Source organism: Streptomyces venezuelae (assembly GCF_008642275.1).
GTDB classification, from domain to species: Bacteria; Actinomycetota; Actinomycetes; order Streptomycetales; family Streptomycetaceae; genus Streptomyces; species Streptomyces venezuelae_E.
In genome coordinates, this window is sequence record NZ_CP029189.1 from 3,512,501 (window position 1) to 3,627,109 (window position 114,609).

Sequence of the window (114,609 nt, forward strand, 5' to 3'; positions counted from 1 at the left end):
CTTGCATGTGTTAAGCACGCCGCCAGCGTTCGTCCTGAGCCAGGATCAAACTCTCCATGAATGTTTACCCGTAATCGGGTGCACACATCACTTAGAGCGGGCGCATCATGTCGGAATATGACCGACGCGCCACAACGTCCTCGCTGTGTTGTTGCCTGCAAGCATCACCCGAAGGCGACCTCACAGGTCTTTTTCAAAGGAACCTCATCCACCGAAGTGGACGGGGTATCAACTTCTGGCGTTGATTTTTGGCACGCTGTTGAGTTCTCAAGGAACGGACGCTTCCTTTGTACTCACCCTCTCGGGCTTTCCTCCGGGCTTTCGTTCTGTTCTTGCGTTTCCGACTCTATCAGACTCTTTCGGGCCTGACCCCCAGTCAGCGGGGTTTGTCTTCCGGGCTGTTGGGCCCTTCCGACTCCTGAACTCTAGTGGATTTCCCTGGCGATTCATAATCGGCCTTCGGAAATGAATTCGGGCATGCCGAATGCGTTCCCGGTGGGAGATCGTGCAGAGTTGGGTGCCGCAACGAGGCGGCGGGATGCGCTGTCGCCAAAACCTTCCGGCTCTGGGACAACTCGAAGAACCTTACGGACCCGTCCGGCCCGTGTCAACCCCGGTGGTCAGCTGGGCGACTGGAGGTCCTCCACGCGGTCCAGCAAGCGGGCGAGCATGTCGCCGAGCACCCCGCGCTCCGCGGTGGAGAGGTCCTGGAGGAGGTCCTCCTCGAAGACCGTGGCCGCGCGCATCGCGTCCAGCCACTTGCTGCGGCCCTCGTCGGTGAGCTCCACGATCACGCGGACCCGGTTGGACTCGTCCCGCTCGCGGGTGACCAGGCCCTCCGCGGTCATGCGGTCGATCCGGTGGGTCATCGCCGCCGGCGTGAGGCCCAGCTGCTTCGCCAGTTCGCTCGGGCCCATCCGGTAGGGGGCTCCGGAGATGACGAGGGCCTTGAGGACCTCCCATTCCGCGTTGCTGATGCCCAGGGCCGCGGTCTGGCGGCCGTACGCGACGTTCATGCGGCGGTTCAGGCGGCTCAGCGCCGAGACGACCTTCTCCACCTGGGGGTCCAGGTCCTGGAACTCGCGCTGATAGACGGCGATCTGTTCGTCGAGGCTCGGCTCGTGGACGGGCGCAGTGCCGTCGGGGGTGTCACCCATGGGTCGAAGTATCGCACGAGCTCGTTGGCATCTAACTCCTTCGGTGTGTAGTGTTAAGGCTTGAAGTTTAGCTATGAAGTCTTCAGGCTTCAGGTCTCAAAGGCAGGTGAGAAGTGACCAGGGTGATGGGCGCTGCGATGCGGCGGATCCAGGCCGGGAACGCGCTGACGGCGTTCGGTATCGGCTTCACGGTTCCGTTCCTCTACATCTACGTGGCGCAGGTGCGGGATCTGGGTTCCATGGCCGCCACGTGCGCGTTCGTGGCCTTCGCCCTCGGCGCTCTCGTCGCGCTGCCCTTCACCGGCCGGATCATCGACCGCCGGGGCCCGGTCCCCGTGGTCGTCGGGGCCGCCGTCACCGCCTCGGCCGGCGCGCTCTCGCTCGGGCTCTCCGGCGGCATCGTGCCCATCCTGCTGTCGGCGCTGGCGCTCGGTGCCGGGCAGGCCGTGATGCAGCCGGCGCTGGCCACGATGATCGTGTGGTGCTCCACGCCGTCCACCCGGACCCGTGCCTTCGCCCTCCAGTTCTTCATGCAGAACCTGGGCCTGGGCATCGGCGGTCTCATCGGCGGCCAGATCGTCGACGAGAACCGGCCCGGCAGCTTCACCCTGCTGTTCGGCATCGAGGCCGTGATGTTCCTGGTGCTGGCCGCCGTCATCCTCAGCGTGCGGCTTCCGCACGTGCCTGCCATCAAGGACGCGATGCCGAAGGACCCGTCCCAGACGGGCGGCAGCGGCTGGAAGCGGCTGCTCCGGCACAAGGCCATGGTGCAGCTGTGCGTGCTGGGCTTCGTCGTGTTCTTCGCCTGCTACGGACAGTTCGAGTCGGGTCTGGCCGCCTTCGGTACGGAGGCCGCCGGGATCTCCCCCTCCACCCTCGGCTTCGCGCTCGCGGCCAACACCGGTGCGATCGTCGTCGCGCAGTTCGTCGTGCTCAAGCTGGTCGAGAAGCGCCGCCGGTCCCGGGTGATCGCGCTCGTCGGGCTGATCTGGACCGTGGCGTGGCTCATCGCCGGGTTCTCGGGTCTGGGGCACGGCAGCGCCATGATGGCCGCCGCCGCGTTCGTCAGCACGTACGCGCTCTTCGGCATCGGCGAGGCCATGCTGTCGCCGACCCTGGCGCCGCTGGTGGCCGACCTGGCGCCCGAGGGCTCGGTGGGCCAGTACAACTCGGCGTTCGCGCTGGTCAAGCAGATGGCGCTGGCGCTGGGGCCGCTCGGGGTGCCGCTCGGTGCGGGGGTTCCGATGCTGTACATCGGGGTCTTCGTGCTGGTGTCGCTCGGGATCGCCGTTCTCGCGCTGCGGCTCGGCAGGCGGCTGAGCCCGATGCAGGACAACCCGTGGGTGGCGAGCAGGGTCGTGGCGCAGGGTGGTCCGGTGGCCGGGGTGGCCGCCCAGGACGTCGCCGTGGAGCGCGTGCCCGCGTAGGGACGCGTGGCCGTTCATATGGCCGTACGTATTCCCGTACGTATATACGTGCGGGAAGCAGGAAGGCCCCGGTCCGGGTGGATCGGGGCCTTCCTGCTTCCCGGCTACTTGTCCGGGAGGGCGAACTCGCACCAGACGGCCTTGCCGCCGCCCGGGGTGCGGCGGGAGCCCCAGGCGGAGGCGATGGTCGCGATGATCGAGATGCCGCGGCCGGTCTCGTCGGCCGGTTCGGCGCGGCGGCGGCGCGGAAGGTGGTCGTCCCCGTCGGTGACCTCGATGATCAGCCGGCGGTCGGTGCGGCGCAGCCGCAGGCGCATGGGCGGGGTGCCGTGCTGGAGGGAGTTCGCGACGAGCTCGCTGGCGGCGAGCACGCCGAGGTCGCAGAGCTCGACGGGGAACCGCCAGGAGGCGAGGACGCCCTGGGCGAAGGCGCGGGCGCGCGGGGCCGCCTCGATGCCGCCGAGGAGTTCCAGGGCGGCGTTGTGGAAGAGCTCGGCGTCCGCTCCGGTGCGGGCGGGCTGCTGGAGGACCATCACGGCGACGTCGTCGTCGTGGTCGGCGTCCACGCCGAGGGCGCGCATGAGGCGGTCGCAGATGACGGCCGGGGTGCCCTGGGCACCGGAGAGGGCGCGCTCCAGGGCGGCGACGCCTTCGTCGATGTCCTCGCCGCGGCGTTCGACCAGGCCGTCGGTGTAGAGGACGGCGGTGGATCCGGGGCCGAGGGCGATGGTGCCGGAGGTGTGCAGCCAGCCGCCGGTGCCGAGCGGTGGGCCGGTGGGGTCGGCGGCTCTGCGTACGGTGCCGTCCTCGTCGCGGACGAGGATGGGGAGGTGGCCGGCGGAGGCGTACGCGAGCAGGCCCTCGTTGGGGTCGTGGACGGCGTAGACGCAGGTGGCGATCTGGCTGGCGTCGATCTCGGCGGCGAGGCCGTCGAGGAGCTGCAGCACCTCGTGCGGGGGCAGGTCGAGGCGGGCGTAGGCGCGGACGGCGGTGCGCAGCTGGCCCATGACGGCGGCGGCGCGCACGCCTCGGCCCATGACGTCGCCGATGACGAGGGCGGTGCGGCCGGCGCCGAGGGTGATGACGTCGTACCAGTCGCCGCCGACGGCGGCCTCGGTGCCGCCGGGCTGGTAGGTGGCGGCGACGCGCAGGTCGTCGGGCTGTTCCAGCTCCTGGGGGAGGAGGGAGCGCTGGAGGGTGACGGCGGCCTCGCGCTGGCGGCGTTCGCTGGCGCGCAGGCGCTCTACGGCTTCGGCGTGGTCGGTGACGTCGGCGAGGTGGATCAGGACGCCGGTGTGGTGGGGGTCGGGCTCGCCGCCGGTGTCGGATGCGGGGAACTCGACGGGGGTGCAGGTGACGGTGTACGAGCTGCCGCCGCCCGGTGCGGTGCGGTTCTTGGCGGTACGGGACTTGCCGCTGCGCTGGACCTGGTCGAGGAGCGGGAGGAGGCCGAGCTCGCCGAGTTCGGGGAGGGCCTCGTGGGCCGGGGCGCCGGGGGTGCGGCCTCCAAAGCCTGCGGTGTAGGCGTCGTTGACGTAGGCGACGCGGTGCTCGGGGCCGTGGACGAGGGCGACCAGGGCCGGGAGCCGGCCGAGGACCTCGCGTACGGAGAGCTCGTCGAGGGAGGGCACGGTGGTGAGGACGCCCGTCCGCCGGGGCGGGGACGCGGCCTGGGACGGGGATGGGGACGGGGACGTTCCGGTGCCGCCGTGGCCGGTCCCGGAGACCGTGGGGTCGGCGGGCTGGCCGTCGGCGGGCGTGGACCGCTCGGCTCCGGGGTCGGCGCGGCCGCCGCGGGCTGCCGGGACCGCGCCTTCCCCTCGCTTGGCCTGGGCGGCGGCGTGTTCGGACCGGGCGGCGGCGCGGCGCTGCGTTCCGGGGAACCGGGCGCTCCAGCGCGTGAAGTTCACTGCGTTCAAGCCTCGTGGTGTCGCGAGTGGTCGCTGTGTCGCTCGTGGGCGGTCGCTGACTGGACGATGTCACTCTGTGCAGGGGTGAGCGCACCTATGGTCACACGTCCAGTGTGGCCGACCGCACTGACAACGTCAGCCCTGGCCGTTCTGCGGGGGTTGGGGGGCGGGGGGCGGGGGTGGGGGCTTGTGGCCGCCGCCTGCGGCCAGTTCGAATTCTGCCCTGGGGTGTTCGAGGGAACCCAGGGAGACGATCTCACGCTTGAAGAGGCCTGAGAGGGTCCATTCGGCAAGGACGCGCATTTTGCGGTTGAAGCTGGGGACGCGGCTGAGGTGGTAGGCGCGGTGCATGAACCAGGCCGGGTAGGCCTTGAGCTTGCGGCCGTAGATGTGGGCGACGCCCCGGTGCAGGCCGAGCGAGGCGACCGAGCCCGCGTACTTGTGGGCGTACTCGGTCAGGACCTCGCCTCGGAGGGCGGCGAGGAGGTTGTCGGCGAGGACCTTGGCCTGGCGGACGGCGTGCTGGGCGTTGGGGGCGCAGTAGCGGCCCTTCTCGCCGGCGGTGATGTCGGGGACCGCGGCGGCGTCGCCCGCGGCCCAGGCGTGCTCGACTCCTTCGACGGTGAGGAAGGAGGTGCAGGCCAGGCGGCCGTGTTCGTTCCTGGGGAGGTCGGAGGCGGCCAGGACGGGGTGCGGTTTGACGCCGGCGGTCCATACGACGGTGCGGGTGGGGAAGTGGGCGCCGTCGCTGAGCACGGCGACGCGGTTCTCGCAGGATTCGAGCCGGGTCTCCAGGCGTACGTCGATGTTGCGCCGGCGCAGTTCGCGGACCGTGTAGACGCCCATTTCGGGGCCGACCTCGGGGAGGATCCGGTCACTCGCCTCGACGAGCACCCATTTCATGTCCTCGGGCTTGATGTTGTGGTAGTACCGGGCCGCGTACCGGGCCATGTCCTCCAGTTCGCCGAGTGCTTCGACGCCCGCGAAGCCGCCGCCGACGAAGACGAAGGTGAGGGCGGCGTCACGGAGGGCGGGATCGCGGGTGGAGGAGGCGATGTCCATCTGTTCGATGACGTGGTTGCGCAGTCCGATCGCTTCTTCGACCGTTTTGAATCCGATGCCGTAGTCGGCGAGTCCCGGGACGGGGAGCGTGCGGGAGATGGAGCCCGGGGCGAGGACGAGTTCGTCGTACTCCATCTCGACGGGGCCGCTGCCCTCGTCGGCGGTGGCGAGGGTGTTGACGGTCACGGTCCGTTTGGCGTGGTCGATGCGCTGGGCCTCGCCGATGACGATGCGGCACTTGCCGAGGACGCGGCGCAGGGGGACCACGACGTGGCGGGGTGAGATCGCGCCCGCGGCCGCTTCGGGGAGGAAGGGCTGGTACGTCATGTAGGGCTCGGCGGTGACCACCGTGACCTCGGCTTCGCCGGCTCTCAGCTTTCGCTGGAGGCGGAGCGCCGTATACATGCCGACGTAGCCGCCGCCGACGATCAGGATGCGCGTACGGGGCGGGGTACCGGGGTCCGTGCCCCGGGAGTTAGCAGCCTTCACCATCCCATGACGCAACGTGGCCGGGAGTTTGTCCACAGGCCCGGCAAATTGTGTGACCGGAGTGAGTGCTGGGGCGGGGTGCAAGAGGACGTCAGCTTGTGGCGAAAATCTGCAGGTCAGCCCACACGGAGTGTGACATTCCGGAGGCACGGATCGGAAAAGTGGGGGTGAATGCTCCGATCGGGCGGTGCTCCGTCCGGGGCTGCCTCTTCTGAATTGACTCTGGCTCAACTATGTTCGTATCTCGTCGAGGAGTAGGACCGGGCCCGAGACCGTGGCCCCCTCGGCGTGAAGGCGGGGAGTGTCTCCGGGGGGAGACAAATGATTACCGGGGGATACATATGAACATTTCCGATTTCCATGGTTCTGCGACCGCGCTCTCGGTCGAGAGCAACGGACGCGGCATCGCGGGCGGCACCACGCACGGCGTGGGCCGGTCCACGCCGCTGCGTGTCGACGCCCAGCGCAACCTGGAGCACGTTCTGCGGGCGGCCCGTGAGGTCTTCGGCGAGCTGGGCTACGGGGCTCCGATGGAGGACGTGGCTCGCCGCGCCCGCGTCGGTGTCGGCACCGTGTACCGGCGCTTCCCGAGCAAGGACGTCCTCGTGCGGCGCATAGCCGAGGAGGAGACCGCCCGGCTGACCGAGCAGGCCAAGGCCGCGCTGGGCCAGGAGGAGGAGCCGTGGCAGGCGCTGTCGCGCTTCCTGCGCACCTCCGTGGCCTCGGGCGCCGGGCGGCTGCTGCCGCCCCAGGTCCTGCGGGTCGGGTCGGCCGTCGAGGACGAGGCGGAGGAGGCGGAGGCGGAGGCCGTACGGGTTCCGCACCAGCGGCAGGCCGTGCCGGCCGCCGGGGCTCCCGACCTGCGGGTCGTGGGCACGCACGGCTCCGTCGAGAACGAGCCCTCCGAGGACGCGGGTGCGGGTGCGCTGCTGGAGGTCGTCGGCCGGCTGGTGCACCGGGCGCGGGAGGCCGGTGAACTGCGTGCCGACGTCACGGTGGCCGATGTGCTGCTGGTGATAGCGACGGCGGCGCCCGCGCTGCCCGACCCGGCGCAGCAGGCGGCGGCCTCGACGCGGCTGCTCGACATCCTGCTCGAAGGGCTGCGGTCCCGGACCGTGTGACCTGGGCGGGTGCCGGTGCGGGTCCGGTAGGGCGATTCGCCGGAATGTGCCCGGATGGGTGGATGGCGCGAAGACAGGTTCGGTGCCCGTCCCCCGTGTGACACGCTTGGCCGGTGTACCGGTTGAGTGTGTCGTGCGGGAGTCTCCGCGATGAGCGTTGACGGTCGGGAAGAGCCACGCGGTGGCGGCGGCAACGAGGTGGAGGCGGGCAGTCTGCCCGCCCGGCAGGTGCCGGCGCAGCGCGACCCGGGCGGGCGGCACGCACGCCCCCCGGGCTCTTCCGGACCCGGAGGCACCGGCGGCGATCTGCCCTCGTCCGACGGTGACTTGATCGCCCGGATGCGCGGCGGTGACGACGGCGCGTACGAGGAACTGTTCCGCCGGCACGCCGATTCCGTGCGCCGCTACGCCCGGTCCTGTTGCCGGGACGCGCACACCGCCGACGACCTGACGGCCGAGGTGTTCGCGCGGACCCTGCAGGCGGTACGGGGCGGGGCCGGGCCGGACCAGTCGGTGCGGGCCTATCTGCTGACCACCGTGCGCAGGGTCGCCGCGGCATGGGCGAAGACCGCCAGGCGCGAGCAACTGGTCGAGGACTTCGCGGTCTTCGCCGAACAGGCCTCCACGGGCACGGACGGCGGGGCGGCTCTGTCCGGGCTGTCCGGGGGCGACACGCTCGAACTGGGCGCGGACGTGCGGGCGATGCACGAGGCGGAGCGGTCGCTGGCCGTGCAGGCCTTCCGCAGTCTGCCCGAGCGGTGGCAAGCCGTGCTGTGGCACACCACCGTCGAGGAAGCTTCGCCGAGTGCGATCGCGCCGCTGTTCGGGCTGAGCGCCAACGCGACCGCCGTGCTGGCCAGTCGGGCCCGGGAAGGGCTCAAGCAGGCGTATCTGCAGGCCCATGTGAGTACGGCGCTGAGCGAGGGCGGCGACTGCGCGCGGTACGCGGACCGGCTGGGCGCCTACGCGCGGGGCGGGCTGCGGATGCGGGCGGAGCGGGGGCTGCGCAAGCACCTGGAGGAGTGCGTGAAGTGCCGGCTGGCCGCCGGGGAGCTCCAGGACGTCAACGCGGGCATTCCTGCGCTCCTTCCGGTCGCGGTCATCGGGTGGTTCGCCGCCGGGTACGCGGGCAAGGCCGCCGGGGTGCTGGCCGGCGGAGCCGTCGCCGCGGGCGGGGCCGGGGCGGCCGCTGCCGTCGCCGGCGGGTCGACCGCGGGGGCCGGGACGGCCGGTGCCGCAGGTGCCACCGCCGGTGCGGGTGGTGGGGCCGCGGGGGTGGGCGGCTCGGCCGGGGCTTCCGTCGCCGCCGAGGGGCTCGGGCTGCCGGCCAAGGCTGCCATCGCCGCCGGTATCGCGGTGGCCGCGGCCGCCGGGGTGGTGTTCGCGCTGGCCGGGGACGACACCGAGCCGCAGGCCCGGGCCAAGCCCGCACCCGGTGTCGCGGCGCCGGCCGTGCCTGCGCCGCCTTCGGTGCCGAAGGCACCCGCCCCGTCGGCGGCTGAGCCGGATCCGCCCGCGCCGGAGCCGGCGGCACGGGGCTCCGCGGCTCCGCGGCCCGGACCGACGCCCTCGGCCACGGCTTCCGTAGCCCCCGCGCCCGTGCCCTCCGCATCCCCGTCTCCCTCCCCCAGCCGGGAGAAGCCGTCACCGGCGCCGTCCCCCGAGCGGCCGACGCCGAAGCCGACACCGCCGAAGCCGCCGCAGGGGTTCCAGCTGGCCGGGCTCGCCCACTCGGTCTACGGGGACCACAGCGCCCCCGAGCTGCAGACCTGGCGCAGCGGCTGGGTGTGGCAGCGCCACGGGCTGGAGGTGGGCGGCCGGCGCTTCGCGCACGGCATCACCGTGAACGGGCTCTCCTCGGTGGAGATCGCCCTCAACCGGCAGTGCACGAGCTTCTCGGCGCAGGCGGGGGTGGACGGCCTGGCGCTGTTCACGGACGGCTCGGTGCGGTTCTCCGTATACGCCGACGGGGAGCGGGTGTGGCAGTCCGCCGCCCTCGGGCACGAGGACCCGCCCGCAGCCGTCCAGGTCTCCCTCGCGGGGCACAGGACGCTGCGGCTGGTGGTGGAGAAGGCCGGGCCGGGCAGCCTGCCGACGCTGGCGAGCTGGGCCGACGCCGTGCTCAGCTGCCGCTGAGCCCCGACGTCAGCGCCCCGACGTCAGCGCCGCGGCGAGCGCGGCCGGGGTGAGGGCGACGCCGGCCGCCTCCTCACGGCTGTGACGGTCCGGGCCGAGCACGGCCCGGGTCCGCTCCGGGAGGCCGTCCACGACGCCGCTCTCCGGAACGGAGCGCGGATGGCCCGCGCGCCAGGCGGTGGCCGCCGCCAGGGCCCGTACGGACTCGGCCGGCCGGCCGGCGTCGGCCAGCAGCAGCGCCGCCGCCTCGGCCATGCCGGCCAGGACGCGCTCGGCGCACCGGGCGTCGACGGCGGCGGCCAGGGCCGGACCGATCCTGGCCAGAGCGGCCACCGGGCCCTGTTCACGGCCGGTGAGGACGGCGTCGACGGTGGCCAGCCCGGCGGTGAGCTGGGCCGGCACCGTGAACCGTTCGGCCTCGTCGCGGGCCCGGTCACACTCCGCGCGTGCTCGGGCGGCGTCGCCGCGCTGGAGGGCGACGAGGGCGGAGAGGAGCCGGGCGAAGGTGCTGACGTCGTACACACCGCCGTACCGGTCGGACTCCCTGCCGGCCTCCTCCAGCAGCTGCTCGGCGTCGTCGAGGTCCCCCGCGCAGTAGGCGGTCTCGGCGATCCGGGCGATGGCGAAGGGCGCCTCGACGCTGGCCCCGACCTCGCGGGCGAGGCGCAGGCACTCCTCGTACTCGATGCGCGCCTCGGCGTACCGGCCGCGTGAGAGGGCGACCTCCCCGGCGGCGCTCGCCACCTGGGCACGGGTCCAGCGGTCGCCCACGCGCCGGGAGATCTCGTGCAGCTCGGCGAGGTCGGCGTCGACGTCGGGGAGGCCTCCGGTGACGTCGATGGCGACGTGGGCGCGGAGCATCAGGACGATGCCGAGCTCCCATTCCCCCGCGTGGATCCGGCAATTGGCGACGGACCGGTCGAGGTCGGCGTGGAAGTCGAGGGCGGTACCGGTGAGGAAGGTCGTCGCGGGCCAGAGCATCCCGGGGAAGCGGGTGGTCTCGGGGGAGCCCTGCCGGAAGGTTTCCTTGATGCGGGAGGCGAGGTCCCGGTAGCCGGAGGTACGGAACTTCTCGGCGGAGTTGCTCTCCGCCAGCAGGAACATGTCGAGGACGAGCAGGCGCATGAAGCGCCAGTACGCGGGGGTGCCCTCCGGGGGGACCTCGGGGGTGAGCGCGAGGGTCCGTGTGGTCCACTCGGCTCCTTCGGTGCGGTAGTTGCGCAGCCACCAGAACCAGCCGAGGGCGAAGACGAGGCGCTGGCCGGACTCGGTGTCGGCGGTCTCGACGACGGTGGTGTGGAGGGCCGCGCGGAGGTTGTCGAGCTCGGTCTCGACGCGCCGGATCCAGGGGAGCTGGGCGGCGGAGCGGATCAGGGGCTCGGCTTCCTCGGCGAAGGCGAGGTAGTGGGCGGCGTGGCGGCGGGCGGTGGCCCGGGCGTCGGCGGGGTGGGCGGCGGCGCGCTCGGCGGCGTACTCGTGGATGGTTTCGAGCATGCGGTAGCGCATGCCCTGACCGGGTTCGCCCCGACCGGCATCGCCCTGACCGGTGTGGCTGCGGTCCGGTTCGGCCAGGACGAGGGACTTGTCGACGAGGGAGCCGAGGACGTCGGCGGGGTCGTACGGGTCCACGTCCGCGGGGTCGGCGCAGACGGCCTCGGCGGCGGCGAGGTCGCAGCCGCCGGCGAAGACGGACAGCCGGCACAGGACGGTGCGTTCGGCCTCGTCGAGGAGGTCCCAGGACCAGTCGACCACGGCGCGCAGGGTCTGCTGGCGGGGCAGGACCGTGCGGGCGCCGCTGGTCAGGAGCCGGAAGCGGTCGTCGAGACGGTCGGCGATCTGGCGCGGCGTGAGCAGCCGCAGCCGGGCGGCGGCCAGCTCGATGGCCAGCGGCAGACCGTCCAGGCGTGCGCAGATCTCGGCCACGGCGTCCGGGTCTTCGGTGGGGCGGAAGCCGGGGCGGACCGAGGCACCACGATCGGCGAAGAGCTGGTGGGCGGGGTCGGGCGGCAGGGGCTCGACGGGGCGGACCGTCTCCCCCGGGACACCGAGGGGTTCGCGGCTGGTGGCCAGAATCCGCACACCGGGGCAGTGCGTGAGGAGGCGTTCGGCGAGTTCGGCGGCGGCGCCGATGACGTGCTCGCAGTTGTCGAGGACGAGCAGCAGGGTGCGGTGGGCGCAGTGTTCGACGAGGCGGGTGGTGGGGTCGGTGGCGGCCGGGGCCGGGGTCTCGCGGGTGACGAGGGAGCTCTCGCGCAGGCCGAGGGCGCTGAGGACGGCTCCGGGAACGGCGGCGGGCTGGTCCAGGCGGGCGAGTTCGACGATCCAGCCGGCTTCGGGGTGGGCCGCGGCGGCGTGCTCCGCGAGGCGGGTCTTGCCCGAACCACCGGGGCCGGTCAGGGTGATGAGGCGCAGCCGGGCCAGATCGCCGCGCAGGGCGTCCAGTTCGGGTTCGCGGCCGACGAAGGAGGTCAGGCGGGGGCGGAGGTTCCCGCGGGGAGCGCCGGGCGCGCCAGAGGCATCGGCGGCCACGGGAGTTCCGGGAGTCCCGGGGGCGGCGGAGGCCTCAGGCCGGGGCTGCGGGAAGAGCGGGGACTGGCGGGACTGCAGGTACTCCCGGGGCTGCAGGGACTCCCAGGACTGCAGGGACTCCCGGGGCTGCGGTGGCAGAGCCTGCGGCTGGAGGAGTTCCGCGTGCAGGGCCGCGAGTTCCGGGCCCGGGTCGGTGCCGAGGCCGTCGGCGAGGGCGCGGCGCGTGCGCTCGTACGCGGCGAGGGCCTCGGCGGGGCGGCCGGCGGCGCGCAGGGCGCGCAGCTGCTGCGCCCGGAGCGTCTCGTCGTACGGGGAGGCGTCGACCAGTGCCTCGATCTCGGGCAGGAGCGCGGCCGGAGCCGTGGCGCCGCTGCGCAGGTCCGCCTCGATGCGGTGCCGGAGGACGCCGGTGCGGCGTGCCTCGGCGACGGCCGCATGGCCGGCGCGGGCGGACTCGGGCAGGTCGGCGAAGGCGGGTCCGCGCCAGAGATCGAGGGCGGTGCGCAGGGTGCGGGAGGCGGCGGCCGGGTCGGTCGCCAGTTCCTGGCCGCCCTGGACCGCCAGCCGGTCGAACCGGTGCAGGTCGACGTCGTCGCGGGCGGCGGCCAGGAGGTAGCCGCCGGTGACGGCGGAGTGGACGGCGTCCCGGCCGCCGAGGGCGCGGCGGAGCCGGGCGACGAGGGCCTGGAGTGCGGCGGGGGCGTCCTGGGGCGGGTCGTCGCCCCAGACGTCGTCGACGAGTTCGGCGACGGAGGCCGGGCGGCCGGCCCGGAGGGCGAGGGCGGCAAGGAGCGCGCGCAACCGGGCGCCGCCCACGGGAAGACGGGCGCCGCCCTCGTCGCGCGCCTCGGTGACGCCCAGGATGAGATACCGCACCGGGCAATTCTGCCCGGCCCGTTGGGGCTGTGGTGCCCGGCCGGACACCTCAGGTGATCGACGTGTCCCCGTTGTTCTCCAGGAGCACGCGCAGAGCGCCGGCGACCGTGGCGCAGGTGGCGGGGTCCAGCGGGGCGAGCAGCTCCTGGTACTGGCGCAGGTGCTCGGCGATCATCACCTCCGTCAGCGCGAGGCTCCGTTCGGTCAGCCGGATCCGTACGGTGCGGCGGTCCTGGCCGTCCCTCACCCGCTCGACCAGGCCCTTGGCCTCCATGCGGTCGATGCGGTTGGTGATCGCCCCGGAGGTGACCATGGCGGCCGGGATGAGGGCGCCGGCGGTCAGCGCGTACGGGGGGCCGGAGCGGCACAGGGTGAAGAGGATGTCGAGCTCGCCCACCTCCAGGTCGTGCTCGGCCGCAAAGGCCTTCAGGTGCTTGTCGATGACGCGGTTCATCCGCTGGATCCGGGCCACCACCTCCACCGGCCACAGGCCGGCCGCCAGATCCGGGCGCTCCGCCGTCCACTGGCCGACGATCGCGTCCACTGCGTCGCTCATGCGCTGTCCTCCCTCGCTCGCGTCCCTCGTCCGTACCCTCCACAGAATATCTCAACGTTGAGACACTTGACGTTGAGAGGACTGGATGCTTTTATCTCAACGTTGAGATTCTCAGTCTTGAGATGGATTGGAGGGGGGCCTTCCATGACCACCACGACGGCCACCACGGGCACCACCAGCACCATGGGCACCACAGCCACCACCGGCACCACCGGTGCCGCGACCACCGCGATCACCGCCACCGCCACCGCCAGCACCCGCTCCTCGACGCCCCGGGTCGGCCCCGTTCCCGTCCTGTGGCTGGCGCTGCTGGCCACCCCCCTGGCCGCCGGGGCCAATGCCCCCGTGCTGATCCTTCCGGACATGGCCCGCTCCCTCGGGGTGAGCGCCTCGACCGCCACCTGGCTCGTCGCCTCCTACGCCTGGGCCATGGCCGTGGGCACCCCGCTGCTGGCCGGACTGCTGCGCCGCCGGGGCCTGCGGGCGGCGCTCCACCTGGCCGGCGCCCTCCTCCTCGGCGGCACCCTCCTCGTCGCCGCGTCCCCCTGGCTGCCGCTCACCCTTGCCGGACGGGCCACGCAGGCCGCCGGTGGCGCCGGTCTGGCCGCGGTCGCCATGAGCCTGGCCGGGTCGGCCCGCCGGATGGGTGTGATCAGCGCGGGCTTCGGCATCCTCGGCGCCTCCGGCCCGCTCCTCGGCGCCCAGCTCTCGCAGGTCCTCTCCTGGCGGCTCTCGCTCTGCGTATCCGTCATCGCGGTCCTCGCGGTGCCCGCGGTGAGCAGGTACGCGAAGGCTCCGGTGGCCACACCGCAGGGCCGGTTCGACGCCCGTGGCGCGGCTCTGCTGACGGCGCTCGCCACCGCCCTGGTCCTGCTGCCCCACGCACCCGCCGCCGCGCTCGGCTCCTCGGCCGTCGCCGCCACACTGCTCACGCTGCACGTACGCCGGCGCCCCGGCGGATTCGTCCCCGCCGCGCTGATCCGCAAGCCCCTCTTCCTCGGCTCCGCGCTGCTCGCCCTCGCGCTTTCGGGCTCGTACTTCACCCTGCTGTTCTCCGTGCCCCGGCTGCTCGGCGACCGGGCGGGCTGGGACACCGCCACCGCGGGCACCGGTCAGCTCGTGGCGCTGCTCACCGGATCCGCGCTCTCCTGGCTGCTGGCCGCGGCCTCGGCGCGCATGAGCCGGGTGGCCGTCCGCGCGGTGCTGATCGGGGTCGGCGCGGCGGCCGCGGCGATCGCGGTGTTCGCGAGCTGGGGCCCGCTGCTGCTGGCCGCCACCATGGGCGGGGTCTTCGCGGCGACCGGAGCCAACGCCGTGCTGTCGATGCACGCCGCTTCGAGCGCCCCCGAGGCCCAGCGCCCCACGGCCATCGGCCTGTTCGCCCTCTGCTACCAGCTGGGCGGGGCCTTCGGCCCGGCGATCGCGACCGCGCTGGTGCTCACCGCCTGAGCCGGAGCATGAGCCTGCGCCGACGTCAGGACAGCGCCGGGCGGTGCACGGGGACTCCCTCCGGCACCGCCCGGCGCCGCGCCGCGGAGGTACCCGTCCAGCAGGTGCCGCGCCGGGCCAGCAGACGGCCGAGCCACAGCTCCATCGAGACCAGTTCCGCCAGCCCGTCCAGCGGGACCGGGCGCCCCTCCGCCGCGTCGATCAGGGCCTGGCGCACGACCCGGGCCTCGATCAGCCCGGCGTCCGCGAGCAGCGGCGACGCGAACAGGTCCAGCAGCAGGCTCAGGGCGGCGCGCAGCCCCAGCAGGGTCGCCGTCTCGTTCGGCACCCGGTCCGTGGCACCCCAGCCCGGCGGGAACTCCCGCACACCCGCCGAGGACAGGACGGTGCGCAGGATCGCGGCCCGGGCCCCCGGCTGGACCCGCAGGGACTCGGGCAGGGCGCGGGCGGCCCGTACGACCTGGTTGTCCAGGAAGGGGGCGTGCAGCCGCTGGCTGCGGACCTCCACGGCCTGCTCGAAGACCCGGTGGTCGGCGGCGTGGCGGGCGAGCAGCGAGCGGGCCCGGGCCTCCCCCGGCCGCAGCGACAGCGGGGGCCGGCCGGCGGCGACGGTCAGGCGGATCGATACTTCCGCCAGTGCCTCCCCCGTGAGCCAGCCCGCCGCCGGTCCCGGGCGGGACCAGGTCAGGGCAGCGAGGGAAGCGTCCACCGGACCGGAGGATCCCTCGGTGACCCCGCCCTCGCGGAGCCGGGCCGCGGCGGCCTCCATGCCCGCGCGGTACGACGTACGGGCAAGTCTTCGGGCCGCCGAGTACACGGTGAGCGGGACCAGCAGGGACTCCCCGGAGGCTCCGGAGGCGGAGGCCGACCGGGCCAGCGCCGCCACCGGGCGCAGCAGGTGCCGCCGCCGGCGGTCCATCAGGAGGTCGGCCATGCGCGCCGGGTGGGCGTCGAGGACCTGGCGGGCGCCGTGCCCGGTGAAGTGGTCGGCCGAGCCGGCGGCCAGCCGGCGCCGCTCGCGCGCGGCGAAGACCAGGGAGGGGCCGGGTTCGTCGGTGAGCGGGCCGTCGAGCTCCGCGTACGGGAGGGCCTCCGCGGCGGCGGCCACCACGACGTGGTGCAGGCGCGGGTCGGCCGCGATGGCCCTGGCACGTTCCAGTTCGGCCTCGCGCCCCTGCGGGGTGGCCAGGTCGTTGAAGGTGACGGCCAGCAGCCGCGCCCCGGCCGGACTCAGCAGGCTGCCCGGTGCCCCCGGCAGGCCGGCCGCCAGCAGCGCCAGCGTGGCGGAGGCGCTGCCGCCGGAAAGGTCGGCGCCCACCCCCGGGGCCGGGGCACCGCGGGCGGCGCGCCGGTCGGCGGGGCCCATTCCGGGCACGGGGCCGGGATCGTACGGCGGCAGTACGTCGGGAGCATGCCGCGGAGCCGTGAGCCGGGCGCGCACGGCATCCACCAACGCTTCCCGTACGCCCTCCACCGCGCGCTCGGCGTCCGCCTCGGGGGCGGCCACCGCGAGCGAGGCGACCTGCTCGTAGCCGGTGATCTCGCGGGAGCCCTCGCGCAGGATGAGCGCGTGCCCGGGCGGGATGCGCCGCACCCCGGCGTACGGTGTGCCGTCGCCCAGGGCCTCCGGACTGTCCGGGCAGGCCAGCAGGGCGGCGAGATGGCCGATGTCGAGCTGGGCCTCGATGAGGTCGGCGAGCGGGAGGGCCGCGGTGGCGTACGCCGTGCCGCTCGCCCAGGGGGTGTAGAAGACGGGCCGGGCGCCCGCGAGGTCGCCGACGACGGTGATGCGGCGGCCGGCCTGGACGACGGCGGTGTAGCTGCCGGACCACTGGGTGAGGTGGCGCAGCGCGCCGCCGCGGGCGGCGTAGAGGGCGCGGCGCAGTTCGGCGTCGGTCGCACCGCAGCAGCCGAGGACGGCGAGCCTGGTGAAGGGATCGGCGGGGTCGGCGGTCAGCGTGCGGATCTCGTCGGGCCGCCAGTCGCCGACGGCCCAGAGGGGGTCGGGGTCTCCCCAGAGCAGCTGTGCGCCGACGGGGTGGACGGTGCGTTCCGCGTCCGCGCCCGGGTCGTCCGGATGCGCGGCGTCCGCGAGGCCGCCGCGCAGGGGTGCGCCGCCGTCGCCGCCCCGGCCGTAGCCGCCGTCGCCGTATCCGCCCTGGCCGGAGGCCTGTCCGGCGGCCCGCCCGGCACCCTGGCCAAAGACGCGTCCGGCCGTGCCGAAGCTCGCGGCGATACTGCTCCAACCCACCAACCAGCGCACCGCCGCCTCCCCAGCCCGTGGGCACATGACCGGGGCACAGGCAGCACGGACAGCGCTGAGGGCGCGGCCGCGGGACCCCGGGTGGCTCGGGGTCCATGCTGCCACGGGACAGGCGTGCGAGAGTGGTTAAAGGGGGCGCACACGCAAACGAACACGCCCTGGCAACTCGGTATTTGACGTTCCGTTCCCACCGCCCCATAGGTCGCTTTCAGCCATTCTTCGGCCGCCGGAAGGGCCGTCACGGGCCTCCGGCACCCGACGAGGGGGGCGCGGTCCGGGGGGCGCGTTCCACCCCCCGGACCGTTCCGCCACCCGCGGGGATTGAGGCAGCGGCATCCCCCGACCCGCCCGGTCAGGCGGCGGGTCGACCCACGCACCGCACATCGAATCGCCGGGTCCGGGGACCGGCCAGAGCGCACGGGCGGGCGCACGGCCACACGGACGGAGCACGCGATGACACGTGCGCCCCGGCCCCGGGCTCGGGGCGGACTGTGCAAACGGACAACAATCCCGCCATACGGAAGTAAGGGCCTTAACGCTTGGGAGGCGGGGAACTACGCTGGGTTTACGAAATGCCGGGCGCCTATGCCCCGGCGGCGTCTGCGTTCCGCGTGTGACGAGGGGTGGCGCATGTCCAGGGAGCTCCGCGAGCCCAACGAGAAGCTCGGCGCCGTCCTCGCCCTCGCGGGCATCAGCAACGCCGGGCTGGCCCGGCGGGTCAACGACCTCGGAGCGCAGCGCGGCCTGACGCTCCGGTACGACAAGACGTCGGTGGCCCGGTGGGTGTCGAAGGGGATGGTGCCCCAGGGCGCCGCCCCCCATCTGATCGCGGCCGCCATCGGCGCGAAGCTGGGGCGGCCGGTACCGCTGCACGAGATCGGGCTGGCGGACGCCGACCCCGCGCCCGAGGTCGGGCTGGCCTTCCCGCGCGACGTGGGTGCGGCGGTGCGCTCGGCCACCGACCTCTACCGGCTCGACCTCGCCGGGCGGCGCGGCGGGGGCGGGATCTGGCAGTCGCTGGCGGGCTCGTTCTCCGTGGCGGCGTACGCGACGCCCGCCTCGCGCTGGCTGATATCTCCCGCCGACAGTTCGGTGGCCCGGGAACCGGCGGGCAGCCGTCCCCCGCACCTCACGGCCGGCGAGCCCACGACGGGACAGCCGACGGCGGGACAGCCGCCAGCAGGGCACGCGACGGCAGGGCACGCGACGACGGGTCACATGGTGAGAGGTCACGCGGTGACCGACGACGTGGCTGCCGGCCACGCGACGACCGACGGCCCGGCGTCCGGCGCCGTCCCGATGCCGGACCCCGTGGCGCGGCACTCCATGGTCCAGAGCCCCGTGTCAGTGACCCCCTCGGCTCACGACGCGCCGGCGCGCGAGGCGACGGCAGCACCAGGGCCCCGGTCCTCCCCGGACGGCCGCACGACCGGCCCGGCGACAGGGCCGATGGCAGGCCCCGCGTCAGGCCATGTGGCAGGACCGGCATCCGGAACGACGACAGGACCGGCGACAGGCCCGATGACGGGACCGGCGACAGGCCCGCCGTCCATCGTTGTGCCCGCCCAGCCCGGACCCGAAACGCCGCGCGACCTCGGCCAGCGCGTGGGCCACAGCGATGTGACGAAGCTGCGCGAGGCCGCCGAGGACGCGCGCCGCTGGGACTCCAAGTACGGCGGCGGGGACTGGCGTTCGTCGATGGTTCCCGAGTGCCTGCGGGTGGACGCGGCACCGCTGCTGCTCGGCTCGTACACCGACGAGGTGGGCCGCGCGCTGTTCGGCGCGACCGCCGAACTGACCCGGCTGGCCGGGTGGATGGCCTTCGACACGGGCCAGCAGGAAGCGGCCCAGCGCTACTACATCCAGGCGCTGCGGCTCGCCCGCGCGGCCGCGGACGTACCGCTCGGCGGCTATGTGCTGGCCTCGATGTCCCTGCAGGCGACCTACCGGGACTTCCCCGACGAGGGGGTGGACCTCGCGCAGGCGGCCGTCGAGCGCAACCGGGGTCTCGCCACCGCCCGCACCATGAGTTTCTTCCGGCTGGTCGAGGCGCGGGCGCACGCGAAGGCGGGCGACTCGACGGCGGCGGGGACGGCGCTGCGGGCGGCGGAGGGCTGGCTGGAGCGGTCCCGGGAGGGCGATCCGGATCCGACCTGGCTGGGTTTCTACTCGTACGACCGTTTCGCGGCAGATGCCGCAGAATGCTACCGGGATCTGAAACTGCCCCGGCAGGTGAGGCGGTTCACCGAGCAGGCTCTGTCGCGCCCCACCGAGGAGTACGTACGGTCGCACGGGCTGCGGCTGGTCGTGAGCGCGGTCGCCGAGCTGGAGTCGGGCAATCTCGACGCGGCGTGCGCGGCGGGCACCCGGGCGGTGGAGGTGGCGGGGAGGATCTCCTCGGCACGGACGACCGAATACGTACGGGACCTGCTGCACCGCCTGGAACCGTACGGGGACGAGCCGCGCGTGGCGGAGCTGCGGGAGCGGGCCCGGCCGCTGTTGGTGGCGCAGGCGTAAGACCTGTCTTCCGGGGGCCGCGTGGCCGCGTTGTCGGTGCCGGGGTGCAGTATGCAGGGGTGGGAGGTGTCAGCGTGGGTGGCGGCGTGGACTGCGATGTGCTGGTGATCGGCGGCGGAATCGTCGGCCTGTCGACGGCGCATGCCGTGGCGCGCCTGGCTCCGGGGACCAGGGTCGTGGTCCTGGAGAAGGAGTCGGGCCCGGCCCGGCACCAGACGGGCCGCAACAGCGGGGTGATCCACAGCGGGATCTACTACCGCCCGGGTTCCCTCAAGGCGCGCTTCGCGGTGAGCGGGGCCGCCGAGATGGTCAAGTTCTGTGCGGAGCACGGGATTCCGCACGAGGTCACGGGCAAGCTGATCGTCGCCACGGAGCGGGAGGAGCTGCCTCGGCTGCACGCCCTGGTCCAGCGCGGCCGGGAGAACGGCATTCCGGTGCGCGAGCTCGGCCCGGCTCAGATCACGGAGTACGAGCCGGAGGTGCGCGGGCTGGCGGCGATCCACGTCGGCAGCACCGGGATCGTCGACTACGGCCGGGTGAGCGCCCAGCTCGCCGAGTCCTCCGGCGCGGAGATCGTCTACGGCGGCGCCGTGGACCTGATCTCGCGGCGCCCCTCGGCCGTGGCGGTCCGCACGACGTCCGGCCTGGTGGTCAGGGCGCGGGTCCTGGTGAACTGCGCGGGCCTCCAGTGCGACCGGATCGCCCGCCTCGCCGGGGACGACCCGGGCATGCGGATCATCCCCTTCCGCGGCGAGTACTACGACCTGACGCGGCCTGACCTGGTCAGGGGCCTGGTGTACCCGGTGCCCGACCCGGCGTTCCCCTTCCTCGGGGTGCACCTCACCCGGGGCATCGGCGGCGGTGTCCACGTCGGCCCCAACGCCGTGCCCGCGCTGGCCCGCGAGGGCTACGCCTGGTCGGCGGTGCGGCCCCGGGACATCGCGGACGAGCTCGCCTGGCCGGGATCCTGGCGGATGGCCGCGCGGCACTGGCGGTACGGGACGGGCGAGATCCACCGCTCGCTCTCGAAGCAGGCCTTCACCCGGGCGGTACGGCGCCTGCTGCCGGCCGTCACCGCCGCCGACCTGCGGCCGGCCGCGGCCGGGGTACGCGCCCAGGCCGTGCTGCGCGACGGCACCCTGGCCGACGACTTCCTGATCCGCGACGCCCCGCGTACGGTCCACGTCCTCAACGCCCCGTCGCCGGCCGCGACGGCGTCCCTCCCGATCGGCCGGGAGATCGCCACCCGCGCCCTGCGGACCCTCGGCTCGGCCTGACCGGCCCACCCGGCCCGGTCTGCGTTCGAGGCGCGGGCGGGTACGGAGGGGGGCGGGCTGCAACTCGCAGGGCGGCCGGGCCGGGCGCGCGGGGCCGTGGCGCCGCCGGGGCCGGGCCGGAGCACGGCGCAGGTCCGGGCGCGCGGCGCCGCAGGCAGCCGGGGCGCGGTCGTGGGCGCCGGCCGATGCGGCGGGGGCCGGCACCGGCGCCACGCGCGGACGCGGTCCGGAGCCGCTCGCGCAGCGGCGCCGCGACCCCCCGTCGTAGAATCAGCGCATTGTGTCTGAGTCCCTGAACCCCACGCCGCCCGCCGTCCCGGACGTCCCCGTCGCCGACTACGCCGCCGACGCCGCGCCGGAGGCGAACTCGTACGTGCCCCCGAAGTGGCGCACCGAGCCCCGCTTCCCCGACGGGCCCGCGCCGGACCCGGCCGGCTCGCACCACGAGCGGCGGATCCGGAGCTTCCAGCCCCGGCGCAGCCGGGTCACCACCGGCCAGGGTGAGGCCCTGAAGCGCCTGTGGGGCACCTGGGGCCTGGACATCGACGGCCACCGGGTCCTCGACCTCGACGAGCTCTTCGGCGGCCTGCCGGTCGTCCTGGAGATCGGCTTCGGCATGGGCGAGGCCACGGCGCAGATGGCCGCCGCCGACCCCGGCACCGGGATCCTCGCCGCCGACGTGCACACCCCCGGGCAGGGCAATCTGCTCGCCCTCGCCGAGCGCGGCGGGATGACCAACGTCCGGGTGGCCAACGGCGACGCCATCATCCTGCTCCGCGAGATGCTGCCGCCGGACTCGCTGGCCGGTATCCGCGTGTACTTCCCGGACCCGTGGCCCAAGGCCCGCCACCACAAGCGCCGGCTGATCCAGCCGGACTTCCTCACGCTGGCCGCCACCCGCCTCGCGCCCGGGGCCGTACTGCACTGCGCGACCGACTGGGAGCCGTACGCCGAGCAGATGCTCGAAGTGCTCACCGCGCACCCGGACTTCGAGAACACGCAGCCCGACGGCGGCTACTCCCCGCGTCCCGGCTTCCGGCCGCTGACCCGCTTCGAGGGCCAGGGCCTCGACAAGGGCCACCTCGTACACGACTTGCTCTTCCGTCGCACGGAGAACTGACAAGGTCACCGCGCGTGTCAGACCGGCTCGCTAGGGTCATGGTGTGTACCGAGCGCTCCATCTCGTACTGCCACGTCCGTCCGGCACGGTCCGCACCTGCGTGCTCCTCACCCTGCTCGCCGCGACCGGGGTAGCCATCCTCGAACTCGTGCGGGAACAGACCGGCACCGCCGGCTTCCTGGTCGGTCTCGGTCTCGCCCTGCTGCCGGTGGCGCCGCTCATGGCGGCCTTCCGGTGGCTGGGCCGGGCCGCGCCCGCGCCCTGGTCGCAGCTGCTGTTCTGCTTCGGCTGGGGTGCCTGCACCGCGGCCCTGATCGCGATACTGGCCAACAACTTCGCCACCCAGTGGATAGCCGCGACCACCACCGACGCCTCCACCGCCGATCACCTCGGCTCGGTGGCCATCGCCCCGGTGGTGGAGGAGAGCGCCAAGGCGGCTGCCCTGCTGCTGGTGTTCACGTTCCGAAGACGCCATTTCACCGGTCCCGCCGACGGGTTCGTGGTGGCCGGGTTCACCGCCACCGGCTTCGCCTTCACCGAGAACATCCTCTACCTCGGCAACGCCTTCGTGGAGGACCTGGCCGACCGCAGCAGCGCGCTGGAGTCCGTGACGGCGGCGACCTTCTTCGTACGGATAGTGCTGTCGCCCTTCGCGCACCCGCTGTTCACCGTCCTCACCGGGCTGGGCTTCGGCGTGGCCGCCGTGAGCGCCCGCCGCTCGCGCAGGATCGGCCCGCCGCTGCTCGGCCTGGCCCTGGCCATGGGCATGCACGCGCTGTGGAACGGCTCCTCGCAGTTCGGGGAGCACGGGTTCTACGTGGTCTACAGCTGCGTGATGGTCCCGGTGTTCGGGCTGCTGGTGTGGCTGGCGGTGCGGATAAGGCGTGACCGGTTGCGGGCCGTCGAGGGTGAGCTCGCGCAGTACGCGGCGGCGGGCTGGCTCGGCCCGGCCGAGGTCCCGGCCCTGGTCTCGATGCCGGCCCGGTCGCTGGCCCGCACCCTGGCCCGGCGCAGCGGAGGCCGGGCGGCCGGCCGCGTGGTCGCCCGGTACGAGGCGGATGCGGCGGCCCTGGCCCTGCTGCGGAACCGGGCGCGGCGCGGCGGCCCCGTACGGGAACGGGATTTCGCGGGCCGGGAACGGGAGTTGCTGCACCGGCTCTGGCAGTCCCGGGCGACGGCGGGTCCCGCGCTGGCCCGGGCGGCGGTACTGGAGGAGCTGATCCCGCCGTGGTTCGACCCGTTGGACCCGGCGGCCGCGCGGACGGACGTGCCCGGGCCGCGGAACGCCGCATCCGGCCCCGGGGGCGAATGCGGTCCCGGGAACGAGTGCGACCCCGTCAACGCGTGCGGCTCCGGGCCCGGAGCCGGGTCTCAGACGGTCAGGCCCTTGGAGTTCAGCCACGCCAGCGGGTCCTGCGTCGATCCGCCCTTGCGTACTTCCAGGTGGAGATGAGGTCCGGTGACGTTGCCGGTGGCGCCGACGCGGCCGATGGTGTCGCCGGCGCCGACCGCACCGGAGGTCACCGACATCGAGGAGAGGTGGCAGTACCAGATCTCCGTACCGTCGGGGAGCTCCAGCACGATCCGGTAGCCGTACGCACCGGACCAGCCCGCCGAGGTGATCTTCCCGGCGGCCACGGCCTTGGCCGGGGTGCCGGTCGGGGCCGCGAAGTCGAGGCCGGTGTGGTGACCGGAGGACCACATCGAGCCGGAGTCACCGTAGTGCGAGGTGAGGGTGTAGGCGGAGGTGGGCAGGGAGTAGCTGCCGGACGGCTTGGCGAGGCGCTCCTGTTCGGCCTTGGCCGCCGCCTCCGCCGCCGCGGCCTTCGCCTCGGCCTCTTCCTTGGCCTTCGCCTCGGCCTGCGTCTTCGCCTCCTCGGCCTTGTGGGCCGCCTCCAGCTTCTCCTTGGCCTCCTGGGCGGCAGCCTGTCGCGCCGCGTCCTCGGCCTCCGCCCGGGCCTTCGCCTCGGCGGCGTCCTGCTGGGACTCGGCCTGCTGGAGGATGCGGTTGCGCAGCACCTCGCCCGCGTCGACGCCCTGGGCGGACTGCTGGGCGATGATCCCGGTCCGCTCGCCGGTCGGGGTCGCCGATCCGGAATCGGCGTCCTCCTGCTGGGCCTTGTCCCCGGTCATCATGTCGGGCAGGGCCGGCAGGGATATCGCGATCTGGGGCCGGTCCTGCGCCGTGGCGATGCCACCGGCGCCGACCGCCGCGATGACACCGACGCCGAGCACGGTGGAGCTGCGGGCGAGTCCTCCGCGCTGCTTGGCGACCCGGTGCTTGCCGCGGACCGGCCGCACCGAATCCTCGGTGGGATTCCACTCGCCCCAGGCACCCGCGGTGGGCGGCTCCTGGATTTCGATGCCTTCAGGGGCAGGCAAGTTGGAGGCCACCGGGGCACACTCCTCATCGACGCGCGGGACGCGCGCGCGCACGGTGCCGTCTCTTGCGACGGCTGGGACGACCGCGCTGCGTTATCGAAAGGTAATAGACGGAGGGGAGTGATTCCAAGCTACTCCGCTTGATCGTTCCCACCAATCAGCCACTCACCGACTGGCTTTGGCCATCCCTTATCGCCGCGAAACCGGCTCAACCAGGGCATAAACAGAGCGACTCACGCATCACTTCAGCCACAGGCCGGAAATGACGGTTCGTCAACTTCCTTGCGGAGAGCATCTCTTCCATCACCCACCGTCACCACGCGCCCTCACGTATTCCCGTCTTCCCGTCTTCCCGTCTTCACGTCTTCACGTCTTCACGTCGCGCGAGGCACCACCGGTACGGTCCGCCGCCGCTCCGGTTCCCGCTCCCCCGGCCTGCCGACCGCGAGCAGCGCCATGTCGTCCGTCGCCCCGCCGCCCGTATGCCGGCGCACATCGCTGCTGAGCGCGCTGAGCAGCGCCTGCGGCCCCGGGAAGATCCGCCCGCGCAGCCGGGCGGCCGGATCGTAGAAGTCCCCCGCCCCGTCCCGGGCCTCGGTCAGCCCGTCCGTGTAGAGCAGCAGGGTGGTCCCCGCCGGAAAGGCCCACTCCTGCACCAGGTCCGGCCAGCCCCCCAGCTCCCCCATGCCGAGCGGCAGAGCGGGCTCCGCCGGGGCGAGGACCGCCAGCTCCCCGTTCCCGTGCAGCAGCAGCGGCTCCGGGTGACCGCGGTTGAGCAGACGCAGCACGCCCGCGCCCGGCGGGATCTCCCCGAGCACGCACGTCGTGAACCCCTCCACCGCGTCCAGGCTGTCGCGCCGGATGCCCTCGCGGTTCAGCGCCCGCTCCAGCCGCTGCGCCAGCGCCTCCAGCGTCGGCTCGGTGTCCGCCGCCTCCCGGAACGCCCCGAGCACCACCGCGACGGCCTCCACCGCCCCCAGCCCCTTGCCCCGTACGTCACCCACCGCCAGCCGCACCCCGTACGGGGTCTCCTGGACCGCGTACAGGTCGCCGCCGATGAAGGCGTCGGCCTGCGCGGCCTCGTACCAGGCACAGACGTGCAGCCCCCCGATGCGCTCGGCGGGCTTCGGCAGCACCGCACGCTGCGCGGCCTCGGCGATCCCGCGCGCCGAGGCGAGGCGCTCGCCGCTGCGCCGCACCATGCGGTTGATCAGGACCGCCAGCCCCGCGACGGTCAGTACGGTCACCAGCTCGGTCAGCGCCTCGACCTTCCAGCTGGTGCCGCCCAGGACGTGCAGCACGAACACCGCGAACACGGCCAGGCCGCCGGTCAGGGCCGTGGCCCAGAGGGTGAACAGCGGGGCGGCGATCAGAGGGGCCGCCGTGAAGAACGGGGACCCCGTGAAGCTGGGCGGGGTCAGCACGTCGAAGACCATCCCGAGGACGATCAGCACACCCGGCAACATCCGGACCACGCGACGGGTCACACCGTTCGCATTGCCGCTCCCGTTCGCGTTCCCGTTCGTGTTCCCGTTCGCGCGCCCAGCGGTGTCGTCCTGCCGGCCCAGCCCCACCACGCCGCTCTCCTGCCGCCCGGTCCGCCGCGCGGGTCCGGGCCCGCCGCCTCCTCGCCCCTCAAGGCTGGCGGCAGGAGCACCCGTACGGCGACCTGACGGCGGCCGCACGGGTGACGGTCTGCGGCGGGGAAGCCGGGGAGGCCGACACACGACGAAGGCCCGGTTCCTCAAGAGGAACCGGGCCTTCGTACTGAGTAGCGGGGACAGGATTTGAACCTGCGACCTCTGGGTTATGAGCCCAGCGAGCTACCGAGCTGCTCCACCCCGCGTCGGTGAACACAACTCTACGCCATCCGGGGAGAGCCCTTCGCCAATTAACCGCCGCAGCCCCCACGGATCCACATCACCGCAGGTCAGAGCCGCAAGACTGGTACGCAACCGACCCCGGCACCGTCAGGCGGCAGGAAGCCGGCGGCGGGTCAGTACGCGGGTGGTGCTCCCGTCGTCCTCCCGGACGTCCCGTACGTGGGTGAAGCCGATGCGCTCCAGCAGGACCAGGGAGGCGGTGTTGGCGTCGGCCACGGTCGCGTGCACCTCGGTCAGGCCGAGGGAGCCGAAGCCGTACGCGACGATCGCCTCGGCGATCTCGGTACCGAGGCCCGCTCCCCAGGCCTCGGGGGCCAGGGCGTAGATGATCTCGTGTCCGTCGACCTCGTCGGTCCGCTTGATCTCGGCGTGCCCGACCAGCCGGCCCTCCCGGCGCACGGCCCACACGTCGAAGAGGTTCTCGGCGTAGACCTTGGTGAAGACCCGCCCGAAGAGCGCCCGGTCCTCGGCCTCGGAGGTGGGACCGTCTCCCATCCACCGGGACACCCGGGTGTCCTGGAAGAGCGCGACGAACCCTTCCTCGTCCTCGGGGGCGTACGGGTCGAGAACCAGGCGTTCGGTCCGGAGAACTGGCGTCATGGCCGGGACGCTACCCTCCCGGCCCGACGGCCTCATCGCGTTTTCCGGCCGCCCCCGCTCCCGCCCCCTCCCCCGGAGTTGACGGACCGTCCGGTTCCGCGCAGGGCCGCAAACGACGCAGCGCCCCACCTGGCCGGAACCAAGTGGGGCGCTGAGTAGCAGGTCAGAGGGGTCAGCCCCCGTGCCTGCGAGCGGTAGGCCATGTCGGACTCGAACCGACAACCAACGGATTAAAAGTCCGCTGCTCTGCCAATTGAGCTAATGGCCCTCCAGGTGCTCACCCCAGAGCATAGCCGGACCGCGCGGGTCAGCCGATCGGGTATCCGCCGACCGGCCTGTCGCCGCCGGTTCGGAGGTGCTCCGCAGGGCTCCGCAGGGCCTGGAACCGGACCCCGAGGGGGTGTTACGCGGCATCAGGTCCCGGGAGCGGAGAAAGGCCCGCACGGCACCTGGGTGTCGTACGGGCCCTTGCTCAGGGGTTCAGCTCAGCTGAGGTCAGCCGTTGCGCTTCCAGCGCGGCTTGTCGTCGCGGCGGCCGCCGAAGCCGCCGGTGGAGCCGGAGCCGGACGGACGGTGGTCGTCACGGCGGCCGTACGGGCGGTCGCCGCCACCGGAGCGGAAGCCACCGGCCGGACGGTCGTCACGGCGGTCGCGGTTGAAGGGACGGTCGCCGCCACCGGAGCGGAAGCCACCGGAGGGACGGTCGTCGCGGTTGAAGCCGCCGGAGGGACGGTCGTCACGGCGGAAGCCACCACGGTCGCCACCACGGTCGTCACGGTTGAAACCACCGGACGGACGGTCGTCACGACGGAAGCCACCACCGGACGGACGGTCGCCACCGGAGCGGAAGCCACCCGACGGACGGTCGTCGCGGCGGAAGCCACCACGGTCGCCACCACGGTCGTCACGGTTGAAACCACCGGACGGACGGTCGTCACGACGGAAGCCACCACCGGACGGACGGTCGCCACCGGAGCGGAAGCCACCCGACGGACGGTCGTCGCGGCGGAAGCCACCACGGTCGCCACCACGGTCGTCACGGTTGAAACCACCCGACGGACGGCCACCACGGTCACCGCGGTCACCGCGGTCGTCGCGGCGGAAGCCGCCACGGTCGCCACCGCGGTCGCCGCCGCGGTTGTCACGACGCTCGAAGTTGCCGCGGTCGTCGCGCTGGGCGCGGTTCTCCTCGCGGCGCTCCTGGGCGGCGATCTCGGCGGCAGCGGCAGCGGCAGCAGCCGCGACCTCGGCCTCGGCGGCCTCGGCCACCTCGGCGACAGCGGCCTCCGGGTCCTCGCCGCGCTCACGGGCGGAGCGGGCGACGAGGCGGTCGGCCTCCTCGCGCAGCTCGCCGGCCCGGCGGGTCAGACGCTCCAGCTGCTTGGTCAGCTCGGCGACCTCACGCTCGGCCTGCTTGGCGGCGTTGTTCGCGGAGTCGGCCTGGACCTCGGTCAGCGAACGGGCACCGGTGATCTCGGCGACCTCCGGCTCGAAGGCGCCGGCACCCTGGACGATGTGGCGCGAGGCGTCGACGCCCGCGTCCTCCATCAGGCGGAAGATCTGGCGGCGCTGGTGCGGCAGCGCGAGGGAGACCACGACACCGGACTTGCCGGCACGGGCGGTACGGCCCGAGCGGTGCAGGTAGTCCTTGTGGTCGCCGGCCGGGTCCACGTTCAGGACCAGGTCGATGCCGTCGACGTGGATGCCGCGGGCGGCGACGTCGGTCGCGACGAGCGCGTTGACGTAGCCGTCCTTGAAGTCGGCGAGGACGCGGGTACGGGCACCCTGCGTCATGCCGCCGTGCAGCGCGTCGGCCTTCACGCCGGCCTCGACGAGCTGCTCGGCGATGCGGTCGGCGCCCAGCTGGGTGCGGACGAAGATGATGGTGCGGCCCTTGCGGGCGGCGATGGCGGCCGTGACCGGCGCCTTGTCCTTCGGCTTCACGACGAGGACGTGGTGCGTCATGGTCGTGACGTTGCCCTGCGCGCTGTCGACCTCGTGCGTGACGGGGTTGGACAGGTAGCGCTTGACCAGGGTGCCGATCTCGTTCTCCATGGTGGCGGAGAAGAGCATGCGCTGGCCGCCGCCCGGGATCTGGTCGAGCAGCTCGGTGACCTCGGGCAGGAAGCCCAGGTCCGCCATCTGGTCGGCCTCGTCGAGCACCGCGACCTGGACGTTCTCCAGGGAGCAGGCGCCGCGGTTGATGATGTCGCGCAGACGGCCGGGGGTGGCGACGAGGATGTCGACACCGCGCTCCAGGGCGTAGATCTGGTTGCTCATGGAGGTACCGCCGCAGACGACCTTCATCTTCAGGCCGAGCACGTCGCCGTAGGGCTGGAGCGCGTCCGCGACCTGCATCGCGAGCTCACGGGTCGGCGTGAGGATGATCGCGCGGGGCTTCTTCTTCTCGGTGAAGCCGCCGGCCAGCTGGGCCAGGGTCGGCAGACCGAAGGAGAGGGTCTTGCCGGAGCCGGTGCGGCCACGGCCCAGGATGTCCTTGCCGGCCAGGGCGTCCGGGATGGTCGCGGCCTGGATCGGGAAGGGGGTGGTGACGCCGTTCTGCGCGAGCTTGCGCACGACACCGTCGGGGAGACCGAGGTCGCCGAAGGTGATCGAGGGCTCCGCGTCGGCGTCGGCGTCGTCGAAGTCGTCGGCCGAGTCCTCGAAGGACTCGTCGGTGTTCACGTCGGCCTCAAGAGCCTCGATGATCTCGTTGGCCTCGGCGGCCTCGATCGCCTCGGTGACCACGAGGGCCTCGGCGTCGATCATCTCGTTGGAGTCGTTCTCGGGCATGACGGAACGGTCAGAGCTGGAAATGGACATGCGAAATGCGAAACCTTCCGGAGTCTCGGCACGCGCCCAAACTCCGTGAATCGCAAATCGACCGCCTCAATGCGGTCAGCCACGGCTAGGGAGAGTACGCGCCACACGGCGCTCTTCGGATTCGGCGCCGGGCAATGGGATCAAACGATCTATAACCATACGCACCCTCCCCGGGGTCTGGCAAGTCGCCCCCGGAAGAACGGCTCTGACCTGCGAAGACGCCCACGAGGGCGGAGGAGGACCGGGCCCCGGCGGACCCGGTCGGGTGCCGCCGGGCCTAGAGCTCGGGGGCCGGAACGAGGGTCGGCTCCGGCTGCGGACTCGGCGGATCCGGAGTGGGTTCCGTCACAGGGGGAGTCGTGGCCGGGGGCGCCGGGGTCGGGCTCGCCGACTGCTGCCCGCCCGCCGAACCGCCGGGGCCGCCGGGGCCGCCGCCCGGTCCGCCCGTCGTGGGTTCCTGCGGGCCCTGCCCGCCCGCACCCCCGCCCGGTCCCGCCGACGGTGCGGGTGCGCCCGGCCGTCCGGGCGTCGCGCCGGGACTCGGCGAGGCTCCGGTCGCGCCGGAGGCCTTGCCGTCCTCCTTGGGCCTGCCCTCCTGGCTCCCCGTACCGTCCTTCACGCCGTGCCCGTTGCCGCGGACCCCGGAGCCGCGCCCCGAAACGGTCCCCGCACCCGCCTCGGCGCCGCTGCGGCGGTCACCCGAAGCGGCGGGGCCGGGCTTCGCCGCGTCCTCACCGACGCTCATGCAGCCGGCCGTCGCCGCGACCGCGAGCGCGGTGACGGCCAGTCGGAGGGAAGCGGACAACTGGCGCACGGGGGCACCTCCGGAGCCTGAGGGTGAACTTTCCGCATGAGCGGGTCAATGTGCCCAACTCCCTTCGGCCCGTGAGGGACACGCCCTCGGGCCAACGGCCGGGCCAACACCCGGGCCGACACCGGGCCGTTCCGGCCCCAAGACGAGTCCCGGGCCGCGCCCCGGGCCGAGTCCCGGGCGGACCCCCTCAGCCGAAGAGCCGCAGCGCCGCCGTCGACCCGAGGCGCACCGCGCCCAGCCCGACCAGCACCGACGCCACCACGTTCGCCGCGGCCAGGAACCCCCGGCCGCGCTCGGCCAGCCGCAGCGTCTCGTACGAGAACGTCGAGTACGTGCTCAGCGCCCCGCACAGCCCGGTCCCGAGCAGCAACTGCAGCCGCGAGGAGGCGGCGCCCGCCAACGCCGCCCCGGCCAGCGCCCCGAGCACCAGACAGGCGGCCGCGTTGACCACGAACGTGCCCCAGGGGAAGACGGAGTCGTGCCGCGCCTGCACCGCACGGTCCAGCAGGTAGCGCAGCGGTGCACCGACGGCCGCACCCACGACCACGAGCAGCCAGTTCACCGCGGAACACGCCCGGTGGCGCGCCCGCCCACCGCGAGCCGGGTCGCCGCGGCCGCCGCCCAGACCGCACCGAGCGCCGCCACCACCGTGAGCCCGCCGTACGCCAGGGCGGTCCCCGCCTCCCCCTCGTCCAGGAGCCGTGAGAAGTCCACCGCGTAGGTGGAGAAGGTGGTGAAGCCCCCGAGCACGCCGACCCCGGCGAAGGGCCTCAGCAGCGGATGCGGGGCCGTCCGGCCTCCCTCGCTGATCAGCACCATGAGCACGCCGATCAGCGCGCTGCCCGAGGCGTTGATCCACAGGGTCGCCCACGGGAACGCCCCGGGCCCGGCCGGCCACAGCAGGGAGATCCCGTACCGCGCCGCGCCCCCGACCGCGCCGCCCGCCGCCACCGCCGCGAGCACCCGGCCCTGCGGTTCGGTGCGCTGTGCGGGTACGTGCAGGTCGACGTCCGGATCAATGGCTTCGGACACCACCGGGGCCTCCGAGGCCCCTGACGCCCCTGGCGCCTGTGACCCCTGCGACTCCCGCGCGGCCTTCGCCTCGCCGTCGCCGGGAACCGGGGCCGGCCCGGTCACCCGTACCCCAGCGCGTGCAGCCGGTCGTCGTCGATCCCGAAGTGGTGGGCGATCTCGTGGACCACGGTGACCTCCGTCTCCGCGACCACGCTCTCCCGGTCCTCGCACATGCGCAACGTGGGATTGCGGTAGATCGTGATGCGGTCCGGCAGCACCCCGGCGTACCACTCGCCGCGGTCCGTCAGCGGAGTGCCCTCGTACAGACCGAGCAGCTCGGGGTCGTCGGCGGGCGGTTCGTCCTCGACGAACACCGCCACGTTGTCCATCAGCCGCGTCAGCTCCGGCGGGATCCGGTCCAGGGCCTCTGCGACGAGCTCTTCGAACTCCTCGCGCGTCATCTCCAGCACCCGGCCATTGTCGCTCCGGGGGAAACCGTTTTGGCGATAGCTCCCCGGATCCCATATGCTTCTCACGTCCCCGACGCGCTGAGAAGTGCCCGGCGGGCCTTTAGCCCTCATCGTCTAGTGGCCCAGGACGCCGCCCTTTCAAGGCGGTAGCACGGGTTCGAATCCCGTTGGGGGTACGCATTACCGTGTGCAAGACTTGTTCTCGCACACTGCAAGGTCCTGTGGAGCAGTTGGTTAGCTCGCCACCCTGTCAAGGTGGAGGTCGCGGGTTCAAGTCCCGTCAGGATCGCTGAAACCGGAAACGGTTTCGTGGCTGGGTAGCTCAGTTGGTACGAGCGATCGCCTGAAAAGCGATAGGTCGCCGGTTCGACCCCGGCCCCAGCCACCATCAAGAAGGCCCCGTCCATCGGACGGGGCCTTCTGTGGTTACTCCCCTTCGGCCTCGGCCTGAGCCGCGCGCTCCCTGCGGCGCCACTGCACGACGCCGACGGCCGCCGCCCCGGCGGCGACCAGTCCGAGCAGCACCCCGTCCGGTACCCCGTCCGCCAGGGTGCGGACCCGCTGCTCGACGGCGAACGAGTCGTCCACGTCCAGCAGCCCCGGCAGCGCGCTCGCCCCGTCGTAGGCGAGGAACAGCACGCCGAGGGTGATGAAGAACAGCCCGGACAGCAACGAGGTGGTGTGCAGCTCGAAGCGGCCGGCGCGCAGGGCCCGCCCGCGCAGCCAGCGCCGCCTGCCCAGGTCGAACCGCTCCCACAGCAGCGCCATCACGAACAGCGGTACGGCCATCCCCAGGGCGTAGACCGCGAGCAGCAGGCCACCGTAGACGGGGCTGCCGCTGACCGCCGCGACCGTCAGGACGCTGCCCAGGATCGGGCCGGCGCAGAAACCGGCCAGCCCGTAGACCGCGCCGAGCGCGTACACCGACAGGGCGGTGGTCGGCCGGATCCGGCCCGACAGCTCCGAGATCCGCTTCGGCGCGAAGCCGAGCCCCAGGATCTGTGCGAGGCCCAGCGCGATGATCAGCCAGCCGCCCACCAGCACGAGCTGGTCGCGGTTGCCGTGGAAGAACCGCCCCGCGTACGAGCCGGCCGCTCCGAGCGGTACGAGGGTGCTCGCGAGGCCCGCGTAGAAGATCCCGGTACGCGCCAGGAGCCGCGAGGGGGAGTCGATGGAGTACGCGAAGAAGGCGGGCAGCAGCAGCGCGCTGCAGGGGCTGAGCAGCGCCAGGAGGCCGCCCATCAGGGCGGCCAGGTATCCGATGTCGGTCACTGCTTCGCCGCCTCGGCCGCGGCCTCGGACTTCGCCCGGGCGATGGCGGCCGTGAAGGTGTCGAGCGGCTGGGCGCCGGCGATGGGGCGGCCGTTCAGCAGGAAGGACGGGGTGGAGGTGACGCCGATGCGGTAGCCCTCCTCCTGGTCCTTCCGCAGGGCCGCCGCGCCCGCCTCGCCGGCCATGTCCGCCTTGAAGCGCTCCAGATCGGGTACCCCGGCCTCGCGGGCCAGCTCCACGAGCCGGGGTTCGGCGAAGCCCTTCTCCTTCGAGCCGGCGGCGTAGGCGGCGGCGTGGAAGGCGTCGAAGCGGTCCTGCTGCCCGGCCGCCCAGGCGGCCTTGGCGGCGGCTTCGGACTCTGCTCCGAAGATCGGGAAGTTGCGCCACTCGATGCGCAGGGTGCCGTCCTCGACGTACTTCTTCACCAGTTCGGGCTCGGTGTCCCGGGCGAACTTGCCGCAGTAGCCGCACTTGAAGTCGGAGTACTCGACGAGCACGACGGGCGCGTCCGCGCGGCCGACGGCGAGCTTGTCGCCGGAGTCGCGGCGGGCCAGGGCCTTCAGCTCGGCGGCGGGGTCCGTCCGGGGCGCCGCCGCGGAGGCGGAACCGGCCGAGCCGCTCTCGTCGGGGGCGGTGGCCTGCCAGGAGACGAGGCCGAGGGTGATCGAGGCGACGGCGACCCCGGCGGAGATCAGCAGGGGCTTCACGGCGGACTTGGACGTGGCGCCGCGCTGGGGACGGTTCGCGGGAGAGGGCATGCGGGTGCTCCGGTTCTGCGGGTGAGGACGGGGTGGGTACGGGCCGGGCCAGGTGGCCGGGGAGCGCGTCGGTCCGGGAGCGCGTACGGGTGACGGCCCGGACCTCGGCGGTCTCCGGGCCGGCTTCCGGGGGCGGTCTCCGGGGCGGGGCCGCGTCACGGACGCGGGCCCGACCGACAAGATCCGAAAGAGACGGCCTAGACCCGCATCACGGACAGCTCCACCGGGCCGGGGGCCGGCCGGTCGGGGCCGCGGAGCGGCACCCGTACGGACGGGCCCGCGTACGGCCGGGTCACCGGCGGCTCCGGGCGGCCGGGCGGGACCTGCGCGTGGTCGCCGCCGGCCCGGGCCGGGACGGCGGGCGTCCCGCCGTGGTCGGGGGACGCGGGGGCGCAGGAGGGACCGCCGCCCCGCAGGTGGTCGGGGGCTCCGGGGCCGGCCCGGACCGGAGCCCGGGCGGTGGTGCCGTCCGCCTCGGCACGGCCGACCTCTGCCGGTCCGGTCGGCGCCGTCGCTCCGGGGGCAGCGGCCGCCGCCGGGCTCCCGGTGTGTCCCGGCGCGGCGAGGGCCACGTGCGGGACGGCTGCCACGGGGCGCCCGGCCGTCGCCTCGGCGTCGGCGTCGGCAGGGTCGGCAGGGTCGGCAGCGCCGGTGTCGTCGGCAGCGGCGGCGGCGGCGTCGGCAGCAGCGGCGGCGTCGGCCGTCTGCGGACCCGCGGCGGGCCCGCGCGCGGGGAGGAAGCCCGTCGCGGCGGCCGGAGCCGCCCCGCCCAGCAGTACCGCCAGTACCGCCAGCACGGCGCAGCCGAACAGGCGCAGGCGGGACAAGGTGGGCTGCCTCTCACTCGTACGACCGACGGACTCGTCCCGAAATGGTACGGGTCCGCCCCACAAATGCGTTCGCCACCCGGAGGGCCCAGGTGAGATCCTCGACCAGGTATGTCTACTTCCTTCGCCGCCCTGCAGACGCTTCTCGGTGAGATCTCCCTCCGTGACGCGCACCGCCTCGGCCGCCGCCTCGAAGGCGCCCGCCGTATCCGCAAGCCCGAGGCCAAGCAGGCCGTGCTCGACGAGATCGCCGCGGAGGCCGCCAAGGCCGCCGAGCGACTGGCCGGCCGTGCCTCGCGGATGCCGGAGGTCACGTATCCCGAGAACCTGCCCGTCAGCCAGAAGAAGGACGAGATCGCCGAGGCGATACGCGACCACCAGGTCGTGATCGTCGCGGGCGAGACCGGGTCCGGCAAGACCACGCAGATCCCCAAGATCTGCATGGAGCTGGGCCGCGGTGTCCGGGGCATGATCGGGCACACCCAGCCCCGCCGGATCGCCGCCCGTACGGTCGCGGAGCGGATCGCCGAGGAGCTGAAGTCCGAGATCGGCCAGACCGTCGGCTGGAAGGTCCGCTTCACCGACCAGGTGGACCAGGACGCCACCTTCGTGAAGCTGATGACGGACGGCATCCTGCTCGCCGAGATCCAGACGGACCGCGAGCTGCGCGCCTACGACACGATCATCATCGACGAGGCCCACGAGCGGTCCCTCAACATCGACTTCCTGCTCGGCTACCTGGCGACGCTGCTGCCCAAGCGGCCCGACCTCAAGGTCGTCATCACCTCCGCGACGATCGACCCGGAGCGTTTCTCCCGCCACTTCGGCGACGCCCCGATCGTCGAGGTCAGCGGGCGCACGTATCCGGTGGAGGTCCGCTACCGGCCGCTGCTGGAAGAGGACTCCGAGGAGTCCGACCGGGACCAGATCACCGCGATCTGCGACGCCGTGGACGAGCTCCAGGGCGAGGGCGCCGGCGACATCCTGGTCTTCCTCTCCGGCGAGCGCGAGATCCGCGACACCGCCGACGCGCTGATCAAGAAGAAGCTGCGCTTCACCGAGGTCCTCCCCCTCTACGCCCGCCTCTCGCACGCCGAGCAGCACCGGGTCTTCCAGCAGCACACCGGCCGCCGGATCGTGCTCGCGACCAACGTCGCCGAGACCTCCCTGACCGTCCCCGGCATCAAGTACGTGATCGACCCGGGCACCGCCCGGATCTCCCGCTACAGCCACCGCACCAAGGTCCAGCGCCTGCCGATCGAGCGGATCTCGCAGGCCAGCGCCAACCAGCGCAAGGGCCGCTGCGGCCGTACCAGCGACGGCATCTGCATCCGGCTGTACTCCGAGGACGACTTCAACGCCCGTCCCGAGTTCACCGACGCCGAGATCCTGCGCACGAACCTGGCCTCCGTCATCCTGCAGATGACCGCCGCGGGCCTCGGTGAGATCGAGAAGTTCCCCTTCATCGACCCGCCGGACCACCGCAACATCCGCGACGGCGTGCAGCTGCTCCAGGAGCTCGGCGCACTGGACCCGGCCGAGAAGGATCCCAAGAAGCGCCTGACGCAGATGGGCCGCCAGCTGTCGCAGCTGCCCGTCGACCCGCGGCTGGCCCGCATGGTCATCGAGGCCGACAAGAACAACTGCGTCCGCGAGGTCATGGTCATCGCGGCGGCCCTGTCCATCCAGGACCCGCGCGAGCGGCCCTCGGACAAGCAGACCCAGGCCGACCAGAACCACGCCCGGTTCAAGGACGAGACCAGCGACTTCCTCTCGTTCCTCAACATGTGGCGCTATGTGCGCGAGCAGCAGAAGGAACGCGGCTCGTCCTCGTTCCGCCGGATGTGCAAGCAGGAGTACCTGAACTTCCTGCGGATCCGCGAGTGGCAGGACATCTACTCCCAGCTGCGCACGGTCGCCAAGAGCATGGGCATCCACGTCAACGAGGCCGACGCCCCCGAGCAGGTCGTCCACGTCTCGCTGCTGGCCGGACTGCTCTCGCACATCGGGCTGAAGGACACCGACAAGAACGAGTACCTCGGTGCCCGCAGCGCCAAGTTCGCGATCTTCCCGGGTTCCTCGCTGTTCAAGAAGCAGCCGAAGTTCGTGATGTCGGCCGAGCTCGTGGAGACCTCGCGGCTGTGGGCCCGGGTCAACGCCAAGGTGGAGCCCGAGTGGGTGGAGCCGCTGGCGCAGCACCTGATCAAGCGCACGTACAGCGAGCCGCACTGGGAGAAGGACCAGGCGGCCGTGATGGCGTACGAGAAGGTCACGCTGTACGGCGTGCCGATCGTCGCCCAGCGGAAGATCAACTACGGCCGGATCGACGCCGAGGTCTCGCGCGAGCTGTTCATCCGCAACGCTCTCGTCGAGGGCGACTGGCGGACCCACCACAAGTTCTACGCCGACAACCGCAAGCTCCTCACCGAGGTGGAGGAGCTGGAGAACCGGGCCCGGCGCCGCGACATCGTGGTCGACGACGAGACGCTCTTCGACTTCTACGACCAGCGGATCCCGGCCCACGTGGTCTCGGGGGCGCACTTCGACTCGTGGTGGAAGCACAAGAAGCGCGAGGAGCCGGAACTCCTCGACTTCGAGCGCGAGATGCTGCTGACCGAGAAGGCGGCCGGGGTCACCAAGGCCGACTACCCGGACTCCTGGCGGCAGGGGCCGCTGAAGTTCCGGGTGACCTACCAGTTCGAACCGGGTGCGGACGCCGACGGCGTGACCGTCCACATCCCGCTCCAGGTGCTGAACCAGGTCACCGACGAGGGCTTCGACTGGCAGATCCCGGGCCTGCGCGAGGAGGTCGTCACCGAGCTGATCCGCTCGCTGCCGAAGCCGATCCGCCGGCACTACGTGCCCGCGCCGAACTACGCGGGCCGGTTCCTGGACACGGCGGTGCCCCTGCAGGAGCCGCTGCCGGTCACCCTCGCCCGCGAGCTCCAGCGGATGGTCGGGGTCCCTGTCTCGGCCGAGGACTTCGACCTCGGGCGGATCCCGGACCACCTGAAGATCACCTTCCGGATCGTCGACGAGCGCCGCAAGAACCTCGCCGAGGACAAGGACCTGGAGGCCCTGCGGCTGCGCCTGAAGCCGAAGGCCCGCCAGGCCCTCTCCAAGGCCGCGGCGGCCACCGCCGAGCGTGCGGGCGGGGAGTCGGTGGAGCGCACCGGGCTGACCGACTGGACGATCGGCACGCTGACGAAGGTCTTCGAGACCCGCCGGGCGGGTCAGCCGGTGAAGGCCTACCCGGCGCTGGTGGACGAGGGCACGAGCGTGTCCGTACGGCTCTTCGACACGGAGGCCGAGCAGCAGCAGGCGATGTGGCTGGGCACCCGCCGGCTCATCCTGCTGAACATCCCGGTGAATCCGGCGAAGTTCGCCTCGGACCACCTGACCAACCAGCAGAAGCTGGCCCTGTCCAGGAATCCGCACGGCTCCATCCAGGCGCTCTTCGACGACTGCGCGACCGCGGCGACCGACAAGCTGATCGCCGACCACGGCGGTCCCGCGTGGGACGAGGCGGGCTTCCGGCGGCTCTACGAGGCAGTCCGCGCCGACCTGGTGGACACGACCGTGCGCACGGTGAGCCAGGTGCAGCAGGTGCTGGCCGCCTGGCAGGCCTGTGAGCGCCGCCTGAAGGCCACGGGCAGCCTGGCGCTGGTCGCGAACATCCAGGACGTCAAGACGCAGCTGGCGGCCCTCATGCCGGCCGGCTTCGTGACGCTCACCGGGCTGCGCAGGCTCCCGGACCTGATGCGCTACCTGGTGGCGGCGGACCGGCGGCTCCAGCAGATGCCCACGGGCGTCCAGCGCGACACCACGCGCATGGAGAAGGTCCACGAGATGCAGGACGAGTACGCCTGGCTCCTGGAACAGCTGCCGAAGGGGCGGCCGGTCCCCTCCACGGTCACCGACATCCGCTGGATGATCGAGGAACTGCGCGTCAGTTACTTCGCGCACGCGCTCGGGACGGCGTACCCGATCTCCGACAAGCGGATCGTGAAGGCGGTGGACGCGGCGGCGCCGTGACCGCTGCCGTGATCCGGTTCGACTGCACCCCCTGAGCTGCGGTACAGTCTGATTCGCAGCCGCCGAGCGGCCGCAAATCAAGGACCTGTGGAGCAGTTGGTTAGCTCGCCACCCTGTCAAGGTGGAGGTCGCGGGTTCAAGTCCCGTCAGGTTCGCAGGAACGTCAGGGCCCGTATCCCTCTGGGGATGCGGGCCCTGACGCGTTGGCGGGTGGTGACCTCCGGACCGCCTTGGAGGCCGCCGTGCGGCCCGTGGGGCGGCCACGGCCCCCGCGACCGCCCGCGGACACCTCCGGGCCGCGTCCACGGCGTCTGCGGTCCGTACACGAGCACACCCCGGGTCCCCCCGAACCCGCCCCCGCCCTCCCGGAGCTCTGCCGAGCTCTGCCGAGCTCTCCGGACCCCTCCAGGCTTCTCCGGCCCTCCCCCAGCCCCTCGACTTCTCCGGAGCGCTCGGGGCCGGGGACGAGCCGTGAGCGGAATCCCCCGTTCGCATGATGTGCCCCGTGCGGCACATCCCCTTTACGGGGTGCATTACCGGATATACAAGAGTGATCATCTGTGACGGGAGTCACCGCATGAGTTTTTGAGACTCATACTTTTATCGCACCCATACGCCCGCTCGATAGAATATGTGCAATGGCACCTACCTCCGGCGGCGCCGCGCGACCCCTGAGACCCACCCTGACCTGGGCATAAAAAAGATCGCGCTGGACCCGGCGGAGTCCAGCGCGATCGAACGGCTTTGACCTGTTGGGGCAGGCCCGGCCGTTTGAAGCCATGTGGGTTTCATCGGATTGGGGGACCCGATATAAACCCGTTAAAGCGGGGTGTTTACGCGACCTCAGGCCTCGCTGCGCTGCTGCGGAATTCCCGCGAGCAGTGCGCGAACCTCGGCCTCGCGGTACCGGCGGTGTCCACCCAGGGTGCGGATGGACGTGAGCTTGCCAGCCTTGGCCCAGCGGGTGACCGTCTTCGGGTCCACGCGGAACATCGTGGCAACCTCAGCCGGGGTCAGCAGCGGCTCGGCATCAGGGGTGCGAGCGGTCATGAGCGGCCTCCTCGGGAGAACCGAACCATCTCGGTTCTTTCCTCTAAATTCTGCACCTTGGCCCGCGTTGCCCGAAATGGACATACGCGGGCCGAGTCGGTTATAGGACGAACGGCTTGTCCTCGGCACTACAACTACACCATCCGTCCAGCCTCGACGGCCAAACCGACGGAATTGCCCTCCGAGGTGTTCATCAGCGGCGGAAGCCGATGGACCGTCCCATAGCGGACAGTCACCCCACTGTGACGATCAGTCACAGAGCGATCAGGAGTCGTCAGACCCCCCGTAGAGTGCAATGCCGAGCATTCCGCCCTTAGTTGGGCGGAAGGAACCCTCCCCGGACTCCTTGTCCTATTTTGGCACGAGGGTAGGGGAAGGGCGCAAGGGTGTAGTTAGTGCGGTCCGTCACGCTTGGGCCAATGGCCCGTATCGGGACGTAGGTCCTGGCACTACGTCCCAAATGCCATGATCAGGCCTCTGATCAGCCACTATTCACCGATCGACCGATACCGGACGATACGTACGGACCCCTGCTGAGTGAAACCAGCCACATAGGCCCCTTTCGGCCTAATTCGCGAAAAGCCGCTCCCGGACCGCCCGCCACCGCTCCGCCAGCTCCTCGTACACCTCGGTCGCCCCCTCCGCGTCCCCCGCCCTCAGGGCCGCGACCCCCGCCGCGAGGTCCCGGGCCGAACGGTCGGCCGCCAGCCGGTCCGCCGGCAGCGCGTGCAGCAGCCCGCCGTAGTCCAGTTCGACCATCGAACGCGGGTGGAACTCCTCCAGCCAGCTCCCCACTTCCACCAGTCCGTCGGCCAGCGCCCCGTACCCCTCCGCGTCCCGCAGGGTCCGCAGCGCCCGGGCGAGCCGCCGCCGGGCCTGCACCATCGGCGTGCGGTAGCGCAGCCGCTCGCCCGGCACGTGCTCCCGCTCCTCGTCCGCCACCAGCACGAACCAGCGCAGCGGAACCTGCCACACCCCCGTACGGATCCAGGGGCGCGCGTCCGGGTTCCGTTCTCGCCAGCGCTCGTACTCCTCGGCCGCCCGGCGGCGCTCCCCCGGCGGGAGCGCCGCGTCCAGCACCGGGCGGGGGAACCACTCGACCAGCTCCTGGAGGGCCAGCCAGCCGCGGAGCCGGGTGCGCCACGGACAGACCAGGAGCACCCCGTCGACCACCGCGGTGAAGGCGTCCGCGCTCTCGTGGGCCGGCACCCCCACCACCGGGACCCGCACCAAGTCCGACAGCGACCGGCGCAGTTCGTCCTGGGCGGTCGGGGTCGCCCCGCGCCGGGCGTAGTCGGCCCAGTGCGTGCGCTCCGGCTCGGCGAAGGCCGCCAGCGGCTCGTAGACGCGCAGGTAGGAGGCGTACGGGACGGTCGGCGCCGAGCGCGCGGACGGCAGCGGGAGATCGGAGGATTCGCTCACGCTCTCGTACTGCCCCTCCAGGGGGCCGGGTTCACCTCCGGGGCGTCGCAGCCCCGCGGGCCACGGGAGTGTTCCGATCCTCGGACAGGTCACCTACGGGCGGCCCCCAGGTCTTACTCTGCTCCCAGCACGCCCTCCCCCACCCGCAGGGCGGGCGTCTTTCCGCCGCATCTCTTCCATGGGAGTCACCACCGTGACCGAAATGACCGACGGCGTCCTGCACACCCTGTTCCGCACGGAGCAGGGCGGCCACGAGCAAGTCGTGCTGTGCCAGGACCGCGCCACCGGCCTGAAGGCCGTCATCGCCATCCACTCCACCGCCCTGGGCCCCGCCCTCGGCGGTACGCGCTTCCACGCGTACGCCTCCGACGAGGAGGCCGTCCAGGACGCGCTGAACCTCTCGCGCGGCATGTCGTACAAGAACGCTCTCGCCGGTCTCGACCTCGGCGGCGGCAAGGCCGTGATCATCGGCGACCCGGACGTCCTCAAGAGCGAGGAACTCCTCCAGGCCTACGGCCGGTTCGTGGAGTCCCTCGGCGGCCGCTACGTGACCGCCTGCGACGTCGGCACCTACGTGGCCGACATGGACGTCGTGGCCCGCGAGACCCGCTGGGCGACCGGCCGCTCCCCCGAGAACGGCGGCGCGGGCGACTCCTCGGTCCTCACCGCCTTCGGCGTCTTCCAGGGCATGCGCGCCAGCGCCCAGCACCTGTGGGGCGACCCGACCCTGCGCGGCCGCAAGGTCGGCGTCGCCGGTGTCGGCAAGGTCGGCCACTACCTGGTCGAGCACCTGCTGGAGGACGGCGCCGAGGTCGTGATCACGGACGTACGGGAAGAGTCCGTACGCCGGATCCTCGACAAGCACCCCGGCAAGGTCACCGCCGTCGCCGACACGGACGCGCTGATCCGCGTCGAGGGCCTGGACATCTACGCCCCCTGCGCGCTCGGCGGCGCCCTGAACGACGAGACCGTCCCGGCGCTCACCGCGACGATCGTCTGCGGCGCGGCGAACAACCAGCTCGCCCACCCGGGCATCGAGAAGGACCTCTCGGACCGCGGGATCCTCTACGCGCCCGACTACGTGGTGAACGCGGGCGGTGTCATCCAGGTCGCCGACGAGCTGCGCGGCTTCGACTTCGACCGCTGCAAGGCCAAGGCCACGAAGATCTTCGACACCACGCTGGAAATCTTTGCTCGCGCGAAGACCGATGGCATTCCGCCGGCCGCCGCGGCCGACCGGATCGCCGAGCAGCGGATGGCCGACGGCCGCGCCGCGCGCACGGTCTAGGCACTTCCCGGGGCTCCCGGGCGCCCCGCCGGGGTGCGGCGAGACGGAACTCACTGCACTTCGGCGGGTCGCCCGCCAGGAAAAGGTTAAAATCGCAGCTGACCAGGGAGGACGGGGCGCCTCGTTGGTTCTGCACCGGGGCGCGTCATGCGGGCGGCGTACCGTATGGCCGCGGAAGCAGGTACCGTTAAACCCCTACGGACGGTCTCTCCACGGAGAGCCCGCTCCGAACCATGAACGCGTGTCAGACTCTGGGGCCGTCGAGCCCCGTCACCGAGGGGGTCGAGCCATGGGGCGCGGCCGGGCAAAGGCCAAGCAGACGAAGGTCGCCCGCCAGCTGAAGTACAGCAGCGGCGGGACTGACCTCTCGCGTCTGGCCAACGAGCTGGGCGCATCGACCGTGGAACCGCTGCCTGTCAGCGAGCCGGTCGAGGTAGACGACGACGAGCTGGACGAGGACGACCCGTACGCTCGGTACGCGGACCTCTACAACACGGATGACGACGACGAGGACGAGGAGTCCGGGCCGTCGTCACAGCGTCGCGGCGCTTGACGCCCTGAGGCGTCTGCACGACAGACAAAAAGACTGAAACCCGGTCCAGGGCATCGCCCCGGGCCGGGTTTCAGTGCTGCTCAGCTCGCGTAGGAACCGGTCATGGTCGCGCCCTCGACGTGGTCGCCGCGGTCCAGGATCTCTCCCGCGACCCACGCGTCGACACCCCGGTCGGCCAGCGCGGTCAGCGCCACGTCCACCGACTCCTGCGGAACGACGGCCATCATGCCGACGCCCATGTTCAGGGTCTTCTCCAGCTCCAGCTGCTCCACCTGGCCCGCCTTGCCGACCAGGTCGAAGATGGCGCCGGGCGCCCAGGTCGACCGGTCGACCGTGGCGTGCAGGTGGTCCGGGATGACCCGGGCCAGGTTCGCCGCGAGGCCGCCGCCGGTGATGTGCGAGTAGGCGTGCACCTCGGCCGTGCGGGTGAGGGCCATGCAGTCCAGCGAGTAGATCTTGGTGGGCTCCAGCAGCTCCTCGCCGAGGGTGCGGCCGAGCTCCTCCACGTGGCTCTCCAGCGACATCTTGGCGCGCTCGAAGAGGACGTGACGGACCAGCGAGTACCCGTTCGAGTGAAGGCCGGACGAAGCCATCGCGATGACGGCGTCCCCCGTACGGATGCGATCCGCGCCGAGCAGGCGGTCGTACTCGACGACGCCCGTTCCGGCACCGGCCACGTCGAAGTCGTCCGGTCCCAGCAGACCGGGGTGCTCGGCGGTCTCGCCGCCCACCAGAGCGCAGCCGGCGAGGACGCAGCCCTCGGCGATGCCCTTGACGATCGCCGCGACACGCTCGGGGTGCACCTTGCCGACGCAGATGTAGTCGGTCATGAAGAGCGGCTCGGCGCCGCAGACGACGATGTCGTCCATGACCATCGCCACCAGGTCGTGGCCGATGGTGTCGTACACGCCGAGCTGGCGGGCGATGTCCACCTTGGTGCCGACGCCGTCGGTGGCCGAGGCGAGCAGCGGACGCTCGTAGCGCTTGAGGGCGGAGGCGTCGAAGAGGCCGGCGAAGCCGCCGAGGCCACCGAGGACCTCGGGGCGCTGCGTCTTCTTCACCCACTCCTTCATCAGCTCGACGGCGCGGTCGCCCGCTTCGATGTCCACGCCTGCGGCTGCGTAGCTGGCACCGGTGGTCTTCTCTGTCATGACAGGAGAGAGCTTTCGTGTCGTTACTGCGTGTGGTGCCGGGCCCTGGGAGAAGCCTCAAAGACAGGGCCCGGCGCAGGTTGAGCCAGGGCTACGGGCGGCGGAGCGCGTCGGCGGCGTCCGTGCCGCCCGCGAGCTCGGACTCCAGCAGCTGCTTGCCCAGGAGCTGCGGGTCGGGCAGCTCCATCGGGTACTCGCCGTCGAAGCAGGCACGGCAGAGGTTGGGCTTCTGGATCGTGGTCGCCTCGACCATCGCGTCGAGCGAGATGTACGAGAGCGAGTCCGCGCCCAGCGAGGTGGCGATCTCGTCGACCGTCATGCCGTTGGCGATCAGCTCGGCCCGGGTGGCGAAGTCGATGCCGAAGAAGCACGGCCACTTCACCGGCGGCGAGGAGATCCGGATGTGGACCTCGGCCGCGCCGGCCTCGCGGAGCATCTTGACCAGGGCCCGCTGGGTGTTGCCGCGGACGATCGAGTCGTCGACGACCACCAGGCGCTTGCCCCGGATGACTTCCTTGAGGGGGTTGAGCTTGAGCCGGATGCCGAGCTGGCGGATCGTCTGCGAGGGCTGGATGAAGGTCCGGCCCACGTAGGCGTTCTTGACCAGGCCGGATCCGTACGGAATCCCGCTGGCTTCGGCGTATCCGACCGCGGCGGGCGTGCCGGACTCCGGCGTCGCTATCACCAGATCGGCGTCGACCGGGGCTTCCTTGGCCAGGCGCCGACCCATCTCGACACGCGAGAGGTAGACGTTCCGGCCGGCGATGTCGGTGTCCGGGCGCGCCAGGTAGACGTACTCGAAGACACAGCCCTTGGGCTTCGCTTCCGCGAATCGAGAGGTACGCAGACCGTTCTCGTCGATCGCGATGAGCTCGCCCGGTTCGACCTCGCGGACGAAGCTGGCGCCGCAGATGTCGAGGGCGGCGGTCTCGCTCGCGACCACCCAGCCGCGCTCCAGGCGGCCGAGGACCAGCGGGCGGATGCCCTGCGGGTCACGGGCGGTGTAGAGGGTCCCCTCGTCCATGAAGACGAGGGAGAAGGCGCCCTTGACCTGAGGCAGGACCTTGGCGGCCGACTCCTCGATGGTCAGGGGCTTGCCCTCGTCGTCGGTCTGGCCGGCGAGCAGGGCGGTGACCAGGTCGGTGTCATTGGTGGCGGCCACCTGGGTGGCACGGCCGTCCTGACGGGGGAGGTCGGCGACCATCTCGGCAAGCTCGGCGGTGTTCACCAGGTTGCCGTTGTGACCCAGGGCAATGGAGCCGTGGGCGGTCGCACGGAAGGTCGGCTGGGCGTTCTCCCAGACGGAGGCCCCGGTGGTCGAATAGCGGGCGTGACCGACCGCGATATGACCTTGGAGCGAGCCGAGAGAGGTTTCGTCGAAGACCTGGGAAACAAGTCCCATGTCCTTGAAGACGAGGATCTGGGAACCGTTGCTCACAGCGATTCCCGCGGACTCTTGTCCACGGTGCTGCAGGGCATACAGTCCGAAGTAGGTGAGCTTGGCGACCTCTTCACCCGGAGCCCAGACACCGAAGACGCCGCAAGCGTCCTGGGGGCCCTTTTCGCCGGGGAGCAGGTCGTGGTTGAGTCGTCCATCACCACGAGGCACGCTCCCGAGTGTAGGCGAGATCGACCACTGGTCCGAATTGGGGACGGCCGGGAAATGTCACAGCACAGAGGGTGACCGATCCATTCCGTCTCGGCATCCGGAATGCCCCTGTTGACAGGCGCATGGGCATTCGTACAGGCTCTCGCCCCATGCAGCCTCTCGGTGACCGAACCGTCACCCTCGTCGAGCGCCGGCACGTGGACCTGGTCCGTGTCGCGAGCGCCATCTGTCGCTGTTCTGCGTAGTCACACGCCGCTTTTCGTTCTCTTTCTTCCTGATTCCTGACCGAGCCCGCCCTGCCGTGCCGCGCGCCGTCCCGCGCCGCCCGGGGCGGGCCGGCGGGCCATGCCTTGGAGTACCTGTGACCTCGTACGAACCCCACCTGTCCCGGCGCGCCTTCGGCGGCGCGGTCGGCGTGAGCGCGGCCGCCGCGGCGGTGGGGCTGGGCGCCTCCCCGGCCGCCGCGGCCCCGACCCCCGGGGGCGGGCGGAACGCGCCGCAGGAGCGGGAGTTCCGGGCCGGGCGGCCCCGGCCGTCCCGCCGGCCGAACATCCTGTTCATCCTCGGCGACGACCTGGGCTGGGCCGACCTCTCCTCGTACGGCTCCCCGCACATCAGGACCCCGAACCTGGACCGCCTCGCCCGCCAGGGCGTCCGCTTCACCGACGCCTACTCGGGCTCCGCGACCTGCTCGCCGACCCGGTTCAGCCTGTACACCGGGCGCTACCCGGGCCGCACCAAGGGCGGGCTGGCCGAACCGATCGCCGACAAGACGGCCGGTCTGGACCCCACCCACCCGACGCTGGCCTCCCTGCTGAAGTCCGCCGGCTACGCGACCGCGTTGATCGGCAAGTGGCACGCGGGCTACCTGCCCGACTACAGCCCGACCAGGTCCGGCTGGGACGAGTTCTTCGGCAACTTCGGCGGGGCCCTGGAGTACTACTCCAAGCTGGGCCTCGGCGGCGAGTACGACCTCTACGAGGGCGACGCCGAGTACAAGGACCTGCGCTACTACACGCGGATCATCACCGAGCGGGCGAGCGAGTACGTCTCGCGCGACCACCACGGCAAGCCGTGGCTGCTGAACCTCAACTTCACCACCCCGCACTGGCCGTGGATCGCCGACGGGGACACCGAGCAGAGCGCCGAGATCGTCCGCCGGATCAAGGCGGGCGACGGGCGCGCCCTGTGGCACCAGGACGGCGGCTCGGTCGAGAAGTACAAGGAGATGGTCGAGGACCTCGACCGCTCGGTCGGCAAGGTCCTGGAGGCCCTGCGGCGTTCCGGGCAGGAGGAGGACACCCTGGTGGTCTTCTCCAGCGACAACGGCGGGGAGCGCTTCTCGTACAACTGGCCGCTGTCCGGCAACAAGGCCTCCCTCCAGGAGGGCGGCATCCGCGTGCCGAACATCGCGCGCTGGCCCGCCCGGCTGGACGGCGGCCAGGTCAGCCACGTCCCCGTGTTCAGCCCGGACTGGACGGCGACGCTGCTGGAGGTCGCCGGGGCGCGCCCGCACCCCGCCTACCCGCTGGACGGGGCGAGCCTGGCCGGGTACCTGCTGCGCGGCGAGAAGGTGGCCGAGCGGGACCTTTTCTGGCGGGTCCGGGGCGAGCGGGCGCTGCGCCGCGGGGACTGGAAGTACTACCGCGGCAAGGCGGGCAAGGACCAGCTGTTCAACCTGTCCGGGGACGTCCGCGAGCAGGCCGACAAGGCCGCCGTGGAGCCGGCCCGGCTGGCACTGCTGCGGGCGGCCTGGGAGAAGGTGGACGCCCAGCTCCTGCCGTACCCGGCCTGACCGATGCCATGATCACCGCATGACCGAACCCAGTGAGTACGTACGCCGGTTGACCTCCGGAGAGCCCATACCCTTCGCCTCCGACGGCGTCGCCGGGTGGGAGACCTTCCCCTTCGATGGCGAGCTCGCGGTCAGGCCCCTGGAGCCGCCGGTGCTCCCCGAGCCGCCGCGCAACGGGGAGGGCGGGCCGGAGGGCTGCGACGTGTGCGTCCTGCCCGACTCCGCGTTCCTGTGGACCGACGAGCACTGGCGGCTGCGGGGGATCCACTCCTCCCTGCCCGCGATCGTGCAGCTCGTCCCGCGGGTCCACCACGACCTGATGGACCTGCCGGCCGAGCGGGCCGCTGAGCTGGGGCCGATGCTGCAGCGGATCGAGCGGGCGGTGCGCGAGCTGGAGGGGATCGCTCGGGTGCACGTGGGCAGGTACGGGGACGGGGCCGCCCACCTGCACGTGTTCCAGTTCGCCCGGCCGCAGGGCTTGCTCCAGCTGCGCGGCTCCAACCTGCCGCTGTGGGACGACGTGCTGCCGCGGGTACCCGAGGAGGTGTGGGCCGGATCGGCGCGCACCATCGCCGCCGCCATGGCGAAGGGCGGCGGCACGGCGCACGTGTGAGTCACTCGGCGGCGGAGGCGGCCTTCGCGGTCAGGCCCTTGCCGTCGGGGGCGGTGAGGGTGAGGGTCCGGCCGTCGACCTTCGCGGTGAGCGGGCCGCCGGCGAACAGCGCGGTCAGCGTCCGCTCGACCTCGCCCGCCGCTCCCTCGCAGGCCATCCGGGTCGAGGTCAGCGGTCCGAAGGTGACCGTGGAGCCCTCCACGGTGGCCTTGGCGCTGAACCGGTTGCAGCCGAGACTGCCGCTCACGGTGAGGTCCGGGGCGATGGTGAACCGCGCCTTCCCGGCCGCCTCGGCGGGCAGGGAGGCCGCGGTCCCGCCGCTGACCAGGGACTCCACGGTCCACTCGGTCGTGGTGAGCGGCGCGTCCGTGGCGGCGGGCGCCGACGTCATGGCGATGGTGCTCCCGTCGGCGGTCTTCAGGGTGAGCCGGTCGGGTCCCCGGTCGATCGTCAGCTTGCCCCGGAACAGCTTCGCGAAAGCCGTCTCGAACTCCATGTCCGCGCAGGCCATGGTGGTCGAGGCGCCCGGCGTGACGGTCACCGAGGAGGTACCGGCGAAGGCCGCCACGGCGGTGAATCCGTTGCAGCCGTAGTTGCCCTTGACCTCGTTCGGGCCGATGTCGAGGTGGGCGCTCTCGGGCGCGTGCAGGGTGCGGCCGCCGGTGGTCAGGGACTCGACGGCCCAGGAACCCTGGGGGTCGGGCAGTCGGGCGCCCCGCGCCTCCTCGCCCCGGCCGCAGCCGGTCAGGGCGAGCGCGACGACGAGGGACAGGCCCGCGGCGGCGGGGACGTGCCGGAAGGTAGGCATGTCACTGGGACGGACGGGGCGTCGCGGCGGTTCCACCTCGGTGTTTCCCTTCAGCTCATCAGCGGGAGCAGCGCCGACAGGTCGGCCCGTTCGCCGCTGGCCCGTACGTGCGCCTCGTCGAGGGCCACGGCCCACTCCGTACGGCCGGTCGCCAGCCGGATCCAGGTCAGCGGGTCGGTCTCCACGACGTTCGGCGGGGTGCCGCGGGTGTGCCGCGGGCCCTCGATGCACTGGACCACCGCGAAAGGCGGGACGCGGACCTCGACCGAACCGCCCGGTGCCTTGAGGGCGAGGGCGTCGGCGAGCAGCCGGGTGCAGGCCGCCAGCGCCTGCCGGTCGATCGGGACGTCCAGTCCGGCCGCCCGGTTCAGGTCGTCGGTGTGGACCACCAGTTCCACGGTCCGGGTGACCAGGAAGTCGGCCAGGGTCATGTCGCCGATCCACAGATCGAGCACGCGCCCACCCGGGTTCGCCGCGAGCGCCTGCGCCATCCGGTCGGCCGCCCGCTCGTACAGCTCGGGCAGCGGTGCCCCGGTCAGGGTCTCCCGGGCCGCTTCGGAGATCTTCCCGGCGAGGGAGGCGGTGGCGAAGGGCCACTCGACCGCCGACAGCTCGGCGACGGCGCCGGGCGGCCGGGCCAGTGCCCCCGCCAGCGAGTCGGCGATCCAGGCGACGTGCCCGGCCAGTTCGGCGACGCTCCAGTCCCCGAGCCCGCTGGGGCGCGCCAGCTGCTCGGGCCCCAACTCCGCGACGCCCCGACACACATGCGCGAACTGCGCGGTGACGGCCGCGCGGATCTTGTCGGGGTCGTACGTTCGGGTGCGGGTCCTGGATGCCATGCGGCGAGTCTGCCGGATCAGTCGCCGCCACCGCAGCCGCCACCGCAGCTGCTTCCACAACTGCTGGAGCAGCTGCTGGAGCCGCAGCCGCCGGAAGAGCCGCAAGAACTTCCCGAGCCGCTCGACCGCTCCGCCGCGCGCTCCTTGCGCTTCTCCTCCTCGGCCCGCCGCTTGAGGGTGTACGAAGTGCCCGCAGGCCTCCAGGACGACCGCAGGTGGCGCCGGCGGAAGGGCAGCAGCGGCACCGCGCGGACGGCGTCGACGATCTGGCTGTCTCCGCGGTAGACGGCGTACCGCAGGATCACCTCGGACCCCTCGCAGGGCACCCCGTACAGGAGCGCCTCGTACGGCTCGGCACGGCTGTCGATGTCGTGGTGGTCGGCCCGCAGCCGGCTCTCCGCGCCCCCGAGAAGGGTTTCGGGGGCGCGGCTGCGGTAGCCGTCGTCGAAGCGGTCCCGGAACGCGACCAGCGGCGGGGCGGTCGGGGTGTCGGCGTCCGCGACCAGCCAGAAGGGCCCGGACCACTGCTCGCGGACACCCACCCGCACCACCGGCTGGGGCCCGTCGTGCAGCCGCCGGGCGGCGCGCCTCGCGGTGAGGCCGCGGCCGAGGAGCGGGACTCCCGGGGCGAGCAACAGCATGGCCAGCACCTGCTGGGCCGTGGCGTCGTACGGGTGGCCGGGGCCCGCTCCGAGGTCCCGCACGAGGCCCCACACCAGCAGCGCGGCGGCGGCCAGGCACAGCCCCGCCCCGGCGACGAGCAGCCACCGGCCGCGATGGTGGTGGCCGTCCGGCAGGTTCTCGGGGATCACCGCGCGGGCGTCCCCGGCGGTGGCGAGGAACAGCTCCCGCCGGCGCCGGTGGGAGCGCAGCCGGAGCGCGGACCCGGCGAACGCCCAGGCGCACAGGGCCAGCATCAGCGCCCCGCCGACCCGGCCGGGGTCGTCGCCGGGATCGAGGACGTACAGGTTCCGCACGGCGTCCGCGGCGATCACGGGCGTGGACACGAGCGTGGCGGCGGGCAGGAACCGGTACCAGGCGGGGAGGGACAGCAGCAGGACCGCCGGCACGTATCCGGCCCAGGTGGTGCCGTGTTCCGGGGTGTCGGAGGTGTTCCAGGCGACGAGGACGATCGAGAGGAACACCAGCGGCGCGAGGAGCCAGCCGACGGCGATCGGTGCGAAAGCGGCGGGGCCGCCCGCATCGAGCCAGCGCTGGGCGTCCTTGACGTGCCAGTGAGGAGCGCCGCCTTCGGGTATCGCGGCGTCCGGCAGGTGCTTGACGATGCTCACGCGGTCAGTATGCGGAGCCCTCATGGGCGCGGATACGGCGGTCGTGCCACGGAATCGCAACGGCCGCTTGAGCGGCGGCGGGGCCGGGCCCCGCACGGAAGTTCCGTACGGGGCCCGGCACCGTTCTCTCCGTCGATCAGGCCAGGAGGGCCGGGATCGTCGTCTCGTGGGCCTCGCGGAGCTCGGCCAGCGGGAGGGTGAACTCGCCCTGGATCTCGATCTCCTCGCCGTCCACCACACCGATCCGGGCGACCGGCAGGCCGCGCGCACCGCACATGTCGGTGAAGCGGAGCTCCTCGCTGCGCGGGACGGCCACGATGGCCCGGCCCGCGGACTCGGAGAACAGGAAGGTGAAGGCGTCCAGGCCCTCGGGCACCACGATCCGGGCACCGTTGCCGCCCTTGAGGCAGGACTCGGTGAGCGCCTGGATCACGCCGCCGTCGGACAGGTCGTGCGCGGCGTCGATCATGCCGTCGCGCGAGGCGGAGATCAGGATCTCCGCGAGCAGCTTCTCGCGTCCCAGGTCCACCTTGGGCGGCATGCCGCCGAGGTGGTCGTGGACCACCTGCGACCAGGCCGAACCGCCGAACTCCTCGGCCGTGTCGCCCAGCAGGTACAGCAGCTGGCCGGCCTCCTTGAAGGCCATCGGCGTACGGCGGTTGACGTCGTCGATCACACCGAGGACCGCCACGACGGGGGTCGGGTGGATCGCGATGTCGCCGGTCTGGTTGTAGAGCGAGACGTTGCCGCCGGTCACCGGGGTGCCCAGCTCCAGGCAGCCGTCCGCGAGTCCGCGGCAGGCCTCGGCGAACTGCCACATGACGTCCGGGTCCTCGGGGGAACCGAAGTTCAGGCAGTCGGAGATGGCGAGCGGCTTGGCGCCGGTCGCCGCCACGTTGCGGTACGACTCCGCCAGCGCCAGCTGCGCACCCGTGTACGGGTCGAGCTTGGCGAAGCGGCCGTTGCCGTCGGTGGCCATGGCCACGCCGAGGTTGGACTCCTCGTCGATGCGGACCATGCCCGCGTCCTCGGGCTGCGAGAGCACGGTGTTGCCCTGGACGAACCGGTCGTACTGGTCGGTGACCCACGACTTCGACGCCTGGTTCGGGGAGGCGACCAGGGCCAGGACCTGCGCGCGCAGCTCCTCGGAGGTCTGCGGGCGCGGCAGCTTGCCGGCGTCGTCCGCCTGGAGCGCGTCCTGCCAGGAGGGGCGCGCGTAGGGGCGGTTGTAGACGGGGCCCTCGTGGGCGACGGTGCCCGGGGGCACGTCCACGATCTGCTCGCCGTGCCAGAAGATCTCCAGGCGCTCGCCCTCGGTCACCTCACCGATGACGGTGGCGATGACGTCCCACTTCTCACAGATCTCCATGAAGCGGTCCACGTGCTGCGGCTCGACGATCGCGCACATGCGCTCCTGCGACTCGCTCATGAGGATTTCCTCGGGCGAGAGCGTCGCGTCGCGCAGCGGCACGGTGTCCAGCTCGACCCGCATGCCGCCGGAGCCGGCGGAGGCGAGCTCGGAGGTCGCGCAGGAGAGCCCGGCGCCGCCGAGGTCCTGGATGCCCGCGACCAGCTTCTCCTTGAAGATCTCCAGGGTGCACTCGATGAGGAGCTTCTCCTGGAAGGGGTCGCCGACCTGCACCGCGGGGCGCTTGGTGGGCTTGGTGTCGTCGAAGGTCTCGGACGCGAGGACCGAGACGCCGCCGATGCCGTCGCCGCCGGTGCGGGCGCCGTAGAGGATGACCTTGTTGCCGGGGCCGGAGGCCTGGGCGAGGTGGATGTCCTCGTGCTTCATCACGCCGATGCAGCCGGCGTTGACCAGCGGGTTGCCCTGGTAGCAGGAGTCGAAGACGACCTCGCCGCCGATGTTGGGCAGGCCCAGGCAGTTGCCGTAGCCGCCGATGCCCGCGACGACGCCGGGCAGGACGCGCCGGGTGTCGGGGTGGTCCGCGGCGCCGAAGCGCAGCGGGTCCACGACCGCGACCGGGCGGGCGCCCATCGCGAGGATGTCGCGGACGATGCCGCCGATGCCGGTGGCCGCGCCCTGGTAGGGCTCGATGTACGACGGGTGGTTGTGCGACTCGACCTTGAAGGTGACCGCGTAGCCCTGGCCGACGTCGACGACGCCGGCGTTCTCGCCGATGCCGACGAGCATGGCGTCGTTCTGGGGGGCCTTCTCACCGAACTGCTTCAGGTGGACCTTGCTGCTCTTGTACGAGCAGTGCTCGGACCACATGACCGAGTACATGGCGAGCTCGGCGCCCGTGGGGCGGCGGCCGAGGATCTCCCGGATCCGGGCGTACTCGTCCTCCTTGAGGCCGAGTTCCTTCCAGGGCTGGGAGGCGTCCGGGGTTTCGGTGGCGTTCTTGACGGTGTCGAGGCTCATGCGCTGACCAGCTTCTTCAGGACCGAGGTGAAGAACGGGAGGCCGTCGGTGCGGCCCGTCCCGATCAGCGGCTCGACCGCGTGCTCGGGGTGCGGCATGAGGCCGACGACGTTGCCCGCGGCGTTGGTGATGCCGGCGATGTCGCGCAGCGAACCGTTCGGGTTGCCGTCCAGGTAGCGGAAGGCCACTCGGCCTTCGGCCTCCAGTTCGTCGAGCGTGCGCTCGTCGGCGGTGTAGCGGCCGTCCATGTTCTTGAGCGGTACGGAGATCTCCTGGCCGGCGGTGTAGTCGCCGGTCCACGCGGTCTCCGCGTTCTCCACCCGCAGCTTCTGGTCGCGGCAGATGAAGTGCAGGTGGTTGTTCCGGAGCATCGCCCCCGGCAGCAGGTGGGCCTCGGTGAGGACCTGGAAGCCGTTGCAGATGCCCAGGACGGGCATGCCGCCCTTGGCCTGCTCGATGATGGTCTCCATCACCGGCGAGAAGCGGGAGATGGCTCCGGCGCGCAGGTAGTCCCCGTAGGAGAAGCCGCCCGCGAGGACGACCGCGTCGACCTGGTGCAGGTCCTTGTCGCGGTGCCACAGCGAGACCGGCTCGGCCCCCGCGAGGCGGACGGCGCGCAGCGAGTCACGGTCGTCGAGCGTTCCGGGGAACGTGACGACTCCGATGCGAGTGGTCACCGTCAGGCCTCGACCTTCACGGTGAAGTCTTCGATGACGGTGTTGGCGAGGAACGTTTCGGCCATCTTGTGGATGCGGTCGAGGGCGGCCTGGTCGACCGGTCCCTCCACTTCCAGTTCGAAGCGCTTCCCCTGACGGACGTCGGCGATGCCCTCGAAGCCCAGGCGCGGCAGTGCACGCTGCACCGCCTGGCCCTGGGGGTCGAGGATCTCCGGCTTGAGCATGACGTCGACTACGACGCGTGCCATCGGGCACTCCCGTGTGTGGTTGGTGCGAAGGCGGTTCCATCAGCGTACCCGGCGGAAATTTCTACGCGGGTAGATATCCCGAGGCCTTGATCACCGCGCCGTTTCGGCTTCACCAACGCTTCGCAAAATCCGCCGGAAAACCACGCGCCCGGCATTGCGGCGGGACACGCGGAGAGAATTAACTGGGCTTCGCAATGCAATGGGAATCGAGGTACAAAGGAATCACTCCGGATTCCGGATGAAAGTTGCATTGCCCCGAAACATCCACACAGTCGACATCGCCCCACGTCAGCGGGGAGCGGGGTCGCACGAAGGGACCGATATCCGTGGCGCAGCGCGTAGTAGTCACGCTCTCCGACGACATCGATGGCGGAGAAGCGGCGGAAACGGTCGTGTTCGCTCTGGACGGAAAGTCCTACGAGATCGACCTCAATGTGGCGAACGCAAAGAAACTGCGGAAGGGCCTCGCCCCCTTCGTGGCCGCCGGCCGCCGCCAGGCACGCTCGGGGAAGGTGTTCAAGCACACCGCCGTCGCCCCGGACCCGGCGGTCGTCCGCGCCTGGGCCCGGTCGAACCAGTTCGACGTGCCGCCGCGCGGGCGCATCCCGAAGAAGATCTACGAGGCCTACAACGCGGCCCACTGAGGGTCGATTTGCCATCCACCCCCATCCGTCGGCTAGTGTGTGGATCACGCCAAGGGGCCAGGCCGCAGGTCAGAGCCTCCGAGGTCGTGCGGGTGTAGTTCAGTAGCAGAACATCCCTCTTCCAGAGGGAAGGCGCAGTGTGCGATTCCTGTCACCCGCTCTGCATCACTTCCGGACCACTGCGGTGGATCGGGTAGAGTGATGCATGCATTGCCACACAGCAGTGCATGCAGGGCATGCGGACGTAGCTCAGTTGGTAGAGCACCACCTTGCCAAGGTGGATGTCGCGCGTTCGAGTCGCGTCGTCCGCTCTGTTCGAAGAAGGCCCCGGTCATGACGACCGGGGCCTTCTTCACGTTCCCCGCCCGACGCACCGGCGGCCCGCCTGACAAATGTCATCCGCGGCGGTGACAGCGCGCACTGCCCGCCCGTCGCCGGCGCCGCGAGGCTTGGATCATGACTGACACCGTGATCGAAGCCGAGGGCCTGCGCCGCGGCTACGCAGGAGGGTTCGAGGCCGTACGGGGCGTCTCCTTCTCCGTGGCCCGGGGCGAGATCTTCGCCGTGCTCGGCACCAACGGCGCGGGCAAGACCTCCACCGTCGAACTGCTGGAGGGGCTGGCCGCACCGAGCGCGGGCCGGGTGCGCGTCTTCGGGCTCGATCCGTACGCGCGGCGGGCCGAGGTCCGCCCCCGCACCGGGGTCATGCTCCAGGAGGGCGGCTTCCCCTCCGACCTGACGGTGACCGAGACCCTCCGGATGTGGGGCGGGGTCACCACCGGCGCCCGCCCGGCGGCGGAGGTACTGGAGCAGGTCGGCCTGGCCGCACGGTCCTCCGTACGCGTGAAACAGCTGTCCGGCGGCGAACGGCGGCGCCTGGACCTGGCGCTGGCCCTGCTCGGCCGGCCCGAGGTGCTCTTCCTGGACGAACCGACCACCGGAATGGACCCGGAGGGGCGCCGGGACACCTGGGCGCTCGTACGGGAGCTGCGCGCGCAGGGCACCACGGTGCTGCTGACCACGCACTACCTGGAGGAGGCCGAGGAGCTCGCGGACCGGCTGGCCATCCTCCACGAGGGGGAACTCGTCCTGTCCGGCACCCCGGCCGAGGTGACCGCCACCAGGCCCGCCCGGATCCGCTTCACCCTGCCGGCCGGGGTGCCCGCGGCCCGGCTGCCGCTCGCACTCCGCGCGGCGGCCCACGGGCAGCGCGTGGAGATCCGTACCGAAAACCTCCAGAACGACCTGACCGAACTGCTGGGCTGGGCCCGGGAGTGCGCGGTGGAACTGGCCGGGCTCGACGCCCGCTCCGCCTCCCTGGAGGAGGCCTTCCTGGACATCGCGGAGAACCGCCGCACCACGGGCGGCACCCGCACCGAGGACACGACGGCAGGTACCCGATGACCATGCTCACCCTGAACCCCGGCCGGCTCACCGCGCTCGGCCGCTCCGAACTCACCCTGCTGGTGCGCAACCGGGCGGCGCTCACCCTGGCCGTCCTGATGCCCCTGCTGATGGTGTTCGTCCTGCGCTCCTCGCTGAGCGGGGCCGAGGGCGCCGAGGCCCTGGGCGAGGCCACTGTGACCGGCGGGATCGGCCTGGTGCTGATCCTGGTCGTCCACATGAACCTGGTCTCCGCCTACGTCGCCCGGCGCGAGGAGCTCGTCCTCAAGCGGCTCCGTACCGGCGAGGCGACCGACCTGGAGATCATCGCCGGAACCGCCCTGCCCGCCGCGGCCCTGGCCTTCGGGCAGATCACCGTCCTCACCGTGGCCGGGGCGGCCGCCCTGGACGTGCGCATGCCCCGCAACCCGCTGCTGCTCGTGGTGGCCGTCCTCGCGGGCATCGTGCTGCTGGCCGGGATGTCCGCGCTGATCAGCTCGTTCACCCGGACCGTGGAGACCGCGGGCCTCACCACGCTGCCGCTGTTCCTGGCGACCGTGCTCGGCTCGGGGCTGTTCGTCCCGGCCGACTCGCTGCCGGGCGTGGCGGCCTCGCTGTGCGAACTGCTGCCGCTGAGCGGGGTGATGACCCTCGTGCGGGCCGGATGGAGCGGTGCGGGCGACGCCGACCTGGTGGGGGCCGCTCTGGTCACGCTGGCCTGGACGGTCAACACCGTGTTTGCTGTTCGGCGGTGGTTCCGCTGGGAACCGCGCCGGTGACGAGGGTCGGGGGACGGAAAGCGTGTCGAAGATGACGGGGTGGTGGAAGAACCGCGGCACCGCGGGGAAGGTCGAGCTCTACACCCGGGGGTCGTTCCATCTGTTCGTCCTCCTGGAGATCACGTCCTTCGGGCTGATGCCCGTGGCCGCCACCGCCCCCGGCAGGCGCTCGGTCCTGCTGCCCCTCGCGCTGCTGCTCGTGGTGTGCGGCCACGCGGTGCTGTGCGGGGTCCTCAACTCCCTGGCGCTGTCCTGGGTGGTGGGACGGCGCGAACGTCCCGTCCGGCTGGCGGTCGCGGCGGCCGTCGTGACGGCCGTCTGCACCCTGGCCGTGCTCGTCCTGCGGGCGACCGGGCAGTTCACCGAAGAGGCCGTGGCGCCGTCACTGGTGGCGGGGCTGACCTGGTTCTGCTCGGGGTCGCTGGTGCTGTGCATGCGGTCGGTGAAGCGGATGCTGTTCATCCCCCCGACGGCAGGGATCGCGACGGGGCTGGCCGCGCTCGCCCTGGGCACGCCGGCCGTCACGTCGCTGTTCTACGGCGTGGGCATCGTGCTCGGCAGCCTGTTCTTCGGCGCCACCTGCGGTTTCTCGGTGTGGCTGCTGAGAACGGTCTACGAGCTGGAGCACTCCCGCGAGGTCCAGGCGCGGCTCGCGGTGGCGGAGGAACGGCTGCGGTTCGGTCGTGACCTGCACGACGTGATGGGCCGCAACCTGGCGGTGATCGCGCTCAAGAGCGAGCTGGCGATACAGCTGGCCCGGCGCGAACGGCCGGAAGCGGTGGAGCAGATGATCGAGGTGCAGCGGATCGCCCAGGAGTCCCAGCGGGAGGTCCGCGACGTGGTGCGGGGCTACCGGGAGGCGGACCTGTCGGTGGAACTGGAAGGCGCGCGCGGGGTGCTCAGTGCGGCCGGGATGGACTGCCGGGTGGACTTCCAGGCCGCTCGGGCCACGGTGCTGCCGTCCGAGGTCCAGTCGGCCCTCGGCTGGGTGGTGCGGGAGGCGACGACGAACATCCTGCGGCACGGCGACGCGCACCGCTGCCTGATCCGGCTGACCGCCGGGGAGAACGGCTCCGTGGAACTGGTGGTGGAGAACGACGGGGCGCCCGAGGCCCCGGCCGGGCCGCCGGGCTCGGGGCTGGCCGGGCTGCGGGAACGGCTCGCGGCCCTGGACGGGACGCTGGCGGCGGGGCTGGTCGGCGACGGCCGCTTCCGGCTGCTGGCCCGGATCCCGGAACGACGACTGCAAGGACTGGAGGTGCGGGCGTGAGCCCCGTACGCGTACTGCTCGCCGACGACGAGCATCTGATCCGGGGCGCGTTGGCGGCGCTGCTCGCGCTGGAGGACGACCTGCTGGTCGTCGCGGAGGCCGCCTCGGGACCCGAGGCGCTGGCGATGGCACGGGCCCACCGGCCGGACGTGGCGGTGCTGGACCTGCAGATGCCGGGGGCGGACGGTGTGAGTGTCGCCACATCCCTGCGGGCCGAACTGCCCGGGTGCAAGATCATGATCGTGACCAGTCACGGCCGCCCCGGGCACCTGAAGCGGGCACTGGCGGCGGGGGTGCGGGCCTTCACCCCCAAGACCGTTTCGGCGCAGCGGCTGGCCGAGCTGATCCGGACCGTGCACGCCGGAGGCCGTTACGTGGACCCGGAGTTGGCGGCCGACGCGATCAGTGCGGGGGACTCGCCGCTGACCGCCCGGGAGGCGGAGGTACTCGAACTCGCGGCGGACGGGGCACCGATCGCGGAGATCGCGGAACGGGCCTCGCTGTCCCAGGGGACGGTACGGAACTACCTGTCCTCGGCGGCCACGAAGCTGGGTGCGGAGAACCGGCATACGGCAGTGCGTCTCGCGAGGGAGCGAGGTTGGGTATAGTAGGTCTCGCCTTACGGCGCTTGCGGACATAGCTCAGTTGGTAGAGCACCACCTTGCCAAGGTGGATGTCGCGCGTTCGAGTCGCGTTGTCCGCTCTGTAACGAAGAAGCCCCCCGGTCCTCGGACCGGGGGGCTTCTCTCGTCCCTACGACCAGGACTGGCCGGTGAGGCGCTCGAAGGCCTCGATGTACTTCGCGCTGGTCCGGGCGACGACCTCCGCCGGGAGGACCGGCGGCGGAAGCTCGCCCTTGCGGTCCCAGCCGGAGGCCGGGGAGGACAGCCAGTCGCGGACGTACTGCTTGTCGAAGGAGGGCTGCGAGCGGCCCGGCTCCCACTGGTCGGCGGGCCAGAAGCGGGAGGAGTCCGGGGTCAGCACCTCGTCGGCGGCGACCAGGGTGCCGTCCTCGGGGTCGAAACCGAACTCGAACTTGGTGTCGGCCAGGATGATGCCGCGCTCGCGGGCGATGTCCCGGGCACGCGAGTACACGGCCAGCGTCGTCTGGCGCAGCAGCGCCGCCGTCTCGGCGCCGGCGGTACGCGCGACCTCCTCGTAGGAGACGTTCTCGTCGTGCTCGCCGACGGCGGCCTTGGCGGCCGGGGTGAAGATCGGGGCGGGCAGCTCGGAGCCGTTCACGAGCCCCTCGGGGAGGGCGAGCCCGCAGACCGTGCGGGTCTCCTCGTACTCGGCGAGGCCGGAGCCGGCGAGGTAGCCGCGGGCCACGCACTCGACCGGGACCATGTCGAGGTTCTTGCAGATCAGGGTGCGTCCGGCCCAGTCGGCGGGGGCGCCGGCGGGCAGGTCGGTGGAGAGGACGTGGTTCGGGACCAGGTCCGCGAGCTGGTCGAACCACCACAGGGAGAGCTGGGTCAGGACGCGGCCCTTGTCCGGGATCTCGGTGGGCAGCACCCAGTCGAAGGCGGACATGCGGTCGCTGGCGACCATGACGAGGCGGCCGTCCTCGTCACGGTAGAGGTCGCGCACCTTGCCGGTGTGGAGGTGGACGAGGCCAGGTACCTGAACCGGCTCGGGCTTTTCGACGAATCCGGACACGGGGTCTCCCTGTAGTTCTGTATGAAGCGCACCCCGATTCTCGCGCACCTGTGTCCCCGCCCGTGGACAGGGGTCCGCGCCGCGGGTCGGTCGCGGGGCCGGCGGCGGGGTGGGCGGCGGAGCGCTGGCGGAGCGTCCGTGGGGTCAGTCGTGTTTGCAGATCCGGTCGAGGAGATTGGCCGTGGCCCGCTGTACGCGCTCGTCCACATGGCCGGGGCGGTCGAGGGCCGGGGACCAGGCGAAGGTGCCCGAGGCGAAGACCAGCGCGCCGCTGGGCGCCCGGTAGAGGGAGGTCTCCTGGTGGCGGCGGTGGCCCTCGCTGTCGAGGTACGGGGAGTGCGCCAGCAGGATCCGGTCCTGGTGCTCGGGGAGCTGCGTGCGCGGGAAGTAGCGGTCGGCCTCACCCGCGACGAGGCCGGGCAGCTCGTCGTTCTCGCCCGCGCCGGTGGAGTCCCAGAGCCAGTGGGTGGCGTTGCGCACGATCAGGGGCGCGGGTTCCGGGACCCGGCCCGCGTACTGGATGCCGAGCAGCTGCTGCTCCGGGCGGTCGACCTCGCGCCACAGGCTGGGGCGGCCCGGGCCGCGCCGTTTTCGGCAGGTGAGGAGCCGGTCGTCGACCCCGGAGGGCGACGGGCCGAGCTCGACCTGCCAGTACATCGTGTTGGCGGAGAGGAAGACGAGCGAGGTGCCGTGCCGGCGGGCACGCTCGACGGTGCGGCGCATGGGGGCCGACCAGTACTCGTCGTGGCCGGGGAAGACCAGCCCGCGGTAGCGGGTGGGGTCGACGCGGCCGGCGTGCAGGTCGCGGGTGTCGGCGTAGGCGATGTCGTAGCCGTAGCGCTCGGCCCAGCGGATGAAGTCGTAGGCGTGACCGACGTGCAGGGGCAGGCCCGCGCCCGCGTAGGGGCGGTCGAAGGACACGGTGACGGCCGCGTCCTGCTCGCCGAGCAGCCGGCCCTCCTCGTCCCAGGCGTGGTAGAGGCTGGCGCCGCTGCGGCCGTCCTCGGGATAGAGGTTGTAGGCCTGCCAGGTGATGTCGGGAAGCAGCAGCAGGAGGTCGGCGGGATGGTCGTCGCGGACCGTGAAGGGGATGTGGGAGCGGTAGCCGTCGGCGGTGGTGAGAACGGCGACGTACGCGCCGACGCTCCAGTACGAGGGGACCTGGAGGCGCCAGGACATCCACCAGTGGTGGCAGGAGACGGTGCGGTCGGCGGCGAGGGGGGCCGGCTGGACGATGCCGGAGAGCCGGGGGCTGGTGGTGATCTTCGAGGCGCCGTCGCCGCCGTAGTGGCCGATCCGGTAGACGTCGACGGAGAACTGCTGGGGCGGGTCGACGGTGATGTGGAAGTCGATGGCCTCGCCGGGGGTGACGGCTCCGGTGGAGGCGAAGCCCTTGATCTGGCGGTGGACGTCGTCGGCGGTGCGGGGACCGCCGTTGCCGCGGGCGCGCGGGATCTGGCCGGTACCGGCCGCCGCGGCCGCAGGGTCCACGTACCAGGGCACGACCTGGCCGGTGTCGTCGAAGTAGAGCTCACTGCCCCGGAACCAGGGCAGGGGGCCCTGGCCGAAGGGGTCGGTCACCGCGTGCGCGAGCGCACCTGACTCCCAACGCCGGATCTGGTCCGCACCACCCATGACCGCTCCCCTCCCTCGCTCCCCCGAACGGGCGCACATCGCTTCGGCGCGCTGCTCCTGGCCGGGCCGAGACGGTGTTCCTCGGCTCCCGCTGCGGAACATCGAGCCGTGACCGGTCCCAGCACATCACATAACGCACGCAGTCCGTCACTGTTCGTCGCGAATTGACGGGACCGGAACCTTGACATCCGGTTGCCCGTACGGGCCGTGGCCCTTCCGGGGGCCGTGCCGGACCCTCCTCAGACCAGCCGGACCGGCTTCTCCGGGCGCACGCCGAGGGCCGACAGCCAGTCCCGCAGCGGCTCGGGATTCCCCTCCTCGACCAGGCACAGCACCCGCGGAGCCAGGTCGGAGCGGCGGTCGCCGCCCACCAGCAGGACCGGCCCGTCGAGCCAGTCCAGCCCCGGGGTGGCCCCGGCCGAGTCCACGGCCGCGCAGCACACCATCGCCGTGACGTGGTCGGCCAGCAGGTCCCGGCCGCTGCGCGGCGGCTGGAGCGGGAACAGCGGGACGGTGTCCGCACCGCGCGCCTTCCCGGCCCCGGCGGCCGGTCCGGCGGCCCGCTCCTCGCGGGCCAGCTCGCCGGTGATCCGGCCGGCCAGCGCCTCGCCGGCCGCGCCCTCGCCTCCGAGGTCGGTGAGGTAGCCCAGGACGCGCTCCAGGGTGGGCCCGGCGAAGGCGTCCGTGGTGGGGGACGCCGAGTCGGCGGCGGCGAGCGTGGCGGGGCCCGCCGCTCCGGCCGCTCCCGCGGAGCCGGAGGAGCCCGAGGAGCCGGGCCGGGCCGGGGGCGCCCCGGCGGGACCGCTCTGGGCGGCAGAGGGGGCCGCAGGGGCCGGTGCGGGGGCCCCCGACGGTCCGGCGGGCAGCCCGGCCGGCACGGCCAGGGCGTCCAGCGCCGCCTGCAGGCGGGCCGCCTCCGTCCGCCACTTGCGGTCCACGACCTCCTCCGGATACGCCGCCCAGTCCACGGGGGACCAGTCCGGCCCGGCCTCGGCCGGACCTCCGTGGAAGAGCCGCGCGGCCAGCAGCGAGGTCGCCTCGTCGATCAGCCCGGGCTGCTCCAGCAGGTCGCAGGCGGGGCGCTCGCCCAGCCGGGAGGTGAACCCCTCGGCCAGCCGGTCCCGCCGGGAGAGCTCGGTCAGCGCGGAGACCACCCCGGCGTCGAGGTGCGCCGGCCAGCGGCCCATCCGCCAGGCGGGCAGCGCGACGCGGGTCAGCAGCCGGTCCCAGCCGGCGTAGGCGAGGCCGACCTGCTCCTGGGCGACGATGCGCAGCCCGTAGTCCACACCCTGTGCACGGTCCGAGGCGGCCGCCGCCACCCCGCGCTCCATCTCGGCGGCGTCCGTCCGGCACAGCCGCAGCAGCAGCCGGGCCGGGGCGGCGATCCAGCCGAGGCCGCGCCGGGTGCCCACGTCCACGGCCGCGTCCAGCCCGCGTACAAAACCGCGCGCGTCGGCTATGTCCGGGTGCGCGGAAGGGCCCGTCCCGGCGACGACGGGCGCGAGGACCGCCCGTAGCTCCGCGACGCGCATCCACCACAGGAAGGGCGAGCCGATCACCAGCACCGGGGCGGCGCCCGGCTCGGACTCCGGCCCGGCGGGTCCGGGAGCCGTGCCGAAGACACGGGCGGCGCCGCGGCGGTGGGCCGCGTGGCTGCGGTCCTCCAGCCAGCTGTCGCAGTCCGGGGTCAGGGCTATCGCGGAGGGCGCCGGCACGTCCATCCGGTCGGCCAGGTCGCGCACCAGCCGGTAGAGATCGGGCGCGGCCGCCTCCGAGAGCGGCACCGTGGGCGTCACGGCGGGGCTCGCCCGCAGCACCACCGCGGCGAAGGCGCCGCCGACGAGCAGCACGATCGCGGCGACCAGGCACACGACGAGGGTCACCGCGGGCCAGGGATCACCGGCCAGCCGGCCCGTCGCCCGGGCGGCCACCAGCACGACCGCGAGGGCGGCGGGGAGCAGCCCGACGGCCAGGGCCCTGCTGCGCACGCGCAGCACGGCCAGAGCGCGGGAACGTGCGGACGGTGCGCCCGCTTCCATGGTCGAACCGGTTCCGGACACGGCCGGACCTCACCCCCTCTGCCCTGCGGCGACGTTGCTCACTCCCCCACTGTGACACCCGCCACTGACATCGCAATGCCGGTGGGCCAAGTGCCGGAATGCTTGGCATCGCACCCTAGTTGGGGCGCGCGCGGACGTCAGGCAGACCGGGTGACGATCACCCGATGGAATGGCTTTGGGTAAAGGTGGATGCGTTCGAACGCGGCCGGATGCAGTCGCACGCGGACACGCCCGCGGGCCCGGGCGCACGAGATGCGCACCGGGCCCGCGGGTCTGCGGAGCCGCTGGTCAGCGGCCCTCGGCCGCCTTGGCCGCGATGTCCGTACGGTGCTGCGAGCCGTCGAGCCGGATGCGCGCCACCGCCTTATACGCCTTCTCGCGCGCCTGCGCCAGATCGGAACCGGTCGCCGTCACCGACAGCACGCGGCCGCCCGCGCTGACCACCGCGTCGCCCTCGTGCCGGGTCCCGGCGTGCAGTACGTACGCGTCCGGCCCGTCCTCGGCGGCCACCTCGGCCAGACCCTCGATCGGGTCCCCGGTGCGGGGGGTCTCCGGGTAGTTGTGCGAGGCGATGACCACCGTGACGGCCGCGTCCTCACGCCAGGCCAGCGGGGGCAGGGCGTCCAGGGTGCCCGTGGCGGCGCCCAGCAGCACGCCCGCGAGCGGCGTGCGCAGCCGGGCCAGGACCACCTGGGTCTCGGGGTCGCCGAACCGCGCGTTGAACTCGATGACCCTGGTGCCGCGGCTCGTGATCGCGAGGCCCGCGTAGAGCAGGCCGGAGAAGGGGGTGCCGCGGCGGCGGAGCTCGTCGACGGTCGGCTGGAGGACGAGCTCCATGACCTCGTCGACCAGCTTCGGGTCGGCCCAGGGCAGCGGGGAGTACGCGCCCATGCCACCGGTGTTGGGGCCCTGGTCGCCGTCCAGGGCGCGCTTGAAGTCCTGCGCCGGCTGGAGCGGCACCACGGTGACGCCGTCGGTGATGGCGAAGAGGGACACCTCGGGGCCGTCGAGGTACTCCTCGATGACCACCCGGTCGCAGCCGAGCGCGTGCGCGCGGGCGGCGGCCAGGTCCTCGGTGACGACGACGCCCTTGCCGGCGGCGAGCCCGTCGTCCTTGACGACGTACGGGGCGCCGAAGGCGTCGAGGGCCTCGTCCACCTCTTCGGGGGTGGTGCAGACGTAGCTGCGCGCGGTCGGGACCCCGGCCGCGGCCATCACGTCCTTGGCGAAGGCCTTGGAGCCTTCGAGCTGCGCCGCCTCGGCGGACGGGCCGAAGACGGGGATCCCGGCGGCGCGCACGGCGTCGGCCACGCCGGCGACCAGCGGGGCCTCCGGGCCGACGACGACCAGCGCGGCTCCGAGTTCGGTGGCGAGAGCGGCGACGGCACCGCCGTCGAGGGCGTCGACCGGGCGGAGCTCGGCCACCTCGGCGATGCCGGCGTTGCCGGGAGCGCAGTACAGCGCGGAGACGTCGGGGTCGAGGGACAGAGAGCGGCACAGGGCGTGTTCGCGGGCGCCGCCGCCGATGACGAGGACCTTCACGCTGCTCAGACTAGCCCGGACGGCGCGGGCACCTTCGTGCGGCCACCCAATCGGCACCGGCTACTCGTTTGTGTATTCCTCCACAACGGTGGCTCCGAGCTCGCGCACGATCAGGTCGTGTCCGGTCAGCGCGCTCTCGACGAGGTCGGGATCGTCCTCCTCGGCGAAGTCGTCCTCGGGGGCGACCGGCGGGGGCGCCTGCTGCACGGGGGGCTGCGGGGCGGGAGCCGACTGCTGGGACGGCTGCTGCTGCGGCGTGTACGGCGGGGCGGCCGGGGCCTGCGGGGCGGGGGACTGCTGCTGGGCCGGAGCCGGCGGCGGGGTGTGGGCGGGGGCGGGCGCGGCCGGGGCGCCGTACGACGAGCCGTACGAGGAGGTCGGGACCGGCGCCGGGGAGCCGCCGCCGACGACGGCCTCGATCTTCCAGTTGACCTGGAACTGCTCGGCCAGGACCGCCTTGAGGACGTCCTCGCTGCCGCTGCTGGCGAAGTTGTCCCGGGCTCCGACGTTGGGGAAGCCCAGCTGCAGGGTGGTCCCGTCGAAGCCGGTGACCTGGGCGTTCTGGCTGAGCAGGATCCAGGTGAAGCGACGGCGGTTCTTGACGGCCTCCAGCACACCGGGCCACATCGCCTGGACCTGCCCGGCTCCGGCGGCCATCCCGGGGGAGGGCGCGGCGGCCGGGGCGGGTGCGGCGGCCGGAGCCGGCGCGGGAGTGGGGGCGGGGGCGGCCGGGGCGGACGCCCCGGGCCAGGCACCCGCGGCGGGAGCCGCTGCGGCGGCCGGTGCCGCGGCACCGGGCCAGGCACCGGGAGCACCGCTCCCGGGCTGCGCGGCGCCCGGCCAGGCGCCGGGAGCGGGGGCGGGCGCGGCGGGGGCCGGGGCCGGTGTGGCAGGAGGGGCGGCCCGGACCGGCTCGGGAGCCTGCACCGGGGCGGGCGCGGGCGCGGCGGCGCGCGCGGCGGCCGCACCCCCGCCGGGACCGGCGGGGGCCATGGCGTGCGCCTCGGGCCCGGGCACGTACCCCAGGGCGGGCGCGGCGGCGGGCGGCGCGGCGAAGGCCGCGGCGGCGGGCGGGCCGCTGCGCTCCAGCCGGTCGAGCCGGGCCTGGAAGGACCGCTCGTCGTCGAAGGCGGCGGGCAGCAGCACCCGGGCGCAGATCAGCTCCAGCTGCAGCCGGGGTGCGGTCGCACCCCGCATCTCGGTGAGTCCGGCGTTGACCAGGTCGGCGGCGCGCGACAGCTCGGCGGCCCCGAACACGGACGCCTGGGCCTGCATCCGCTCCACGACATCGGCGGGGGCGTCGATCAGCCCCTTCTCCCCGGCGTCCGGTACGGCGGCCAGGATCACCAGGTCGCGCAGCCGCTCCAGCAGGTCGGCGACGAACCGGCGCGGGTCGTTCCCGCCCTCGACCACCCGGCCGACGACCTCGAAGGCGGCGGCCCCGTCCCCGGCGGCGAAGGCGTCGATGACGGAGTCGATCAGGGAGCCCTCGGTGTAGCCGAGCAGCGAGGCCGCCATGGCGTATGTCACACCGTCGTCGCCCGCACCGGCGAGCAGCTGGTCCATGACGGACATCGAGTCACGCACGGACCCGGCGCCGGCGCGCACGACCAGCGGCAGCACCCCGTCCTCGACCTGGGATCCCTCGCGCCCGCAGACCTCGCCCAGGTAGTCCCGCAGGGTGCCGGGCGGCACCAGCCGGAAGGGATAGTGGTGCGTCCTGGACCGGATGGTCCCGATCACCTTCTCCGGCTCGGTGGTGGCGAAGATGAACTTGAGGTGCTCCGGCGGCTCCTCGACCACCTTCAGCAGGGCGTTGAAGCCCTGCGGGGTGACCATGTGGGCCTCGTCGATGATGTAGATCTTGTAGCGGCTGGACGCCGGCCCGAAGAAGGCCTTCTCGCGCAGGTCACGGGCGTCGTCCACACCACCGTGCGAGGCGGCGTCGATCTCGATGACGTCGATGGAGCCCGGCCCGTTCCTGGCCAGGTCCCGGCAGGACTGGCACTCCCCGCAGGGGGTGGGGGTGGGACCCTGCTCACAGTTCAGGCACCGGGCGAGGATGCGCGCGCTGGTGGTCTTGCCGCAGCCGCGCGGCCCGCTGAACAGGTACGCGTGATTGACCCGGTTGTTCCGCAGGGCCTGCATCAGCGGGGCAGTGACATGCTCCTGCCCGATGACCTCGGCGAACGACTCGGGGCGGTAGCGGCGGTACAGCGCAAGGGACGACACGTATACGAGGTTATCCGGGCCCACCGACATCAGCGGTCCGCCGGAGCCCCTGGAGGGCGTCCCGGGCGGCGCCCGGAACGCAAAGCGCCCCCCACGCACCCGCCAGAGCCCACTTACCCTTGCTGCCTTCCGGCCCTGGGGGAGTTGGGTGAGATAGCGCCACGTGAGGGGCTGGCCCCACCCTAGCGGATGGAAGGCCCCGGAATCGAGCCGGACCCCGACCCGCGCTCCGCCCGACGATCACGTTCGCGAGCACCCCTCAACGTCTTGTATTGTTTGCGGCGGAGGATTCGCCTAGTGGCCTAGGGCGCACGCTTGGAAAGCGTGTTGGGGGCAACCCCTCACGAGTTCGAATCTCGTATCCTCCGCCAGTGCCTCACCGGGCACTTGAAGGCCCCGACCGGGAAACCGGCCGGGGCCTTCTGCGTTCCTGGTGCGGGAGCCACAGGGGGCCGACCCGCTCCCGAAGCCCCGCGACCCCACAGACGACGCGGCGGTCCGTGGGGGGCAGGTGTGGGCTCCGCCCGCCGCATCACGTGCCGTCCGTCCAGTACCGCTGAAGACGGGCCACGGCATCCTCCTTGGCCAGCTCGGAGACGGCCGCCTCCGAGAGACCGACCCGGTGGATCAGCAGAGAGACCAGATCCGCCGGCAGTGACTCCTTCGGCGCGGGCGGTGCTCCCCGATCGGGGCGCCTGCCGTCGATCACGCAGCCCCAGAACTCATTTTCGGTGCCATCCGACTGATCGCGAAGGATGTGGCTCCACATCGCGGCACGGCTCACGTCGCCGTCAACCTATGCCGAAGTGCCGGGAGACCTCCTCGATCGTGAAGTGGGCGCGGAGCTTGCAGGCGGAGTTCTGGTTGGCGAAGAAGCCTGTCCGCCACAACGCCTTCTCGCGTGGCACGGCCTGCTCCCAGTCAACGGGAACGACCCATTCGCGACGATCCTCCCCGCCAGTCTCCTCTGCCGCCCCGCCGTGCGGTCGGTAGCTTCCTCTGAGTGAAAGGTCGGCCATCCGTCGACTCTCGCCGGCAACGGTGAGTACGGCGTCCTGGAAGGGCTTGGGCTCGCCGGAGACCGTGCCCACACCCACGTACCCCACCTTGGGAATGTGGGTGAATATCCGCGCCCCTGAGGGCAGGGAACGGAGCGTTCGGGAGAACCAGTCCCCGCCGCCGGCCGACACGAAGCCGTACCGAAGCGCGTCATCCCAGCTCCGCCCGCCGGGCTCATCACCGAAGGAGACGTACCAGTCCGTGCCGTTCCATGGCTCCTGCTTCCCGCGTCCCTTCGTTCCCGCCACCGGCGCCACCGCCTCGGCCTCGTCCATCAGCCAGGTGCGCGCCAGATAGGAGCGCCCCTCGTCCTCGAAGTAACGGAAGAACAGCACGTTGACGGGAACCCGGTAGCCGGACGCCAGGTAGGTGACGATCCGCTCGGTCGCCGCGTCGATCTCACTCGCGACCACTGTGAGGGTGTGGCTGCTGTTCAGCACCTCCGGCGGGCTGCCGCCGAATCGCAGCGCGAATGCCTCGTCCAGCTCCTCCACCAGCCCGCGGCTCCGGGCGTACCTCGTGTAGATATCGCGCACTTGCTCGTTGGCGAGCTCCTGGACCCACGAGCCGTAGTCGAGAACCTGTGCGACTACCTCCCGCGGAGTGCGGTCCCGTTTGAGCTCCAGAACATGCAGGCCCCCCTCGGAGTCCATGCCGAGCAAGTCGACGTACTTGCCGTGGTCCGTCTGCACCTGCCGACCGATCAGCAGGAGCGGCCTCCCCAACATTTCCGGATCGGCCTCTATGAGCTCCTCCAGCCTCGACTCCATAGGCATCGGCCGCGTGGCGACCCGCACCGGCCGGTCGTCCACCCGCCACAACCCGAATTCCAGCGGCATCACGCGCTCCCCCACACAGTCCGATACGCCCGAACGAGTCAAGCAGATCAGATCCTTGAGACAACGAGGCCCTGAATCGACGCGAAAGGGAGACGGCAACGGCCAGCCGGTCGGACCATGGCTGCAGTTCCGGTTGCATTCATATGCATCCAATTCGAACGCTTCGGGTAACTGGGTCCCACTTGCGCGGCCTCGCTGATGCCGGCGCCCACCAGCGGGGAGTCCTGCCCCGTACGGCATCTGCGGATCACATGGCTACGACATCCTTGAAAGCCCGCGGCGGGTCTCCCGGCTGCCGTGCTCCGATTCTCGCGAGGTGCCCGGCATGAAGTCCCGATCGACGATGGCGACTTGGCTGGGCGGCCTCGACGGCTCTCGCCTGGCACGCGTGCTTGAGACGCGGAGGGACGCGGCGGCCGCTCCGGAGCCGCGCTCGGTGGGGGAACTGGCCGACCGCCTTCAGCGCCCGGGGTCGGTGGCGCTCGCCCTGCCGCGGCTCGCGCTGCCACACCTCCAGGTTGCCGAAGCGCTGGCGGCACTGCGCGCGCCCGCTTCGCGCGATGCCCTGGCGGAGCTGCTGGAAGCGGCGGATGGCGAAGCCGCCCGCGAGCTGGACGCCGCACTGGAGGCTCTGGCCGATCAGGCCCTGGTCTGGCCTGACGGCGCGGGGAAGCTCCACACGGCCGGACCGCTGCGGCAGGCATGGGACGCCCCCCTGGGCCTGGATGCCCCGCTGGAGGAACTGCTTTCCGGCACGACATCCGACGAGCTGCGCGGCACGCTGGCCGCACTGGGCGTCAAACCGCCGGGCAGCAAGGCGCAGCGGCTGGCCGCGCTGGTGGAACACCACAGCGACCCGGGGCGGATCCTCTCCATGGTCGCCAAGGCCCCCGCGGCGACCCGGAAGCTGCTGGAAGACCGAGCGGGTGCCGGGCCCACGAAGCCGACGCGGTTCATCATGTTCGGGAGTCCGGGCCCCGATCCCGAACCGGGCGCTCGATGGGCACTGGAACGGGGGTTCCTGATCCAGGACCGTCACCGCTACGGTCCGGCCCGCATGCCCGCCGAAGTGGCGGTCGCGCTGCGCGGGCCCGGCTGGCACGCCCCGTTCCAGCCTGTTCCGCCTCCCGTGGGACTGGCACCCGCTACCCCCAGGGAGGTCGACCACGAGGCGTCGGCCGCCGCCTCGGCGTTCGCCTCCGGTGCCGCCTCGGTCCTGTCGGCCTGCTCGACGACCGCGCCGGCCCGGCTGAAGTCCGGCGGGATCGGTGCGCGTGAACTGGCACGGATCGGCAAGGCCGCCCATGCCGACGACGCCGTCGTACGCCTCACCCTGGAAACCGCGTACGCCGCCGGCCTGATGGCCCGGGACGGCGACCGCGTGGTCCCCACCGGGGCTTACGACGCCTGGGCGGAACAGGAACCCCCTGAGCAGTTCGCCGTACTGCTCCAGGCATGGTGGAACCTGGCGCTCACCCCCACCCAGGCACGCGACGAGGACGACAAGGCACTCCCCGCGCTCGGCGGCGCACCGCCCTGCAACGGCTGCCTGCAGGCCCGCCACGGGCTGCTGGACGCGGCCGCGCGGCTCCCGGCAGGGCACGGCGTGCGGGTCACGGCGGATCTGGGGCCGCTGAGCGCCTGGCACCGTCCGTTCGCCGACTCCTCGCTCCAGGAAGCCACGCCGTTCGCCACCGTGATCCGGGAGGCCGAACTCCTCGGCGTGCTCGCACGCGGTGCTCTGTCCGCCCTCGGCATCCACCTGCGAACCGTTGACCCGGAGGCGCTGGGCGCCGAGTGCCGTCGGCTCCTGCCCTCGGCCACCGCGACGGCCCGGATCGGCGCCGACCTCACCGCAGTCGTCACCGGCGCCCCGTCCGCGCGGCTGGCCGTACTCCTGGACTCCGTCGCCGACCGGGAGACCAGCGGGACGGCGTCGGTGTGGCGGTTCAGCACCGCCAGTGTCCGCCGGGCCCTGGACGCCGGGCATACCCCCGAGGACATCACGGCCGACCTGGCCGCCGTCGCCGCCGGGCCGCTCCCGCAGCCCCTGTCGTACCTGATCGCCGACACCGCACGAGGCCACGGACGGGTACGCGTCGCCCCCGCCGTCTGCGTCCTCCACGGCGACGAGCCCGCGCTCCTGGCCGAACTCGCCGCCCACCGCAAGCTCGCCAGGCTCGGGCTGCGCCAGTTGGCCCCCACGGTGCTGATCAGCCGCAGCCCGCTCGACGCGACCCTCGCCGCTCTTCGGGCCGAGGGATACGCCCCCGTCGCCGAGACCGACGAGGGAACGGTACGCATCGAGAGGACCCGGCCTCGGCGGGCCGCCGCTGCCGTTCCGGCTCCGCGTGGCTCCAGGGCGAGGGGCGGCCGCCGGACCGCTGCCCCGCGGATGGCGCAGGGATCCGCCGCCTTCGACTCGAACGCGCTGGCGACCCGGCTGCTGGCCGCCCCGGCCACGGCTCCCGAACCAGCACCGTTCGAGGGCGGAGCGCCCTTCACCACGGGCACCGAGAAGATCGTCGCAGGGTGGGCGAAGCGCCTGACGTACACCGACGTCCGCCAGCTCGCCCACGCCATCGACGCAGGTCAGGCCATCACCGTCGAGTACGTCGCCGCCTCCGGCACCTGCACGGTGCGCACCCTCAGCCGCCTCGAACTCGACCCGCCCCACCTCGACGCCTGGTGCCACCTGCGAGAAGACGAACGCGTCTTCACCCTCTCCCGCATCCACGGCGTCATGCCGGCGTGAATCCATGACATCGATGAACCACGAGAGACATAGTTGTATCCATAGTTGATATACGTGAGGTGCGCATGAGCCGGACGGTGATTGACCTCGACGACGAGCTGGTGGCAGACGTAGCCAAAGCCCTGGGCACCAGCACCAAGAAGGAGACGGTCAACACGGCCCTGCGCGAGGTACTGGAAAACAGGCGGCGGGCGCTGGCCCTGACCCGCCTGCGCGCCACGGCCGCCGAAGGCGCGTTCGATCTGACGCTCTTCGAGGACAAGCGGAACGACCGTCGGTGAACGCAGCGCTCTACCTGATCGACACCAGCGCCCTCGCCCGCTTCATGCGGGGCGACGCGGAGCAGTAGGGCTGGGACCAGGCAGCAGCAGCCGCCGGCCTGATCGCCACGTGCCCCGTCACGGAGCTGGAGTTCTTCTACAGCGCCCGATCGGCCGCCGACCGGGCACGCGGCGTCGAGGACGTACGGCTGCTCTTCGGCTGGGTCCCTGTCGACGACCGCGCTCACGACCGGGCCCGGCAGGTTCAGGAGGCCCTCACCAAGCAAGGCAAGCACCGCAGCGCAGGCGCGGTCGATCTCGTTGTCGCGGCGACTGCCGCACACGACTCCGTCGCGGGTCGGGACTCCCACGGTCCCCGCCGGCCCCCCGTACGAACATGTGGAAAGCGTGTCGGGGGCAACCCCTCACGAGTTCGCACCTCGTGTCCTCCGGCGGTGCTTGATCACCGCGGCGTCGTGAGCAGGGCGATCGGCGCCCTGAAAGGCCGTGCCCGGCCTTAGCATCGGGATCTCCGCGCCTCCCGCGCGGCGCCAGCCCAGCCACCGGTGCCAGGAGCGAACTCTGTGCCTGAGATCTTTGACAACCTCGACGATCAGAAGTTGGGGACCGCCCTCAAGCGGTCGCTGGCCGGCTTCGCGACCGTCGACGTCGCGACCGGGTACTTCGACATGCGCGGCTGGGATTCGTTCAAAGACCTCGTCGAGGCAAAGCGCGGGAGCGGGGGGACCGGGGCGGCCGGGGAGCCGGTGGTCCGCCTCCTCGTCGGCATGGTCGCCCCGAGCGACTCGGAGACGATCCTGGAGTCGCTGCAGCGCGACGTGCAGTGCGCCCCCGGCGACGACGAGCAGTACCACGACATGGAGACGGCGCACGCGCGCAAGGAGCAGCTGGTCAGGCATCTGCGCAACCAGCTGATGCGCGGGCTCGCGACCAAGCGGGGACGCGCCACCCTGGAGACCCTGCGCGGGCAACTGGCCGACGGTCTGGTCCAGGTGAAGGTGTTCACCGAGAAGCCGCTGCACGGCAAGACGTACATCTTCCACAAGCCCGGCGACCACCACACCCCCCGGTTCGCCTACGTCGGCTCCTCCAACTTCACGGGCGCGGGGCTCTACAGCAACCTCGAACTCAACATCGAAGTACCCGACAAGGACGCGACCCAGAAGCTCGCCACCTGGTTCACCGACCGGTGGGACGACCCGTTCTCGCTCACCATCACCGTCGAGATCATGGACCTGATCGCCGCGTCCTGGGCCGGCGACCAGCCGACCCCGTTCGAGGTGTACCTCAAGGTCTGCCACGAGCTGTCGCAGGACGCCCGGGCCGGCATGGGCTACGTCCTGCCGCCGTCCATGAGGAACCTGCTGCTGCCGTACCAGGAGACGGCGGTGCGCACCCTCGCGCGCCGGATCGTGCGCCGCGGCGGCACGATGCTCGGTGACGTCGTCGGCATGGGCAAGACCCTGACGGCCGTGGCGACCGCGCTCATGCTGCAGGGGGCCGAGGACTACTCCACGCTCGTCCTGTGCCCGAAGAACCTGGAGGGCATGTGGACCAAGCACCTGGAGAAGTACGACGTCAACGGCCGCGTCGTGCCCTACTCGACGGCCGCCAGGCGGCTCCCCGAGCTGAAGCGGTTCAACCTGGTCATCTGCGACGAGTCGCACAACCTGCGCAACAACACCCGCATCGACTACGAGGCGATCCACCAGTACGTCCGCGACAACAACGCGAAGGTGCTGCTGCTGACCGCGACACCCTTCAACCTGGCCTTCGAGGACGTGGCCAACCAGATAGGCCTCTACCTCGACGATGACGACGACCTGGGCATCGAGCCCACCGTCGCGCTCGGCAAGGACCCCGGCCTGCGCGCCAAGGTCGACGGCAAGACGACCACGCTCACCGCGTTCCGCAGGTCGGCCGAAGCCGAGGACTGGAAGCGGCTCATGAGCGACCACCTCGTGCGCAGGACCAGGTCGTTCGTCAAGCGCTCCGCGAAGACGGAGACGGTCACGGCCCCCGACGGGACCACGGCCGAGCGGGAGTACCTGGAGTTCGCCGGCGGTCAGCGATTCCACTTCCCGACGCGCGTGCCGGTCCCGCTGGTCCACGAGTTCGCCGAGGACGACGTGGCACGGGTGATGGAGAGCGACGAGACGCTCGACGCGGTGGCCTCGCTGCGGCTGCCCCGCTACCGGCTGGCCTCGTACGACAACCCGAAGGCCCGGCACACCGAGCAGGACCTGGCGGTGCTGGGCGACATCCGCTCCGGCCGGGGCAACGTCGTCGGCTTCGTCCGTACCGGCCTCTTCAAGCGGCTGTCCTCGTCAGGCCACTCGTTCATCGTGTCGCTCACCCGCCAGCGGGCCCGCAACGACCTGTTCCTGTACGCGATCGACGCGGGGCTGCCGCTGCCCATCGGCACGTTCACCGACGCACAGCTGCAGTTCACCGACCTCGACGCCGACTCCGACACCGAGGCCGACGGCCCGCTGCTGCACGGCGACATGGCCGGCCGCTACGAGCAGCTGAGGCACTCCCTCCCCAAGAACACCAAGTGGATCAACTCCACGGTGTTCGCCCCGGCACTGCGGGCCGACCTCCGCCGGGACAACGACACGATCGAGACCCTTCTCGACCGGTTCGGCACCTGGGACGTCACCCGCGACTCCAAGGTCAACCGGCTCGTGGACCTGCTGCGCCACGACCACCCGGGCGAGAAGGTCCTGGTGTTCAGCGAATACGTGGACACGGCCGTCTACGTGGCCAAGGCCCTGGAGGACGCCGGCATCGGCAGGGTCGGACTCGTCAGCGGCGCCACCGCCGACCCCGCGGCCGTCGCCAAGCGGTTCTCCCCCCGGTCCAACGCGCTGCCCGACGACGCGGACGACCCCGCGGCCGCGCTCGCTCCCGACGACGAGCTGGACGTCCTGGTCGCCACCGACGTGCTCTCCGAGGGCCAGAACCTCCAGGACGCGCACATCGTCGTCAACTACGACCTGCCCTGGGCGATCATCCGCATCATCCAGCGGGCGGGCCGCGTCGACCGGATCGGCCAGCAGTCCGACCGGGTGTACGTGTACCTGATCACCCACGACAAGGTCGAGCAGCAGATCAACCTGCGCATGCGGATCAAGCAGCGGCTCGCCGACAGCGCCCAGGCGTTCGGCTCGGACGAGCAGTTCTTCGGGTCCGACCGCGAGGTCGAGATCCTCGAAGACCTCTACAACGGGAAGCTGTCCGACATCGACGAGGACGAGGGCGAGGCGGACGCGGTCAGCGAGGCGTACCTGGTGTGGTCGCACGCCACCGAGAGGCACCCCGCTGTCGTCCGCCGCGTCCTGGCCTCGCAGGACAACATCGGGAGCACCCGCTCTCCGCGGGTCGCCGAGACCGGCGACCTGGTCGCCTGCTTCATCAACACCCGCTCCGGTGTCGAGGCGTTCGCGATCTCCGCTCCCGGCCCGGACGGGGTCATGAGGGAACGGCTGGTGACCCCGCTGGAGGCCCTCAGGGTGTTCGAGGCCGAGCCCGACACCCCCGCACGTGAGCCGCTGGGCGACTTCTTCGAGCGGGTCGAGCAGCTGGTGCACGGCCCGCTGACGACGGAGGCGGTGGCCGAGGGCAATCTCAAGGGCACCCGCAAACGGGTGTGGGAGCGGCTGCACGGCACCACGGGCACCCTGTTCACCGACCAGGCGCGCGAGGCGCTCAACGCGCTGCACGAACGTCCCCTGACGGAGCACGCCAACGGCAGGCTCCGTACCGCGTTGCGCAACCGGTACAGCGACGACGACCTCATCGACGTCCTCAACCAGCTCCACGAGGACGACCGGCTGGTCATCAGGACCAGCGAATCCGACCCCATCAAGATCGTCTGCTCGATCGGAGTGACCCCCGCATGAACGACCGCCTGATCGAGCGCGTCGAGTCGCACGACTACCGCGACCTCTTCCTCAAGGACCTCCACTGGTCCGCCCCCACACACCGGCAGCCCGTCGTCATGCCCGACGACGAGGGCGGGACGATCACGGCCCGGAACGTGTCCAGCTACAAGGGCGTCTGTGTCTGGGTGTGCGACCGGCGGCCGGGGTCGGACCTGGAATCCCGGCTCGACCAGCTGATCGCCAGGGAGTCCGTCGACCGGCTCGTCATCTTCCACGACGGCGACGAGCAGGTCTGGCGCTGGCCGGTGCGCAGGTCGACGGGCGGGGGCACGACCACCCGCCTGTCGCGGCACCGGCACACCACGGGGCAGGAGAACCCGAGCTTCGCCCACCGGCTCGCTTCGATCCGTATCGACTGGAACCGGCCGCCCGACGCCACCGGACTGATCGCCCAGGTCCGCCGGGCCTTCGACGTCGAAGCGCAGAACGAGACCCGGCAGGCCTCCAAGCTCATGGCCCGCATGTACACGTCGCTGGAGGCGTGCGGGACGCCGGAACACGACATCTCCGTCAGCCTGGCGCGGATCCTCTTCCTCATGTTCGGCGACGACACCGACATGTGGCAGGCCGGTCTCTTCCAGCGCTTCGTCGCCGCCCACACCCGGCCCGACGCCTCCGACCTGGCCGACCGCCTGAACGAGCTGTTCACCTGGCTCGACACCCCGGACCGGGCCAGGAGCTCCACTCCGGACCACCTCCGGGGCTTCAAGTACGTCAACGGTGGGATCTTCAGCGAGGCGATAAGCCTGCCTCCGCTGGACGCCGCGTTCCGGGAGACCGTTCTGGAGGCCTGCCAGCGCGACTGGGCCACGGTCAGTCCCGCGATCTTCGGGTCGATGTTCCAGTCGGTCCGGGACGCGAAGACGCGCCGTGATCTCGGGGAGCACTACACCTCCGAGGAGAACATCCTCAAGACGCTCAACCCGCTCTTCCTCGACGAGCTGCGTGCCGATTTCGAGTTCGCCAGGACCAGGACCAACGAAAAACTGGCGCTCACCCGCCTGCGCAACCGGCTGGCGGACATCAGGTTCCTCGACCCCGCCTGCGGCTGCGGCAACTTCATCATCATCGCCTACCGCGAGCTGCGGGAGCTCGAACTGCAGATCATGGAGCGGCTGCAGGAGATCACCGGCGAGGAGCCGCTGCTGCTGGCCAACGTCGGCCTCAAGGTCAGCCTGGAGAACTTCTTCGGCATCGAGATCGACGAATGGCCGGCGAAGATCGCCGAGACGGCCATGTTCCTCACCGACCGCCAGGCCGACCTCAAACTCATCGAGCGCCTCGGCTGGGCACCCGACAGGCTCCCCATCCAGCACCAGGCCACGATCGTCTCGGGGGTGAGCGCCCTCCAGGTCGACTGGGCGTCCGTGCTGCCGCCGAGCGAGACGGTCGTGGTCGCCGGGAACCCGCCGTTCCTCGGCATCTCGCTGCGCTCCGCCGCACAGACCCAGGAGCTCCAGGACGTGTGGGGCGGCAGGTACCACGGCACCCTGGACTACGTCACCGGCTGGCACGCGAAGTGCCTCGACTACTTCCGGGGGATCGAGGGCCAGTGGGCCTTCGTCACGACGAACTCCATCACCCAGGGCGAGGCCGTGGCCCCGCTCTTCGAGCCGATCCTGGAAGAGGGGTGGCGGATCAAGTTCGCCCACCGCTCGTTCCGCTGGACCTCCGAGGCGACGGGCCAGGCGGCCGTCCACTGCGTGATCATCGGATTCACCAAGGGCAGGGGAAAGCCCCGGCTGTTCGACTACGCGACGCTCGCCTCGCAGCCGGTGGAGCAGCCCGACGTCGGCAACATCTCGCCCTACCTGTTCGACGGGCCGAGCGTGGTGGTCACCCAGAGCACCAAGCCGATCAACCCGCAGATGGGAGAGGTGGCCTACGGCAACAAGCCGACGGACGGCGGCTGGCTGATCGTCTCGCCCGAGGACGTCGAAGCGGTACGCGCCGACCCTGTCGCGCGGCGCTTCGTCAAGCGTTACATCGGCGCACGCGAGTTGCTGCACGGCGTCGACCGGTACTGCCTGTGGCTTCCGGGGATGGCCCCCGACGAGGCCGCCGGCTCACCGGTCCTCAGCGCACGGCTGGCCGGGGTCCGGCAGTTCAGGTCGGAGAGCAAGGCCGCCTCGACGCGGGCCGCCGCATCGACACCGCACCTCTTCCGGCAGATCTCCCAGCCGTCCACGGCCTACCTCTGCATTCCGCGGCACGTCTCGGAGACCCGGCCGTACTTCCTCGCCGCGCGGTACGAACCGGAAGTCATCACCAGCGACGCCAACTTCCTCGCCCCGGACGAGAACGGTTTTGTCTTCGCCGTCATCTCGTCGTCGATGTTCATGACGTGGCAGCGCACCGTCGGCGGGCGCATCAAGTCGGACCTGCGCTTCAACAAGCTGCTGACGTGGAACACCTTCCCGCTGCCCCACGTCAGCGACGCCACGCAGGACGCCATCATCCGGGCGGGCGCCCGGATCGTTCGCGAGCGCGAGACGCACACGGATCTGTCGCTGGCCGCCCAGTACGAGCCGTCGGCGCTCTCGGACGCGCTGGCCGAAGCGCACCGCGCACTCGACGAGGAGGTGGACCGGGCCTTCGGGATCGACCCCGGCCACGCGACGGAAGCCGATCGCCAGCGGACCCTCTTCGCGAAGTACGCGAAGCTGACCTCGGCCCGGGCGAAGGCGAGGAAGTAGGGCCGCGCCGGGCCGCGTCCGGTCGGGTGCCCCGTCGCCCCGCGCGACGGAGCGAACGGCCCCGGCACAATGGCCGGATGACGGACGAGGTGTTCCTGATCCCGGCCCGGCCCACCGCCACGGCCGGGCTGCTCGCCGAGGCCGCCGCCCGCCGGGGGATGACCGTCCGGGCCCTCGGCCCCGGCTTCGGCGAGCTGGCCGGCCGGGCCGTGCACTGGTGCGGTGGTCCGCACGCCGCCGCCCGGGTGGCCGGGGCGCTCGGCCTGGGGCTGCTGGAACCGCCCGACCACTGGCTCACGCGGCTGCCGCGGCGGTTCACGGGCCGCCGGATCGAGCTGACCACCCTGGGCCGTGCCGCGCAGGAGCTGACCGGGTCCGGGCGGCCGGCGTTCGTGAAGCCGCCGCGCGAGAAGTCCTTCCCGCCCGCGGTGTACGGGCCCGGCGCGCCGCTGCCCCGGTCGCTGCCCGCCGCCACGCCCGTGCTGGTCTCCGAGGTGGTGGACTTCGCCGCCGAGTACCGGCTGTTCGTGCTCGACGGGGAGATCGCCGCCGGGAGCCGGTACGCCGTCCACGGGCGCCTGGACCCCGCCCCGCTCGACGGGGACCCGCGCGGGGCGGACGTACGGGGCTTCGCGGCCGCCCTGCTCGCCGCGACCGGCCCGGACCTGCCGAGCGCCGTCACCGTCGACGTCGGCCTCGTCGGCGCGACGGGCCGGTACGCCGTGGTCGAGGCCAACATGCCGTGGTTCTCGAACAGTTACGCCGCCCGGCCCGGGGCCGTCCTGGACGTGGTCCTGCGCGCGGCCGGTCCGCTGGGCCGGGTCCGCGCCGCCGACCTGCCGTTCGTGACCCCGTAGCGGCACCCGGAACGCCTCAGCCGTTGAAACCGAGGGCCAGGGCCACGACCGCCGGGGCCGCGTAGATCACCGGGAAGGGCACGTGGGCGTAGGACTTCGCCCGGAGCACCGTGACCACGGCCCCGGTGAAGTACAGGGCGACCCCGACCGCCGCCGCGATGCCGATCACCGGGACGAAGACGCCCACGGCCAGGCCCGCCGCGCCGACCGCCTTCGCGGTGGCGAGCCAGGTCCACCACGAACGCGGAACCCCGTACTCGGCCAGCGGCTCCACGACCCACTTCGCCCCGAGGAACATCGAGGCCGCCGAGAACCCGACCATGAACGCGCCGACCAGGGCGAAGACAACAGCGGTGGTGGACATCCGAGCTCCCCTCGGGCGGGCGCCGGTGCGGACTCGCTCCGGTCTGTCTCCCGCCTGCTTCACTCCTCTGACCCGCCCCGCCGCACCGGTGTGACAGACCGCGCGAAGAACTTCCGCGACCGGCGACGCGGTGCGCCGTGTCGCCGGGCCGCCGGCACGGCGGGGCCACCGCTCAGCCGAAGCTCGGCATCTCACCCACTGTTGTCGACATGTCGATCACTGCGAACGCGGCTCCCTGCGGGTCGGTCACCGCGGCGAACCGGCCGAACGGGCTGTCCATCGGACCGAAGTGCAGCTTCCCGCCGTGCTTCTGGGTCTTGGCCACCGCCTCGTCGCAGTCCGGGACCCCGAAGTAGACCTGGATGTACGGCGGCAGGTCCGGCGGGAAGTCGGCGTCCATCTTCATCCGGCCCAGCACCGGGTTCCCGGCGCCGCCCACGCTGAAGACCTTGAAGTCCATGCCGGCCATCTCGGGGTCCTCGCCCGGGTCCATCTGCTGCGCGCCGTACGGGAAGACCTCCGGCAGGAACCCGTCCACCTTGGCCGGGTCCCGGGTGAAGACCTCCGCCCACGCGTACGAGCCCGGCTCGCCCATCTTCTCGAAGCCCTTGTGCTCGCCCGGCTGCCAGACACCGAAGACCGCGCCGCTCGGCTCCTTCGCGATCAGCATCGTGCCGAAGGCGCCCACCTGCATCGGGCCCATCAGCACCTCGCCGCCGCCCGCCGTCACCTTCCCGGCCGTGGCCGCCGCGTCGGGCGAGGCGAAGTACAGACACCACTGCGAGGGCGCGTCGGCCCCCGGCATCGGCGGGACCACCGCCGCGACGGCCTTGCCGTCGGAGTAGGCCTGCGTGTAGTTGCCGTACTCACCGCTGGCCTCGCCGAAGGTCCAGCCCAGCACGTCCGCGTAGAAGGTCTTGGCCCCCTCCACGTCGGCGAACATCGCGTCCACCCAGCACGGAGCGCCTTCGGAGAACTCAGTCATGATCGATCGACTCCTCGTCTCGTACCTGTGTCGTCGTCGTAGACGGCCGTACTCACGCTAGGCGCGCGGTGCGGCGACCGCGCGGGGAGCGCGCCCAGGCGGGACGCTGGAACCATGGACAAGGACATCACCATCCGGCTGGCACAGCAGCCGGAGGCCGACGCGCTGCTCGGCCGGAGCCCGCTCGCCGCACTCGTCGGAATGCTGCTGGACCAGCAGGTGCCGATGGAGTGGGCGTTCTCGGGGCCCTGGACGATCGCCCAGCGGCTGGGCTCCGACGATCTCGACGCCCACACCGTCGCCGCGTACGACCCGGAGGCCTTCGCGGCCCTGCTCTCGGAGAAGCCCGCCGTCCACCGGTACCCGGGGTCGATGGCGACGCGGATCCAGCAGCTGTGCGCCTACCTGGTCGAGCACTACGACGGGGACGCGGAGGCGGTCTGGGCCGACGCCGCGACGGGCCAGGAGCTGCTGAAGCGCCTCAAGGCGCTGCCGGGCTTCGGGGAGCAGAAGGCCCAGATCTTCCTCGCCCTGCTGGGCAAGCGGTTCGGCGTGCGCCCGACGGGCTGGCGGGAGGCCGCCGGCGGGTACGGCCAGGCGAACGTCTACCGTTCGGCGGCCGACATCACGGGCCCGGAGTCCCTGGCCAAGGTGCGGGCGCACAAACAGGAGATGAAGGCCGCCGCGAAGGCCGCCAAGGCCGCGGGCGGCTCCTGACCGCCGTCGCCGCCGGGGGCGTGCCCCCGGCCCTCCCCGGCCCTCCCCGGCTCTCCCCGGCTCGCCGCCGGTCCCGCCCCCGGCCCGCCCGAGTCCCCGGAATTGACCGGCCGAACGGGTCGGCGATTGACCCCTGATTCCGGTCGCTCAAGATCGTAGATTGGTGGACATGACAGAGATCGCGACCCGCGCCGCCACTGCCGAAGCCATCTACGACGGCCCCGGCAGCCTCATCACCCTGCTCACCGACACCGCCGAGCTCACCTGCAACACCGCCACCTTCGACGAGGGCGCGGCGGGCGCCCCGGTGCACTTCCACACCAAGGCCACCGAGTTCTTCCACGTCACCGCGGGCCGGCTCGACGTCCTGGTCGACGACGAGATCCACACCCTGGACGCCGGCGACTTCATCGCGGTCCCGCCGGGCGTCAAGCACGCCTTCGCCCCCGCCGCCGGCCACACCGCCGCCGTCTTCGTCGGCTTCACCCCCGGCATGGGCCGCTTCGACTACTACCGGCTCCTGGGCCGGGTCAACGCGGGCGAGGCCACCGTGCAGGACATCAAGGACAGCTCGGCGACCTACGACAACCACTACGCGGAGAGCGCCGTCTGGAGCGGCCGCCGCCGCAGCGCTGAGCCGTAGACCACGTCCGCGTCGAGGCGGCGCAGTTCCTCCGCGATCAGTTCGGCGCCGCTGCGGATCTTCAGGGCCACCTTGCGGTCCGGGCTCCCCGGCAGGCTCAAGGTGGCCAGCACACCCGCGGGCCGGTCCACCCGGATCTCCCCGCCCGCGGTCCGCAGGCTGACCCCGGTGATCACCGGGCCCTCGCTCGCCACCCGGTCCACCGGCACCCCCAGCCGGTCCTCCAGCCAGCGCGCCAGCAGCTCCGCGCTCGCGTTGTCGGGTTCGCTCTCCACCGCCGCGCCGGTCACCGGCAGCGGCTTCTGGTCCAGGGCCGCCGCCAGCAGCGAGCGCCACGGCGTCAGGCGGGTCCAGGCCAGGTCGGTATCGCCGGGCTGGTAGCCGACGGCGCGCTCGTCGAGCACACCGACCGGGTCGAAGGCGGCGGCCGCGTCCGTGATCCGGCGCTGGGCGAGGGCGCCCAGCGGATCCCGCGCCAGGTCGGTGGGCGCGTCGGCCGGCCACCAGGCCACCACGGGCGCGTCGGGCAGGAGCAGCGGCAGGACGACCGGACCGGCGTGTTCGGTCAGCGCACCGTGCAGGCGCAGCAGCACGATCTCGCCGGTCCCGGCGTCGGTGCCGACCCGCAGTTCGGCGTCCACGCGGTCCGCGCGGAGCTTGTGCGGACCGCGCGAGGTCCGCCTGATCACCGCGATGATGCGGCAGGGGTGTTCACGCGAGGCCTCGGAGGCCGCGCGTACGGCGTCGTAGGCGTTCTCCTCGTCGGTGGCGAGGACAAGGGTCAGCACCAGCCCCATGGTCGGGCTGCCTATCGCACGGCGGGCTTCGAGCAGGGCCCGGTTGACCTTGCTGGACGTGGTGTCGGTGAGTTCGGTCCGCATGCACCGAGTCTGTCACCGCGTCACCGGCGCCTGCGCGCCGTCCCGAAGATCGAGCGCGAGATCTCCCGGCCCAACTGGGTCCCGATCGACCGGGCCAGCGATCGGAACAGCCCGCTCCCCACCACCTGCTCGGCCAGCGAGGGATCCGGCTTCGGGGCGCTGCGCGCGGCCCGTGCGGCCTCCTTCTCCGCCGCCTTCGCCTCCTTCTCGGCCTCGGCGGCGGCCGCCGCGGCCTCCGCCTGCGCCTCCGCGGCGGCCTGCTCGGCGCTGATCTTCTCGTACGCCGACTCGCGGTCGACCGGCTCCGCGTAGCGCGACCAGAGCAGCGAGGACTTCACGGCCCGCTCCAGGTCGGCCGCCGCGACGGGTCCCATCAGCGACTGCGGGGCGCGCAGCCGGGTCGCCGCGACCGGGGTCGGGGCACCGTTCTCGCTGAGCACGGTGATCACCGCCTCGCCGGTGCCCAGCCCGGTGAGCAGCTCCTCCAGGTCGTAGGCGGAGCGGGGGAAGGTCTTCACGGTCGCCTTCAGCGCCTTGGCGTCGTCGGGGGTGAAGGCGCGCAGCGCGTGCTGCACCCGGTTGCCGAGCTGGGCGAGGACGTCCGCCGGCACGTCCTTGGGGGTCTGGGTGACGAAGAAGACGCCGACGCCCTTGGAACGGATGAGCCGGACCGTCTGGGTGATCGACGCGAGGAAGGCCTTCGAGGCCCCGCTGAAGAGCAGGTGCGCCTCGTCGAAGAAGAAGACGAGCTTGGGCTTGTCCAGGTCGCCGACCTCCGGCAGGTCGTTGTAGAGGTCGGCGAGCAGCCACATCAGGAAGGTGGAGAAGAGCTGCGGCTTGTCCTGGACCGCCGGGAGTTCCAGTACGGAGACCAGTCCGCGCCCGTCGGCGGCCGTCCGCAGGAACTCGCTCGTGTCGAACTCGGGCTCGCCGAAGAACTCCGAGGCGCCCTGCTGCTCGAAGGCGGTGAGCGCCCGCAGGATCACCCCGGCCGTCACCGTGGACAGTCCGCCGATCCCCTTGAGTTCGGGTTTGCCCTGGTCGGAGACGAGGAAGGCGACGACCGCGCGCAGGTCCTTGAGGTCGATCAGCTCCAGGCCCTTGGTGTCGGCGTAGTGGAAGATCAGGCCGAGGGACTGCTCCTGCGTCTGGTTGAGCTGGAGCACCTTCGACATCAGCACCGGGCCGAAGCTGGTGACCGTGGACCGCAGCGGGATCCCGGGACCGATCCCGCCCAGCGAGTAGAACTCGCCCGGGTATCCGGTGGGCTCCCAGATCTGGGCGACGTCCCGGGCCCGCTCGTCGATCCGCTCGCCGGGCGTGCCGGGTGCGGTGATCCCCGAGACGTCGCCCTTGATGTCCGCGAGGAAGACGGGGACCCCGTTCGCCGACAGCTGTTCGGCGATGAGCTGGAGCGTCTTGGTCTTGCCGGTGCCGGTGGCGCCGGCGACCAGACCGTGCCGGTTGAGCATCGCCAGCGGGATGCGGATCTGACGGTCGGGCAGGCACGCGCCGTCCCACAGCAGGGCGCCGAGGTCGAGCGCGGGCCCGGTGAAGGCGTACCCGGCGGCGATCTCCGCGGCCGGGCCGGCCGGGGCCGTCCGGTCCTCCGGAAGGGCGGGGTCGGTGCTCTCGCTCATGCTTCACTCCCCAAATAGCGCTGTTCGCCACTTTTGCACCGCCCGTACGAGGCTGCGCCCGCACGCACCGGCCCGGTAGGCTTTCCGTGTGATCTTCAAGCGCATCGGAAGCGGACGGCCGTACCCCGACCACGGCAGGGAAACCACCCGGCAGTGGGCGGACGTCGCGCCGCGTCCGGTCCGGCTCGACCAGCTCGTGACGACCAAGGGCCAGCTGGACCTCGAAACGCTGCTCGCCGAGGACTCCACCTTCTACGGCGACCTCTTCGCGCACGTCGTGAAGTGGCGGGGCGACCTCTACCTGGAGGACGGGCTGCACCGTGCCGTGCGCGCCGCCCTCCAGCAGCGCCAGGTGCTGCACGCGCGCGTCCTCGAAATGGACTGACCAAATCGCCTGGATTGCGCCTTTCGGGTCACCATTGACCTATCAGCAGATCATTTAGTAGGCATCGACACCGGGCCGCACTACGCTGCGCCCATGAGCATGCTCACTCCCCCCGGCATGGGCGGAAAGTACCGCGTCACGGGAGCCGCCTACCCCCGTATGAGTCGTAAGCGGAGCCGTACCCGGATCGTCCTCGCCGTGCTCGGCTCGATCCTTGCGCTGGCCCTGGTCGGCTACGGGGCCCTGCAGCTCATCGACGTGTTCCGGGGCGACAGCCCCAAGCGGAACACGGCTGCGGGTGCCAAGGACTGCCCGACGACGCCTCCCGGTACCGCCGCCAAGGGCGGCCCCGACGCCGCCTCCACCGCCTCGGCCGCCGCCAAACCGGCGGTCGTGCTCCCCCCGCCCGGGGACATCGCGGTCAACGTCTACAACGCGACCCCGCGTGCGGGCCTGGCCAAGGCCGTCGGTGACGAACTGGCCAAACGCGGCTTCGTCATCGGCAAGGTGGGCAACGCCCCGGCCGACTTCGACAAGAAGGTCCCCGGCACGGGAATACTGCTGGGCGCCCCCACCACCGACAAGGCGGTCTTCGCCGTACTCGGCACGCAGCTCGCCGGAACCACCCAGCAGACCGACACCCGCGAGACCGCGGACGTCGACCTGATCCTGGGCGACGCCTTCAAGGAGCTGAGCACGAAGGAGGACGCGGACAAGGCGCTGGCCCTCCTGGCCAACCCCGCGCCCGCGCCCAAGAAGTGCTGACACGCCGGACGCACACCGCGCCGACCGCGCGGGATGCGTCCGGCACCCGCCGCTACTCCGCCGAGCCGTACATCCGGTCGCCGGCGTCACCCAGGCCCGGCACGATGTAGCCGTGCTCGTTGAGCCGCTCGTCCACCGCGGCCGTCACCACGGTCACCGGCGTGCCCGCCAGCTCGCGCTCCATGATCTCGACGCCCTCGGGCGCGGCCAGCAGCACCACGGCCGTGACGTCGTCGGCGCCGCGCTTGATCAGCTCCTGGATCGCCGCGACCAGCGTGCCGCCGGTGGCGAGCATCGGGTCGACGACGTAGACCTGGCGGCCCGAGAGGTCCTCCGGCATGCGCGTCGCGTACGTGGAGGCCTCCAGGGTCTCCTCGTTGCGGACCATGCCCATGAAGCCCACCTCGGCGGTCGGCAGCAGCCGCACCATGCCGTCCAGCATGCCGAGGCCGGCCCGCAGGATCGGGACGATCAGCGGGCGGGGGGACGAGAGCTTCACGCCCGTGGTCGGGGCGACCGGCGTCTCGATGTCGGCCTGCTCCGTGCGCACGTCCCGGGTGGCCTCGTAGGCGAGCAGCGTCACCAGCTCGTCGGCGAGCCGCCGGAAGGTGGCCGAGTCGGTGCGCTTGTCGCGCAGGGTGGTGAGTTTGTGCGCCACCAAGGGGTGATCGACGACCTGCAAACGCACAACATCCTCCAAAACTCAGCCTGCGACCTGCAAAAACGGTCGCACGACGCGACCTGCACCCAAAAGGCTACGCGCTGACGCGGCTCCTTCGCGTCCGAAGCCGCGTCCGCGCCCGCCGCATCCCTGCGGATGCGACCCGCGCGGACGCCCAGCAGGCTGGACGGATGAGCAACACACCGGTGATCGCGGCCGTCGACGGTTCGGAACACAGCCTGCGGGCTCTGGAGTGGGCCCGGAAGGAAGCCGTCCGCCACGACTGCGGGCTGCTGGTCGCCCATGTGCTGCCCGACCACGCCCAGTTGTACGCCGGGCGCCGGGCCTCCCTGCACGACGCCTCCGAACCGGGGGAGATCCCGGACCCCGTGCGCCCCTGGGTCGCGTCCGTCCTCGGCGCCGGCGGCTCCGAGCTGCCCGAGGGGGTCGCGTACGAGGCCCTGGAGGGCTCCGTGCCCGAGGCCCTGCGGGTGATCGGCTCGGAGGCCCGGATGCTGGTGATGGGCTCCCGCGGCCGCGGCGGCTTCGCCAGCCTGCTGCTCGGCTCCAGCAGCCGGGCCGTGGCCAGCTCGGCCGCCTGCCCGGTCGTCGTGGTCCCGCACGCGGAGCGCGGCGCCGCAGCCGAAGCGGACGCCGCGGCCGACACCGACGCCGGCGCCGGGCAGTCGGCCGGGCGGGTGGTGCTCGGGCTGCACGCCGCCGAGACGCCCGACGACGTACTGACCTTCGCGTTCACCGAGGCCGCCGTGCGGGGGACCACCGTCCAGGTGGTCTCCGCGTACGCCATCCCGCCCTCGCCGACCCTGGTGATCGACAGCCCCTTCGCGGTGATCCCGCCGGAGGGGCTGGCCGACGAGGGGGACGGGGTACCGGCCGAGCGGGAGATGCTGCGGTCCCAGACGGAGCGGCTGGCACCGCTGCGGGAGCGGTTTCCGGACGTCCCGGTCGAGCAGGCCGCGGTACCCGGGGACCCGGCGGGCCGGCTGGTCATCGCCTCCCGGGCGGCGGCACTGGTCGTGGTCGGCCGCCACCACCCCCGGCGCACCGCCATGTCGCTGGCGATCGGCTCGGTCGCCCACGCGGTGCTCCACCACGCGCACGGACCGGTGGCCGTGGTCCCGACCCTGAAGGACGACGTCTGACCTGCGAAGGGGTGGCATCAAACGCGCCGTCCGGGGGAAGGTGGGTGCAAGGGGGGACGACCGACCAGCCAGGTGGTGGCCGATGCCCGACAGGCAGCCGAAGGACGACGTGCCGGAGACCGCGGCGCAGCGCCGAGCACGCCGCGCGCAGTTCCTGCGCGACCTGATGGAAGCGCGCGAACTGCGCGATCGCGTCCAGCCCCGCCGCGCCCGGGCCGCCCGTATGCGCCAGCAGATGCGCATGCGCACCTTCCGCTGGTGATCAGGTTCCGCTGGTGATCAGGGCCCCGGCACACGCCCCGGCACACCGCGACACGTCCGGGCCGCACCACCCGCCCCAGATCTCTCCTCACGGCCCCGCCGCCCCCGCGCCGCAACCCCGCACGGCCCCGCCGGTGCACGGCGCGGCACGACGCAAGCGCGGAAGACCTCTCGCAACGCCGTTGTTTCTGCCACGATGCCGATTGGGCGGGGTACGGGCGGCGAGCAGCACTGCCGCTTTGCCCCAACCTCCGGCCGGGGGGACCTCCAACCGGCACGCCTAAGACCAGTGGGAGAGTCACGGTGTATTTCGCCGCACTGCTCGCGCGCACCGAAGACGGGTGGGAAGCGAGCGACATGGAACTCGACGACGTCGAGTCCCTCAGTGATCTGATCGATCTCGCCAGGTCCGCCGCTGTCGACGACGACACGGTGGTCGCCCTCATCGAGCAGGAGGACGCCTGGTTCGGCGTCGTCCGCGTGGACGGCGAGGAGGACCCGCGGTACTTCGTGTCGAACGCCTCCGCGGCCGCCCGCAGCTCCTACGGCTCGATGCTGACCAAAGAGCTGCTGGGCAGCGACGAGGAGGACGACGAACTCGACGACCTGGACCTCGACGGCACCGAGGACGGCGAGGAGGATGCCGTCACCGCGTTCACGGACGAGGACGCCGACGAGGACGAGGCGGGCGGGACCGGTGCGGAACCGGTACCGGCCGGTCCGCTCGGTGACCCCCGGCTGCTGGACGATCTCGGAGTGACCAACAAACAACTGATGACCCTGGACGGGGACGCCCTCTCGGAGATCGCCGACTCCCTCGGCGCCACCGAGGTCCTGGAGGCCGTCCGCTAGTGCTCCCTGCGAACACCGACGATCCCGTACGGGACCCGTGGCGGGACTCCATGCGCCTGGCGCTCCAGGAGGCCGCCCGGGCGGTGCCGGCCGGCGACGTGCCGGTCGGCGCCGTCGTGCTGGGCCCGGACGGGCGGATCCTCGCCACCGGCTACAACGAACGCGAGGCGACCGGCGACCCCACCGCGCACGCCGAGGTCGTCGCACTGCGCCGGGCGGCCGCCGAGCTCGGGGAATGGCGCCTTCCGGGGTGCACCCTCGTGGTGACCCTGGAGCCGTGCGTCATGTGCGCGGGCGCGCTCGTGCAGTCGCGCGTCGCCCGGGTCGTCTACGGCGCGGACGACGAGAAGGCGGGCGCCGCCGGGTCGCTGTGGGACCTCGTACGGGACCGCAGGCTCAACCACCGGCCCGAGGTGGTCCGCGGGGTCCTGGCCGACGAGTGCGCGCGGCAGCTGACGGAGTTCTTCCGCGAACTCTGAAACCGGCGGAGCGGCCCGGGGCGGTACCGGCACGGTCCCGGCGCGGTTCCGGCGCGGTTCCGGCGCGGTTCCGGCGCGGTTCCGGCGCGGTTCCGGCGCGGTTCCGGCGCGGTTCCGGCGCGGTTCCGGCGCGGGAAAAGGCCTGCGTACTGCCGCACCGACGCCCCCGGACCCACCGATTTCGGCGGATGGGGTTCCTTAGGCTAGGATCCATCTCGGTAGTGTGTCCGAGTGGCCGAAGGAGCTCGCCTCGAAAGCGAGTATGGGGCAACCCATCGGGGGTTCAAATCCCTCCACTACCGCTTCGATCGAGAGCCCCGCCCGCAAGGGTCGGGGCTCTCGGCGTATTCCGGGCGGTGTGCTCCGGGCGGCGCGTTCCCGGTCGGCTCTCCGGAGGACACCCGCGTGACCGCCCGCGTTCTCGGCCGTTGTCACGGCATGACCAAGACCCAGCGCATGCTCGCCGCCATCGCCCTCGCGGGGGCCGCCGCGGGCCTCGCCGCACCCGCCGCCTCGGCCGCCCCGATCTCCCCCCTCACCCTCCCGGACCTGCCGGCGGCCGCCCCGGGGATGCCGGCCGGGGCCCAGCCCACGTCCGTCCAGGAGATCGGGTCCCAGCTCAGCGCCGGCGCGAACCAGCTCAACGCGCTCATGGAGCTGCCCGACCACCTGGCCCCCGTCATCGCGCCCGTACAGCCCCTCACGGACCTGGCCGGCGGCCTGGAGTAGCCCCGGGGACGCGAAGAAGGCCCCGGCCGGAGCCGGGACCTTCGACACGTGGAACGGGGGAAGTGGCATCGGGGGGACAAGCCACTTCCCCCTACGAGGACGGACCTGCCGGTCCGGGTCGCGATCAGGGGGAAGCTCGCGGCCCGGACCCCGCAGTGAGGCCCTGCCCCTCACCCACCGGTTTCCTGCCAGAACCGGTGGGCCCACACCCATCCTGCGCGCACCGCAACCACCCGCTCCACGGCAAAGGACCCGGAGTACCGGGTCGTTGGTCCTTAAAGACCAGATGAGTGTCCGATCCTGACCGGTTAGACTCACCCGACTTGCTCGGACCGGTTGGGGAGGCCGCCCGCACGTGGACACCAAGAAGCTCATCACGGGTGCCCTCACCGTGTTCGCCCTCTTCGTGATCATCACCCAGCCCAAGAGAGCGGCCGAGATCGTGGAAATAGGCTTCCAGGGGATATCGGACGCCGCTTCCGGCATCGGCGAGTTCATGACCGAACTGGTGCGCTGACCCGTACGCTGAAGCGGTCACCGGACTTCCGGCCCCCCACTCCGACGGGTGGGGGGCTTTTTGTATACCTGCAGCTGGGCGTATTGCCCTGATATGCCCAACTTGCCGTCAACACGGCGCTATACGGTGCTTGCACACAGTGCACATCTCTTGTGATGCTATGACCGCTTTTGATGGATGAGTTGACTGAAGGGGTGGCGTGACCGTGCCGGCCAGTACTGCGCCTCAAGTGCCACCCCAGCAGGACCCCCAGGTGCCGCCCCAGCCGGAGCCCCCGCGGGAACAGCGCCAGGAGTCCCTGCAGGAGCCCCGCCAGGAGCCGCCGGAGGAGCCCCCGGTCGCCCCGAGACCCCCGAGCAGGGGTGCGGACACCCGGGCGCTCACCCAGGTCCTCTTCGGCCAGCTGAAGGGCCTGGAGCCGGGCACCAGCGAGCACAGCCGGGTGCGCGGGGCCCTCATCGAGGCCAACCTCCCGCTCGTGCGGTACGCGGCCGCCCGCTTCCGCAGCCGCAACGAGCCGATGGAGGACGTGGTCCAGGTCGGCACCATCGGCCTGATCAACGCCATCGACCGGTTCGACCCGGACCGCGGCGTGCAGTTCCCGACCTTCGCGATGCCGACCGTCGTGGGCGAGATCAAGCGGTACTTCCGCGACAACGTCCGCACGGTCCACGTACCGCGACGCCTCCACGAGCTCTGGGTCCAGGTCAACGCCGCCACCGAGGACCTCACGACCCTCCACGGCCGCACCCCCACCACCGCCGAGATCGCCGAGCGGCTGCGCATCACCGAGGACGAGGTGCTGTCCTGCATCGAGGCCGGGCGCAGCTACCACGCCACCTCCCTGGAGGCCGCGCAGGAGGGCGACGGCATGCCCGGGCTGCTGGACCGCCTCGGCTACGAGGACCCGGAGCTGGCCGGGGTCGAGCACCGCGACCTCGTCCGCCACCTCCTCGTACAGCTGCCCGAGCGTGAGCAAAGGATCCTGCTCCTGCGGTACTACAACAATCTGACGCAGTCACAGATCAGCGTGGAGCTCGGCGTCTCCCAGATGCACGTCTCCCGACTCCTCGCCCGGAGCTTCGCCCGACTGAGATCCGCAAACAGGATCGAGGCGTAACCGGATCGAGTGGAGATCATTCGCCTGTTTCCCGACAGATCGGGCTGATCGCCCGGAGTCGCCTTCTGTCGCTGGAGATATATGTCGACATGGCGCTACAGCGCGTTGCCGACATGTGACATTCTGCGTGAACCGCGTTTGCCGCAGCCCCGCCTCCGGTATTCAGGTGGAGGCTGTGTTCCTCTGACGGGCGCGCAGTACGCGACCGTCCGCGACCTCAAGGGGGTGGCATGTCCGTAGACCAGGGCAGCTCCAAGGTGCTCACGCTCGTCAAGAGCGCGCCGGCGCCCACAGCACCTGCAGCGTCCGACCGCTCGGAAGCCATCGACACCCGCACCCTCTCCCGCTCCCTCTTCCAGCGGCTCGCCGCCCTGGACGCGGACAGCCCCGAACGGGCGTACGTACGCGACACCCTGATCGAGCTGAACCTGCCCCTCGTGCGCTACGCGGCCGCCCGCTTCCGCAGCCGCAACGAGCCGATGGAGGACATCGTCCAGGTCGGCACCATCGGCCTGATCAAGGCGATCGACCGCTTCGACTGTGAACGCGGCGTCGAATTCCCGACGTTCGCGATGCCGACGGTCGTGGGCGAGATCAAGCGGTTCTTCCGGGACACCTCCTGGTCCGTGCGCGTCCCGCGCCGGCTCCAGGAACTGCGCCTGGCGCTGACCAAGGCCAGCGACGAGCTCGCCCAGAAGCTGGACCGCTCGCCGACCGTGCCCGAGCTCGCCGCCGTGCTCGGGGTCTCGGAGGAGGACGTCGTCGACGGCCTCGCCGTCGGCAACGCCTACACCGCCTCCTCGCTCGACTCGCCCTCCCCCGAGGACGAGGGCGGCGAGGGCTCCCTCGCGGACCGCCTCGGCTACGAGGACACCGCACTGGAGGGCGTCGAGTACCGCGAGTCCCTGAAGCCGCTGCTGGCCAAACTCCCGCCCCGGGAACGGCAGATCATCATGCTGCGCTTCTTCGCGAACATGACGCAGTCGCAGATCGGCGAGGAGGTCGGCATCTCCCAGATGCACGTCTCCCGGCTGCTGACCCGCACCCTCGCGCAACTGCGCGTAGGCCTCATCGGGGAGTGATCGGGCGCCGCGCGCTTCCCAATTGACGATGCGTCAGGAAAACTGGCGCGATGCGAAAGGGATCGCGGGCGGCCACCGCCACCACCCTGCTCGCCCTGTGCTGCACCGCCGCGGCCGGCCTCACCGGCTGCGGCGGCCCGGCCCGGGAGGGCTACGTCGCCGTGGGCGCCGCGGCCCCGGGCCCCGAACGGGGCGCGGGGGAGAACGTGGCGCCGCGGGGCCAGGTGGAGTTCCAGCAGCTCGGAGGTGCGGACGCGACGGGCGGAGCCTCCGCGTCCGCCCGTACGTCGACCGCTCCCGCGGGATCCGGAACCCCTGGCGGTCCCGCCCCGGGCGGAGCCACGACCACCGCCCCCGGCGGCTCCGCAGACGCGCCCGGCGCCCCCGCGGACCCGGGCAGGGCACCACAGCCCCCCGGCAGACCCGGCACGCCCACGGCACCCACCGCACCCGGCACGCCGACCGCGCCGGGCACACCGACGGGCCCGCCCGGCAGGCCCGGGACGACGCCGCCGGCCCCGCCCGCGTCCACGCCGGCCCGGCTGACGCTGTCCGCGCCGGTCAGGACGGCCGCCGCCGACCGCTGGTGCGAGCAGGTCACCGTGACCTTCACCAACACCGGAACGACCGCGGCCCGTTCGGGCACGGTCAGCTTCGCGACGCACATCATCGGCGCCCTCGGCATCGACTGGGCCACGATCACGACGAGCCGGCCCCTGCCCGCGCCGGTGGCGGGCGGGACCTCTAAGACGCAGACCTACACCGTCTGCGTGGAGTCCTGGCGGGTCCCGCTGGGCATGCACGTGGACACCCGGACGGTCACCGCCACCTGGAGCTGACCGGCAGACGCGACCGTCAGCGCAGGACCACCCAGACCGCCGCGCCGATCACGAGCAGCGCGAGGACCAGCCCCACCTTCAGGGCCGGGCCGGAGGAGGACCCAGACCGCTGCTCCGCGCGGCGCTGCTGACGGGCCCCGGGACCCGCCTGCCGGGCCGGTGCGGCCTCCTCGACGAAGGCCTTGAACATCTGCGTGCTGCCCGCGGGGTCGTAGCCGCCCTCGGGGACCTGTGAGTTGTGGTTGTCAGCCATGGAGCAGGACCCTAGCCGGTTTTCCGATTCCTTTACCGCCCTACCCCCCGGATTCATTTGCCTGTAGCAACCATGCGCTTCTATGGTTGCCTCAAGCAACAAGATGGGGGACCCGGTGACCGTGCAGACCGCTCCGACCGTGCAGAGCGCACCGCCCACACCGCCCACCGCGGCGGCCCCGTACGCGGAGCTGGCCCGCCAGCTCACCGGAATCGGTGCGGTCACGCGCGAGCTCGCCCGCAGCCTGCCCCCGGACTGCCCGCCCGGCGCCGCCGCCGTCCTCACCCTGCTCGACCGGCACGGGGAGATGCGGCTGAGCCGGCTGACCGAGTTCATGGGGGTCGACATCTCCGTGACCAGCCGGCACGTCACGCACATCGCCGACCGCGGCTGGATCGAGCGCGAGACCGACCCGGGCGACGGGCGCTGCCGGATCCTGCGGCTCACCCCGGCCGGGCGGGCGCTCCTCTCCGAGCTCGGCGCCCGCTGCACGGCCTCGCTGGAGGGAGCCCTCCACGACTGGTCCCCCCAGGACGTCCACGTACTCAACACCCTGCTGGCCCGACTCCGATCGAGCTTCTAGACAAAGGAAAGACATGGCCCAGTCGGAGACGACGACCGACCACCCGCCCACGTCCGCGGCCGACCCCGCCACCCCCTCGGCCACCCCCGCGGCCACCTCCGTGACCATGACCCACCCGCAGATCATGAAGGCGCTGTCCGGGCTGATGCTCGGCATGTTCGTGGCGATCCTGTCGTCCACGATCGTCTCCAACGCCCTCCCCCAGATCATCAGCGACCTCGGCGGCACCCAGTCCTCGTACACCTGGGTGGTCACGGCCGCCCTGCTGTCGATGACGGCCGCCACCCCCCTGTGGGGCAAGCTGTCCGACCTCTTCAGCAAGAAGCTGCTGGTCCAGATATCCCTCGTGATCTACGTCCTCGGCTCCGTGGTCGCCGGCATGTCCCAGAACACCGGCACGCTGATCGCCTGCCGCGTGGTCCAGGGCATCGGCGTCGGCGGCCTCTCCGCCCTGGCGCAGATCGTGATGGCCGCGATGATCTCCCCGCGCGAGCGCGGCCGGTACAGCGGCTACCTGGGCGCGGTCTTCGCCGTCGCCACCGTCGGCGGCCCCCTGCTGGGCGGTGTCATCACCGACACCGAGTGGCTGGGCTGGCGCTGGTGCTTCTACGTCGGCGTGCCGTTCGCGATCATCGCGCTGGTCGTGCTCCAGCGCACCCTGCACCTCCCGGTCGTGCGCCGCGACGTCAAGGTCGACTGGCTGGGCGCCTTCCTGATCAGCGGCGCCGTCTCGCTGCTGCTGATCTGGGTCACTCAGGCCGGCGACTCCTACGCGTGGATCTCCTGGCAGACCTGGACGATGACGGGCGGCGCGCTGCTGCTCGGCCTGCTCTTCGTCCTCGTCGAGTCCCGCGCGAGCGACCCGATCATCCCGCTGCGGCTGTTCCGCAACAAGACCATCAGCCTCGCCTCGGCGGCCTCCCTGTTCGTGGGCATCGCGATGTTCTCGGGGACCGTGTTTTTCAGCCAGTTCTTCCAGTTGGCCCGCGGTGAGTCCCCGACGATGTCCGGAATCCTCACGATTCCGATGATCGCCGGCCTCTTCGTCTCCTCCACTGTTTCCGGTCAGGTGATCACCAAGACCGGTCGGTGGAAGGCCTGGCTCGTCTCCGGCGGCGTCCTGCTGAGCGCCGGTCTGGGTCTGCTGGGCACCCTGCGCCACGACACCCCGTACTGGCACATCGCGGTCTACATGGCGCTGACCGGCCTCGGTCTCGGCATGATGATGCAGAACCTGGTCCTCGCCACCCAGAACCAGGTCGCCCCCGAGGACCTGGGTGCGGCCAGCTCCGTCGTCACCTTCTTCCGCTCCCTCGGCGGCGCCATGGGCGTCTCCGCGCTGGGCGCGGTCATGGCCCACCGGGTGACGCACTACGTCCAGGACGGCCTCGCCGCCCTCGGCCCGAAGGCCGCGGCCCTCGGCCACGGCGGCACCGCCGGAGGCGGGATCCCCGACCTCGACAAGCTGCCCGCGCCGATCCGCGAGGTCATCGAGTCCGCGTACGGGCACGGCGTCGGTGACGTCTTCCTCTACGCCGCCCCGTTCGCGCTGCTCGGACTGGTGCTGGTGGTGTTCATCAAGGAGGTCGCCCTGAAGTCGAAGCCGTCGGCCCACGCCCCGGCGGCGTCCAACGAACCGGCCCCCGCCGAGACCGCCGTCAAGGCCTAGGCTCTTTCGGATCCTGTCGGCCGGGCCCGCGGCGTCCGGTGCCGGACGTCGCGGGCCCGGCACGATCCGGAAGGGACGGCCCGGGGCTGCCGGAGCCCCGGGCTCAGCCCCGGTCTCCCCGCGCCTTGGCCTCGATGCCCGCGATCACGACGTCGAGCGCGAGGCAGAAGTCGCCCTCCGGCGCCCGCCGGACCGTCCCGCCGCAGCCGTGCAGGAACTGCGAGACGGCCAGGTGGGCGCCGGTGCGTGCGGCGCCCACCAGGCCGGTGGCGTCCAGCAGCCGCTGGAGGGCGGCGTCGAAGGCCCGCGCGTGCGGGCCGATGTTCGGGAACGCGGCCGTGAGCGGAGCGACCCACGGGTGGTCCGCCAGCACCCGCCGGTAGCCGCGGGCCAGCACCCGCAGCCGCCCGGGCCAGCCCGCTTCGGCGCTCGCCCCGGCGCTCTCCCCGGCGCTCGCCGCCGCGGGCGCCCTGGTGCTCCCCGCCGTGCTCGCCGCCTTACTCCCCGCCGTGGTCGCCGCCGTCTCGGGTGGCAGTCGCAGCTCGCCCAGGGCGCTGTCGAGGGCGAGTTCGAGCAGGTCCTGCTTGGTGTCCACGTACCAGTACAGGGACATCGCGGTGACCCCGAGCCCGGCCGCCAGCCGCCGCATCGAGAACCGGGCCAGCCCGTCGGCGTCGAGCAGCCGCACGGTGGCGGCGGTGATCCGCTCCCGGTCCAGCCCCGAGGCTGCCTCACTGCGGCGTCTGGCGGGTGCGGCGGGCCTGGCGGCCAGCCACACACTGGTGCGGGTCTCGCCGGCATCGGCCGCGGTCACCATGCAGGCACCCTCCTCACGACAGGTGGATCAGCCCGGAATGCCCGGTCCGCCCTCTTGATGCTAGGGGTTGTCCCGCCGATGGAGCCGGAACAGCGGAAGGGGTCCGCTGCCGTGAGGCCGGATCAGGCCGTCGGAGCCGTCAGGTCGTAGAAGGTGGCTCCGCCGACCGTGGACGCCTTGAAGGTGGCTTTGATCCATGTCTCGATGTCCGTGCTGGTGCCCCCGCCCGGGCCGCCCCGGCCGCCGCCCTGTCCGCCGCCCGGTCCGCCGCCCCCGGACATGCCGCCCTCGGCGCCGCCGACGGTGCCGCTCTGGCCGATGAACCAGTGGATCTTCCCGTCCCGCACGTACTTCTGGAACTGCTCCAGGGTCGGTGAGGGGTCGCTGCCGTTGAAGCCGCCGATCGGCATGACGGGCGCCCCGGACGCCAGCTGGTAGCTCGCCGCGTTCTGGGCGCCGATCGCGGCCGCTGCCCAGGTGTACCGGTCGGCGTCGGTGGTGAGGGCCTTCTTGGCCTCCACGCTCACCCGGGCACCGTTCAGCAGACCGCCCGGCCCACCCTGGCCGCCGCCGAACCGCTCGCCTCCGCGTCCCGCGCCCGCACCGCCCTGACCCTGCGGCACCCCGCCCTGGGCCATACCGCCCTGCGGCATCGCGCCTTGCGGCATCCCGCCCGGTGGCATCGCGCCCTGCGGCGGCATCCCACCTTGCGGTATCCCGCCCGGTGGCATCGCGCCCTGCGGCGGCATCCCGCCCTGCTGCCCGGCGCCCGGCCGGCCGCCGTTGGGCACCCCGCCCTGGCGGCCCTGCCCGCCCTGGAACATCTCGCCCGGTCCCCCGGGGCCGCCCATCATCCCGCCGGGTCCGCCCCGGCCGCCCGCCACCGCCGGTCCGGCGGTCACGATGGAGCCGGTGTGCGCGGTGCCCACCGTGGTCAGGCAGTACGCGAACGGCCCGGCCAGCGCCGCCGCCACGCCCAGGGCAGCCGTGGCCTGCAGCGCCCGGCGTCCGGCCCGCGCGGCGAACGGGAGCGCGGCCGCCACCAGCAGCCCGCCCACCAGCACCGCCCAGCGCAGCCAGGGCAGATAGCCGGTGGCACGGCCCAGCAGCACGAACGACCAGACCGCCGTCAGGGCGAGCGTGCCGGACAGGGTGAGCGCGGCGGCCTTGCCGCCCCGTTCCTCCCACAGCACCGCGACACCCATGCCGATCAGCGCGGCCACGAACGGCGCCAGCGCCACGGTGTAGTACTCGTGGAAGATCCCCTGCATGTAGCTGAAGACGGCCGCGGTGATCAGCAAGGGGCCGCCCCAGGCCAGGAACGCCGCCCGGGCCATGCCCTCCAGCGAGTCGGTGGCCCGGCGGGCCCGCCAGGTGATCACCAGCCCGGCGACCAGCAGGACCAGGGCGGCCGGCAGCAGCCAGGCGATCTGCCCGCCGATGTTGCCCGAGAAGAGCCGGTCGATGCCGGTCTCGCCCCAGCCCCCGCCGCCCCCGGCGCCGCCACGGCCGCCGCCGCCCACGCTTCCGGTCTCGTTGCCGTTGATCCGGCCGAGGCCGTTGTAGCCGAGGGTCAGCTCCAGGAAGGAGTTGTTCTGCGAGCCGCCGATGTACGGGCGGGAGGAGGCCGGCCACATTTCGACGACGGCCACCCACCAGCCGCCGGCCACCACCATCGCGAGCCCCGCCAGCAGCAACTGGCCCAGGCGCCTGCGCAGCCCGGTGGGTGCGCAGACGGCGTACAGCAGGGCCAGCGGCGGCAGGATGACGAAGGCCTGCAGGGTCTTGGTGAGGAAGGCGAAACCGACCGCCACCCCGGCCCAGACCAGCCACTTCGTACGGGCGCCGTCGAGGGCGCGCAGCACGCAGTACACGGTGACGGTCAGCAGCAGGGTGAGCAGCGCGTCGGGGTTGTTGAAGCGGAACATCAGCGCGGCGACCGGCGTCAGCGCGAAGGCGGCGCCGCTCAGCAACCCGGCTGCCGGCCCGAACTGGCGGCGCACGGCGGCGTAGAGCACACCGGTCGTCGCGACGCCCATCAGGGCCTGCGGTACGAGGATCTGCCAGGCGCCGAGCCCGAAGAGCCGGACCGACAGCATCATCGGCCACAGGGCTGCCGGGGGCTTGTCGACCGTGATCGAGTTGCCGGCGTCGGAGGAGCCGAAGAAGAAGGCCTTCCAGTTCTCGCTGCCCGCCTGCACGGCGGCGGAGTAGAAGGAGTTGGCGTAGCCGGAGGAGCCGAGGTCCCACAGGAGCAGGGCGGCCGTGGCGATCAGCAGACCGGCCAGGGCGGGAAGTTCCCACCGGGGGCGGTCGGCCGCCGCGCGGCGGCCGGTGCCGGCACGGGCCTCGGGGACCGGGAAGAGCGAGGGTGCTGCCGTGGTCATCGGTTGTCGTCCTTCACGTTCACGGGAGTGTCGCGCCGCTCGGGGAAGATCCAGGCGCGGAAGAGCAGGAAGCGCAGCACGGTGGCGGCGAGGTTGGCGGTGATCAGCACGGCCAGTTCGGTGCTGTGCGCGGGCTCGGCGGTGGCCGCCCCGAGCGCGGCGAGGGAGCCGCTGGTGAGGGCCAGCCCGATGGCGAACACCACGAGGCCCTGGGCCTGGTGGCGCACGGCCCGGTCCCGGCCGCGCACCCCGAAGGTGAGCCGGCGGTTGGCGGCGGTATTGGCGAACGCCGAGAGCAGCAGCGCGGCGCCGTTGGCGAACTGCGGACCGGTCCCGGCGCGGAAGGCGGAGTACAGGACCAGGTAGAGCACGGTGGACAGGGCTCCGACGGCGCAGAAGCCGAGCAGCTGGCGGGCGAGTCCGCCCTCCACCCCGGGCAGCGCGGCGCGGTCGCGCGGGTCGTCGCCGAAGGGGCGGGCGAGCCGGTCCAGCGGCAGCGCGCCGACCGCCAGTGCCCGGCCCACGCGCCAGACGCCCTTGAGGTCCTCGGCGGCGGTCCGGACGATGTGGACGGTGGAGTCGGGGTCGTCGACCCAGTCCACCGGGACCTCGTGGATCCGCAGCCCGGCACGTTCGGCGAGGACGAGCAGTTCGGTGTCGAAGAACCAGCCCGTGTCCTCCACCAGCGGCAGGAGCCGCTCGGCGACCTCGCGCCGGATCGCCTTGAAGCCGCACTGCGCGTCGCTGAACCGGGCCGAGAGCGAGGACCGCAGGAGGAGGTTGTAGGCCCGCGAGATGAACTCCCGCTTCGCGCCCCGCACCACCCGCGAGGACCGGGCCAGGCGAGTGCCGATGGCGAGGTCGGAGTGACCGGAGATCAGCGGTGCGACCAGCGGCAGCAGGGCGTTGAGGTCGGTGGAGAGGTCCACGTCCATGTAGGCGAGGACGGGGGCGTCGGAACCGGACCACACCCGGCGCAGGGCCCTGCCCCGGCCCTTCGCCTCCAGGCGGGTGCTGCGTACGCCGTCCAGCGCGGCGGCGAGCCCGCGCGCGACCTCGGGGGTGCGGTCGGTGCTCGCGTTGTCGGCGACCGTGATCCGGAAGGGATAGGGGAAGGTCCGGCTGAGGTGCTCGTGCAGTCTGCGGACGCACGGCCCGAGGTCCTTCTCCTCGTTGAAGACGGGGATCACCACGTCGAGGACGGGCTCGCCGGGCACGAGCGCCAGGGGCGCGCGTGCCGGAAGGGCCCCGGAAGAGGTGTCGGTTCGCATGGTCCGACACTCCCGGGGCGCCCTGTCACCGCTGTGTGCTGAGCCTGTGCCCCGGCTGTGAGTCCGTCCGGTCCGGCTGCGCGTGCGGCAGCAGGACCTCGAAGCAGGTCCGTCCGGGCTCGCTCCGTACGCCGACCCGTCCGCCGTGCGCGGTGACCACGGCCTGGACGATGGCCAGCCCGAGTCCGGTGGAGCCCGCCGCGCGGGAGCGGGAGGCGTCGCCGCGGGCGAAGCGCTCGAAGACGCGGGGGAGCAGGTCGGGGGCGATACCGGGGCCGTCGTCCTCGATGAGCAGCCGGACGGCGGATGTTTCACGTGAAACGTGGGCGGTGACGGTGGTGCCCGGCGGGGTGTGCGTACGGGCGTTGGCGAGCAGGTTCACCAGAACCTGCTGGATCCGGGCGGGGTCGCCCCGTACCGGTGCCGGCTCCTCGGGCAGCTTCAGGCGCCAGTGGTGCTCGGGGCCCGCGGCCCGGGCGTCGCTGACGGCATCGACGACGAGCGGGGCCAGGTCGGTGTCGGTGTCACCGGTGGAGAGCGGGCGGCCCGCGTCGAGCCGGGCCAGCAGCAGCAGGTCCTCGACCAGGCCGGTCATCCGGGTGGCCTCGGACTCGATCCGGCCGAGGGCGTGCCGGGTGTCGGGGCCGGGCTCCTCCCGTCCGCGGCGCGTCAGTTCGGCGTAGCCGCGGATCGAGGCCAGCGGGGTACGCAACTCGTGGCTGGCGTCGGCGACGAACTGCCGGACCTGCATCTCGCTCTGCTGGCGGGCCGTGAGGGCCGAGGAGACATGGCCCAGCATCCGGTTGAGGGCCGCGCCGACCTGGCCCACTTCGGTGCGGGGGTCGGCCTCGGCGTCCGGGACACGCTCGTGCAGGGCGGGCTCGCCCGTGTGCAGGGGAAGTTCGGAGACCCGGGTGGCGGTGGCGGCCACCCGGCGCAGCGGGCGCAGGGCGACCCCGACCAGGGCCTGCCCGGCGAGGGAGGCCGCGATCAGCCCGGCCAGGGTGACGCACAGCTCCACCCCGATCAGGGTGCGCACGGTGGAGTCGACGTCGCCCAGGGGGAACGCCAGGGCGAGGCTCCCGTCGGAGGCGATCCGCACCCGGTAGCTGCCGAGGCCCGGAAGCTCCGTGTCCACCGGCCCGGGCGCGCCCTGGTCCGCCGTCCGGGCGGCCTGGGCGGCCTGGGCGAGGGCTTTGCCCTGGGCCTCGGTCAGCGGCGGCGGCTGGTCGACCGACCATCCCTCGGCGCGGACGTTGCGGGCCGTCCCGAGGACGGTCCCGGCCGGATCGAACCGGATCCCGGCGGCGTCCAGCGGGCTGCCGGGAGCCATGACGAAGCCGGCGCTGTTCTCCCGGGCCGGCTTCCCGCCGGGCGCCCGCACGGCCATCCTCACGGAGGTCTTCAGCTGCTCGTCGAGCTCGGTGACCAGGTACGAGCGCAGGGCGAAGGTGGTCACGGTCCCGATGGCCGCGCCCACCACGGCGATCAGTGCCACCGCCGAGACGACGAGCCGGGTACGCAGCGACCAGGGGTGACGGCCACGCGGTCGCCGTTTCGTGCGGAAGGCCACTACTCGGCCGGCTTGATCAGGTAACCGGCGCCGCGCCGGGTGTGGATCATCGGCGGCATACCGAGGCCGCTGTCCAGCTTCCTGCGCAGGTAGGAGATGTAGAGCTCGACCACGTTGGCCTGGCCGCCGAAGTCGTAGGACCACACCCGGTCCAGGATCTGCGCCTTGCTCAGCACGCGCCGGGGGTTGCGCATCAGGTAGCGCAGCAGCTCGAACTCGGTGGCGGTCAGGTGGATCTCCCGGCTGCCCCGCACCACCTCGTGGCTGTCCTCGTCCAGCCGCAGATCGCCGACGGTCAGCACGGAACCGCCGCGCGCTGCCTGCGCGGCGCCGGAGCGCCGGACCAGGCCGCGCAGCCGGGCCACGACCTCCTCCAGGGAGAAGGGCTTGGTGACGTAGTCGTCGCCGCCCGCCGTGAGGCCCGCGATCCGGTCCTCCAGTGAGTCCTTGGCGGTCAGGAACAGCACGGGCACCTGCGGGATCTCCCGGCGCAGGCGGCCGAGGACGGCCAGGCCGTCCATGTCGGGAAGCATGATGTCGAGGACGACCACGTCGGGCCGGAACTCGCGCGCCGCCCGTACCGCGCCCGCCCCGTCGCCGGCGGTGCGGACCTCGCAGCCCTCGTAGCGCAGGGCCATGGACAGCAGCTCCGAGAGCGAGGCCTCGTCGTCGACGACGAGCACCCGGCAGGGGCCGCCGTCGGGCCGCACCAGGGCCGTGGGGTGGTTGGTGGACGTGGACGCATGGGAGGTGGTCGTCGCAGTCATACCGAACACGCTGTCCCGTGCCTCTGAGAGCGTTCTTGTGCCTTCCTGTGAATTTCCTGAGAAAGGAATCCGGGAGGCGAGGCCGCGCCCCCTGGGCAGGACACCGGGCATGGGGCTGGCCGGGGCAGGGGCCGGCCAGAACAGGGCCCGCCGGAACAGGGGCCGCCGGAGCGGTGCGTCAGCCGTCGAGGCGGAACAGCCGGGCGCCGTTGTCGTGGCAGACGGCCCGCAGCCAGTCGTCCCCCAGGCCGAGCCGTTCGAGCGCGGCGAGCTGGTGCTCGTAGGGGTAGGGGATGTTCGGGAAGTCGGTGCCCAGGAGGATCCGGTCGCCGAGGTCCGCCAGGCGTCCGAGGTCCCCGGGCGGGAAGCCGCTCATCCGCTCGGCGAAGTCGGTGAAGGCCATGGTGGTGTCCAGGCGCACCTGCGCGTACCGGTCGGCGAGGTCGAGGAAATCGGTGTACTCGGGCATGCCCATGTGGGCGATGACCAGCGGCAGCCTCGGGTGGCGGGCCAGCAGCCGGGCGATCGGCTCCGGGCCGGTGTACTTGCCCGGGACGGGGCCGGACGCGCAGTGGATCACGATCGGGAGGCCCGCCTCGGCGAGCAGCCCCCAGACGGGGTCGAGCCTGTCGTCGTTCGGGTCGTAACCGCCGACCTGAAGGTGCGACTTGAAGATCCGTGCTCCGGACTCGACCGCCTGGCGGACGTACGCGCTCACGCCCTCCTCCGGGAAGAACGTCGCGGTGTGCAGGCAATCGGGGGTGCGGGCGGCGAAATCGGCGGACCAGGCGTTGAGCCAGGCGGCCATCGCCGGCTTGTGCGGGTAGAGCATGGCCGTGAAGGCCCGGACCCCGAACTCCCTCAGGAACTCGACGCGCTGCTCCTCCTCGTGCCGGTAGGTGATGGGCCACTCGACGCCGGTCAGCGGGCCGACCGCGTCGAAGTAGTCCCACACCTTGTCCAGAACCCGCTCGGGCATGAAGTGGGTGTGCACGTCGACCAGTCCGGGGAGCCCCAGCCGTTCCCGGAAGGAGCGGACCGCCTCAGCCGTTGCGGACAAAACCATGGCTCCGCTCGACGGTGCCGACGTGCAGGGTGTAGCTCTCGTACCAGTCGGCGCGGCCCTGCCTCATGGCCGCCTGGTGCTCCATGTCCTCCCGCCACGCGGTGAGGGACTCGTGGTCGCGGAAGTAGGCGACGGTGATGCCAAGACCTCCCGGGGTACGCGCGGACTCGTAACCGAGGTACCCCGGGTTGCCCGGAACCAGCTCCTTCATCCGCTCCAGGGTCTCGGCGTATCCGCTGTCGTCGGCGGCGCGGATGCTGCTGAAAACGGCCATGACATAAGGGGGCTCAAAGGCCTGTACCGGCTGAATGATCATGTTGAACACCATCGGCGGAGCACCCCCGACATGTCCACCGGAATCACCCTCGGGAGCCCAAAGGGATCCAAGTTTTGACTTTTGGCCGCCGCAACCCGGACCGCGGTCCGAGCCGTGGTCCGCGCCGCAGCCAGCCGGTGTCAGAACAGCCCGCCCTGCTCGCCTGGAGCCGGGGAGACGGACGGGATCTGCGCCGTCGGGACCGAGGTCACGGCCTCGCCGCCGGGAGCGGTGAGCTCCCAGCCCGCCAGAAGCCGGGTGTCCACCACGAGGCTGTCGGCAAGGTGCAGATCGGGCCCGGCCGCACCCGCCAGCCGGCCCACGACGGCCCCGCCCGGCACCATCTCGGTGAGCGCCCGCGCCGGTCCGGGCAGGCCCGGCAGGGCGTCCAGCCCGAACGCCCCTGCATGGTCCGCCACTTCGCACTCCACCCGCTCCAGCGACTCCGGCCACCCGGCCAGCGCCGCCGCCCGTGCGTGCAGCTCGGCGACCTCCCGGGCCCGATCAGGCGCGGCCGGCAGGTGGGCCCGTACCCCGCGCTTACGGGCGTACGCGATCCGGTCGGGCACCCCGAGCGCCGCCCGCAGCAGCTCCTCGGTGCGCCGCGTGGCCATCAGCGGACCACGCCCGAGCCAGGCCCAGGTCACCGCGCCCTGCTCCAGCAGCCGGGCCGAGCCGCGTTCCTCCGCGGTGATCCCGACCTTGACCATGCCGGGCCCGAACCAGGCCAGGTACACCCGGTAGGTGCGCGGATCAGCGGCGTTGGTGTCGGCCGCCACGGAGAACGACCGGTCGAGGCGGGCGCACTCGGGGCACTGCGCGTTCCCGGCTCGGCCCGGCACGGTGTCCGCGGTGGGACAGGGCGTCCGCTTGCCGGCTCGCCGTACACCGAGACAGTGCCGCTCCCCGCGTGCCGCGAAGGCGATCCGCTGCCCGTACGCGAGCTCGCTCACCCGCTCCCCGCGCCCCTCCCCGTACCACCCGATGGACGGTCGGCCGTCCTTCCACCGGATCCCGGTGCACCACCAGGTCACAGCGGGAGCGGCCGCTCGAAGAAGGTGTCCAGGACGACGGTGGCATGCGTTCCGCTGACACCGTCGATGGCGTAGAGCCGGCGCAGTACGTCCTGCAGCTGTTCGGTCGAGGCCGTACGCACCTTGACCAGCACGGACGCGCTGCCCGCGATGATGTGCGCCTCCTGGATCTCGGGGATCGCGGCGAAGTCGGCACCGGACTCGCCCATCCACGCGTTGGAGTCGACCATCACGTAGGCCAGGACTCCGCTGCCGACGGCGGCCGGGTCGACGTCGACGGTGGTCCGCCGGATCACCCCGCGCTCGCGCAGTTTCCGTACCCGCTCGTGGGTGGCCCCCGCCGAGAGCCCGACGGCCGTGCCGAGAGCGGCGTACGACTGGCCTGCGTCCTGCTGCAGGCGCAGGACGAGCGCACGGTCGATGTCGTCCACGCAATCTTCCTCTCCTGGGCCTGTCGACCCTTGCGAAGACGGTACCTGATCCTGCAATCTCACCATCAGACCGAACTTGATTCGGTGTGACTCTTCCAGGGGGAATCATGTCTGCCATAGCCGACCTCACCTTGTACGAGATTCTGGACGAACGCTTCCAGACCGGCCGCTGCACCAACGGCGACGCCCGGCTGGACCGGCTCTACGACGACTGCCGCTGGGCGGAGGGCCCGCTCTACCTGCCCGCCTGGCGGCAACTGGTGTGGAGCGACATCCCCAACGACCGGATGCTGCGCTGGGACGAGGCGACCGGAGCGGTCTCGGTCTTCCGCTCCCCGGCGGGCCACTCCAACGGCAACACCCTGGACCGAGAAGGCCGTCTGATCACCTGTGAGCAGGGCAACCGGCGCGTCACCCGCACCGAACCGGACGGCAGCCTCACCGTCATCGCCGACCGCTTCGACGGCAAGCGGCTCAACAGCCCGAACGATGCGGTCGTCCGCTCCGACGGCTCCGTCTGGTTCTCCGACCCCGACTTCGGCATCACCAGCGATTACGAGGGCCACCGCGCACCCAGCGAGATCGGCGCCTGCAACCTCTACCGGGCCGACCCCGCGACCGGCGAGGTCCGGCTGGTCGCCGACGGCTTCCTCGGCCCCAACGGCCTGGTCTTCTCGCCCGACGAGAGCGAGCTGTACGCCGCGGACACCCGGGCCGGCCACATCCGCGCCTTCAAGGTCACCGACGACGGCGCCCTCACCCACGACCGCGTCTTCACCACCTGCCCCGGGGCCGACAACATCCGCTTCGACGACGAAGGCCGGCTGTGGGCGGCCGCGATGGAGAACGGCGTCCAGTGCTACGCCGCGGACGGCACCCTGATCGGCCGCCTCCGGGTACCCGAACCGGTCTCGAACATCGCCTTCGGCGGCGCCAAGAACAACCGCCTCTTCATCACCGCCACCACCTCCCTCTACTCCCTGGTGATGTCGGTGACCGGCCTGCCCCGGGTCCTCTGAGAGGCCGGACCGCCGCCTACCGCGCGACGAACTGGGTCAGGATCGCCTGCACCTCGTAGATGTCGACGCCCTTGGTGAAGGTCTTCTCGATCGGCGCCGGGCTGCCGGATATCCATATCTTGAGCTCGGCGTCGAGATCGAAGTGCCCGGCGGTCTCGACGGAGAAGTGCGTGATGCTCCGGTACGGGATGGAGTGGTACTCCACCTTCTTCCCCGTGAGCCCCTGCTTGTCGACCAGCACAAGCCGCCGGTCGGTGAACAGGATCGTGTCCCGGATCAGCAGGTACGCGGCATGCACCTGCTCCCCCTGGCCCAGCAGCCGCGCGTAGTCCCGCTGCGCCGACACGGGGTCGACCGTGTGCGCGTTCCCGAACAGTCCCATGAGTGCCCCCGTTGTCCAGCTCCGGATTTCCGGCTTCGAACGATCTTCAGAAACCGTACCGAGGCCGACCCCTGGTCCACGTCCCCCGCCAGAGCCATCCCTCCCCTGACATCCTCCGGGGGACCCCGTCCCCATCAAGGAGGAGACGGCACCCAACAAGGACATACGACAGAGGCCCCCAGGATTTCTCCTGGGGGCCTCTGTCCTGCTGTGCACTCGGCAGGATTCGAACCTGCAACCTTCTGATCCGTAGTCAGATGCTCTATCCGTTAAGCTACGAGTGCTTGGGCTTCTCGGGGTTTTGCGCCCCGTTGTCCTTGCGAGAACAACAATACATGGACCTCGCCGGGACGCGAAATCCATTAGCCAAACCGCCACTGACCTGCGGAAACGAGCCGGATGGAGATCATCCGGATGGGTTCGTGGACAGGGCCGGGCAGAGGCTGCGGCGGGTGGGGCGGACCTGATCGCCCCAGAACGCATCGAAGCCCCGGTCCGTCAGGACCGGGGCTTCGATGAGGTGCGGAGGCGGAGGGATTTGAACCCTCGATGGGCGGTAAGACCCAAACCGCATTAGCAGTGCGGCGCCATAGACCGGACTAGGCGACGCCTCCAGCACACCCTCGCGAGGAGGGTGCGTGCAGATGATGACACAGGCGCAGGGCCCCTCACCAATCCGCTCCCACGGTACTAGGCGGGACGGGCGGAGGGCAAAGCCTTAAAGCAGCCGCGGCACGCAACGTCAGCGCGCCCTCGTCGTTGGGCAGGCGTACGACGTACGGACGACCTGGAGTGCCCCATGCTGCGTCTCGCCGCCTTCGCCGTCACCTCCGCCCTGGCCGCCGCGGTGGCCGGGCCACTGCCCCCGCTCCCACTGGGCCGGCTGCTGGCGACGCCCGACCACCTCACCATCGCCATGGCCGACACCGGGAACCCCCGGCTGGACCGGGAGTACCGGCTGGAATGCGGCCCCGTCGGCGGCGACCACCCGGAAGCGGAAGGGGCCTGCGCCCGGCTGGACCAGTTCGCCCGCGAGGGGAAGGACCCCTTCGCCCCCGTCTCCAAGCGGCAGATCTGCACCATGCAGCACGGGGGCCCCGCCACCGCCCGGATCACCGGAACCTGGAACGGCTACAAGGTGGACGCCACGTTCCGGCGGACCAACGGATGCGAGATCCGCCGCTGGAACGAGTTGGAACCTCTGCTTCCGAGTGGGCCTTCCTGACCTGGGAGGATGCGCGGGATCGGCGGTATCCGCCTCACATCGGCCATCCCATCGCGGGCCTGTGGCCTTAGACTCCTCCCGTGACTTGCCGGTAGTTGTGGTCAGGGAGGAAGCTCGTCGTGAGCAGCAGGCCATCCCGAGGCGCTGCTCGCCTCGCAGCAATACTCGACGCTCTTCCGGACGCGCTGTTGCTCGTCAACGCCAACGGCACGGTCGTCAACGCCAATTCGATCGCGCTCGAGATCATGGAGAGTCCCGGTACCGGACTCGTCGGCCGGGGCGTGCTCGACCTCCTGCCCGAGTTCGACTCCAAGCTGATCCCCGGCTCCATGCGCCGGCCCGGCGAGGACGACGGCGGCCGCACCAAGCCCAAGCGGATGATCGCGCGCCGTACCGACGGCTCCGAGTTCCCCGTCGAGCTCACCAGCGCCCATCTCGACGGACGCGACGCCTACCGCGAGCCGCAACCCTCGTACACGGGCGACGAGCTGCTGATGCTCGTGGTCCGCGACCTCTCGCAGACCGTGGACACCGAGGCCGAGCTGGCGCGCTCGCAGCGGCAGACCGAGATGATCCTGCGTGCCGCCGCCGAGGGCGTCGTGGGCACCGACACCGACGGACGGGTGGTGCTGGTCAACCCGGCCGCCGCCCAGATCCTCGGCTACCGGGCCACCGATCTCGGCAACCGCGAACTGCACGGCCTCGTCCAGCACTCCCGCGCCGACGGATCGCCCTTCCCCTTCGAGGAGTCCCCGCTCGCCGACACCCTGCGCAGCGGGCGCAAGCACCGCGTCCGCGGGCAGGTGCTGTGGAACAAGGCCGGGCAGCCCGTCGCCGTCGACCTGACCACGTCGCCCGTACGGGACGGGGAACAGCTCGTCGGCGCCGTCATGACCTTCACCGACCGGCGGCCCTACGACGCCCTCGCCGCTCGGCACGCACAGCTGATGGCCGTCCTCGGCGACTCCCTGCGGGGGCCTCTGGACGAGCTGCGCGGTGAGCTCGCGACGCTGGCCGCCGACGACGCCGGACAGCTGTGGCCCGAGGCCAATCAGCTGCTGCACCACCTGGCCGCCGGGTACTCCCGGATGACCACGCTGGTGGACAACGTCCTCGGCTACCAGCGCCTGGACACCGGGCGTGACCGGCTCACGAAGAAGAACGTCCTGATCAACACCGTCGTCACGGCGGGTGTCGACGGTGCCGTCGAGCTGATCGGCCCGGGTCGCGCGCAGTTCGCCGTCCATGCGCCGACCATCGAGGCCGAGGTGGACGCGGACCGGATCTCGACCGCGCTCGCCCACCTGATCGCGGACGTGGCCGGAGTGGACGCGACCGGCAAGACCCGCCAGGGCAGCGGCTACAGCGATTCGACGATCGTGGTGGCCGCCGCGCAGCGCGGCGATGTCGTACGGATCGAGGTGCGCGGGCCGTACGAGGGCGGGAACCCGGTGCACGAGCCGATCGTGCGGGGAATCGTGGCCGCGCACGGCGGTGTGCTGCAGACGGTGGAGGTTCCGGGCGCGCCCGGCGGGGCGTACGTGCTGGAGCTCCCGCTCGGCTCGGGCGCCGGGACGGTGACCCTGCCGGAGCCGGCGGAGGAGCCCCCGGCCGATCCGGCCGCGGACGGCGCGGGGACGGCCGGGGGCGCGGCTCCCGGCAAGGTCTCCGGCGGCCGGCGTGGCCGGCGCGGGGTGGACGCCTTCCTGGACGACGAGACCCCCGGCCCCGACGCGGCGCAGGCCGCACCAGCACAGCCACGAGCACAAGCACAAGCGGCGCAGGGCGGCGGCGCGCTGGCGCTGCCTTCCGGGCGGCGGCGCGCGGGGGAGGCCGGCGACGCTCCCGAGACGGGACCCGAACTCGCGCAGTCCCCGGTGAACCCGGCGGGACTCGGCACCGGTCGCAGGCGCGGCCGGGCCGGTGACGGCAGCGGCGAGGCCGAAGGCACCGCCGGGCACGACGGCCCCGGGCGGCCCGTGCCCCCGCAGGGCACGGCCATGCCCGCGCTCCCGCCCGTACCCGCGGTGCCCCCGGTTCCGGTGAGCGAGCATCCCGCCGGGCGGCGCCGGGCCCTGGGTCCGGCCGGTCCGGCGCAGCCCGGCGGCCCCGTCCCCGCGACCGGGCTCGGGCCGGCGCCCGCTCCCGCGCGGCCCATCGCTCCCGAGGGCGGCTTCGCCCTGCCCGCCGGGCCGACGCCGGCTCCCGCCGCGGCGGACTCCGACGCCGACGCCCCCGCCGGACGGCGTGGCCGCCGGGTGCTGGGCGCCCCGGCAGCCGAGCCCGAGACCGCCGCCACGCAGCCCGACGAGTCCGCGGAGAACCCGACCGGGCGTCGCCGCGCGCTGGCCGGCGCACCGGCGTGGCCGGTTCCGGCGGCCCGTACCGCTCCCGAGGACGGCGAGGCGTCCGGCCAGGTCGCGGTGCCCGGTGCGCGTCGGCCGCACGACACCCCTGCGGAGGGCCAGACCGCGCAGCCGATCAGCGTGCGCGCCCTCGGCACCCTCGGCCAGGGCATCTCCGTCGACCCCAGCGGCTCCGGACCGGCCTCCGGGTCCAGCACGGCTTCCGGGCCCGGCACGGCCTCCGGACCTGGTGCGGCCTCCGGGTCCGGCCGCCGGCGACGGCTCGCCGAGCCCGCCCCCCAGGGCCGCGCCTTCGCCATAGGGGCGCCCGAAGCCGGCTCCGACGAGGGCCCCGAGCCGCTGGACGGCCCGGGTGGCGCCGTCGAGGTCGTCAACCGGCCCGTGCCTCAGCCGGTGGACGACGAGCTGCCCCCGGAGCCCCTGGACAACCCGCGCCGGCTCCTGGTGTGGCCCGCGCCGGACGTGCAGACGCAGCAGGCGCTCAGCGACCGCGGCTACCGGCCGGTGATCGTGCACTCCCGCGAGGAAGTGGACGCGCAGATCGCCGCGTTCCCCGCCGCGCTGTTCGTCGACCCGCTGACCGGGCCGATCACCCGGACGGCCCTGCAGTCCCTGCGCCAGGCCGCCGTGGCCGCGGAGGTCCCGGTACTCGTCACGGCCGGGCTGGGGCACGCCACGCGCGAGGCGGCGTACGGCGCCGATCCGGCCGTCCTGCTGAAGGCGCTGGCGCCACGGGACAGCGAACAGCACCCCTCCCGGGTGCTGGTGATCGAGGAGCGCGAGGAGATCGCGACCGCGCTGACCGCCGCCCTGGAGCGGCGCGGCATGCAGGTCGCCCGGGCGGGTGCCGACACCGACGCCGTGGAACTGGCGACCCGGATGCGGCCCAACCTGGTGGTCATGGACCTGATGCAGGTGCGCCGCCGGCGAGCCGGGATCGTGGACTGGCTGCGCGCCAACGGGCAGCTGAACCGCACCCCCCTGGTCGTCTACACCGCGACCGGCATCGACCCGGCCGAACTGCCGCGGCTGGCCTCCGGCGAGAGCGTCCTCTTCCTCGCGGAACGGTCCACCACGGCGGACGTCCAGGGCCGCATCGTGGACCTCCTGGCCAAGATCGGCACCAACTAGTAATCCTGGGCCGATGGCCATCATCAACACGAGCGAGCACACCGTCCCCGCCGACAACGGGGAGGTGAATCTGCTCATCGCACGGCAGGTGGAGCCCGGCCACGAGGAGACCTTCGAGGCCTGGGCCCACGGCATCCTGGAGACGGCCGCGGGCTTCCCGGACCACCTCGGGTACGGGCTCTTCCGTCCGGCGGCGGAGGGCGGGCCGTGGTTCCTGGTCCACCGCTTCCGCAACCAGGCCGCGTTCCAGCGCTGGCAGGACTCCCCGGAGCGGGCGCAGTGGTTCTCCAACTGCCTCGGCCACCACCACACGGAGATAGCCCGCAGGGAACTGCACGGCATGGAGACCTGGTTCGCCAAGCCGGGTACGACCCGGCCCGCGCCGCCGCGGTGGAAGATGGCGATCAGCTCGGGGCTGGCCATCTTCCCGATCTCGCTGATCGGCAACGCGGTGCTCGGGCCGTACCTGGTGAATCTGCACTTCGTACTGCGGACGGCCGCCTTCGCCGTCGTGTTCAGCACCCTGATGACCTACGTGGCCATGCCCGCGGTCAGCAGACTGCTGCGGCCGTGGCTCACCCGGGCTTAGGTGTTCTGTCCGGGGAGGTTGTGGACGGGTGATGCAGGTCTCGGTTGAGGGATCTTGAAATGGGTGAGGGCCTTCTGGCCTGGTGTGGATTGCGACATCTGCACCGGCGACCAGAAAGGCCCTCGTGCCCCACCGTAATGCACCCCTGACCGAGACCGGACGACTACGCCTGGCCCGTTGTGTGGTCGTGGACGGCTGGCCCCTTCGGCGGGCTGCCGAGCGTTTCCAGGTCTCGCCGACCACCGCCCAGCGGTGGGCTATCCGCTACCGGGCCCTGGGCGAGGCCGGTATGGCCGACCATTCCTCCCGACCGCACCACAGCCCTCGCCGGACCGCGACCCGCACCGAACGCCGGATCATCAAGGTCCGCATCCAGCGGCGGTGGGGTCCGGCCCGCATCGCCCACCTGCTGGGCCTGGCGCCCTCGACCGTGCACCGTGTGCTGGCCCGGTTCGGCCTGGCCCGCCTGACGCATCTGGACCGGGCCACCGGCCGTGTCATACGCCGCTACGAACGTGAGCGTCCGGGCGAACTCGTCCACGTCGACATCAAAAAGCTCGGCAACATCCCCGACGGCGGCGGCCACAAGACCCTCGGCCGGCAGGCCGGCCGCAAAACCAAGACCGGCGTCGGCTACCAGTACATCCACACCGCCGTCGACGACCACTCCCGCCTCGCCTACAGCGAGATCCACGCCGACGAGAAGAAGGAAACCGCCACGGCCTTCTGGAGCAGGGCCCAGGCCTACTACGCCAGTGCCGGAATCACCGTCGAACGGGTCCTGACCGACAACGGCTCCTGCTACAAGTCCCACGCCTGGCGTGACCTGCTGGCAGCGGCCGGGATCGCCCACAAGCGAACCCGGCCCTACCGGCCCCAGACCAACGGCAAGGTCGAACGACTGAACCGGACCCTGCTGGACGAGTGGGCCTACGCCCGCCCCTACCGCTCCGAGCAGGAACGACGCGACGCCTTCCCCCAATGGCTACACACCTACAATCACCACCGCGGACACACCGCGCTCGCAGGCAAACCACCCGCCAGCCGCGTCCCCAACCTCACTGGGCAATACACTTAGGCCGTCTCCTCCGATCGTGCCGGGCCCGCGACGCCCGCCGCCGCACCCGGCCGTCAGCCGAGCTTGGTGACGGCCAGCGCTCCGTCCGCGTACTGCTTGCGGATCACCTTCTTGTCGAACTTGCCGACGCTGGTCTTCGGTACCGCCTCGATGAACGTCCAGCGCTCCGGCAGCTGCCACTTGGCGACGGTCCGGGCGAGGAACTCGTGCAGATCCGTGCAGCCCACGCTCGCACCCTCCCTGAGCACCACCGTGGCCAGCGGACGCTCTCCCCACTTCTCGTCGGGAACGGCGACGACCGCTGCCTCGGCGACGTCGGGGTGCGCCATCAGCGCGTTCTCCAGGTCCACGCTGGAGATCCACTCTCCGCCGGACTTGATGACGTCCTTGGCCCGGTCGGTGAGGGTGAGGTAGCCGTCGGCGCTGATCACGC

At 72.2% G+C, this 114,609-nt stretch carries 94 protein-coding genes, 13 tRNA genes, 1 rRNA gene, 1 other RNA gene and 2 pseudogenes (2 of these 111 only partly in view); 54 read left to right on the forward strand and 57 right to left on the reverse strand.

Annotated elements, in window-relative coordinates:
- A 16S ribosomal RNA gene (locus DEJ51_RS15355) occupies nt 1–61 on the reverse strand (it extends 1,464 nt beyond the left edge of the window).
- Nucleotides 62–620: 559 nt separating this feature from the next.
- Nucleotides 621–1,157, reverse strand: a complete 537-nt coding sequence (locus tag DEJ51_RS15360) for a MarR family winged helix-turn-helix transcriptional regulator (protein ID WP_030774675.1) — start codon at nt 1,155–1,157, stop codon at nt 621–623.
- A gap of 125 nt (nt 1,158–1,282) precedes the next feature.
- On the opposite strand from DEJ51_RS15360, the gene DEJ51_RS15365 reads away from it, so the two are divergent.
- Entirely contained in the window at nt 1,283–2,584 is a 1,302-nt protein-coding gene (locus DEJ51_RS15365; protein ID WP_150258087.1) for an MFS transporter, read from the forward strand.
- A gap of 104 nt (nt 2,585–2,688) precedes the next feature.
- Here the strand turns inward: DEJ51_RS15365 and DEJ51_RS15370 are convergent, their stop codons facing one another.
- Both DEJ51_RS15370 and DEJ51_RS15375 read right to left on the reverse strand, forming a co-directional pair.
- On the reverse strand, nt 2,689–4,494 hold the full coding sequence (locus DEJ51_RS15370) for an ATP-binding SpoIIE family protein phosphatase (RefSeq protein ID WP_150261943.1): 1,806 nt from the start codon (nt 4,492–4,494) through the stop codon (nt 2,689–2,691).
- A 135-nt stretch (nt 4,495–4,629) separates the two neighbouring features.
- A complete protein-coding gene (locus tag DEJ51_RS15375; protein WP_150258088.1) occupies nt 4,630–6,048 on the reverse strand; it encodes an NAD(P)/FAD-dependent oxidoreductase in 1,419 nt (472 codons plus the stop codon).
- Between the two features lie 338 nt (nt 6,049–6,386).
- Here DEJ51_RS15375 and DEJ51_RS15380 point away from each other — a divergent pair, with 338 nt between their 5' ends.
- Nucleotides 6,387–7,166: a TetR/AcrR family transcriptional regulator gene (locus DEJ51_RS15380; protein WP_150258089.1), complete on the forward strand. Its 780-nt coding sequence runs from the start codon at nt 6,387–6,389 to the stop codon at nt 7,164–7,166.
- 150 nt (nt 7,167–7,316) lie between these two features.
- Nucleotides 7,317–9,302 carry a sigma-70 family RNA polymerase sigma factor gene (locus DEJ51_RS15385; RefSeq protein WP_150258090.1) on the forward strand — a complete coding sequence of 662 codons (1,986 nt, stop codon included), beginning with the start codon at nt 7,317–7,319 and terminating at the stop codon, nt 9,300–9,302.
- Nucleotides 9,303–9,311: 9 nt separating this feature from the next.
- Here the strand turns inward: DEJ51_RS15385 and DEJ51_RS15390 are convergent, their stop codons facing one another.
- Both DEJ51_RS15390 and DEJ51_RS15395 read right to left on the reverse strand, forming a co-directional pair.
- Nucleotides 9,312–12,707 (reverse strand): AfsR/SARP family transcriptional regulator, encoded by a 3,396-nt coding sequence (locus tag DEJ51_RS15390; protein WP_150258091.1) that lies wholly within the window; start codon nt 12,705–12,707, stop codon nt 9,312–9,314.
- A 49-nt stretch (nt 12,708–12,756) separates the two neighbouring features.
- Nucleotides 12,757–13,263, reverse strand: coding sequence for a MarR family winged helix-turn-helix transcriptional regulator (locus DEJ51_RS15395; protein ID WP_150258092.1), 507 nt, complete (start codon nt 13,261–13,263; stop codon nt 12,757–12,759).
- Between the two features lie 144 nt (nt 13,264–13,407).
- On the opposite strand from DEJ51_RS15395, the gene DEJ51_RS15400 reads away from it, so the two are divergent.
- Entirely contained in the window at nt 13,408–14,712 is a 1,305-nt protein-coding gene (locus tag DEJ51_RS15400; protein ID WP_223835822.1) for an MFS transporter, read from the forward strand.
- Between the two features lie 25 nt (nt 14,713–14,737).
- On the opposite strand, the gene DEJ51_RS15405 is transcribed toward DEJ51_RS15400, so the two are convergent.
- A complete protein-coding gene (locus DEJ51_RS15405) occupies nt 14,738–16,975 on the reverse strand; it encodes an asparagine synthase-related protein (protein WP_411757319.1) in 2,238 nt (745 codons plus the stop codon).
- Between the two features lie 630 nt (nt 16,976–17,605).
- On the opposite strand from DEJ51_RS15405, the gene DEJ51_RS35050 reads away from it, so the two are divergent.
- The 4 genes from DEJ51_RS35050 to DEJ51_RS15430 all read left to right on the forward strand — a co-directional run bounded on the left by DEJ51_RS35050 (nt 17,606) and on the right by DEJ51_RS15430 (nt 23,342).
- Entirely contained in the window at nt 17,606–19,492 is a 1,887-nt protein-coding gene (locus tag DEJ51_RS35050; protein ID WP_223835823.1) for a sporulation protein, read from the forward strand.
- Between the two features lie 44 nt (nt 19,493–19,536).
- Entirely contained in the window at nt 19,537–20,769 is a 1,233-nt protein-coding gene (gene lhgO, locus DEJ51_RS15420; RefSeq protein ID WP_190620400.1) for an L-2-hydroxyglutarate oxidase, read from the forward strand.
- A 280-nt stretch (nt 20,770–21,049) separates the two neighbouring features.
- On the forward strand, nt 21,050–21,889 hold the full coding sequence (trmB, locus tag DEJ51_RS15425; RefSeq protein ID WP_411757320.1) for a tRNA (guanosine(46)-N7)-methyltransferase TrmB: 840 nt from the start codon (nt 21,050–21,052) through the stop codon (nt 21,887–21,889).
- 43 nt (nt 21,890–21,932) lie between these two features.
- The gene (locus tag DEJ51_RS15430; protein WP_150258094.1) at nt 21,933–23,342 is read left to right on the forward strand and encodes a PrsW family intramembrane metalloprotease; all 1,410 of its coding nucleotides are present in this window, start codon (nt 21,933–21,935) and stop codon (nt 23,340–23,342) included.
- Here DEJ51_RS15430 and DEJ51_RS15435 read toward each other — a convergent pair.
- The 10 genes from DEJ51_RS15435 to DEJ51_RS15480 all read right to left on the reverse strand — a co-directional run bounded on the left by DEJ51_RS15435 (nt 23,261) and on the right by DEJ51_RS15480 (nt 31,875).
- Nucleotides 23,261–24,283 carry a M23 family metallopeptidase gene (locus DEJ51_RS15435; RefSeq protein ID WP_150258095.1) on the reverse strand — a complete coding sequence of 341 codons (1,023 nt, stop codon included), beginning with the start codon at nt 24,281–24,283 and terminating at the stop codon, nt 23,261–23,263. The two genes, DEJ51_RS15430 and DEJ51_RS15435, sit on opposite strands and share 82 nt — an antisense overlap.
- 362 nt (nt 24,284–24,645) lie before the next feature.
- Nucleotides 24,646–25,758: a PP2C family protein-serine/threonine phosphatase gene (locus tag DEJ51_RS15440; RefSeq protein WP_411757321.1), complete on the reverse strand. Its 1,113-nt coding sequence runs from the start codon at nt 25,756–25,758 to the stop codon at nt 24,646–24,648.
- A gap of 285 nt (nt 25,759–26,043) precedes the next feature.
- Nucleotides 26,044–26,117, reverse strand: a tRNA-Met gene (locus DEJ51_RS15445).
- A gap of 124 nt (nt 26,118–26,241) precedes the next feature.
- A complete protein-coding gene (locus DEJ51_RS15450; protein ID WP_150258096.1) occupies nt 26,242–26,754 on the reverse strand; it encodes a GNAT family N-acetyltransferase in 513 nt (170 codons plus the stop codon).
- A gap of 195 nt (nt 26,755–26,949) precedes the next feature.
- Nucleotides 26,950–27,022: transfer RNA gene (locus DEJ51_RS15455), tRNA-Lys, on the reverse strand.
- Nucleotides 27,023–27,249: 227 nt separating this feature from the next.
- Nucleotides 27,250–29,547 carry a DEAD/DEAH box helicase gene (locus DEJ51_RS15460; RefSeq protein ID WP_411757322.1) on the reverse strand — a complete coding sequence of 766 codons (2,298 nt, stop codon included), beginning with the start codon at nt 29,545–29,547 and terminating at the stop codon, nt 27,250–27,252.
- Nucleotides 29,548–29,854: 307 nt separating this feature from the next.
- The gene (locus DEJ51_RS15465; RefSeq protein WP_150258098.1) at nt 29,855–30,391 is read right to left on the reverse strand and encodes a hypothetical protein; all 537 of its coding nucleotides are present in this window, start codon (nt 30,389–30,391) and stop codon (nt 29,855–29,857) included.
- A gap of 187 nt (nt 30,392–30,578) precedes the next feature.
- Nucleotides 30,579–30,953, reverse strand: coding sequence for a fluoride efflux transporter CrcB (crcB, locus tag DEJ51_RS15470; RefSeq protein WP_150258099.1), 375 nt, complete (start codon nt 30,951–30,953; stop codon nt 30,579–30,581).
- Nucleotides 30,950–31,426, reverse strand: a complete 477-nt coding sequence (locus DEJ51_RS15475; RefSeq protein ID WP_150258100.1) for a FluC/FEX family fluoride channel — start codon at nt 31,424–31,426, stop codon at nt 30,950–30,952. The genes crcB and DEJ51_RS15475 overlap by 4 nt, the downstream gene beginning before the upstream one ends.
- A 98-nt stretch (nt 31,427–31,524) precedes the next feature.
- Nucleotides 31,525–31,875 carry a metallopeptidase family protein gene (locus DEJ51_RS15480; RefSeq protein ID WP_030726307.1) on the reverse strand — a complete coding sequence of 117 codons (351 nt, stop codon included), beginning with the start codon at nt 31,873–31,875 and terminating at the stop codon, nt 31,525–31,527.
- A gap of 103 nt (nt 31,876–31,978) precedes the next feature.
- On the opposite strand from DEJ51_RS15480, the gene DEJ51_RS15485 reads away from it, so the two are divergent.
- The 3 genes from DEJ51_RS15485 (at nt 31,979) to DEJ51_RS15495 (ending at nt 32,263) form a co-directional block, all read left to right on the forward strand.
- Nucleotides 31,979–32,051: transfer RNA gene (locus tag DEJ51_RS15485), tRNA-Glu, on the forward strand.
- Nucleotides 32,052–32,090: 39 nt separating this feature from the next.
- Nucleotides 32,091–32,164: transfer RNA gene (locus tag DEJ51_RS15490), tRNA-Asp, on the forward strand.
- A gap of 22 nt (nt 32,165–32,186) precedes the next feature.
- Nucleotides 32,187–32,263, forward strand: a tRNA-Phe gene (locus DEJ51_RS15495).
- A gap of 38 nt (nt 32,264–32,301) precedes the next feature.
- On the opposite strand, the gene DEJ51_RS15500 is transcribed toward DEJ51_RS15495, so the two are convergent.
- The 3 genes from DEJ51_RS15500 to DEJ51_RS15510 all read right to left on the reverse strand — a co-directional run bounded on the left by DEJ51_RS15500 (nt 32,302) and on the right by DEJ51_RS15510 (nt 34,732).
- A complete protein-coding gene (locus DEJ51_RS15500; RefSeq protein ID WP_150261948.1) occupies nt 32,302–33,117 on the reverse strand; it encodes a cytochrome c biogenesis CcdA family protein in 816 nt (271 codons plus the stop codon).
- Nucleotides 33,118–33,143: 26 nt separating this feature from the next.
- Nucleotides 33,144–33,905: a DsbA family protein gene (locus tag DEJ51_RS15505; protein ID WP_150258101.1), complete on the reverse strand. Its 762-nt coding sequence runs from the start codon at nt 33,903–33,905 to the stop codon at nt 33,144–33,146.
- Between the two features lie 197 nt (nt 33,906–34,102).
- Nucleotides 34,103–34,732 (reverse strand): hypothetical protein, encoded by a 630-nt coding sequence (locus DEJ51_RS15510; RefSeq protein WP_150258102.1) that lies wholly within the window; start codon nt 34,730–34,732, stop codon nt 34,103–34,105.
- Between the two features lie 111 nt (nt 34,733–34,843).
- Between DEJ51_RS15510 and hrpA the strand changes: the two genes are divergently transcribed.
- The gene (gene hrpA, locus DEJ51_RS15515) at nt 34,844–38,767 is read left to right on the forward strand and encodes an ATP-dependent RNA helicase HrpA (RefSeq protein ID WP_150258103.1); all 3,924 of its coding nucleotides are present in this window, start codon (nt 34,844–34,846) and stop codon (nt 38,765–38,767) included.
- Nucleotides 38,768–38,848: 81 nt separating this feature from the next.
- A tRNA-Asp gene (locus DEJ51_RS15520) sits at nt 38,849–38,922 on the forward strand.
- 688 nt (nt 38,923–39,610) lie between these two features.
- On the opposite strand, the gene bldC is transcribed toward DEJ51_RS15520, so the two are convergent.
- Nucleotides 39,611–39,817, reverse strand: coding sequence for a developmental transcriptional regulator BldC (bldC, locus tag DEJ51_RS15525; protein WP_003949541.1), 207 nt, complete (start codon nt 39,815–39,817; stop codon nt 39,611–39,613).
- 567 nt (nt 39,818–40,384) lie between these two features.
- Nucleotides 40,385–41,239 (reverse strand): hypothetical protein, encoded by an 855-nt coding sequence (locus tag DEJ51_RS15530; RefSeq protein WP_223835824.1) that lies wholly within the window; start codon nt 41,237–41,239, stop codon nt 40,385–40,387.
- Nucleotides 41,240–41,432: 193 nt separating this feature from the next.
- Between DEJ51_RS15530 and DEJ51_RS15535 the strand changes: the two genes are divergently transcribed.
- Nucleotides 41,433–42,527 (forward strand): Leu/Phe/Val dehydrogenase, encoded by a 1,095-nt coding sequence (locus DEJ51_RS15535; protein WP_150258104.1) that lies wholly within the window; start codon nt 41,433–41,435, stop codon nt 42,525–42,527.
- A 289-nt stretch (nt 42,528–42,816) separates the two neighbouring features.
- Nucleotides 42,817–43,080 (forward strand): DUF3073 domain-containing protein, encoded by a 264-nt coding sequence (locus DEJ51_RS15540; RefSeq protein WP_150261950.1) that lies wholly within the window; start codon nt 42,817–42,819, stop codon nt 43,078–43,080.
- An 80-nt stretch (nt 43,081–43,160) separates the two neighbouring features.
- On the opposite strand, the gene purM is transcribed toward DEJ51_RS15540, so the two are convergent.
- Both purM and purF read right to left on the reverse strand, forming a co-directional pair.
- Nucleotides 43,161–44,231, reverse strand: a complete 1,071-nt coding sequence (gene purM, locus DEJ51_RS15545) for a phosphoribosylformylglycinamidine cyclo-ligase (RefSeq protein ID WP_150258105.1) — start codon at nt 44,229–44,231, stop codon at nt 43,161–43,163.
- Between the two features lie 91 nt (nt 44,232–44,322).
- The gene (purF, locus tag DEJ51_RS15550; RefSeq protein WP_030009390.1) at nt 44,323–45,840 is read right to left on the reverse strand and encodes an amidophosphoribosyltransferase; all 1,518 of its coding nucleotides are present in this window, start codon (nt 45,838–45,840) and stop codon (nt 44,323–44,325) included.
- Nucleotides 45,841–45,989: 149 nt separating this feature from the next.
- On the opposite strand from purF, the gene DEJ51_RS35840 reads away from it, so the two are divergent.
- The 3 genes from DEJ51_RS35840 to DEJ51_RS15560 all read left to right on the forward strand — a co-directional run bounded on the left by DEJ51_RS35840 (nt 45,990) and on the right by DEJ51_RS15560 (nt 48,248).
- Nucleotides 45,990–46,085, forward strand: coding sequence for a putative leader peptide (locus DEJ51_RS35840; RefSeq protein WP_324617183.1), 96 nt, complete (start codon nt 45,990–45,992; stop codon nt 46,083–46,085).
- 116 nt (nt 46,086–46,201) lie between these two features.
- On the forward strand, nt 46,202–47,635 hold the full coding sequence (locus tag DEJ51_RS15555) for a sulfatase-like hydrolase/transferase (RefSeq protein WP_150258106.1): 1,434 nt from the start codon (nt 46,202–46,204) through the stop codon (nt 47,633–47,635).
- 19 nt (nt 47,636–47,654) lie between these two features.
- Nucleotides 47,655–48,248 carry a hypothetical protein gene (locus tag DEJ51_RS15560; protein WP_150258107.1) on the forward strand — a complete coding sequence of 198 codons (594 nt, stop codon included), beginning with the start codon at nt 47,655–47,657 and terminating at the stop codon, nt 48,246–48,248.
- Between the two features lies 1 nt (nt 48,249).
- On the opposite strand, the gene DEJ51_RS15565 is transcribed toward DEJ51_RS15560, so the two are convergent.
- The 6 genes from DEJ51_RS15565 to purS all read right to left on the reverse strand — a co-directional run bounded on the left by DEJ51_RS15565 (nt 48,250) and on the right by purS (nt 54,498).
- On the reverse strand, nt 48,250–49,056 hold the full coding sequence (locus tag DEJ51_RS15565) for an META domain-containing protein (protein WP_150258108.1): 807 nt from the start codon (nt 49,054–49,056) through the stop codon (nt 48,250–48,252).
- Nucleotides 49,057–49,106: 50 nt separating this feature from the next.
- Entirely contained in the window at nt 49,107–49,895 is a 789-nt protein-coding gene (locus DEJ51_RS15570; RefSeq protein WP_150258109.1) for a maleylpyruvate isomerase family mycothiol-dependent enzyme, read from the reverse strand.
- Nucleotides 49,896–49,912: 17 nt separating this feature from the next.
- Entirely contained in the window at nt 49,913–51,187 is a 1,275-nt protein-coding gene (locus DEJ51_RS34525; RefSeq protein ID WP_190620404.1) for a hypothetical protein, read from the reverse strand.
- Between the two features lie 136 nt (nt 51,188–51,323).
- The gene (purL, locus tag DEJ51_RS15580; protein WP_150258110.1) at nt 51,324–53,573 is read right to left on the reverse strand and encodes a phosphoribosylformylglycinamidine synthase subunit PurL; all 2,250 of its coding nucleotides are present in this window, start codon (nt 53,571–53,573) and stop codon (nt 51,324–51,326) included.
- Nucleotides 53,570–54,250 carry a phosphoribosylformylglycinamidine synthase subunit PurQ gene (gene purQ / locus DEJ51_RS15585; protein WP_030768819.1) on the reverse strand — a complete coding sequence of 227 codons (681 nt, stop codon included), beginning with the start codon at nt 54,248–54,250 and terminating at the stop codon, nt 53,570–53,572. Before purQ ends, purL begins: the two co-directional genes overlap by 4 nt.
- 2 nt (nt 54,251–54,252) lie before the next feature.
- Nucleotides 54,253–54,498, reverse strand: a complete 246-nt coding sequence (gene purS / locus DEJ51_RS15590; RefSeq protein WP_030009438.1) for a phosphoribosylformylglycinamidine synthase subunit PurS — start codon at nt 54,496–54,498, stop codon at nt 54,253–54,255.
- Nucleotides 54,499–54,824: 326 nt separating this feature from the next.
- On the opposite strand from purS, the gene DEJ51_RS15595 reads away from it, so the two are divergent.
- From DEJ51_RS15595 to DEJ51_RS15630, 8 genes are all read left to right on the forward strand, one after another.
- Entirely contained in the window at nt 54,825–55,142 is a 318-nt protein-coding gene (locus DEJ51_RS15595) for a histone-like nucleoid-structuring protein Lsr2 (RefSeq protein ID WP_150258111.1), read from the forward strand.
- Between the two features lie 88 nt (nt 55,143–55,230).
- Nucleotides 55,231–55,302: transfer RNA gene (locus tag DEJ51_RS15600), tRNA-Gly, on the forward strand.
- 78 nt (nt 55,303–55,380) lie between these two features.
- Nucleotides 55,381–55,453: transfer RNA gene (locus tag DEJ51_RS15605), tRNA-Gly, on the forward strand.
- A gap of 145 nt (nt 55,454–55,598) precedes the next feature.
- Nucleotides 55,599–56,546, forward strand: coding sequence for an ABC transporter ATP-binding protein (locus DEJ51_RS15610; protein ID WP_150258112.1), 948 nt, complete (start codon nt 55,599–55,601; stop codon nt 56,544–56,546).
- A complete protein-coding gene (locus tag DEJ51_RS15615) occupies nt 56,543–57,304 on the forward strand; it encodes an ABC transporter permease (protein WP_150258113.1) in 762 nt (253 codons plus the stop codon). The genes DEJ51_RS15610 and DEJ51_RS15615 overlap by 4 nt, the downstream gene beginning before the upstream one ends.
- 31 nt (nt 57,305–57,335) lie before the next feature.
- The gene (locus DEJ51_RS15620; RefSeq protein WP_317852446.1) at nt 57,336–58,574 is read left to right on the forward strand and encodes a sensor histidine kinase; all 1,239 of its coding nucleotides are present in this window, start codon (nt 57,336–57,338) and stop codon (nt 58,572–58,574) included.
- Entirely contained in the window at nt 58,571–59,182 is a 612-nt protein-coding gene (locus DEJ51_RS15625) for a response regulator transcription factor (protein ID WP_150258115.1), read from the forward strand. The genes DEJ51_RS15620 and DEJ51_RS15625 overlap by 4 nt, the downstream gene beginning before the upstream one ends.
- Nucleotides 59,183–59,204: 22 nt before the next feature.
- A tRNA-Gly gene (locus DEJ51_RS15630) sits at nt 59,205–59,277 on the forward strand.
- A 50-nt stretch (nt 59,278–59,327) separates the two neighbouring features.
- Here DEJ51_RS15630 and DEJ51_RS15635 read toward each other — a convergent pair.
- The 6 genes from DEJ51_RS15635 to ffs form a co-directional block, all read right to left on the reverse strand.
- Nucleotides 59,328–60,233: a phosphoribosylaminoimidazolesuccinocarboxamide synthase gene (locus tag DEJ51_RS15635; protein WP_150258116.1), complete on the reverse strand. Its 906-nt coding sequence runs from the start codon at nt 60,231–60,233 to the stop codon at nt 59,328–59,330.
- A gap of 144 nt (nt 60,234–60,377) precedes the next feature.
- Nucleotides 60,378–61,868 carry a N,N-dimethylformamidase beta subunit family domain-containing protein gene (locus DEJ51_RS15640; RefSeq protein WP_150258117.1) on the reverse strand — a complete coding sequence of 497 codons (1,491 nt, stop codon included), beginning with the start codon at nt 61,866–61,868 and terminating at the stop codon, nt 60,378–60,380.
- Between the two features lie 239 nt (nt 61,869–62,107).
- Nucleotides 62,108–63,928: a hypothetical protein gene (locus tag DEJ51_RS15650; protein ID WP_150258118.1), complete on the reverse strand. Its 1,821-nt coding sequence runs from the start codon at nt 63,926–63,928 to the stop codon at nt 62,108–62,110.
- 288 nt (nt 63,929–64,216) lie between these two features.
- Nucleotides 64,217–65,470 (reverse strand): phosphoribosylamine--glycine ligase, encoded by a 1,254-nt coding sequence (gene purD / locus DEJ51_RS15655; protein WP_150258119.1) that lies wholly within the window; start codon nt 65,468–65,470, stop codon nt 64,217–64,219.
- Nucleotides 65,471–65,530: 60 nt separating this feature from the next.
- A complete protein-coding gene (locus DEJ51_RS15660; protein ID WP_150258120.1) occupies nt 65,531–67,702 on the reverse strand; it encodes a DNA polymerase III subunit gamma and tau in 2,172 nt (723 codons plus the stop codon).
- Between the two features lie 77 nt (nt 67,703–67,779).
- Nucleotides 67,780–67,878: signal recognition particle sRNA small type (gene ffs / locus DEJ51_RS15665), an RNA gene on the reverse strand.
- A 107-nt stretch (nt 67,879–67,985) separates the two neighbouring features.
- Here ffs and DEJ51_RS15670 point away from each other — a divergent pair.
- Nucleotides 67,986–68,073, forward strand: a tRNA-Ser gene (locus DEJ51_RS15670).
- 161 nt (nt 68,074–68,234) lie between these two features.
- Here the strand turns inward: DEJ51_RS15670 and DEJ51_RS15675 are convergent.
- A complete protein-coding gene (locus DEJ51_RS15675) occupies nt 68,235–68,486 on the reverse strand; it encodes a hypothetical protein (protein ID WP_223835826.1) in 252 nt (83 codons plus the stop codon).
- A gap of 7 nt (nt 68,487–68,493) precedes the next feature.
- Nucleotides 68,494–69,600, reverse strand: coding sequence for an endonuclease NucS domain-containing protein (locus DEJ51_RS15680; RefSeq protein ID WP_150258121.1), 1,107 nt, complete (start codon nt 69,598–69,600; stop codon nt 68,494–68,496).
- Between the two features lie 325 nt (nt 69,601–69,925).
- On the opposite strand from DEJ51_RS15680, the gene DEJ51_RS15685 reads away from it, so the two are divergent.
- From DEJ51_RS15685 to DEJ51_RS15710, 6 genes and pseudogenes are all read left to right on the forward strand, one after another.
- Nucleotides 69,926–72,355: a helicase-associated domain-containing protein gene (locus DEJ51_RS15685; protein ID WP_150258122.1), complete on the forward strand. Its 2,430-nt coding sequence runs from the start codon at nt 69,926–69,928 to the stop codon at nt 72,353–72,355.
- A 65-nt stretch (nt 72,356–72,420) separates the two neighbouring features.
- Nucleotides 72,421–72,636 (forward strand): type II toxin-antitoxin system VapB family antitoxin, encoded by a 216-nt coding sequence (locus tag DEJ51_RS15690; protein ID WP_150258123.1) that lies wholly within the window; start codon nt 72,421–72,423, stop codon nt 72,634–72,636.
- Nucleotides 72,633–72,953 (forward strand): annotated as a pseudogene (locus DEJ51_RS35055) (PIN domain-containing protein); the annotation flags it as partial. The gene DEJ51_RS15690 and the pseudogene DEJ51_RS35055, both read left to right, overlap by 4 nt.
- 246 nt (nt 72,954–73,199) lie before the next feature.
- On the forward strand, nt 73,200–76,541 hold the full coding sequence (locus tag DEJ51_RS15700) for a helicase-related protein (protein WP_150258124.1): 3,342 nt from the start codon (nt 73,200–73,202) through the stop codon (nt 76,539–76,541).
- Nucleotides 76,538–79,279 (forward strand): class I SAM-dependent DNA methyltransferase, encoded by a 2,742-nt coding sequence (locus tag DEJ51_RS15705; RefSeq protein WP_150258125.1) that lies wholly within the window; start codon nt 76,538–76,540, stop codon nt 79,277–79,279. Before DEJ51_RS15700 ends, DEJ51_RS15705 begins: the two co-directional genes overlap by 4 nt.
- 77 nt (nt 79,280–79,356) lie before the next feature.
- The gene (locus DEJ51_RS15710; RefSeq protein WP_150258126.1) at nt 79,357–80,136 is read left to right on the forward strand and encodes an ATP-grasp domain-containing protein; all 780 of its coding nucleotides are present in this window, start codon (nt 79,357–79,359) and stop codon (nt 80,134–80,136) included.
- A 16-nt stretch (nt 80,137–80,152) separates the two neighbouring features.
- Here DEJ51_RS15710 and DEJ51_RS15715 read toward each other — a convergent pair whose 3' ends face one another.
- Nucleotides 80,153–80,500, reverse strand: coding sequence for a DoxX family protein (locus DEJ51_RS15715; RefSeq protein ID WP_150258127.1), 348 nt, complete (start codon nt 80,498–80,500; stop codon nt 80,153–80,155).
- Between the two features lie 172 nt (nt 80,501–80,672).
- Complete coding sequence (locus DEJ51_RS15720) at nt 80,673–81,485, reverse strand: VOC family protein (RefSeq protein ID WP_150258128.1); 813 nt, start codon at nt 81,483–81,485, stop codon at nt 80,673–80,675.
- A gap of 114 nt (nt 81,486–81,599) precedes the next feature.
- Between DEJ51_RS15720 and DEJ51_RS15725 the strand changes: the two genes are divergently transcribed.
- Together DEJ51_RS15725 and DEJ51_RS15730 are read left to right on the forward strand one after the other, a co-directional pair.
- A complete protein-coding gene (locus DEJ51_RS15725) occupies nt 81,600–82,202 on the forward strand; it encodes an HhH-GPD-type base excision DNA repair protein (RefSeq protein ID WP_150258129.1) in 603 nt (200 codons plus the stop codon).
- Nucleotides 82,203–82,371: 169 nt separating this feature from the next.
- Nucleotides 82,372–82,845 carry a cupin domain-containing protein gene (locus DEJ51_RS15730; protein ID WP_150258130.1) on the forward strand — a complete coding sequence of 158 codons (474 nt, stop codon included), beginning with the start codon at nt 82,372–82,374 and terminating at the stop codon, nt 82,843–82,845.
- Here DEJ51_RS15730 and opcA read toward each other — a convergent pair.
- Together opcA and DEJ51_RS15740 are read right to left on the reverse strand one after the other, a co-directional pair.
- Complete coding sequence (opcA, locus tag DEJ51_RS15735) at nt 82,794–83,726, reverse strand: glucose-6-phosphate dehydrogenase assembly protein OpcA (RefSeq protein ID WP_150258131.1); 933 nt, start codon at nt 83,724–83,726, stop codon at nt 82,794–82,796. The two genes, DEJ51_RS15730 and opcA, sit on opposite strands and share 52 nt — an antisense overlap.
- A gap of 20 nt (nt 83,727–83,746) precedes the next feature.
- On the reverse strand, nt 83,747–85,366 hold the full coding sequence (locus DEJ51_RS15740) for a helicase HerA-like domain-containing protein (protein WP_150258132.1): 1,620 nt from the start codon (nt 85,364–85,366) through the stop codon (nt 83,747–83,749).
- Between the two features lie 88 nt (nt 85,367–85,454).
- On the opposite strand from DEJ51_RS15740, the gene DEJ51_RS15745 reads away from it, so the two are divergent.
- Both DEJ51_RS15745 and DEJ51_RS15750 read left to right on the forward strand, forming a co-directional pair.
- Nucleotides 85,455–85,751 carry a type II toxin-antitoxin system VapB family antitoxin gene (locus DEJ51_RS15745; protein ID WP_030010424.1) on the forward strand — a complete coding sequence of 99 codons (297 nt, stop codon included), beginning with the start codon at nt 85,455–85,457 and terminating at the stop codon, nt 85,749–85,751.
- A 93-nt stretch (nt 85,752–85,844) separates the two neighbouring features.
- Complete coding sequence (locus tag DEJ51_RS15750; RefSeq protein WP_150258133.1) at nt 85,845–86,516, forward strand: LytR C-terminal domain-containing protein; 672 nt, start codon at nt 85,845–85,847, stop codon at nt 86,514–86,516.
- 52 nt (nt 86,517–86,568) lie between these two features.
- Here the strand turns inward: DEJ51_RS15750 and upp are convergent, their stop codons facing one another.
- Nucleotides 86,569–87,204, reverse strand: a complete 636-nt coding sequence (gene upp / locus DEJ51_RS15755; protein ID WP_150258134.1) for a uracil phosphoribosyltransferase — start codon at nt 87,202–87,204, stop codon at nt 86,569–86,571.
- Between the two features lie 164 nt (nt 87,205–87,368).
- Between upp and DEJ51_RS15760 the strand changes: the two genes are divergently transcribed.
- The 10 genes from DEJ51_RS15760 to DEJ51_RS15800 all read left to right on the forward strand — a co-directional run bounded on the left by DEJ51_RS15760 (nt 87,369) and on the right by DEJ51_RS15800 (nt 94,219).
- Nucleotides 87,369–88,340: a universal stress protein gene (locus DEJ51_RS15760; protein ID WP_223835827.1), complete on the forward strand. Its 972-nt coding sequence runs from the start codon at nt 87,369–87,371 to the stop codon at nt 88,338–88,340.
- Between the two features lie 82 nt (nt 88,341–88,422).
- Complete coding sequence (locus tag DEJ51_RS15765; RefSeq protein WP_030010606.1) at nt 88,423–88,602, forward strand: hypothetical protein; 180 nt, start codon at nt 88,423–88,425, stop codon at nt 88,600–88,602.
- Between the two features lie 302 nt (nt 88,603–88,904).
- The gene (locus DEJ51_RS15770) at nt 88,905–89,453 is read left to right on the forward strand and encodes a hypothetical protein (protein WP_150258135.1); all 549 of its coding nucleotides are present in this window, start codon (nt 88,905–88,907) and stop codon (nt 89,451–89,453) included.
- Nucleotides 89,454–89,503: 50 nt separating this feature from the next.
- Nucleotides 89,504–89,932 (forward strand): tRNA adenosine(34) deaminase TadA, encoded by a 429-nt coding sequence (tadA, locus tag DEJ51_RS15775; protein WP_223836175.1) that lies wholly within the window; start codon nt 89,504–89,506, stop codon nt 89,930–89,932.
- Between the two features lie 217 nt (nt 89,933–90,149).
- Nucleotides 90,150–90,234, forward strand: a tRNA-Ser gene (locus DEJ51_RS15780).
- 103 nt (nt 90,235–90,337) lie between these two features.
- Nucleotides 90,338–90,661, forward strand: a complete 324-nt coding sequence (locus DEJ51_RS15785) for a hypothetical protein (RefSeq protein WP_150258137.1) — start codon at nt 90,338–90,340, stop codon at nt 90,659–90,661.
- 355 nt (nt 90,662–91,016) lie between these two features.
- On the forward strand, nt 91,017–91,178 hold the full coding sequence (locus DEJ51_RS34530) for a hypothetical protein (RefSeq protein WP_167745563.1): 162 nt from the start codon (nt 91,017–91,019) through the stop codon (nt 91,176–91,178).
- 229 nt (nt 91,179–91,407) lie between these two features.
- Complete coding sequence (locus DEJ51_RS15790; protein ID WP_411757323.1) at nt 91,408–92,298, forward strand: RNA polymerase sigma factor SigF; 891 nt, start codon at nt 91,408–91,410, stop codon at nt 92,296–92,298.
- A 230-nt stretch (nt 92,299–92,528) separates the two neighbouring features.
- On the forward strand, nt 92,529–93,380 hold the full coding sequence (locus DEJ51_RS15795) for an RNA polymerase sigma factor SigF (protein WP_030010611.1): 852 nt from the start codon (nt 92,529–92,531) through the stop codon (nt 93,378–93,380).
- Nucleotides 93,381–93,430: 50 nt separating this feature from the next.
- A complete protein-coding gene (locus DEJ51_RS15800) occupies nt 93,431–94,219 on the forward strand; it encodes a hypothetical protein (RefSeq protein WP_150258139.1) in 789 nt (262 codons plus the stop codon).
- Between the two features lie 16 nt (nt 94,220–94,235).
- On the opposite strand, the gene DEJ51_RS15805 is transcribed toward DEJ51_RS15800, so the two are convergent.
- Entirely contained in the window at nt 94,236–94,472 is a 237-nt protein-coding gene (locus DEJ51_RS15805; protein ID WP_150258140.1) for a hypothetical protein, read from the reverse strand.
- Nucleotides 94,473–94,575: 103 nt separating this feature from the next.
- On the opposite strand from DEJ51_RS15805, the gene DEJ51_RS15810 reads away from it, so the two are divergent.
- Together DEJ51_RS15810 and DEJ51_RS15815 are read left to right on the forward strand one after the other, a co-directional pair.
- Entirely contained in the window at nt 94,576–95,055 is a 480-nt protein-coding gene (locus tag DEJ51_RS15810) for a MarR family winged helix-turn-helix transcriptional regulator (protein ID WP_150261954.1), read from the forward strand.
- Between the two features lie 106 nt (nt 95,056–95,161).
- Nucleotides 95,162–96,718 (forward strand): annotated as a pseudogene (locus DEJ51_RS15815) (MDR family MFS transporter); the annotation flags it as partial.
- Nucleotides 96,719–96,827: 109 nt separating this feature from the next.
- Here DEJ51_RS15815 and DEJ51_RS15820 read toward each other — a convergent pair.
- From DEJ51_RS15820 to DEJ51_RS15860, 9 genes are all read right to left on the reverse strand, one after another.
- On the reverse strand, nt 96,828–97,541 hold the full coding sequence (locus DEJ51_RS15820; protein ID WP_150258141.1) for a TetR/AcrR family transcriptional regulator: 714 nt from the start codon (nt 97,539–97,541) through the stop codon (nt 96,828–96,830).
- Between the two features lie 122 nt (nt 97,542–97,663).
- Entirely contained in the window at nt 97,664–99,928 is a 2,265-nt protein-coding gene (locus DEJ51_RS15825) for a glycosyltransferase family 39 protein (RefSeq protein ID WP_150258142.1), read from the reverse strand.
- Complete coding sequence (locus tag DEJ51_RS15830; protein WP_150258143.1) at nt 99,925–101,199, reverse strand: bifunctional glycosyltransferase family 2/GtrA family protein; 1,275 nt, start codon at nt 101,197–101,199, stop codon at nt 99,925–99,927. The genes DEJ51_RS15825 and DEJ51_RS15830 overlap by 4 nt, the downstream gene beginning before the upstream one ends.
- Before the next feature lie 25 nt (nt 101,200–101,224).
- Nucleotides 101,225–102,772, reverse strand: coding sequence for a sensor histidine kinase (locus DEJ51_RS15835; RefSeq protein WP_150258144.1), 1,548 nt, complete (start codon nt 102,770–102,772; stop codon nt 101,225–101,227).
- The gene (locus DEJ51_RS15840) at nt 102,772–103,539 is read right to left on the reverse strand and encodes a response regulator transcription factor (RefSeq protein ID WP_317852401.1); all 768 of its coding nucleotides are present in this window, start codon (nt 103,537–103,539) and stop codon (nt 102,772–102,774) included. The genes DEJ51_RS15835 and DEJ51_RS15840 overlap by 1 nt, the downstream gene beginning before the upstream one ends.
- 178 nt (nt 103,540–103,717) lie before the next feature.
- On the reverse strand, nt 103,718–104,605 hold the full coding sequence (locus DEJ51_RS15845) for an amidohydrolase family protein (protein ID WP_150258145.1): 888 nt from the start codon (nt 104,603–104,605) through the stop codon (nt 103,718–103,720).
- Nucleotides 104,583–104,879, reverse strand: a complete 297-nt coding sequence (locus tag DEJ51_RS15850; protein ID WP_317852402.1) for an antibiotic biosynthesis monooxygenase family protein — start codon at nt 104,877–104,879, stop codon at nt 104,583–104,585. Before DEJ51_RS15850 ends, DEJ51_RS15845 begins: the two co-directional genes overlap by 23 nt.
- Before the next feature lie 182 nt (nt 104,880–105,061).
- On the reverse strand, nt 105,062–105,955 hold the full coding sequence (locus tag DEJ51_RS15855; protein WP_190620406.1) for a DUF2797 domain-containing protein: 894 nt from the start codon (nt 105,953–105,955) through the stop codon (nt 105,062–105,064).
- A complete protein-coding gene (locus tag DEJ51_RS15860; RefSeq protein WP_033223357.1) occupies nt 105,952–106,386 on the reverse strand; it encodes an Lrp/AsnC family transcriptional regulator in 435 nt (144 codons plus the stop codon). Before DEJ51_RS15860 ends, DEJ51_RS15855 begins: the two co-directional genes overlap by 4 nt.
- Nucleotides 106,387–106,493: 107 nt before the next feature.
- Here DEJ51_RS15860 and DEJ51_RS15865 point away from each other — a divergent pair, with 107 nt between their 5' ends.
- Complete coding sequence (locus DEJ51_RS15865) at nt 106,494–107,405, forward strand: SMP-30/gluconolactonase/LRE family protein (RefSeq protein WP_150258147.1); 912 nt, start codon at nt 106,494–106,496, stop codon at nt 107,403–107,405.
- Between the two features lie 16 nt (nt 107,406–107,421).
- Here the strand turns inward: DEJ51_RS15865 and DEJ51_RS15870 are convergent, their stop codons facing one another.
- The 3 genes from DEJ51_RS15870 to DEJ51_RS15880 form a co-directional block, all read right to left on the reverse strand.
- Nucleotides 107,422–107,787, reverse strand: a complete 366-nt coding sequence (locus DEJ51_RS15870; RefSeq protein WP_190620409.1) for a PH domain-containing protein — start codon at nt 107,785–107,787, stop codon at nt 107,422–107,424.
- Between the two features lie 211 nt (nt 107,788–107,998).
- Nucleotides 107,999–108,071 (reverse strand) — tRNA-Arg (locus DEJ51_RS15875).
- A 239-nt stretch (nt 108,072–108,310) separates the two neighbouring features.
- Nucleotides 108,311–108,401, reverse strand: a tRNA-Ser gene (locus DEJ51_RS15880).
- Between the two features lie 185 nt (nt 108,402–108,586).
- On the opposite strand from DEJ51_RS15880, the gene DEJ51_RS15885 reads away from it, so the two are divergent.
- From DEJ51_RS15885 to DEJ51_RS15900, 4 genes are all read left to right on the forward strand, one after another.
- The gene (locus DEJ51_RS15885; protein ID WP_150258149.1) at nt 108,587–109,012 is read left to right on the forward strand and encodes an SSI family serine proteinase inhibitor; all 426 of its coding nucleotides are present in this window, start codon (nt 108,587–108,589) and stop codon (nt 109,010–109,012) included.
- A gap of 119 nt (nt 109,013–109,131) precedes the next feature.
- Nucleotides 109,132–112,509 (forward strand): PAS domain-containing protein, encoded by a 3,378-nt coding sequence (locus DEJ51_RS15890; RefSeq protein ID WP_150258150.1) that lies wholly within the window; start codon nt 109,132–109,134, stop codon nt 112,507–112,509.
- A gap of 13 nt (nt 112,510–112,522) precedes the next feature.
- Nucleotides 112,523–113,098, forward strand: coding sequence for an antibiotic biosynthesis monooxygenase (locus DEJ51_RS15895; RefSeq protein WP_150258151.1), 576 nt, complete (start codon nt 112,523–112,525; stop codon nt 113,096–113,098).
- A gap of 124 nt (nt 113,099–113,222) precedes the next feature.
- On the forward strand, nt 113,223–114,176 hold the full coding sequence (locus tag DEJ51_RS15900) for an IS481 family transposase (RefSeq protein WP_150256526.1): 954 nt from the start codon (nt 113,223–113,225) through the stop codon (nt 114,174–114,176).
- A 53-nt stretch (nt 114,177–114,229) separates the two neighbouring features.
- Here DEJ51_RS15900 and DEJ51_RS15905 read toward each other — a convergent pair whose 3' ends face one another.
- Nucleotides 114,230–114,609: the 3' portion of a long-chain fatty acid--CoA ligase gene (locus DEJ51_RS15905; RefSeq protein WP_150258152.1), read on the reverse strand. 1,270 nt of this gene lie beyond the right edge of the window; the window shows 380 of its 1,650 coding nt (coding positions 1,271–1,650); its start codon lies off the right edge, out of view — the gene reads right to left on this strand; it ends in the stop codon at nt 114,230–114,232.

What these genes read in the sequence shown, in the direction of transcription:
- DEJ51_RS15620 (WP_317852446.1), top strand. Translation starts at nt 57,336, where the DNA reads ATGACGGGGTGGTGGAAGAACCGCGGCACCGCGGGGAAGGTCGAGCTC.
- DEJ51_RS15710 (WP_150258126.1), top strand. Translation starts at nt 79,357, where the DNA reads ATGACGGACGAGGTGTTCCTGATCCCGGCCCGGCCCACCGCCACGGCC.
- DEJ51_RS15705 (WP_150258125.1), top strand. Translation starts at nt 76,538, where the DNA reads ATGAACGACCGCCTGATCGAGCGCGTCGAGTCGCACGACTACCGCGAC.
- DEJ51_RS15795 (WP_030010611.1), top strand. Translation starts at nt 92,529, where the DNA reads ATGTCCGTAGACCAGGGCAGCTCCAAGGTGCTCACGCTCGTCAAGAGC.
- DEJ51_RS15500 (WP_150261948.1), bottom strand. Translation starts at nt 33,117, where the DNA reads ATGGGCGGCCTCCTGGCGCTGCTCAGCCCCTGCAGCGCGCTGCTGCTG.
- purS (WP_030009438.1), bottom strand. Translation starts at nt 54,498, where the DNA reads ATGGCACGCGTCGTAGTCGACGTCATGCTCAAGCCGGAGATCCTCGAC.
- bldC (WP_003949541.1), bottom strand. Translation starts at nt 39,817, where the DNA reads ATGACCGCTCGCACCCCTGATGCCGAGCCGCTGCTGACCCCGGCTGAG.
- DEJ51_RS15460 (WP_411757322.1), bottom strand. Translation starts at nt 29,547, where the DNA reads ATGCCCGAGAACGACTCCAACGAGATGATCGACGCCGAGGCCCTCGTG.
- DEJ51_RS15560 (WP_150258107.1), top strand. Translation starts at nt 47,655, where the DNA reads ATGACCGAACCCAGTGAGTACGTACGCCGGTTGACCTCCGGAGAGCCC.
- DEJ51_RS15750 (WP_150258133.1), top strand. Translation starts at nt 85,845, where the DNA reads ATGAGCATGCTCACTCCCCCCGGCATGGGCGGAAAGTACCGCGTCACG.
- DEJ51_RS15395 (WP_150258092.1), bottom strand. Translation starts at nt 13,263, where the DNA reads ATGAGCGACGCAGTGGACGCGATCGTCGGCCAGTGGACGGCGGAGCGC.
- DEJ51_RS15375 (WP_150258088.1), bottom strand. Translation starts at nt 6,048, where the DNA reads ATGGTGAAGGCTGCTAACTCCCGGGGCACGGACCCCGGTACCCCGCCC.
- DEJ51_RS15765 (WP_030010606.1), top strand. Translation starts at nt 88,423, where the DNA reads ATGCCCGACAGGCAGCCGAAGGACGACGTGCCGGAGACCGCGGCGCAG.
- DEJ51_RS15365 (WP_150258087.1), top strand. Translation starts at nt 1,283, where the DNA reads ATGGGCGCTGCGATGCGGCGGATCCAGGCCGGGAACGCGCTGACGGCG.
- DEJ51_RS15360 (WP_030774675.1), bottom strand. Translation starts at nt 1,157, where the DNA reads ATGGGTGACACCCCCGACGGCACTGCGCCCGTCCACGAGCCGAGCCTC.
- DEJ51_RS15730 (WP_150258130.1), top strand. Translation starts at nt 82,372, where the DNA reads ATGACAGAGATCGCGACCCGCGCCGCCACTGCCGAAGCCATCTACGAC.
- DEJ51_RS15865 (WP_150258147.1), top strand. Translation starts at nt 106,494, where the DNA reads ATGTCTGCCATAGCCGACCTCACCTTGTACGAGATTCTGGACGAACGC.
- DEJ51_RS15800 (WP_150258139.1), top strand. Translation starts at nt 93,431, where the DNA reads ATGCGAAAGGGATCGCGGGCGGCCACCGCCACCACCCTGCTCGCCCTG.
- opcA (WP_150258131.1), bottom strand. Translation starts at nt 83,726, where the DNA reads ATGCGGACCGAACTCACCGACACCACGTCCAGCAAGGTCAACCGGGCC.
- DEJ51_RS15725 (WP_150258129.1), top strand. Translation starts at nt 81,600, where the DNA reads ATGGACAAGGACATCACCATCCGGCTGGCACAGCAGCCGGAGGCCGAC.
- DEJ51_RS15845 (WP_150258145.1), bottom strand. Translation starts at nt 104,605, where the DNA reads ATGGTTTTGTCCGCAACGGCTGAGGCGGTCCGCTCCTTCCGGGAACGG.
- purM (WP_150258105.1), bottom strand. Translation starts at nt 44,231, where the DNA reads ATGACAGAGAAGACCACCGGTGCCAGCTACGCAGCCGCAGGCGTGGAC.
- DEJ51_RS15825 (WP_150258142.1), bottom strand. Translation starts at nt 99,928, where the DNA reads ATGACCACGGCAGCACCCTCGCTCTTCCCGGTCCCCGAGGCCCGTGCC.
- DEJ51_RS15450 (WP_150258096.1), bottom strand. Translation starts at nt 26,754, where the DNA reads ATGACGCCAGTTCTCCGGACCGAACGCCTGGTTCTCGACCCGTACGCC.
- DEJ51_RS15895 (WP_150258151.1), top strand. Translation starts at nt 112,523, where the DNA reads ATGGCCATCATCAACACGAGCGAGCACACCGTCCCCGCCGACAACGGG.
- DEJ51_RS15885 (WP_150258149.1), top strand. Translation starts at nt 108,587, where the DNA reads ATGCTGCGTCTCGCCGCCTTCGCCGTCACCTCCGCCCTGGCCGCCGCG.
- DEJ51_RS15400 (WP_223835822.1), top strand. Translation starts at nt 13,408, where the DNA reads ATGACCACCACGACGGCCACCACGGGCACCACCAGCACCATGGGCACC.
- DEJ51_RS15615 (WP_150258113.1), top strand. Translation starts at nt 56,543, where the DNA reads ATGACCATGCTCACCCTGAACCCCGGCCGGCTCACCGCGCTCGGCCGC.
- DEJ51_RS15820 (WP_150258141.1), bottom strand. Translation starts at nt 97,541, where the DNA reads ATGGTGACCGCGGCCGATGCCGGCGAGACCCGCACCAGTGTGTGGCTG.
- DEJ51_RS15870 (WP_190620409.1), bottom strand. Translation starts at nt 107,787, where the DNA reads ATGGGACTGTTCGGGAACGCGCACACGGTCGACCCCGTGTCGGCGCAG.
- DEJ51_RS15540 (WP_150261950.1), top strand. Translation starts at nt 42,817, where the DNA reads ATGGGGCGCGGCCGGGCAAAGGCCAAGCAGACGAAGGTCGCCCGCCAG.
- DEJ51_RS15760 (WP_223835827.1), top strand. Translation starts at nt 87,369, where the DNA reads ATGAGCAACACACCGGTGATCGCGGCCGTCGACGGTTCGGAACACAGC.
- DEJ51_RS15805 (WP_150258140.1), bottom strand. Translation starts at nt 94,472, where the DNA reads ATGGCTGACAACCACAACTCACAGGTCCCCGAGGGCGGCTACGACCCC.
- DEJ51_RS15740 (WP_150258132.1), bottom strand. Translation starts at nt 85,366, where the DNA reads ATGAGCGAGAGCACCGACCCCGCCCTTCCGGAGGACCGGACGGCCCCG.
- DEJ51_RS15830 (WP_150258143.1), bottom strand. Translation starts at nt 101,199, where the DNA reads ATGCGAACCGACACCTCTTCCGGGGCCCTTCCGGCACGCGCGCCCCTG.
- DEJ51_RS15385 (WP_150258090.1), top strand. Translation starts at nt 7,317, where the DNA reads ATGAGCGTTGACGGTCGGGAAGAGCCACGCGGTGGCGGCGGCAACGAG.
- DEJ51_RS15685 (WP_150258122.1), top strand. Translation starts at nt 69,926, where the DNA reads ATGAAGTCCCGATCGACGATGGCGACTTGGCTGGGCGGCCTCGACGGC.
- DEJ51_RS15690 (WP_150258123.1), top strand. Translation starts at nt 72,421, where the DNA reads ATGAGCCGGACGGTGATTGACCTCGACGACGAGCTGGTGGCAGACGTA.
- DEJ51_RS35050 (WP_223835823.1), top strand. Translation starts at nt 17,606, where the DNA reads ATGTCCAGGGAGCTCCGCGAGCCCAACGAGAAGCTCGGCGCCGTCCTC.
- purL (WP_150258110.1), bottom strand. Translation starts at nt 53,573, where the DNA reads ATGAGCCTCGACACCGTCAAGAACGCCACCGAAACCCCGGACGCCTCC.
- DEJ51_RS15505 (WP_150258101.1), bottom strand. Translation starts at nt 33,905, where the DNA reads ATGCCCTCTCCCGCGAACCGTCCCCAGCGCGGCGCCACGTCCAAGTCC.
- DEJ51_RS35840 (WP_324617183.1), top strand. Translation starts at nt 45,990, where the DNA reads ATGCAGCCTCTCGGTGACCGAACCGTCACCCTCGTCGAGCGCCGGCAC.
- DEJ51_RS15640 (WP_150258117.1), bottom strand. Translation starts at nt 61,868, where the DNA reads ATGGGTGGTGCGGACCAGATCCGGCGTTGGGAGTCAGGTGCGCTCGCG.
- DEJ51_RS15720 (WP_150258128.1), bottom strand. Translation starts at nt 81,485, where the DNA reads ATGACTGAGTTCTCCGAAGGCGCTCCGTGCTGGGTGGACGCGATGTTC.
- DEJ51_RS15840 (WP_317852401.1), bottom strand. Translation starts at nt 103,539, where the DNA reads ATGACTGCGACGACCACCTCCCATGCGTCCACGTCCACCAACCACCCC.
- tadA (WP_223836175.1), top strand. Translation starts at nt 89,504, where the DNA reads ATGCGCCTGGCGCTCCAGGAGGCCGCCCGGGCGGTGCCGGCCGGCGAC.
- DEJ51_RS15850 (WP_317852402.1), bottom strand. Translation starts at nt 104,879, where the DNA reads ATGGCCGTTTTCAGCAGCATCCGCGCCGCCGACGACAGCGGATACGCC.
- hrpA (WP_150258103.1), top strand. Translation starts at nt 34,844, where the DNA reads ATGTCTACTTCCTTCGCCGCCCTGCAGACGCTTCTCGGTGAGATCTCC.
- DEJ51_RS15610 (WP_150258112.1), top strand. Translation starts at nt 55,599, where the DNA reads ATGACTGACACCGTGATCGAAGCCGAGGGCCTGCGCCGCGGCTACGCA.
- DEJ51_RS15565 (WP_150258108.1), bottom strand. Translation starts at nt 49,056, where the DNA reads ATGCCTACCTTCCGGCACGTCCCCGCCGCCGCGGGCCTGTCCCTCGTC.
- DEJ51_RS15680 (WP_150258121.1), bottom strand. Translation starts at nt 69,600, where the DNA reads ATGCCGCTGGAATTCGGGTTGTGGCGGGTGGACGACCGGCCGGTGCGG.
- DEJ51_RS15810 (WP_150261954.1), top strand. Translation starts at nt 94,576, where the DNA reads ATGGGGGACCCGGTGACCGTGCAGACCGCTCCGACCGTGCAGAGCGCA.
- DEJ51_RS15380 (WP_150258089.1), top strand. Translation starts at nt 6,387, where the DNA reads ATGAACATTTCCGATTTCCATGGTTCTGCGACCGCGCTCTCGGTCGAG.
- DEJ51_RS15570 (WP_150258109.1), bottom strand. Translation starts at nt 49,895, where the DNA reads ATGGCATCCAGGACCCGCACCCGAACGTACGACCCCGACAAGATCCGC.
- DEJ51_RS15715 (WP_150258127.1), bottom strand. Translation starts at nt 80,500, where the DNA reads ATGTCCACCACCGCTGTTGTCTTCGCCCTGGTCGGCGCGTTCATGGTC.